This window comes from Streptomyces sp. NPDC093064 (assembly GCF_044754605.1).
In the GTDB taxonomy this organism is placed as follows: domain Bacteria; phylum Actinomycetota; class Actinomycetes; order Streptomycetales; family Streptomycetaceae; genus Streptomyces.
Genome location: NZ_JBIVPK010000018.1, coordinates 1 through 115,343, shown reverse-complemented (window position 1 = coordinate 115,343; position 115,343 = coordinate 1). Strand labels below are relative to the sequence as shown.

Genomic DNA, 115,343 nt, shown 5'->3' with positions numbered 1-115,343 from the left:
ACGTAGAACTTACCGGACTTGAAGCCGTAGAAGGTCTTCGGATCCACCCGGTCCGACTCCACGACGGCGCCCGCCGGGATCCCGGCCGACGCCGACCACGAGGACCCGAAGCCCGTCGTGTACCGCACGCCCGTGCCCGCCGGGCTCCACACGAACCGGCTGCCGTCCGCGGCGGCCGCGACCGTCCCGCCGCCGCTCACGCCCGACGGGTCGGTGCCGGCGAACCAGTTGGCGCCGTTGTCGGTCGAGAACCCGATGTGCGCGCCCGAGTCGGTGTCGCCCACCCGCACCACCGTGTTCGGATTCGTCTCGGCGAAGTCCAGACTGGTGCTCGTCGTGAAGGTGGGGGAGGTGAACATCATCGACGGGACCTTCGCCAGATCCGTGTGCCGGAAGCCGCCGATGTCGCCCAGCGCGCTGAGCAGCGGCGCTCCGGAGGGCGGCGACGCCAGGTCGTTCACCGCGGTCTCCTCCAGGCCCTGCACCATCGGGCGCACGGTGAACTGGCCGCCGCCGTCCCACCGGGTGAGGTTCTCGGTGCCGTAGATCGTCGCGCCGGTGCCGTACATCATCCGGTTGGAGTCGAACGGGTCGATCTCCAGCGCCTCCGTCATCCAGCCCAGTTTCGGGGTCTGTTCGGGCGGTGAGGGGTTGGCGCCGAAGGTCAGCCAGGGCGTGGACGACACGTCCATCGTGTAGCGGTTGGAGCGGTTCGGGTACGACGTGTAGTCCCAGGCCTGCGTCCAGGTCGCGCCGCTGTCGGTGGAGCGGAAGATCTGCGTGTCCGGCCACCAGGAACTGTAGGCCGTCGCCATCACCGTGCCCGGGTGCTGCCGGTCGAGCGTGAGACCGCTGAAGCCGTAGTAGGTGTCGGCCACCGCGACCGGGCTGACGTTCGTCCAGGCGCCGGTCGCGGTCGCGTACCGCCACAACTGGCCCTTGCCGCCGTCGTACGGTCCGCCCGTGTCGCTGTAGGCGAGGTACAGGTAGCCGTTCTTCGCGTCCAGTACGCCCTTGTGGGCCAGGTACCCGGTCGGCTGCCCCGGCAGCCGCTGCCAGGTCGCGCCCGCGTCCGTCGAGCGGTACACCGCGTTGTCCTTGTCGGCGACCCCGGCGTAGACGGTCTTCGTCGCGTTGCCCGGGGTGCCGGTGGACTCGTCGAAGGTGACCCAGACGACGCCCTGGTTGTCACTGGCGTACCCGGACGTGTCGCTCGGGTCCTGCGCGTAGTTGCCCGGGTTGGTGAAGCTGGTGACCCGCGACCAGGTCGCCCCCGAGTCCGTCGACCGCCACAGGCCCTTGCCGCTGGGCGCGCCCAGGTACAGCACGCTGTTCTTGTTCGGGTCGACCGCCAGGCGCTCGCCCATCCCGCGGCCCGGCATGTTCCCGCCGAGTTTGAACGGCAGGTCGGTCTTCTTCCAGCTCGCACCCCGGTCGGTGGAGCGCAGCACGGCGCCGTTGCCCGGGTCCCAGCTGTTGGTGTACGTGCCGACGGCCGCGTACACCCGGTCGGGGGCGGCGGAGTCGGAGGCGAGGGAGACGACGCCGGTGTGGCCCCAGTCGTCCCAGCCGACCGAGTCAAGCAGCGGGGTCCAGGTCTTCGTCGACTGCTGCCAGCGGTAGGCGCCGCCGATGTCGGTGCGGGCGTAGACCAGGTTCTTCTCACTGCGGTTGAAGACGATGCCGGGGACGAAGCCGCCCCCGTCGATGCGGGCGTTCTTCCAGGTGTACGTGTCCGCCGCGACCGCGGCCGGTGCGGCGGGCCGGGCCGCCGCGGACGGGGCACCGGAAAGCAGTCCGGCGGCGAGTGCGAACACGGCCGTGAGGACACGGCCGGTGCGGGAGGTTCTTCGCACGGTGGGGCTCCTCTCGACGGAGGGCAGGAGGAAGGAAGTAAGGGAGGGAGGAAGGAAAGGGGGAAAGCTGCCAGGAGGCAGGAGCGGGAAGGACGTGACGACCGGGCGGCTCCCCCCGTGAGGGAGCCGCCCGGTCGGGGTCCCGTCGGCGGATGACGGGCCCCGGTACACGGAGCGTTCAGCGGGGACTTATTCGAGGAGCTCCGCGTACGAACCCATGGCGAGCGCGATGTCCGCCTGCGCCCAGAACCGGTGGTAGGTGAAGACCGGGGCCGCGCCGCCCTTGAGGTAGGACTCGATCTTCGACCAGGCCGGGTCGTTCTTGTAGAAGGAACGGATCGAGGCGAAGGTCGACGAGGAGTCGATCTTGTCGCCGTTCGGCATCGTGCCGGTCCAGCCGCTCGGCACGTACACCTTGTCGCCGAACCGGCTGTAGTCGGTGCGGGTCTCCGGGACGGCGATGCCCAGGCTGTCCTGGTTGTTGCTCCACATGCCGTCCAGCAGCGCCTTCGCCGTCGACTTGGCCTGCGCGTCCCCGGACCTGGCGGCGTAGTACGTCAGGGTCTTGGCGTACGCGGCGGCCACACCGACGTCGTTGGTGTAGTCGGCGACAGTGACGTGCAGCCCGCTGTTGGAGCCGGGGGAGGAGGCGTTCCACGTGTCCGGCTGACCCGACCACTGGAGCGTGGAGGGGATCTGGAAGGTGCCGTTGGGGTTGACCGTGGTCTTGGACAGCGCCCACTTGACCCACTTGTCGAGCACCGTCTTTGCGGCGGCGTCACCCGTCTGCTGGTAGTACTCGGCGACCCGCTCCATCGACCAGGCCTGGAAGCCGAACCACTGGTTGGACGGCGGGTCGTGGTAGACCGGCTGCCAGTCGTAGTACATGCCGTAGAAGGTCGGCGTGTCGGCCGGCGGGGTGGCGTAACGGCCCTGCCAGCTGTTGGTCGCGCCGCCCGCGATGGCACCCTCGGAGGACTGCAGCCACCGGTAGAACTCCAGCTGCCGCTGGAGCGACTTGCTCCAGTCCGCCGCGCCCGTCGCCGACTTGGGCTTCAGGTCGGCGTTGCTGCTCAGCGCGTACGCGGCGAGCGGATTCTGGTAGCCGCCGTGGACGTGGCTGGAGCCGATGCGCCAGGCCCAGCCCGCCGAGGTGTCGGTCGCCCCGCCCCAGGCGTAGTACCAGGAGAGCAGGTAGTGCGAGGCGTCCTTGCCTGTCCCGGCGGGGCAGGAGGAGGGCCCGACACAGTTGCCGATCTTCTTGAAGTACTTGTCGTACATCGAGTACCGCAGGTAGTCGCCCATCTTCGCCGCCTTGGCGACGGTGGCCGACACATCGGACCCCTTGCCCTGCGCCTTGGCCCACAGACTGGCCCAGTACGCGGCCTGGACGGCGCGCGCGTCGGCGTCGGGGGCGTCGGTGTACTTCCACTGCTTGGCGTAGGAGTCGTCACCGGTGAACAGGTCCAGATAGCCGTTCTTGCCACCGTACTTGAAGGCGTCGCAGGTGGTCTGCGGCACCGTCTCCCAGACCGACTCCTCGGCGCCGCGCTGGAAGGTGTTGATGTACGACGGTCCCTTGGCCGTGGGTCCGGCCTCGCACTGACCGCCCGGCGTGTTGCCGTAGCCGTAGACGTTGTCGACGTCCTCGATCCAGTGCATGCCGTAGATGTCGTCCGTGCCGTACGCGGACTTCAGCTCGGACGCGATCGGGTCAGGACCCACCGACACCCCGGAGTCGAGCCGGGCCGGGTACTGGTTGGGCGTGTCCAGCTCGGGCGCGTACGTGGCCGGCTTGGAGGCGGTGTAGAAGGAGTTGGTCGGCTGGTCGGCGTGGGTGGGGATCATGTACTTCTCCATGATCGACCAGGCGCCGTTGAACTTGGACCAGTCGCCCGTCACCTTGCCGTACATGGCCTGGAGCCACAGCAGGTAGCTGTACGCCTCCGACGTGGTCTCGTGGCCGTGGTCGGGCGCCTCCACGATCAGCGTCTCCACCGAGTGGTAGGGGACGCCGTCGGGGGAGAAGTAGCCGTTCGCCGGGTTGGTGATCTTCCCGTACAGGTCCAGGAAGCGGGCGTCGTACGCCTTCGAGGCGGCCAGCTCCGTCACGGTGACCGTGGCCTTGGTGTAGCCGGTGGCCGAGGCCGTGAAGACCGCCGAGCCGGTGCCCGAAGAGTCCGCGGTGACGGTCACCTTCTGCGCGGTGTTCCAGTTGGCCGGGGTGAAGGTGAGCGAGGAGCCGCCGCTCACGGACAGGCCCGTGTTGCCGGACGTGCGGGACACGCCGACCGTCACGTTGGAGCTGGGCTGGTTCGACAACTTGACGTCGAAGGTCCCCGACTTGCCCTGCTGGATACCCAGTTGGGTGGGCGAGGCCACCACCGCGGGTCCCGAGGCGACCGTGATGCCGACCGGCGTGGACTCCGCGGACGCGCCGAGGCTGTCGTACGCCTTCGCCACCAGGGAATGACTGCCCACGGCCAAGTTGGAGACCGAGAGCGAGTACGGCGCGCTCGTGTCCGTGCCCAGCAGGGTCGTGTCGTCGTAGAACTCGACCTTGCTGATGCTCGCGTTGTCGGCCGCCGCCGCGGTCGCCGCGAGCGGTACCGCGGCGCCCTGGGTGTAGACCGCGCCCGCGGCCGGGCTGGTCAGCACCGTCACCGGGGGCTGGTGCGCGCCGGCGCAGGTGGTGCCGTTGATCGCGAAGCTCGTCGGCGCGGTGTTGGTGCCGCTGTAGCTGAACTGGGCACCGGTGCTCACGGCGCTTTTGGCGGCGATCGTCCCGTTGTACGACTCGTTCTTCACGGTGATCGTCTGGCCGGACTGCGACCAGATGCCGTTCCAGCCGTTGCTGAGCTTCTGGTTGCCCGAGTAGCCGTAGGTCAGGGTCCAGCCGTTGATGGCGTCCGTACCGCGGTTGGTGATGGTCAGGTCCGCGGTGAAGCCGGAGCCCCAGTCGTTGGTCTTGTAGTCCACGCTGCACTGCAGGGCCGCCGCGTGCGCGGTGGTCGACCCCGTCGACAGCATGGTGAGCGGAAGGGCGAGGGCCGCCACGATGGCGGTCCACAGCCGCCGCACGCCGCGGCGTCTGCGTCGGGGATGCATGTGCTGGTTCCTCCTTGCGGCTCGGGGGAGGTGGGGGAGGAGCGTCAAGCCGTGAACCAGTGGGAGCGCTCCCATAGTGCGGACGGGTGTCCAGGGGGTCAAGGTCCTTGAAGAGTCGAAAAGATTCGACGCCGTTCAACCTCCTTTAAAGGGTGTTGAGTTGAGGAAGTTCGACGAAAGTTCGCACACCCTCTGTCCTTCGCCGTCACTTGCCGCTACCTTCACTCGAACCAGTGGGAGCGATTCCATCAGTCGACGCGGCCGTCACGGCGCGCCAGAGCTGCAAGGAGTCGCTCATGCGACACCCCCCGCGTTCAGTCCTTTTAGCCATCGCCGGTGCGGCCGCGCTCGTCGGGAGCGTGGTCGTGCCGGCGGTCACGGCGCACGGAGCCGCACCCGCGTGCACGGTGGAGTACACCGTCACCAATCAGTGGGACGCCGGCTTCCAGGGCGACGTGAAGATAACCAACAACCAGGCTCCGCTGAGCAGCTGGAGTCTGACCTTCGACTTCGCGGGCGGTCAGAAGGTCACCCAGGGCTGGAACGCGAAGTGGTCCCAGTCCGGTACGACGGTGACCGCCGCCAACGAGAGCTACAACGGTTCGCTCGGCACCGGCGCGAGTGTCAGCGCGGGTTTCCTCGGCTCCAGGTCGGGGAGCAATCCCGTGCCGACGGCGTTCAAGCTCAACGGCACCACCTGCAACGTCGACTCGGAGCCGTCCACACCTCCGACGGATCCGCCGCCGACCGGTGACGGCAAGGCGCCCGCCCTGCACGTCTCCGGCAGCAAGCTCGTCGACGCCGCCGGGAAAAACCGCCGGCTGCTCGGGGTCAACCGCTCCGGCGGCGAGTTCATGTGCGTCCAGGGCTACGGCATCTGGGACGGCCCCGTGGACGACGCCGCGATCAAGGCGATCGCCGACTGGAAGGCGAACGCCGTCCGTATCCCCCTCAACGAGGAGTGCTGGCTGGGTCTTTCCAACATCAAACCGCAGTACGCGGGCGCCAACTACATCAGCGCCGTCAAGGAGCTGGTGGCCCGGGTCGAAGCGCACGGCATGACCCCGATCGTCGAACTGCACTGGACCTACGGCCAGTACACCGGCAACTCGGCGGGCTGCTCCGACCTCCACGCCACCTGCCAGAAGCCGATGCCCGACGCCCAGTACACCCCGTCGTTCTGGTCCTCGGTCGCCAGTACCTTCAAGGGTGACCAGGCCGTCGTCTTCGACCTGTTCAACGAGCCCTATCCGGACCGGGCGACCTCCAGTCTCACCGACGCCTGGAAGTGCTGGCGCGACGGCGGCACCTGTCCGGGCATCGGATACCCGGTCGCCGGCATGCAGAGCCTCGTCGATGCGATCCGCGGTGCCGGGGCCAAGAACGTCATCCTCGCCGGCGGTCTCGCGTACTCCAACGACCTCGGGCAGTGGCTCACCTACCGGCCCAGCGACCCGACCGGCAATCTGGGCGCCTCCTACCACGTCTACAACTTCAACACCTGCTCCAGCGCGAGCTGCTGGAACTCCACCCTCGCCCCGGTCGCGGCCCAGGTGCCGCTGGTGGCCGGGGAGATCGGCGAGAACACCTGCTCGCACGGATTCATCGACCAGGTCATGAAGTGGTTCGACGACCGTGGCCTGTCCTACCTGGGCTGGACCTGGAACACCTGGGACTGCTCCTCCGGGCCGTCCCTGATCTCCGCCTACGACGGTACGCCCACGGCGTTCGGCGCCGGGCTGCGCGACCACCTGCGCGCCCTCAGCCCCTGAGCCCCTCCCCGTACGTCCGAGTCAGCAACTCCCAGTCCGCAACTCCCAGGCCACGAATCCGAGTCCGCATGTCCCTTTCCGAAAGGCCGCACGTCCCCTGTCCGCACGTCACGTCCGAAAGAAGGAGCACTTCGCACTCATGAGCCGCACCAGAACATCGATACTCGCCGCCATGGCCCTGGTGGCCGGCGCCACGGGGACGGCGCTGACCGCCGCACCCGCCAGCGCCGCCGTCCCCTGTACCGTCGACTACAAGGTCAACCAGTGGGACAGCGGCTTCACCGCCGATGTCACCGTCAAGAGCAACGGCGCCGCCAAGTCGAGTTGGTCGCTGAAGTGGACCTACGCCGGCAACCAGAAGGTCACCAGCGGCTGGAACGCGAAGATCAGCCAGAGCGGTGCCAACGTCACCGCGGCCAACGAGAGCTACAACGGCAGCCTCCCCACGGGCGGTTCCGTCAACTTCGGCTTCCAGGGCACCTACAGCGGCACCAACGCGATCCCGGCCGCCTTCACCCTCGACGGTGTCACCTGCAACGTCGACAGCGGTGGCGGCGACCCCGGTGGCGGCGGTGACCCCGGTGGCGGCGGCAACCCCGGCGGCGGCGGAAGCCGCGTCGACAACCCGTACACCGGCGCCAAGGTGTACGTGAACCCGGAGTGGTCCGCGAAGGCCGCCGCGGAGCCGGGCGGCACCCGCGTCTCCAACCAGCCCACCGGCGTCTGGCTCGACCGCATCGCCGCGATCAACGGCGTGAACGGCGGCATGGGCCTGCGCGCCCACCTGGACGAGGCCCTGAAGCAGAAGGGCAGCGGCGAAGAGGTCATCCAGGTCGTCGTCTACGACCTGCCGGGACGCGACTGCGCGGCCCTCGCCTCCAACGGCGAGCTCGGCCCGACGGAGATCGACAAGTACAAGACCCAGTTCATCGACCCGATCGCGGCCATCCTCGGCGACGCCAAGTACTCCTCGCTGCGGATCGTCACCACCATCGAGATCGACTCGCTGCCGAACCTGGTCACCAACACCGGCAGCCGCGCCACCGCCACACCGCAGTGCGACACCATGAAGGCCAACGGCAACTACGTCAAGGGTGTCGGCTACGCGCTCGCCAAGCTCGGCAAGATCCCGAACGTCTACAACTACATCGACGCCGGGCACCACGGCTGGATCGGCTGGGACGACAACTTCGGCCCGTCGGCCGACATCTTCAAGCAGGCGGCCACCAGTGAGGGCGCGTCCGTCAACGACGTGGCCGGCTTCATCACCAACACGGCCAACTACAGCGCGCTGAAGGAGAACAACTTCTCGATCACCGACCAGGTGAACGGCGTCTCGGTGCGTCAGTCCAAGTGGGTGGACTGGAACCAGTACGTCGACGAGCTGTCGTTCGCGCAGGCCTTCCGCCAGAAGCTCGTCTCGGTCGGCTTCAACTCGAACATCGGCATGCTGATCGACACCTCCAGGAACGGCTGGGGCGGATCGGCCCGTCCGGCCGGCCCGGGTGCCAAGACCAGCGTGGACACGTACGTCGACGGCGGACGCTACGACCGGCGCCTCAACACGGGCAACTGGTGCAACCAGGCGGGCGCCGGTCTCGGTGAGCGCCCGAAGGCCGCACCGGCCGCCGGCATCGACGCGTACGTGTGGATGAAGCCCCCGGGTGAGTCCGACGGTTCCAGCTCGGCGATCCCGAACGACGAGGGCAAGGGCTTCGACCGGATGTGCGACCCGACCTACGCGGGCAATCCCCGCAACAACAACAGCATGTCGGGCGCGCTGCCGAACGCTCCGGTGTCCGGGCACTGGTTCTCCGCCCAGTTCCAGGAGCTGATGAAGAACGCCTACCCGGCTCTGCCGTGATCTGAGGCGATCCGCCGGGGCCGGCCCTGCCGGGCGGCCCCGGCGGGCGGCGAACGGCTCCTCCCCGCGGCCGGGGGGCATGTGCCCCCCGGCCGTTTTGCCGCCTCGGCAACAGGACTGGCCCTCTCCCGGTGCGTCGGCGCAGGCTGGCCGCACCGGACAAGAGAGGCTGATCAGCATGGCGCACGCACCCCACGGACACCACGGCCACGAGGGGGCCCACCCCGGCCGGCACGACCACCACGGCCACGGTCACACCGACATCGACTGGGCCGTCATGGCTCCGCTGCTCGAAGCCCAGGCGGAGCTGTTCGCGCCCCTGTACGGGAAGGTCATGGCGTGGCTGGGGGAGAAGGCGCCCGAGCCCGGTCTGGTCGTCGACGCCGGCAGCGGGCCGGGTGTGATCTCCTGCCTCTTCGCCGAGGCGTTCCCGGGCGCGCGGGTCGTCGCGGTGGACGGCTCCGAGCCGCTGCTGGAGCGGGCCCGGGCCCGGGCCGCCCGTCTCGGCCTGGCCGATCGCCTCGGCACCCTCGCCGGTGAACTCCCCGGCGTGCTGGACGAGTTGGAGTACCCGGCGGATCTGCTGTGGGCCGGCAACAGCCTGCACCACCTGGGCGACCAGCGGGCCGCCCTCGCCGCGTTCGCCGAGCGGCTGGCGCCCGGCGGCACGCTCGCCCTGCTGGAGGGCGGCCTGCCCGCCCGGTTCCTGCCCCGCGACCTCGGCATCGGCCGGCCCGGCCTCCAGGCCCGTCTCGACGTGGTGCTGGAGGACTGGTTCGCGCGTATGCGGGCCGAGCTGCCGGGCTCGGTCGCCGAGACCGAGGACTGGTCGGCGCTGCTGGCGTCCGCGGGCCTGAAGCCCAGCGGTACCCGCAGCTTCCTGCTGGACCTGCCCGCCCCGGTCTCCGATCCGGCGCGCGCCTATGTCGCCGCCGAACTGAACCGGCTCCGCGAGTCCCTGGAGAACGGCATCGACGACGAGGACCGTGCCACCCTCGACCGGCTCCTTGACCCCGAGGACGAGGCGAGCGTGCACCGCAGGAGCGACCTCTTCGTGCTCAAGGCGTACACGGTGCACACGGGGGTGCGGACCGGCTGAGCCGCACGGGCACGGCGGTTGACTTCAAGAGCGCTCCAAGTGATGGACTCTCCTGCGTTCACCGACACGTAGGGGGCAATCATGACCGACTCTCCTGTCACGCTCATCACCGGCGGCGGCTCCGGCATCGGCGCCGCCGTCGCCCGGCAGCTGCTCGGCGCCGGGCACCGGGTGGCCGTCACCGGGCGCGGTGAGCGGCGGCTCCGTGACTTCGCCGACGGACTGGGACGTCCCGAAGGGCTGTTGACGATCGCGGGGGACACCGCCGAGTACGACCGGGTGCGGGCCGCCGTGGAGAGCACCGTGAAGGAGTTCGGCCGGCTCGACGCGGTCGTCGCCAACGCCGGGACCGCCACCCACGACACGGTCGCCGAGGGCGACCCGGCCGGCTGGCGGGAGATGGTGCTGACCAATGTGCTCGGTCCCGCGCTGCTGGTCCGCGCCGCCATCGGCGCCCTGAAGGAGACCCGGGGGCGGATCGTGCTGGTCGGCAGCGTCGCCGGGTTCGTGCCCACGCCCGGCAACCTCTACGGGGCGACCAAATCGGCGGTCACCGCGCTCGCCGAGAACACCCGCCGCCAGGTCACCGAATGGGGCGTGGGGGTGACCCTGATCGCGCCTGGCCGGGTGGAGACGCCGTTCTGGGACGAGTACGGCGGCCTCCCGCCGGGACGTCTGCTGACCGCCGACCAGATCGCCGACTCGGTGCTGTGGGCGCTCCGGCAGCCGGAGGGAGTCGACGTCAACACCGTCGTCGTACGACCGCTCGGACAGCCCAACTGAGCCCGCCCGCCCTCCTGGCTCAGTTGGCGGCGATGAACTCCCTCGCCAGCCGCTCGCCGAGCGCGACCGCCGCGCCGTGGCTCTCGATCGGCGATACCCGGGAGTTCTTGAACAGGATGTAGGTCACGCCGGAGTTCACGCCGCCGGTGACCGGGTCCGGGTTGATGCCGAGGGCCTTGGCGGTGGCGTACGAGGCCTCACCGATGATCTTCGAGGGGCCGGCGTCGCCGACGACCGCGTACTCGACCCTGCCGGCGTGGATCACCGCCACCACGCTGCCGCCCCTGATGCCGGCTCCGGCGTAGTTCCAGATGCTGCTCGGGCTCGGGACCACGACGTACGGCAGCGACTCGGACTTGAGCGGCAGACCGTTGGACTGGTGGAAGGCCGTGTCGTTCTGGAACCAGGGGTCGATTCTCTCGTTGCAGTGGGTGGTGCGCTGGCCGTCGCAGTCGATGTCCATGTCGGCCTTCCAGAACACCGCCCCGTTCTTGCCGCACACCGGGACCGTGGCCGAAGCGCCCGCGACCTTGCGGTACTTGCCGTTGGAGATCTGCCGGCAGGTCTTCACCTTGGCGAGCAGGTCGGCGGCGCCGACCGAGCCCTCCCGTATGGACCGGGGTCCGGTGGCGCCGGAGGCGTGCGCGGGGAGTATTCCGGTCGTGAGCAGAGCCGCGCTCAGGGCCGTGGCGAGGGGCGGTCTTCGTATGTGCACTGCGGGCTCCTTCTGTCAGGAAAGTTTCCTTACCGGGAGGTGCGTTGCAACAGCGACGAAGCGCGGCGCGCCCCGGAACCGCGGGCAGTGGTCCGGGGCGCGCCCTACGCCGTCCGAGTCAGACGATCTCGAACGTCGCCGGGTCCGGGCCCAGGCGCCGGTCCTCGTTCAGGGCGCTGATCGCCCCGAGGTCCTCGTTGTCCAGGCTGAAGTCGAAGACCTCGATGTTCTCCCGGATGCGGGAGGGCGTCACGGACTTCGGGATCACGACGTTGCCGAGCTGGAGGTGCCAGCGCAGCACGATCTGGGCGGGCGTGCGGTTGTGTTTCTGTGCGATCGCCACGATCGCCGGGACCTCCAGCAGGCCCTTGCCCTGGCCGAGCGGCGACCAGGCCTCGGTGGCGATGCCCTGCTCCGCGTGGTACTCGCGGGCGGCGTGCTGCTGGAGGTGCGGGTGCAGTTCGATCTGGTTGACCGCCGGGATCACCGAGGTCTCGGCGATCAGGCGCTCCAGGTGCTCGGGAAGGAAGTTGGAGGTGCCGATCGCCCGGATGCGCCCGTCCGCGTGAAGCTTCTCGAACGCCTTGTAGGAGTCGACGAACTTCCCCCGGGCCGGTGTCGGCCAGTGGATCAGGTAGAGGTCCACGTACTCCAGGCCGAGCTTGGCCAGCGACGCGTCGAAGGCGCGCAGCGTGGAGTCGTACCCGTGGTCGCTGTTCCAGAGCTTGGTGGTGACGAAGACCTCCTCGCGCGGGATGCCGGATGCGGCGATGGCCTTGCCGGTGCCCTCTTCGTTGCCGTAGATCGCCGCTGTGTCGACGCTGCGGTACCCGGCCTCCAGTGCGGTGGCGACGGCCTGCTCCGCCTCGTCGTCCGGCACCTGCCAGACGCCGAAGCCCAGCTGGGGCATCTCGACGCCGTTGTTGAGGATGATCGGGGGGACCTTGCTGCTCACGAGCTTCTCGATCCTTCGCTTGTCGTCGTGTGTCGGTCCCATCGTCAACGATCACGAGCCTGTTCGCATTCCTGAGCGGCCGATCCGGCCGGAACCCGTCGGGCGGCTGGGGCGTGCGGCCCCGCTCAGACCTGGTACAGCGCCTCCACCTCGTCGGCGTAGGCGTTCTCGATGGCCTTGCGCTTGAGCTTCAGGGACGGGGTCAGCAGACCGTGCTCCTCGCTGAACGGCTGGGCGAGGATACGGAAGGTGCGGATCGACTCGGCCTGGGAGACCAGCGTGTTGGCGGCGACCACCGCACGGCGGACCTCCGTCTCCAGGTCGGGGTCGTGCACCAGCCGGGCCGTCGGCATCCGTGGCTTGCCCCGCATCTGCAGCCAGTGCTCGACGGCCTCCGCGTCGAGGGTGACCAGCGCGGCGACGTAGGGGCGGTCGTTGCCGACGACGATGCACTGGGAGATCAGCGGGTGGTCGCGCACCCGCTCCTCCAGCAGGCCCGGCGCCACGCTCTTGCCGCCGGACGTCACCAGGATCTCCTTCTTGCGGCCGGTGATCGTCAGATAGCCGTCCTTGTCGAGGGAGCCGAGATCGCCGGTGGCCAGCCAGCCGTCGTGCAGGGTCTCGTCGGTGGCCTTCTCGTTGTGGAGATAGCCCTGGAAGACGTTGTCGCCGCGCAGCCAGATCTCGCTGTCGTCGGCGATGTGCACGGTGGTGCCCGGAATGGGCTGCCCGACCGTGCCGTAGCGGGTGCGCCCGGGCGGGTTGGCGGTGGCCGCCGCGGTGGACTCGGTCAGTCCGTAGCCCTCGTAGATCTGCACGCCGGCGCCCGCGAAGAACAGGCCGAGCCGGCGGTCCATCGCTGAGCCGCCGGACACCGCGTTCCGGATCCTGCCGCCCATCGCGGCGCGCACCTTGGAGTACACGAACGTGTCGAAGAACTGGTGCTGCATCCGCAGGCCGGCCGAGGGGCCGGGGCCGATGCCCCACGCCTTGGCCTCGACGGCGTCCGCGTACTTCACGGCGACCTCGACGGCCTTCTCGAACGGCCCGTCCCTGCCCTCCTTCTCCGCCTTGCGGCGGGCCGCGCTGAACACCTTCTCGAAGATGTACGGCACCGCCAGGATGAACGTCGGCCGGAACGCCTGGAGGTCGGGCAGCAGCGCGGAGGCGTTCAGCTGCGGCTGATGGCCGAAACGGACCTTGCCGCGGATCGCGGCGACCTCCACCATCCGGCCGAAGACATGGGCGAGCGGCAGGAACAGCAGCGTCGCCGCCTCCTCGCCCTTCCTGCTCTGGAACACCGGCTCCCAGCGCTCGATCACCGTGTCCGACTCGAACATGAAGTTGCCGTGCGAGATCACGCAGCCCTTGGGGCGGCCGGTGGTGCCGGAGGTGTAGATGACGGTCGCGACCGAGTCCGGCGTGACCGCCTCCCGGTGCCGGTGCACCACGTCGTCGTCGATGTGCCCGCCCGCGTCGTACAACTGCTGCACGATGCCGGTGTCCAGCTGCCACAGCAGGCGCAGTTGCGGGAGCCGATCGATGACGGTGGCGATCGTCATCGCGTGCTCCTCGTGCTCCACGACCGCCGCCGTGACCTCCGCGTCGTACAGCATCCAGAAGCACTGCTCGGCCGAGGAGGTGGGGTAGAGCGGCACCACCTGGGCGCCGATCGTCCACAGCGCGAAGTCGAACAGCGTCCACTCGTAGCGGGTACGGGACATGATCGCGACGCGGTCGCCGAAGCGGATGCCCTGGGAGAGCAGGCCCTTGGCGAGGGCCAGCACCTCGTCGCGGAACTCGGCGCAGGTCACATCCCGCCACCTGCCGAACTCGTCCTTGCGGCCGAGCGCGATGTGGAGCGGGTCGTCCAGCGCATGCTGGAAGACGACGTCGGCCAGTCCGCCCACCGGCGGTGGCAACGTCGACGGAGGGCTGGTGAACTCGCGCAAACCCCGCTCCCGTTCCTTGTGACGCTCCGCACAGCGCCGTGAAAGCTACCCCAGCGCGGCAGGGGGCGGGAGGGCCCGCGAAGGCGGGCAGCGCCCCGGCGGACGCCGGAAAATGCCCTCACAAGGGGAAGGGTCGGACAGACTTTCTTACGGATCAGTAAGTTTCGGTGCCGTTATCTCCACCGAATCTGTACGGCCCGATTACGGCCCTCGCGACCGGCCGGCCCGACGTCCGCCGCGACCGCCGCGAACAGGCCAGGCGCCGGTCGCGGCGACGGCCGTTGACGACCCGGACGGACGCGGTCTAGCCGACTCCGCGCCGGTGGAGGCGGTCGCCGCTGGTCAGGATGGCCGTGGCCAGAGCGTCGGCCGCGTGGTGAGGCGTGTCGTGACGGCGGCCGTGGACGAGGACGAAGTCGACTCCGCCCAGCTCCGGCAGGCCCGCGCGGTCCGGGACGCGCACCAGACCCGGCGGGATCAGGCCACGGGAGTGGGCCATCACGCCCAGGCCCGCGCGGGCGGCGGCGACCAGTCCGTTGAGGCTGCCGCTGGTGCAGGCGACGCGCCACGGCCGGCCCTGGCGCTCCAGGGCCTCCAGGGCGAGAGCCCGGGAGATGCCGGGCGGCGGGTAGACGATGAGCGGCACCGGGCGGTCGGGGTCCAGGCGCAGCCGCTCGGCGCCGATCCAGACCAGGCGGTCGCGCCAGACCGGCTCGCCGTGCGGATCCTCGGGGCGCCGCTTGGCCAGCACCAGGTCGAGCTTTCCGGCGGCGAGCTGCTCGTGCAGGGTGCCCGACAGCTCCACCGTCAACTCCAGGTCGACCTCGGGGTGCTCGTAGCGGAAGCCCTCCAGGATCTCCGGCAGCCGGGTCAGCACGAAGTCCTCCGACGCGCCGAACCGCAGCCGGCCCCGCACCCGCGCGCCGGTGAAGAACGCCGTCGCCTGCTCGTGCACCTGGAGGATCCGGCGCGCGAAACCCAGCATGGCCTCGCCGTCCTCGGTCAGCTCCACCGAGTGGGTGTCGCGGGAGAACAGCAGCCTGCCGGTCGCGTCCTCGAGACGGCGCACGTGCTGGCTGACGGTCGACTGGCGCAGCCCGAGCCGCCGGGCCGCCCCCGTGAAGCTGAGGGTCTGGGCCACGGTCAGGAAGGTGCGCAACTGGGCGGGGTCGTACACGAGGTTCAGGTTAGCGCGGTTATCGCGGAACACGATGACAGTCAGAGCGGTATGACGGATTCCCGATCGGCTCCGGGAGGAGCACGATGGAGAGGGGATCCGTCGGCCCCGCACCGAAAGGGCCGCACGGGCGTGACGGCGCCCGTACCGAACCGAAGAGCACGAGCAAGTGGAGCACCGTGAAACGCCTGCGCCGGACGACGAACTGGCTGCCGATCGACCCGTACATCGTCCTGTTGCTGGCGACAGTGGGCATCGCGGCACTCCTCCCGGCCCGCGGCACGGCCGCCCATGCGGCCTCGGGCGCCTCGACCGCCGCGATCGCCCTGCTGTTCTTCCTCTACGGCGTCCGGCTGTCCACCCGTGAGGCGCTGGACGGCCTGAAGCACTGGCGGCTGCATGTCACGGTCCTGGCCTGCACCTTCCTGATCTTCCCGCTGCTCGGCATGGCCGCCGGCGGACTCGTCCCGGTGCTGCTGAACCAGCCGCTCTACCAGGGCCTGCTCTTCCTCACCCTGGTCCCGTCGACCATCCAGTCGTCGATCGCGTTCACCTCCATCGCCCGCGGCAACGTGCCCGCCGCGATCTGCGCCGGCTCCTTCTCCTCGCTGGTCGGCATCATCCTGACCCCGCTGCTCGCGGCGGCGCTGCTCGGCAGCAGCGGCGGCGGCTTCTCCGGGCACTCGTTGGTCACGATCGTGGTGCAACTGCTCGTGCCGTTCGCCGCCGGGCAGGTGCTCAGGCCGTGGATCGGCGGCTTCGTCGCCCGGCACAAGAAGGTCCTCGGGCTGGTCGACCGCGGCTCGATCCTGCTCGTCGTCTACACCGCGTTCAGCGAGGGCATGGTGCGCGGCATCTGGCACCAGGTCAGTCCCGTACGGCTCGGCGGGCTGCTCGTCGTCGAGGCCCTGCTGCTCGCCGTGATGCTCGCCCTGACCTGGTACGGCTCACGGGCGCTGGGCTTCTCCCGGGAGGACCGCATCGCGGTGCAGTTCGCGGGCTCGAAGAAGTCGCTGGCCTCTGGGCTGCCCATGGCGAGCGTCCTGTTCGGCGCCCATGCCTCGCTCGCCGTGCTGCCGCTGATGCTCTTCCACCAGATGCAGCTCATGGTGTGCGCGGTGATCGCCAAGCGCCGGGCACGCGACCCCGAGGCGCGGCAGGAGGGCGCCGAGCGGGCGACGGCCGCGACGTCACGCACCGCGGTGGGTACGGCGACCCGTTCCCGTTGACTGTTCCCCGTTGACGGGTCCCCGTTGGCAGTGGGGCGGCTCAGCCGTGGGCGGCTGCCTCCCGCACGGCGATCCGCTCCGCGCCCGCGTACACGTTCATGGAGCTGCCCCGCAGGAAGCCCACCAGCGTCAGTCCCGTCTCCGCGGCCAGGTCCACCGCCAGGGACGACGGCGCCGAGACGGCCGCCAGCACCGGTATGCCCGCCATGACGGCCTTCTGGGCCAGCTCGAAGGAGGCGCGGCCGGAGACCAGCAGGATCCTGCGGGACAGGGGCAGGTCGCCGTTCTGCAGGGCGCGGCCGATCAGCTTGTCGACCGCGTTGTGCCGGCCCACGTCCTCCCGTATGTCCAGCAGTTCGCCGTCCTCGGTGAACAGGGCCGCCGCGTGCAGTCCGCCGGTGCGGTCGAAGACGCGCTGGGCGGCCCGCAGCCGGTCGGGCAGGCTCGCCAGCAGCTCGGGCCCGACCCGCAGCGGGGGCGTGTCGGAGATCGGCCAGCGGGCCGTCGTACGGACCGCGTCCAGGCTCGCCTTGCCGCACAGGCCGCACGACGAGGTCGTGTACACGTTGCGTTCGAGGGTGATGTCGGGCAGGACGACGTCCGGCGCGGTCTTCACGTCCACCACGTTGTACGTGTTCGAGCCGTCCGACGTCGCGCCCGCGCAGTACACGATGTTCACCAGGTCGGACGTGGCGGCCAGCACGCCTTCGCTCACCAGGAAACCGGCCGCCAGCGCGAAGTCGTCACCCGGCGTGCGCATGGTGATCGCGAGCGGCTTGCCGTTCAGCCGGATCTCCAGCGGCTCCTCGGCGACGAGCGTGTCGGGACGGGACGAGACGGCTCCGTCCCGGATGCGGATCACCTTGCGTCGTTCCGTGACTCGTCCCATGTCCTGATCAGCCCCGGTTCTGTGCGCTCTCCGGCCGAAGCGGCCTTGACGATCTCCATTGTCCTGCACGCACGGCAGGGGGATCGCGGCGGGAGAACCCCGCCCGTGGCGGCCGTGACCTGTCCTCACGCTGTCTGAATACTGTCGACGATGTATTGTCTACTGCTTGCCGTCACGGGGGCAAGGGCCCCCGGCCGTGCGGGTGGGCGTCCCTCTGACGGAAGCCGACAAGCGGGGCCCGCCAATCCTGTGACTTCACCTGCCGCGCTACCCGTGAGTCACTGATCAGACTGGTGAATCCCGCTACCCACGGCCACGAGGGGGATCACATGAACGGCTCGCGCATCACCGCCGTCGGTCACTACCAGCCCGCCAAGGTGCTCACCAACGAGGACCTGGAGGGCATCGTGGCGACCAGCGACGAGTGGATCAGGAGCCGGGTGGGCATCCGTACCCGGCACATCGCCGCGCCCGACGAGCCGGTCGACGAGCTCGCCGCGCACGCCGCCGCCAAGGCGCTCGCGGCGGCCGGCCTCGCGCCCGCCGACATCGACCTGGTACTCGTCGCCACCTCCACGGCCACGGACCGCTCGCCGAACACCGCCGCCCGCGTCGCCGCCAGGCTCGGCGTGCCGCAGCCGGCCGCGATGGACGTCAACGTCGTGTGCGCGGGATTCACCCACGCCCTGGCCACCGCCGACCACACCGTGCGCGCCGGCGCCGCGACCCGCGCCCTGGTCATCGGCGCCGACAAGATGACCGACGTGACCGACTGGACCGACCGCACGACCTGCGTGCTCGTCGGCGACGGGGCCGGGGCCGCCGTGGTCGAGGCCTGCCGACCGGGCGAGGAGCCCGGAATCGGTCCGGTGCTGTGGGGCTCGGTGCCCGAGATGGGGCACGCGGTACGGATCGAGGGCACGCCTCCGCGGTTCGCGCAGGAGGGGCAGAGCGTCTACCGGTGGGCCACCACGCAGCTGCCGCCGCTGGCCCGGCAGGCCTGCGAGCGGGCCGGATTCGCGCCCGAGGAACTCGCCGCGGTCGTCCTGCACCAGGCCAACCTGCGCATCATCGAGCCGCTCGCCGCGAAGCTGGGAGCCGTCAACGCCGTGGTCGCCCGCGACGTCAGCGAGTCCGGCAACACCTCGGCCGCGAGTATCCCGCTGGCCCTGTCCAAGCTCGTCGAGCGGGGCGAGGTGGCCGCCGGCGACCCGGTGCTGCTGTTCGGCTTCGGCGGCAATCTGTCCTACGCCGGGCAGGTCGTGCGCTGCCCGTGATCGGCGGCCGGCGGGTCCTCGCCCGGTGGGTGTGAGGGGTTCACGCGCGCGGGCTTCACGCGCGCGTGTGCGTCGCGCGCGGGTGTGACGCCCGCGACATCCGCTGATCGTGTTCGACTGCGCATCGTAGACTGTAGACGAACGGCGATCGATGCTCCGCCCGAGTGTCAAGGACCCGGGTGTCCGCCTGCTGCGCCGGCGCCCGGCCGAGGAGGGGACCGCAATGTTGTCGACAGGACTGCCGCAGGGGGCGGTGCCCAGGCTCGAGCGCCCCGGCCCGCTGCGCGAGCGCGTCTACGAAGCCCTGCTGGAGCTCATCACCACCCGTACCCTCCAGCCGGGCCAGCACCTCGTCGAGAGCGAACTCGCCGGGCACCTCGGCGTCTCCCGGCAGCCGGTGCGCGAGGCGCTCCAGCGGCTGAACACCGAGGGATGGGTCGATCTGCGGCCCGCCCAGGGCGCCTTCGTGCACGAGCCGACGGAGGAGGAGGCCGACCAGCTCCTCGGCGTGCGCATGCTCCTGGAGGCCGAGGCGGCCCGCCTCGCCGCCGCGAACGCGGACCGCGACGGCGTCACCGCCCTGGAGGAGCTGGTGGCGCAGGGGTTCGAGGCCGTCGCCGCCGACGACGTGGACACGGCCGTCGCTCTGAACGCCCGCTTCCATGCCAAGGTCGTGGAGCTGGCCGGCAACGCGGTGCTCGCCGAGCTCGCCGCCCAGGTCGACCGCCGGGTGCGCTGGTACTACACGCCGGTGGCCCGGCAGCGCGGCCGCCAGTCCTGGATCGAGCACCGCGCGCTCATCGAGGCGATCGCCGATCGCGACGAGCAGCGCGCGACCCGTCTGATGCGCGAGCACACGGAGCACACCCGCAGGTCGTACCACGGCCAGGCCAAGCCCTGACCCTGCGCGTCGAGCCCTGCCCCCGGGGCGATCTCTGATCCCGCAGGCCGAGCCCTGACCCGAACGAGCCCAGCCCCGACCTCATGAAGACCGGTCCGGGGCCCCGCTCGGCGCCGCCAACTTTGTCCTGTCGGTGGAGAAAGTTGGCGGCAATCCATGCGCAACTTCTTCCCAGTTCCGGCAGTCGCTGCTACGTTCCTCTCTCAAGCAAGCGGCCAAGTGGCCGGAATCCCTTGCGTACAGGCCGAATTGAGGCGGGGAGGGGCACGTGAGACGTATGACGGCACGACCCGCCAACACACACCAGGCCCGGCTGCTGAAGCTGCTGCGCGACGGGGGAGCCAGCTCCCGGGCACAACTCGGCGACCGCGTCGAGCTGTCCCGGTCGAAGCTGGCCGTGGAGGTGGACCGGCTCCTGGAGACGGGACTGGTCGTCGCCGACGGACTCGCCGCCTCGCGCGGCGGCCGCCGCTCCCACAACGTCCGGCTCGCCCCCGAACTGCGCTTCCTGGGCGTCGACATCGGCGCGACCTCGGTCGACGTCGCGGTCACCAACGCCGAACTGGAAGTGCTCGGACACCTCAACCAGCCGCTGGACGTACGCGAGGGGCCCGTCGCGGTCTTCGAGCAAGTCCTCGCCATGGCCGCGAAGTTGAAGGTTTCGGGGCTCGCGGAGGGCTACGACGGCGCCGGCATCGGCGTCCCCGGTCCCGTCCGCTTCCCCCAGGGCGTCCCCGTGGCACCCCCGATCATGCCGGGCTGGGACGGCTTCCCCGTGCGGGAGGCGCTCAGCCAGGAACTCGGCTGCCCGGTCATGGTCGACAACGACGTGAACCTCATGGCGATGGGGGAGCAGCACGCGGGCGTCGCCCGCTCCGTGGGCGACTTCCTCTGCGTCAAGATCGGCACCGGCATCGGCTGCGGCATCGTCGTCGGCGGCGAGGTCCACCGCGGAACGACCGGCAGCGCGGGCGACATCGGGCACATCCAGGCCGTGCCCGACGGACGGCCCTGCGTCTGCGGCAACCGGGGCTGCCTGGAGGCCCACTTCAGCGGCGCGGCCCTGGCCCGTGACGCGCTGGAGGCGGCCCAGCAGGGACTGTCGGCCGAGCTGGCGACCCGGCTGGAGACGAACGGCGCCCTCAGCGCCGCCGACGTGGCCGCCGCGGCCGCCGCGGGCGACGCCACCTCGCTCGGCCTGATCCGGGAGGGCGGCACCCGCACCGGCCAGGTCATCGCCGGACTGGTCTCCTTCTTCAACCCCGGCCTGGTGGTGATCGGCGGTGGGGTCACCGGCCTCGGCCACACGCTGCTCGCCGCGATCCGCACCCAGGTCTACCGCCAGTCGCTGCCCCTGGCGACCGGCAACCTGCCCATCGTCCTGGGCGAGTTGGGGCCCGCCGCCGGAGTCATCGGCGCGGCCCGGCTCATCAGCGACCACCTGTTCTCGCCGGCCTGACCGGCGCGCACCACCCCGCACCACCGGCACGTCCCGCACCACCAGCACGCAGCACGGCACCACCGGCACGTCCCGCGCACCCGTACGTCCGCGCACCACCAGCACGTCCCGAGCACCGGCACGTACCACGTACGACCGGCGCGCCCGCACTCCGCATCCCAGTCCCGCACATCCCCGAGTACCCGCACACCCCCGTACCCCGACATCCCAGCACACGCCGCGCACCGGTACCGGTACGCCCCGCGTACGTCAGCCCTGCCCTGAGACCGGCCGTATCCGCCGAGGGGAACCACCATGGCTCCAGAATCACCCCTGCTCAGCATGTCCGGCATCACCAAGTCGTTCCCCGGAGTCCGTGCCCTGGACGGAGTCGACCTGGAGGTCCTGGCCGGAGAGGTCCACTGCCTGCTCGGCCAGAACGGCGCCGGGAAGTCCACCCTCATCAAGGTCCTCGCCGGGGCCCACCAGCCCGACGACGGGAAGATCACCTGGCGGGGCGAGCCCATCACCCTGAAGTCCCCGATCGCCGCCATGAACCTGGGCATCGCCACCATCTACCAGGAACTCGACCTGGTGGCACATCTGTCCGTCGCCGAGAACGTCTTCCTCGGCCACGAACCCACCTCCGCCGGCTTCGTCGTCCGCGGCCGTGAGGCCCGTTCCGCCACCGCCGTCCTCCTCAAGCGGCTCGGCCACCCCGAGATCGACCCGGCCCGGCTGGTCGGCGAGCTCTCAGCCGCCCAGCAGCAGGTCGTCTCCATGGCCCGGGCCCTCTCCCACGACGTCCGGCTCATCGTGATGGACGAGCCGTCCGCCGCGCTCGACCCGGACGAGGTCGACAACCTCTTCCGCATCGTCGGCGACCTCACCGCCGACGGCGTCGCCGTCGTCTACATCTCCCACCGCCTGGAGGAGATCCGCCGCATCGGCGACCGGGTCACCGTCCTCAAGGACGGCCGCGCCGTCGCCGGCGGACTGCCCGCCGAATCCACCCCGACCCGCGAGATCGTCTCCCTGATGACGGGCCGCAACGTCGAGTACGTCTTCCCACCGCGCCCGCCGGCCGACGCCGTGCACCCCGCACCCGTCCTCACCGTCGAAGGACTCGCCCGCGACGGCGAGTTCGCCCCCCTCGACCTCGAAGTGCGGCCCGGCGAGATCGTCGGCCTCGCCGGACTCGTCGGCTCCGGCCGCTCCGAGATCCTGGAGACCATCTACGGCGCCCGCAAACCCAGCGCGGGCCGCGTCCTCGTCGACGGCACACCCCTGCGCCCCGGCAGCGTGCGCTCCGCCGTCCGCGCCGGCCTCGGGCTCGCCCCCGAGGAACGCAAGGCCCAGGCCCTGCTGATGCTGGAGTCCGTCACCCGCAACGTCAGCGTCTCCACGCTGTCGCGCTTCGCCCGCGGCGGCTGGATCGACCGGCGCGCCGAACGGAACGCCGCCCGGCAGGCCACCCGCGAACTCTCCCTGCGCCCCGACCAACCCGACGCCCCGGTGCGCACGCTCTCCGGCGGCAACCAGCAGAAGGCGGTCCTCGCGCGCTGGCTGCTGCGCGGCTGCCGCGTCCTGCTCCTCGACGAGCCCACCCGCGGCGTCGACGTAGGCGCCCGCGCCGAGCTGTACGCGGTGGTGCGCCGCCTCGCCGACGAGGGCCTGGCCGTCCTCCTGGTCTCCAGCGAGGTGCCCGAAGTGCTCGGCCTCGCCGACCGCGTCCTGGTGCTCCGCGAAGGGCTCGTCGTCCACACGGCACCCGCCCGGGAGCTGGACGAACACCGCGTACTCGACCTGGTCATGGAAGGAAGCCCCGTGTCCACGCAGTCCGTAATCGAGGAAGGAAGCGCGACGTCATGACGCAGCCCGCCACCCCGGCCCAGCAGGGCGGACCCGACGCCGGGCCGTCCCCCGCCGCCGACGCCCCGGTCGGCGGCGCCGGCCCGCTGCGCCTCGTGTGGGCGCGTGCCGACGCGCGCACCCTGTCGCTGCTCGGTGTACTCGCCGCCCTCATCCTCATCGGCGGCATCACCAAACCCGACCAGTTCCTGGACACCCGCAATCTGCAACTGGTGCTCACCCTGGCGTCCGTCATCGGCGTGGTCACCGTCGGGATGACCTTCGTCATCATGAGCGGCGGCATCGACCTGTCCGTCGGCGCGATCGTCGCCCTCGCCTCCGTGTGGGCCACCACCGTCGCCACCCAGGAGTACGGCTTCGTGGGCGTACTGTTCACGGCGGTGCTCGTCGGCGTCGGCTGCGGACTCGTCAACGGCGTCCTCATCGCGTACGGCGGCATGGTCCCGTTCATCGCGACGCTCGCCATGCTCGCCTCCGCGCGCGGACTCGCCCTGCTGATCACCGACGGCAAGACGCAGATCGTCTCCATCGACAGCATCCTGCGGCTCGGCTATCGCGACTCCTACGTCCTCGGCGTTCCGCCGCTGGTCCTCGTCTTCGCGGCCGTCACCGTCATCGGCTGGCTCGTGCTGAACCGCACCACGTTCGGGCGGCGCACCGTCGCCGTCGGCGGCAACGCGGAAGCGGCCCGCCTGGCGGGCATCGACGTCCGCCGCCAGCGCCTCTACCTCTACCTGCTGTCCGGGCTGTGCTGCGGCATCGCGGCCTTCCTGCTGATCGTCCTCGTCGGCTCCGGCCAGAACACCAACGGCAACCTGTACGAACTCGACGCCATCGCCGCCGCGATCATCGGCGGAACCCTGCTGAGCGGTGGCCGGGGCACCATCGTCGGCTCCGTCCTCGGCGTCCTGATCTTCACCACGATCACCAACATCTTCTCGCTGAACAACCTCCAGACCGACGTCCAGCAGATCGCCAAGGGCGCCATCATCGTCGCCGCCGTCCTCGTCCAGCGGCGCACCGCCTCCACCACGTAGCCAGCCCAGCCGAGCCGCCCACTCCGTACGGCCCTCACCGGAAAGGCCATCGCCATGCCTCAGACACCGAGCCGCAGAGGTCTGCTCTTCGGCGGCGCCGCAGTAAGCGCCACTGCCTTCCTCACCGCCTGCACCAGCAACGAGCCCAAGAACGAGAAGCCCGCGGGGAACGACCAGCCCGCCGCCGCCGACGACAAGCCCGGCAAGGCCGTCACCATCGGCTTCGCCGGCCCGCAGGCCGACCACGGCTGGCTCAACGCGATCAACGACAACGCCAAGAGCCGCGCCAAGAAGTACTCCGACGTCACTCTGGAGATCACCGAGGGCTCCAACGACACCGCCGCGCAGATCGGGCAGATCGAGACCCTCATCAACAAGAAGGTCGACGTCCTGGTGATCCTGCCTGCCGATGGCAAGGCACTCACCCAGGTCGGTCTGAAGGCGATGCAGGCGGGCATCCCCGTGATCAACCTCGACCGGGTCTTCAACTCCCCGCAGGCGTACCGCTGCTGGATCGGCGGCGACAACTACGGGATGGGCTTCAACGCCGGGCAGTACATCGGCGAGAAACTCAAGGGCAAGCCGAACGCGAAGGTCGTCGAACTCGCCGGCCTGGACAACCTGGAGCTGACCAAGCAGCGCACCCAGGGCTTCGACGACGCGCTGAAGAACTACTCCAACATCACCAAGGTGGCCCGCCAGGCCGCCGAGTTCACCGTCGAGTCCGGCCAGGCGAAGATGGCCCAGCTCCTCCAGGCGCAGAAGCACATCGACGCGCTGTGGAACCACGACGACGACCAGGGTGTCGGCGCGCTGCGCGCCATCGAGCAGGCCGGGCGCGACGAGTTCCTCATGGTCGGCGGCGCCGGCGCGCTCTCCGCGTTCGAACAGATCAAGGAGGACAAGGGCGTTCTGAAGGCCACCGTGCTGTACCCGCCCACGATGGCCGCGTCCGCGATCGACCTGGCCCGAGCACTGGGCCAGGCCAAGGGCGTGTCCGGTATGGCGGAGTTCGAGATCCCGGCGTCCATCACGTTGTACTCGGCCGTGGTCGACAAGACCAACGTGGACCAGTACATGCCCACCGGCTTCAAGTGATGGGCGCTGACAACCCCCCACATCGCAATCACGGCGTCGGGAACGCCGCTGCGAACGTTTACGAGAAGGAGTTATCGGTATGGGCCTGAAGGGACAGTCGGAGCAGGCCGAGAGCGAGCCCGCGGCCGGGAAGCCTCCGCTGCGTGTCGGCATGGTCGGCTACGCCTTCATGGGCGCCGCCCACTCCCAGGGATGGCGCACCGTGGGCCGCGTCTTCGACCTGCCGCACCGGCCCGTACTGGCCGTCGTCGCCGGACGTGACGGGGCGGCCGTGCGGGGCGCGGCCGCCCGGCTCGGCTGGGCCGACGCCGAGACCGACTGGCGCGCTCTGATCGCTCGCGACGACGTCGACATCGTCGACATCTGCACCCCGGGCGACAGCCACGCGGAGATCGCCGTGGCCGCCCTGGAGGCGGGCAAGCACGTGCTCTGCGAGAAGCCCCTCGCCAACTCGGTCGAGGAGGCACGGGAGATGACCGAGGCGGCCGAGCGGGCGCGGGCCCGCGGCCAGGTCGCCATGGTCGGCTTCAACTACCGGCGGCTGCCCGCGACCGCGCTGGCCCGCCGCATGGTCGCCGAGGGCCGCCTCGGCACCCTGCGGCACGTACGGGTCAGTTACCTTCAGGACTGGCTCGTCGACCCGGAGTTCCCGCTGACCTGGCGCCTGCGCAAGGACTCGGCGGGCTCCGGGGCCCTCGGCGACCTGGGCGCCCACATCGTCGACCTCGCCCAGTATCTCGCGGGCGAGCCGATAACCGGGGTGTCCGCGGTCACCGAGACGTTCGTCCGGGAGCGTCCGCTGCCGGCCGGGGCGGCGGCCGGGCTCAGCGGCATCGGCGGCAGCGGCCGGGGGGAGGTCACCGTCGACGACGCGGCCCTGTTCACAGCCCGGTTCGGCTCGGGCGCGCTCGCCTCGTTCGAGGCGACCCGGTTCGCCTCCGGCCGCAAGAACGCGCTGCGTATCGAGCTCAACGGGGCCGATGGCTCGCTCGCGTTCGATCTGGAACGGCTCAACGAGCTTTCGTACCACGACCACACGGAACCCGGGGTCAGCGCCGGTTTCCGGCGGATCCTCGTCACCGAACCCGACCACCCCTACCTCGAGGCCTGGTGGCCGCCGGGCCACGGACTCGGCTACGAGCACAGCTTCGTCCACCAGGCCCGCGACCTGGTGCTCGCGATCGCCGCGGGCACCGCGCCCGAACCGTCCTTCGCCGACGGGCTCCAGGTCCAGCGCGTCCTGGCCGCCGTCGAGGAGAGCGCGGCGAAGAATTCCCTCTACACGTCCGTCCCGGTCTAGGGAGGCCCGGTCATGTCACGCTCGTTCACCCTGTTCACCGGTCAGTGGGCCGACCTCCCGCTGGAGGAGGTCTGCCGCCTGGCCCGCGACTTCGGCTACGACGGACTCGAACTGGCCTGCTGGGGCGACCACTTCGAGGTCGACAAGGCGCTGGCCGACCCCGCCTACCTCGACGGGCGGCGCGCGCTGCTCGACAAGTACGGCCTCAAGTGCTGGGCGATCTCCAACCACTTGGTCGGCCAGGGGGTCTGCGACCACCCGATCGACGAGCGCCACCGGGGCATCCTGCCGGCCCGTATCTGGGGCGACGGGGAGCCCGAGGGCGTACGGCAGCGGGCCGCCGCCGAGCTCAAGGACACGGCACGGGCGGCGGCCGCGTTCGGCGTCGACACCGTCATCGGGTTCACCGGCTCCTCGATCTGGCATCTGGTCGCCATGTTCCCGCCGGTGCCGCCGGGCATGATCGAACGCGGCTACCAGGACTTCGCCGAGCGGTGGAACCCGATCCTCGACGTGTTCGACGCCGAGGGCGTCCGCTTCGCGCACGAGGTGCACCCCGGGGAGATCGCGTACGACTACTGGACCACCCGGCAGGCCCTGGAAGCGGTGGACAACCGGCCCGCGTTCGGGCTGAACTTCGACCCGAGCCACTTCGTCTGGCAGGACCTCGACCCGGTCGGCTTCCTGTACGACTTCCGGGACCGGATCTACCACGTGGACTGCAAGGAGGCCCGCAAGCGCCTCGACGGGCGCAACGGGCGCCTCGGCTCGCACCTGCCGTGGGGCGACCCCCGGCGCGGCTGGGACTTCGTCTCCGCCGGGCACGGTGACGTCCCGTGGGAGGACGTCTTCCGCATGCTGCGGTCCATCGACTACACCGGCCCCGTCTCGGTGGAGTGGGAGGACGCCGGCATGGACCGGCTCCAGGGCGCCCCCGAGGCGCTGCGGAAGCTCAAGGAGTTCGACTTCGACCCGCCGAGCGCGTCGTTCGACGCGGCCTTCGGCAGCGAGTAGCTCCGCCGGTTCGGCGGGGACGCGGAGTGCCGTCCCGGGCGTTGCCCGTCGGCGGCTGCGGGTCTGTTGTGGCTGGTCGCGCGGCACCCCGCGCCCCTTTGGGGCGCGGGGTGCCCCACCCGGCGCTCCCGCCTGCCCGGAAACCGCTTTGTCCTGACACTGGAAAAAGTTCAACTTCTCCACTGTGCAAGGGCTTTCCGACTCCGACAAAGCCAGCTACGGTCCCGGAGTTGTACAGGTCACGCACATCTCCGGGGTGACGGCGAACCCCGGCATATCGCAACCGCCCCGTACGACCCCCACCCTCCCGGAGGGATCTTCGTGCACAGGAAACGTCCCAGATTCCACAAGGCACTAGCGCTTCTTACCGGTTCACTCCTCGCGGGCAGCTCGCTCGCGCTCGCCGCGCCGCCGGCGAGCGCCGCCGACCCCGACAGCGCCAAGCCGGCCGCCGCGGCCGCCGCTGCCGCTGAGGACTTCCAGCAAATCACCCTGGCCAAGGGCGCCCCCGAGGTCGGCGAGCCGATGTCGCTGGCCGTCCTCCCGGACCGCAGCGTCCTGCACACCTCCCGCGACGGCACCCTGCGTCTGACCGACGCGGAGGGCAACACGTCCGTCGCGGGCAAGCTGGCCGTCTACGACCACGACGAGGAAGGGCTCCAGGGGATCGGCATCGACCCCCACTTCGCGGAGAACCGGTTCGTCTACCTCTACTACTCGCCGCCGCTGAACACCCCGCCCGGCGACGCCCCCGAGAACGGCACGGCCGCCGACTTCGCGCCGTTCGACGGCGTCAACCGGCTCTCCCGCTTCGTCCTGAAGCAGGACGGCACCCTCGACACGGCCAGCGAGAAGAACGTCCTCGAAGTCAAGACGTCCCGCGGCATCTGCTGCCACGTCGGCGGTGACATCGACTTCGACAAGGACGGCAACCTCTACCTGTCGACCGGCGACGACTCCAACCCGTTCGCCTCCGACGGCTACACCCCGATCGACGAGCGGTCGACCCGGAACCCGGCGTTCGACGCCCAGCGCACCTCGGGCAACACCAACGACCTGCGGGGCAAGATCCTGCGGATCAAGGTCAAGCCGGACGGCTCCTACGACATACCCGAGGGCAACCTCTTCGCCCCGGGCACCGCCAAGACCCGTCCCGAGATCTACGCGATGGGCTTCCGCAACCCGTTCCGGTTCAGCATCGACAAGCCCACCGGCAACATCTACATCGGTGAGTACGGTCCGGACGCCGGCGCCGCCAACGCAAGCCGCGGCCCCTCCGGCATGGTCGAGTTCAACCGCGTGACCAAGCCCGGCAACTACGGCTGGCCCTACTGCGTGGGCAAGAACGAGGCGTACATCAAGTACGACTTCGCCACCAAGCAGTCCGGCGACGCCTTCGACTGCAACGCGCCGAAGAACACCTCGCCGAACAACACCGGCCTGGTCGACCTCCCGCCGGCCGAGCCGGCCTGGATCGACTACGACGGCGGTTCGATCCCCGAGTTCGGCAACGGCTCCGAGTCCCCGATGGGCGGCCCGGTCTACCGCTACGACCCCGACCTGAAGTCCGCCGCCAAGTTCCCCGAGGCCTACGACGGGGACTTCTTCGCCGGTGAGTTCGGCCGCCGGTGGATCAAGCGGATCGAGCACGACGGCGACGGCACCGTCAAGTCCATCAACCCCTTCCCCTGGTCCGGCACCCAGGTGATGGACATGGCCTTCGGCCCGGACGGCGCCCTCTACGTCCTGGACTACGGCCTGTCCTGGTTCGGCGGCGACGAGAACTCGGCGCTCTACCGCATCGAGAACGTCACCAACGGCCACGCGCCGACCGTGACCGCCAAGTCGGACAAGACCTCCGGCCAGGCGCCCCTGAAGGTGTCCTTCTCCGCGACCGGCAAGGACGCCGACGGCGACGCGCTCACCTACAGCTGGGACTTCGGTGACGGCACCACCGGCACCGGCGAGTCGCCCCAGCACACCTACCGCACCAACGGCACGTACACCGCCGCCGTCACCGTGACGGACCCGAGCGGCTACACGGCCACCGCCAACGTCCACGTGGTCGTCGGCAACACCGCGCCCACCGTCACCTTCGAGACCCCGGCGGACGGCGCCCTGTTCAACTTCGGTGACACCATCCCGTTCAAGGTGAAGGTCACCGACCCCGAGGACAAGAAGATCGACTGCTCGAAGGTCACCGTCCGCTACATCCTCGGCCATGACAACCACGGGCACCCGGTCACCTCGGTCAACGGCTGCGAGGGCAGCATCACCGTGCCGGCCGACGGCGAGCACGACCCCAACGCCAACATCTTCGGGGTCCTCGACGCCGAGTACACCGACAACGGCGGCGGCGGTCAGGCCGCGCTGACCACCCACGCGCAGAACGTGCTCCAGCCCCGCCACCGGCAGGCCGAGCACTTCAGCGCCCAGAGCGGCATCCGCACCTACGACAAGACCCAGGCGCACGGCGGCAAGACCGTCGGCGACATCGACAACGGTGACTGGATCTCGTTCAAGCCGTACAACCTCAACGGCGCCCAGACGCTCACCGCCCGGGTCTCCTCCGGCGGCGCCGGCGGGTACCTGGAGGTCCGCACCGGAGGGCCGAACGGCACCCTGCACGGCTCCGGGGTCGTCCCGGTGACCGGCGGCTGGGAGACCTTCCAGAACATCGACATCCCGCTCAGCAAGCTGCCGAAGAAGACCACCGAGCTGTACCTGGTCTTCAAGGGCGGTGACGGAGCGCTCTTCGACGTCGACGACTTCATGATCTCGGACAAGAAGCCGGCGAGCGACGCCAAGCGGGTCCTCGTCTTCTCCAAGACGGCCGGCTTCCGCCACGACTCCATCGAGACCGGCGTCCAGGCCCTGAAGGACCTCGGCGGTCCGAGCGGGATCACCGTCGACTCCACCGAGGAGGCCAAGCAGTTCACCACGGCCAACCTCGCCCGCTACGACGCCGTCGTGTTCCTCTCCACCACCGGCAACGTCCTCAACACCGACCAGAAGCAGGCGTTCGAGAAGTACGTCGCCGGCGGCGGCGGCTACATGGGTATCCACGCGGCCGCCGACACCGAGTACGACTGGCCGTTCTACGGCGGCCTGGTCGGCGCCTACTTCGACTCGCACCCGCAGATCCAGAAGGCCACCGTCCTGGTCCCCGAGCACGACCACCCGGCCACCAAGGGCCTCGACGACAAGTGGGAGCGCACCGACGAGTGGTACAACTACCGCTCCAACCCGCGTGACAGCGTCCGCGTCCTGGCCTCCCTGGACGAGACCTCCTACCAGGGCGGCAACATGAAGGGCGACCACCCGATCGCCTGGTGCCAGGCCTACCAGGGCGGACGTGCCTTCTACACCGGCCTCGGCCACACCAAGGAGTCCTACGCCGAGGACGGCTTCCGCAGTCACCTGCTCGGTGGGCTGAAGTACGCCACCGGCCAGGAGAAGGCCGACTGCAAGCCGCGCACCGCCTGAACCACGGAAGAGCCGCCCGCTGAGGGCGCCTGAAACGGCGGCGGGCGGGAGACGCCGGACTCCCGCCCGCCGTCCCCAACCCAACCGGCCCGGCCCGCGCCCCCGACCGGGGGCGGAACGGGCCGGCCCACCCCCGAACCCGGCCCCGGCACCCCGCCCCCCGACCCAGGCCGAAACCCGACCTGGCCGGGAAGGCGGAGCCGGTACCGGGCCCCTGTTCCAACTCCGGCTTCGGATCCCGGCTCCAACTCCGGTTTCGGATCCCGGCTTCGGTTCCGGATCCCGGTTCCGGCCCCGAGTCGGGTCCGGGCTCGGGGTCCGGTCCTAGATCCGGTACTGGATTCGGTCCCGGTTCCGACCCGGGGTCCCGGTCCTGGATCCGGTCGCGGGCTTGGTTTCGGTTGAGGCTGAGACCTTGCCCAGCCGGGATTCCGGCGCTGGTTCTGGATCTGGGTTCCGGCCCGTGTGCGGGTTCTGGTTTCTGGTCCTGGATCGGGTTCCGGGCTCGGTTTCGGCTCAGGTCGAGACCTTGTCCGGCCGGAAACCCGGTGCAGGCACCTGAGCCGGTTCCCGGACCGGGCCCGGTCCCGGACCTCGGTCCGGGTTCTGGTCCGGGTCCCGGCTCTGGGTCCCGGCCTTGGCTCCGGTCCCGGGCCAGGTCCCGGCCCAGGCCGAGGCCTCGCCCGGCCGGGAATCCGGCTCCGGTCCCGGCCTCGGCTCTGGTCCGGATCCCGGTCCCGGCTCCGGTCTCGGTCCCGGCTCCGGTTCCGGCCCGGTCTCGGCTCCGGTTCCGGTTCCGGTTCCGGTTCCGGTCCCGGTTTCGGTTCCGGATCTCGGTCCCGGATCCGGAGCCGGTCCCAACTCCGCTTCTGGCTCCGGTTTCAGGCCGGTGCCTGGTGTCGGCGGCGCCCCGGAGGCCGCCCGGCGCCCGACCACCCCGTCCGGCTTCCGGTTCGCGTACGACAAGGAGGCTGCCCATGTCCGCCGAACCTTCCGCTTCCCCCTCCCGCACCGGTGTCTGGCTGATCGGCGCGAGAGGTTCCGTCGCCACCACCGCCGTCACCGGATGCGCCGCCGTCGCCGCCGGACTGCATCCCGCCGCCGGCCTCGTCACCGAGACAGAGCCCTTCGCCGCGAGCGGCCTGCCCGCTCTGTCCTCCCTAGTCTTCGGCGGGCACGACACCGTGGACTGCCCGCTGCCCAAACGCGCCGAGAGCCTCGCCGCCGGCGGTGTCCTGCCGCACGGCCTGCCCTCCGCCGTCCGCGGCGAACTGACCGCCGCCGACGGGGAGATCAGGCCCGGCGGCCCGCTGCCCGGAGACACCCGGAGCGAGGACGCCCTCATCGACGCCCTCGCCGGCGACATCCGTGACTTCACCCGCAGCCACAACCTCGCCCGCACCGTCGTCGTCAACGTCGCCTCCACCGAACCGGCCCCCGAGGGCACCGCCCTGCCCGCCAGCTCGCTGTACGCGGCAGCGGCCCTGCGCGCGGGCTGCCCGTACGTCAACTTCACCCCGTCGACCGGGCTGCACCACCCCGCGCTCGCCGCCGAGGCAGAGGCCGCCGCCCTGCCGTACGCGGGCCGCGACGGCAAGACCGGGCAGACCCTGCTGCGATCCGTACTCGGCCCGATGTTCGCGCAGCGGGCGCTGCACGTGCTCGCCTGGTCGGGAACGAACCTCCTCGGCGGCGGCGACGGCGCCGCCCTCGCCGACCCGGCCGCCGCCGCGGCGAAGAACTCCGGCAAGGAACGGGTCCTCGCGGACACCCTGGGCACGGTCCCCCAGGGAGAGGTCCACATCGACGACGTGCCCGCGCTCGGCGACTGGAAGACCGCCTGGGACCACATCGCCTTCGGCGGCTTCCTCGGCTCCCGGATGACCCTCCAGACCACCTGGCAGGGCTGCGACTCGGCGCTCGCCGCGCCCCTGGTCCTCGACCTGGCCCGGTTGCTGGCCCGCGCCCACGAACGCGGACTGACCGGGCCGCGCCCCGAACTCGGCTTCTACTTCAAGGACCCCGACCCGGGCGCGCCCGCCGCGCTGGGGGAGCAGTACGCGGCGCTCCTGGAATTCGGCCGACGGCTGGGGGACCAGTGATGACCCGCCACGGTCTGGTGGCCATCGCCCTGGCGGTGACCGTCGCCGCCGTCGTCGGGGCGCGCGGATCCGCGTCCCGCGGCCGACCGCGCCAGGAGGAGGACCACGGCCGCCCGTCACCACCGCCACAGGCGGAGCAGGGGCCGCCGTCGGACGCGAGACCCGCCGGTTCCGCGGATCCGACCGACCCGGCGGGGGAGAACCCCACACCCACGGCCACCCCCGCCGCGTCCGCCGCCACGAGCCCGGCCCCCGCGCCCACCTCCACCCCGCCCCCGCTCCCACCCCGCCGCCCCGCCCTCGGCACCCCCGCCGACTGGGTCGAACTGCTACGGCTGCCCGCCCTGTTCACCGTCCCCGGCGACGCCCTCGCCGGGGCCGCGGTGGCCGGGCGGGCCCCCGGGGCCCGTACCCTCCTCGCCATCGGCTCGTCCCTGTGCCTCTACCAGGCGGGCATGGCGCTCAACGACTGGGCGGACCGCGCCGAGGACGCCGTGGAGCGCCCGCACCGGCCGCTCCCGTCCGGGCGGATCGCCCCCGGCGCCGCGCTCGCCGCGGCCGGCGCGCTCACCGCTCTGGGCCTCGCGCTCGCCGCCCGCGCCGGCCGGCCCGCGTTCACCGTCGCCGTACCGCTCGCCGCCTCGGTCTGGGCGTACGACCTCGGCCTCAAGCGGAACTGGGCGGGTCCGCCGGTGATGGCGGCGGCCCGGAGCCTGGACCTCGTGCTCGGCGCCGCCGCGAGCGGCGGCCGGGTCCGCGACGCCGTACCGTCCGCCGCCGCCCTCGGCGCCCACACCCTGGCCGTCACCGCCGTCTCCCGCCGGGAGACCCAGGGCGGCTCCACCGCCGTCCCGCTCGCGGCCCTCGCGGTCACCTCCGGCGTCGCGTACGCACTGACCCCGCCCGCCGTGGCCCTCAGACTCCCGGCGGACCGAGGCGGAGCAGCCCCCCTCGGTCCGCCGGGCCTCACCCCCGCACCGGGCGGTGCGCTCCGTGCGGCCCTCGCGCTCGGCTACGCCGCCACCGTCGCCCGCCCCCTCGCCCACGCCGTCCTCAACTCCTCGCCCCCGCTCACCCAGAGGGCCGTCGGCGGCGGCATCCGCGCCATGATCCCGCTCCAGGCCGCGCTGTCCGCCCGCGCGGGCGCACCGGTCACCGCCCTGTGCACGGCCGCCCTGGCCCCCCTGGCCCGAAGGTTCGCGAGGAAGGTGAGCGTGACATGAGCCCCGACCCCGCCGCGGCCCCGCGCTTCGGCTACGGCACCAACGGCCTCGCGGACCTGCGCCTCGACGACGCCCTCGGCCTGCTCGCCGACCTCGGCTACGACGGCGTGGGACTGACCCTCGACCACATGCACCTCGACCCGCTCGCCCCCGACCTGGCCGCCCGCACCCGCCGGGTCGCGCACCGGCTGGACGCGCTCGGCCTGGGGGTGACGGTGGAGACGGGCGCCCGCTATGTGCTCGACCCGCGCCGCAAGCACGGCCCCTCCCTCCTGGACGCGGACCCGGCGGACCGCGCCCGGCGCGCCGACCTGCTGCTGCGGGCCGTACGGGTGGCCGCCGACCTCGGCGCCCACGCCGTGCACTGCTTCAGCGGCATCACCCCGCCCGGTACCGACCGGGACACGGCGTGGAAGCGGCTCGCCGAGTCCCTGGGCCCCGTCCTGGAGGCCGCCACCGCCGCCGGCGTCCCCCTCGCCGTGGAGCCCGAACCCGGTCACCTCCTCGCCACCCTCGCCGACTTCCACCACCTGCGCGGCATCCTCGGCGACCCGGAGAACCTGGGCCTCACCCTCGACATCGGCCACTGCCAGTGCCTCGAACCCCTCCCTCCGGCCGAGTGCGTCCGCGCCGCCGCGCCCTGGCTGCGGCACGTCCAGATCGAGGACATGCGCCGCGGCGTGCACGAACACCTCCCGTTCGGGGACGGCGAGATCGACTTCCCGCCCGTCCTCGCGGCCCTGGCCGCCACCGGCTACCAGGGCCTGACCGTCGTGGAACTGCCCCGGCACTCCCACGCCGGCCCGCACCAGGCCGAGCTCTCCCTGCCCTTCCTCCGCCGAGCGGCCTCCGCCGCCGCGTCCACGGGCGAGCCCCCGGCCCCCGCGGCCACCGGGCTTCCCGCCCCCGCGCGTCCAGCCCCCGCGCGTCCAGCCCCCGAGCATCCGGTCACCCCAGAAGGGAGCACCCGATGACCCACCCGCACGGCACCGGCACCGCGGGCACCCCCGCGGCCGGCACCGCCCCCGCACCGACCCCGACGGACGAGCTGCGCGTCCGTACGGACAGCGGCCTCGCACCGGCCGCACGGGCCTGGCTCGACCAGGCGCTCGACGAGGCCGCCGCCCACCCCGGCGCCCACGGGCCGATCTCCGTGTGGGAGCTGCGCCTGGCCGAGGCGGGCCGCCGCTGCGGCCCCGCCCACGCCGACGCCGCCCGCGTCCTCATCCTGCACGCGGCCCACGCCGGCCTCGACGCCCTCACCCGGGTCTACCGCCAGGGCACCGCCGACGAACGCCGCGCCGTCCTGCACGCCCTCCCTTACCTCGTGCCCGGCCCCGACGCCCTCCCGCTCGTCGAGGACGCGCTGCGCACCAACGACACCCGGCTGATCGCCGCCGCCGTGGGCCCGTACGCCGCCGGGCACCTGGCCCCCCACGCATGGCGGCACGCCGTGCTGAAGTGCCTGTTCACGGGCGTGCCCGTGGACAGCGTCGCGGACCTGGGCCGCCGCGCCCGCGGCGACGCCGAACTCGCCCGCATGCTCGGCGACTACGCCGCCGAACGCACCGCCGCGGGCCGCCAGGTCCCCGAGGACCTGCACCGCGTCCTGGCCCTGACCGAGCCCGACACCGCGCCGCACGGCCCGGTCGACCCCGACGGCAAGGAGTCCTGATGCGCATCTTCGATCCCCACATCCACATGACGTCCAGGACCACCGACGACTACGAGGCCATGTACGCCGCCGGTGTCCGCGCCCTCGTGGAACCGGCCTTCTGGCTCGGCCAGCCCCGCACCTCGGCCGCCTCCTTCCTCGACTACTTCGACTCCCTGATCGGCTGGGAACCCTTCCGCGCCGCCCAGTACGGCATCGCCCACCACTGCACCATCGCCCTGAACCCCAAGGAGGCCAACGACCCGCGCTGCCTGCCCGTCCTCGACGAACTGCCCCGCTACCTCGTCAAGGACCAGGTCGTCGCCGTGGGCGAGATCGGCTACGACTCGATGACCCCCGAAGAGGACACCGCCCTCTCCACCCAGTTGCAGCTCGCCGCCGATCACGGGCTGCCCGCCCTCGTCCACACCCCGCACCGCGACAAGCTCGTCGGGCTGCGCCGCACCCTCGACGTCGTACGGGAGTCGGCGCTGGCCATGGACCGCGTCCTGGTCGACCACCTGAACGAGACCACCGTCAAGGAGGCCAAGGACAGCGGCTGCTGGCTCGGCTTCTCCGTCTACCCCGACACCAAGATGGACGAGGAGCGGATGGTCGCGATCCTGCGCGCCCACGGCCCCGAACGGGTCCTGGTCAACTCCGCCGCCGACTGGGGCAGAAGCGACCCCCTCAAGACCCGCAAGGTGGGCGACCTCATGCTCGCCGAGGGCTTCACCGAGGACGAGGTGGACCGCGTGCTGTGGCGCAACCCCGTCGAGTTCTACGGTCTCAGCGGCCGGCTGAGCCTCGACGTCGCCGCGACCGGCGCCACCCACGAGGGCAACAGCATCCTGCGCGGCGGGGAGTGATCGATGCGCTTCCGGCACCCCGACGGCTCCACCGTCCACCTCGCCTACTGCACCAACGTCCACCCCGCCGAGACCCTCGACGGCGTCGTGGCCCAACTGCGCGACCACTGCGAGCCCGTCCGCCGCCGACTGGGCCGCGACCGCCTCGGCATCGGCCTGTGGCTCGCCCGGGACGCCGCCCGCACCCTCGACACCGACCCGTCCGCGCTGCGCGCCCTGCGCGCCGAACTCGACCGGCACGGCCTCGAGGTGGTCACCCTCAACGGCTTCCCCTACCAGGGCTTCGGCGCCGAAGAGGTCAAGTACCGCGTCTACAAGCCGGACTGGGCCGACGCCGAACGCCTCGACCACACCACCGCGCTGGCCCGCATCCTCGCCGGCCTCCTCCCGGACGACGTCGGAGAGGGCAGCGTCTCCACCCTGCCGCTTGCCTGGCGCACCGCGTACGACGACACCCGCGCCGAGCGGGCCCGTACCGCCCTGCGCATCCTCGCCGAACGCCTCGATGCACTCCAGGAGTTGACGGGCCGCTCCATCCGGGTCGGCCTGGAACCCGAACCCGGCTGCGTCGTCGAGACCACGCACGACGCCATCGCCCCGCTGACCGCGATCGCCCGCGACCGCATCGGCATCTGCGTCGACACGTGCCACCTCGCCACCTCCTTCGAGGACCCGCACACCGCCCTGGACGCCCTCACCGCGGCCGGCGTCCCCATCGTCAAGTCCCAGCTGTCGGCCGCCCTGCACGCCGAGCACCCCCACCTGCCCGACGTCCGCGCGGCCCTCGCCGCCTTCGACGAACCCCGCTTCCTGCACCAGACCCGTACCGTCACCGCCGCCGGGCTGCGCGGCACCGACGACCTCGGGGAAGCACTCGGCGGCGACGTCCTGCCCGACGCCGCGCCCTGGCGCGCCCACTTCCACGTCCCCCTGCACGCGGCCCCCGCCGAACCCCTCACCTCCACCCTCCCGGTCCTCAAGACCGCACTGACCCGGCTCGTCGGCGGCCCGCGGCCGCTCACCCGCCACCTGGAGGTCGAGACCTACACCTGGCAGGCGCTCCCGTCCGAGCTGCGCCCCCGCGACCGCGGCCGGCTCGCCGACGGCATCGCCGCCGAACTCGCCCTCACCCGCGACCTGCTGACCGACCTCGGCCTGAAGGAACTGCCATGACCCGGCCCGAGGGACCGACACCCCTGCTCGTGCTGGACGTCGTCGGTCTCACCCCGCGCATCCTCGACCACATGCCCCACCTCAAGGCCCTCGGCCAGTCGGGCTCCCGCGCCGCGCTCGGCACCGTCCTGCCCGCCGTCACCTGCGCCGCCCAGTCCACCTTCCTGACCGGCACCATGCCCTCCGAGCACGGAATCGTCGGCAACGGCTGGTACTTCCGCGAGCTCGGCGACGTCCTGCTGTGGCGGCAGCACAACGGCCTCGTCGCCGGCGACAAGCTGTGGGACGCCGCCCGCCGCGCCCACCCCGGCTACACGGTCGCCAACATCTGCTGGTGGTACGCCATGGGCGCCGACACCGACATCACCGTCACGCCGCGGCCCGTCTACTACGCCGATGGCCGCAAGGAACCCGACTGCTACACCCGCCCCCCGGCCCTGCATGACGAACTCACCGAGAAACTCGGCACGTTCCCCCTGTTCCACTTCTGGGGCCCCGGCGCCGACCTCGTCTCCAGCCAGTGGATCATCGACGCCACGCGCCACATCCTGCGCACCCGCCGACCCGACCTGGCGCTCTGCTACCTGCCCCACCTCGACTACGACCTGCAACGCTACGGCCCCGACGACCCGCGCTCCCTGCAAGCCGCGGCCGACCTCGACGCCGCCATGGCCCCGCTCCTGGACGACGCCCGCGCCGAGGGCCGTACCGTCGTCGTGCTGTCCGAGTACGGCATCACCCGCGCCGACCGGCCCGTCGACATCAACCGCGCCCTGCGCCGGGCCGGCCTGCTCGAAGTGCACACCCAGGACGGCATGGAGTACCTCGACCCGATGGCCTCCCGCGCCTTCGCCGTCGCCGACCACCAGATCGCCCACGTCTACGTGCGCCGCCCCGAGGACATGGACGCGACCAGGGCCGCCCTCGACGGACTGCCCGGCATCGAGAGACTCCTCGACGACGAGGGCAAGAAGGCCCACCACCTCGACCACCCGCGCTCCGGCGAACTCGTCGCCGTCGCCGAGCCCGACGCCTGGTTCACGTACTACTACTGGCTGGACGACGAACGCGCGCCCGACTTCGCGCAGCTGGTCGAGATCCACCGCAAGCCCGGTTACGACCCGGTCGAGCTCTTCATGGACCCGCACGACCCCTATGTGAAGGTCAAGGCGGCGACCGCGGTGGCCCGCAAGAAACTCGGGCTGCGCTACCGCATGGCGGTCGTACCCCTCGACGCCGCACCCATCCGCGGCAGCCACGGCCGCCTGCCCGCGAGCGACGACGACGGTCCGCTCCTCCTGTGCTCCACCCCCCGCGCCGTCGGCGACCGCATCGCGGCCACCGACGTGAAGTCCCTCCTGCTCCACCTCGCCGGTCTCGGCCAAGCAGACCACAAGTCCGAAGAGAGGCACCCGTGAACGACATCCAAGCCACCGACCAGGGCACCGACGAACTGCTGCGCCGCAGCCTGGGCATCGGCCGCCGCAGCTTCCTCAGCACCTGCACCGCCGTCGCGGCCGGGGCGATCGCCGCTCCCGTCTTCGGCGCGGCCCCCGTGCAGGCGGCCCCCGCCGAGTCGAACGGCAAGGCCAAGGGCCACCTGCTCGTCCCCGAGGACAAGCGCGGCATCATCCTCTACACGGTGCGCGACGCCACCGGCCGTGACCCGTTCTCCACCAGCCTGCCGTCCGGCTTCCGCGCCGTGTTCGAGCAGCTGGCCCGCTACGGCTACCGGCAGGTCGAGTTCGCGGGCTACGGCCAGCACCGCAACGCCCCCGGCGGCGCCAACCTGGAGAGCGTCGAGGGCGCCCAGCTGCTGCGCGGCTGGCTGGACGAGTTCGGGCTGCGGGCGCAGGGCAACCACGGCTTCATCCCGGGCTCCTGGCCGCTGACCACCGGGGACCTGGACACCTTCAAGAAGCACCTGGAGATCGCCAACATCCTCGGCATGCAGCACATGGGGACCGGCAACGACCCCACCGGCAGCAACTACAAGGCCGACTGGGACGTCGCCGCCGAGAAGTGGCACGCCCTCGGCGAGATCGCCCGCAGCGCCGGGATCAAGCTCTACACCCACAACCACGACACGGCCTACGGCTTCCTGCTCGACGGCGGCCCGCTCGACGCCCAGGGGCGGCCGACCCGCAGCTCCGGCATCCGCAAGCTGGAGTACTTCCTGTCCATCACCGACCCCAAGCTGATCTGGCTGGAGATGGACATCTACTGGGCGCACGTGGCCCAGTACAAGTTCCGCACCTACACCGACCACGACGGTGCCGTCCGGCAGAACATCTTCGACCCGGCGGCCCTGGTCGCCGCCAACAACAAGCGCTACCCGCTGTTCCACGCCAAGGACGGCGTCATCAACACCACCAACGGACAGGGCTACGACATGGTCCCGTTCGGCACCGGCGTCATCGACTACACCACCTTCTTCTCCCGGGTCGGTCACCCGAACTACCACAACCCGATGGTCGAGCAGGACAACGCTCCGAGCTCCACCAACCTGGCCCAGTCGATGGAACACGCGCGGATCGGCTACGAGAACATGGCCGCGCTGCGCCGCAAGTAACGCACACCCGCGGAGGGCCTCCCCGGAAATCCCCGGGGAGGCCCTCCGCGCGCGGTTCACGCGCTCACGCCATGTCCTCGCCCAGGGGCCGGGGGTTGGCGGCGATGCCGCGCCGGGACTGCGGCCTGCCCGGAGCCTTCAGGAACAGCGCCAGCACCGCGGAGGCCAGCCCGATCGAACCCGCCAGGACGAACGCGCCCTGGTAGTCCCAGGCCGCGACGACGACCGCGCCGAGACCCGAACCGACGAGCCCGGAGATCAGCTTCGAGCTGTAGACGATGCCGTAGTTGGCGGCGTTGTGGTTCTCCCCGAAGTAGTCGGCCGTCATGGCCGCGAACAGCGGGAAGATCGCTCCGCCGCCGAACCCGGACACCATGGAGCAGAACAGGAAGAACGGCATGCTGCCCATCTGGCCGGACACCAGTACACCGAACTGCGCCGTGCCGAGCACCAGACACACGATGATCAGGGTGTTGCGCCGCCCGCACTGGTCGGAGATCCAGCCGATGACACCGCGCCCGGTGCCGTTGACGATCGCCTTCAGGGACATCGCGGTCGCCACGATCCCGCCCGCGAACCCCATGTCCTTGCCGAACGGCACCTGGAAGGCGATGCCGAAGATGTTGATGCCGGCCGTGCACAGCAGGCAGAACCACATCAGCCACATGACGGGCGTACGGGCGGCCTCGCCCGGGGTGTACTGCTTGACCGCCGGCGGGTTCTTCTCCAGCGCCCGGCGGATCTTCGGGTCGTCGGTCAGCTTCAGCGGGTCGACGTGAGCGGGCCACCAGTTCTTCGGCGGGTCCCGGAAGAACCAGCCGGCCGTCGCCACCATGAGACACAGTCCGACACCGACGCAGGCGAGCACCGTCCGGTAGTTGCCCAGGTCCATGAACGAGGTGAACAGGAACACGAACGGCACGGAGCCGTAGGCGAATCCGCCGTTGACGAAGCCCGTCTTGCCGCCCTTGCGCTCCGGATACCACTTGCCGACCATGTTCACGCAGGTCGCGTACACGAGACCGGCGCCGATGCCGCTGCACATGCCGAAGCCGAAGTACGCCACGATCACATGCGGCGCGTACGCCAGCGACAGATAGCCCAGCAGGGTGCCGACCGCGCCGAGCAGCATGGCCGAACGGGCGGGCAGCCTGCCGCTCTCCCGCAGCTGTCCGGCCGGGAAGGCCACGGCCGCCTGGAAGAACACCCAGACGCCCATCAGCCAGAAGATGTGCCCACTGCTCCACAGATGGGCCTTGTGCAGGGTCTCCTCCGCCGATGTGAACGCGTATTCGGCGGAGCTGATGCCCATCATGCCCACCCAGGGGAGGATGACCATCCACCTGCGGCGACGCCCCATGACGTCGATGTCGGTCTCACCGATGCGGTAGACCCGCCCCCGGGAGTCGGTCACTTCGCGATACGAGCCGTGCGCCGAGCGGGCGTCGCGCGGCGTACTTCTGGTCGATAGGGGATCCGCGGTCATGTCTGGCCATCTCCTCGCCGTGTCGGTGGGGATCGGGGACGATGCGCCGGGCGTTCGATCGGCCCGGAGTCTTGCGGAACAGCGCCGTTGCGGCGGGGGGCGGGTCCGGTGCAGCCTGTGCGGTCGCGCGTACGGTCCGGGGACGGCCCGCGCCCACCGCCGGCCGCTCCCGGACTCGATCTGCTCGCCGACCAGCTCATTGCATACAGTCGACGAATACTGTATGAAGTTTGTTATCCCGCATCCCGCCAAAGGTGTCCAGGGGTTGCGCAGTACTTTTCAGCCAGGAGCCGTCCCGCACGGGAGCCGGAATGGACCTCTACGAACACCAGGCAAGGCAACTCTTCGAGGAGTACGGCATCGTGGTGCCGCGGGCCGAGGTCGCCGACTCTTCCAAGAAGGCCCGCGAGATCGCCCGCAGGCTCGGCGGCCGGGTCGTCGTCAAGGCCCAGGTGAAGACGGGCGGGCGGCGCAGGGCGGGCGGAGTGAAACTCGCCGCCGACCCCGCGGCCACCGAACTGACGGCTCGCCAGATCCTCGGCATGGACATCAAGGGCCACCGCGTCTGCAAGGTGATGGTGGCCGAACCGGTCGACGCCGCCGAGGAGTTCTCCGTCACCTACGTCCTCGACCGCCCGACGGGCGGCTTCCTCGCCCTCGCCTCGGCGCGAGGCGGCACGGAGACCGAGGCGGCGGCCGCGAGCCGTCCCGAGCAGGTGGCGCGCGTCCCCGTCGACCCGGCCGAGGGCGTCACCTCGTCGAAGGCGGCCGGGATCGCCGCGGCGGCGGGCCTGCCCCCGCAGTCCGTGGACACCCTGGTCCGGCTCTGGCAGGTCCTGGTCGGCGAGGACGCCCTGCTGGTGGAGGTCGACCCGCTGGTGCGGACGAGGCGGGGCCGGATCGTCGCACTCGACGGCAGGATCACCCTCGACGGCAACGCCCGGTTCCGCCAGGCCCGCTGGGGAGTCGAGCACACCGAACACGACGACCCGCTGGAGGCGGCGGCCACGGCCCGCGGCCTCACCTACGTCAGGCTGGACGGCGAGGTCGGCGTCATCGGCAACGGCGCCGGCCTGGTCATGTCCACACTGGACATGGTCGCCGGCCGCGGCGCCCGCCCAGCCAACTTCCTGGACATCGGCGGCGGAGCCTCCGCCCGGCTCATGGCAGACGGGCTGTCCGTCATCCTCTCCGACCCGTCCGTGCGGTCGGTCCTCGTCAACGTCTTCGGCGGGATCACCGCCTGCGACACCGTCGCCGAGGGCATCATCCAGGCCCTGGACACCGTCCGGCTCACCCGACCGCTGGTCGTACGCCTCGACGGCACCAACGCGGCCCGCGGCCGCGCGATCCTCGACGAGCGCGCCCACCCCCTGCTCGAACAGGCCGCCACCATGGAGACGGCCGCGAGCCGCGCCGCGGAACTCGCCCGAGGGGGATGAGCCCGTCGCGCCCCGATCACAAACCGTGTCCACCGCCCCGGAGGCCCTCCCAGGGCGGATACGCAGGTGAAACGCATCCCGAAACCTTGGTATTGTTGTCCATGTCGCCGCGGGGAACACCCTCGGTCAGGCGGCAGACACCTGGTCCGGGTGGCGGAATGGCAGACGCGCTAGCTTGAGGTGCTAGTGCCCTTTATCGGGCGTGGGGGTTCAAGTCCCCCCTCGGACACCATCGTGCGGGACCTCGGCCTTATGGTCGGGGTCCTTGTTGCGTTTTCGTAGCTGATTGTGATGCCCAGGGCTTCGCAGAGGGGGCCTTTCTTATCGGCCTCGACGGCCTGGATGCGCTGTGCGATGCCTTCGAGCCTCTCAGTGATCACTTGGATCTGGTCGGCGGTGAGGGGCACCTCCTTTCTTCCGAGTGACGGCGGGCAGCGCGTCGAGCTTCTTCTGCGCCGCGTCCTTGTCTCGCTGCACCTCGTTGATCCACTGGGTGACGACGCTGGATCGGCTCCGGCGTCGAGGGCGGCCTGGTAGCGGGGCGAGACGCCGCTCGCACTCCTTGACCGTCTTACGGGCCTGGGCCTGCTCCGGCGTGAACATCTCGGTCGCGTTCGCTGCCGCGCTGGCGTGGGCGAGGGCGGTGAGCGTGGCGGCGAGCCGGTCGGGGCGAAGGCTTTCGCGATCCACCGGTCCAAGGCCCGGCACACCACCTCCTCCCGAAGGTAGACGGTCCGCGGAGGGACTGCTCCTGTTCCTTGAACTCGCACCGGTAGTAGACCGTGTTGCGGGTCCTCGCCCTGCAGGTGGACAGCCAGGAGTGGAACTGTTACGAGATGACCGCCACGGAGTTCCTGTACCGGGCCCTCACCGAAGCTGGGTTCTGGTCGTACTCCGTGGCACAGGCCGTGCCCGAGCCGTTCTTCGAGCCGGCCTGAACAGTCGCTGACGGAAGGGAACTTACTCTGATGGACGACGTGTGGAAGCCGCCCTCGTACGCAGGCCCGCGGCAGCCGTCGCCGAGCCCACGAAGCACTGCCCGCCAGGCGTCGTGCGGCTCCTGAAGCCGACTACCTCTCCTCGCAGGTGTCCCGCTCCGGCACGCGGGGGCCCTGCACTTCGAGCCGGCCGTCACCCTGCTCAGGGCGGCCGCCGGGGTTCTGATGGGGCCGGCCGTTCAGGTTCTGCCGGGCCGACCTCAGACCCACCCATGGCAGGCCTACACCCCAGCCGAGCCCTGCCTCATCCGCAGGGTGCACCCGTGACTCGAACGGCGTGGACCGCTCGGACCAGTGAGAACTTCTTACCCCGGGGCCTTACAGTGCCGCGCCATGACGCGAACACGGCTCTACCGCAATGGAAACCTGATCCTGGAGGACTTCCCGACCTCCGATATCTCCCAGTACGTGAATGATCCCGACGCGGCAGTCTGGCTCGATCTGTGCGACCCGTGTTCCGCCGACTTCGACATGATCAGCGAAGAGTTCGGGCTGCATGAACTCGCGGTGGAGGACGCACGTCACGATCACCAGCGACCCAAGCTGGACCGTTACCGCACCCACGCCTTCCTCAGCGCCTACGCCGTCGGCACGGATGAGAGCAGCGGGCAACTGACGGCGATCGAGTTGTCGGTGTTCATCACACCCACGGCATTGATCACCATCCGGCCCGACGACCGCTTCGACATCCAGGAGGTCGTCGAACGCTGGGACAACAACAGCGATCTCGCCAAGTACGGGGTGGGGTTCCTCCTGCACGGACTGCTGGACCACATCGTCGACGGGCATTTCGCCGCCGTCCAGGACCTCGACGACCGCATCGAAGCGGTCGAGGACGTGCTCTTCGAAGAGGGACGCGCGCAGACGGACTCCGTCCAGCGTGATTCCTACGCGCTGCGCAAGAAGCTGACCAAGCTGCGTCGCGTGGTGTTGCCGATGCGGGAAGTCGTCAACAGCCTTCTCCGGCGCGACCTGCATATCGTCGCCGAGCCGCTGCTCCCCTACTACCAGGATGTCTACGACCACGTCCTCAGGGCCACCGAGTGGACCGAGTCGCTACGGGACATGATCACCTCGATCATGGAGACCAATCTGACCGTTCAAGGCAACCGTATGAACCTGATCATGAAGAAGGTCACCAGCTGGGCGTCGATCATCGCCGTGCCCACCGCCGTCACAGGCTTCTACGGGCAGAACGTGCCCTACCCGGGCATCAACACCCATATCGGCTTCCTCACGTCCGTCGGCGTCATGGCGGTCGTATCCGTGGTGCTCTACCTGACCTTCAAGCGCAAGGACTGGATCTGAGGAGCCGTTCCCAGTCAGGTCCGGCGGGTCGAGCCTTCGGACGGCCGCAGCCGTGGTTCTTCGACCCGGTGCGGGTTCCGGCTTGCGGTTTCCGCTACGTCAACTTCTACCGTCTTCGGTGTGGCCGGAGAGACCGGCCCGGCGATGGGAGGCGGGGCAATGGCCTGGTCGATTGCTGATGTGGGCCGGATGTCCGGGGTGACGTCCCGGACGCTGCGGCATTACGACGAGATCGGCCTGCTGCCGCCGGCGTGGATCGGGAGCAACGGGCACCGCTACTACGAGGAGGCCGATCTGCTGCGGCTGCAGCAGATTCTGCTGATGCGGGAGCTGGGCCTGGGGCTGCGGGAGATCCAGGCGGTCCTGGACAGCCAGGTAGATCAGCTGGCCGCGCTCCGCGAGCACCACCGACGACTGCTTGTGGAATGCGACCGGCTGGAGACGCTCGCCCGCACGGTCGGCCGCACCATCGTCGAACTGGAGGAAGGCAAGGACAACAGCGACATGGCAAAGATCAACAGGCCGGAGAACCTGTTCGAGGGGTTCGAGCCCGGCCGCCACGAGGCGGAGGCACGCGAGCGGTGGCCGGAGCAGTGGGAGCAGTCCCAGCAAGCCATCGCGGGGATGACCGCCGAGGGTATGGAGCAGTGGCAGCGTGAGGCGACGGCGCAGATGATCCGCATGGCGGAGTTCATGGTGGCCGGCACACCCGTCGCCGATCCTGCGGTGCAGACCGAGGTGGACGCCCATTACCAGGGCGTGTGCCGGTTCTGGACCCCGTGCGCGGCCGCGTACAAGGGATTGGGCCAGACCTACGTCGACGACCCTCAGTTCCGTACCAACTTCGACAGGATCGCCGACGGACTGGCCATCTACCAGTGCGACGCGATGGCCGTCTACGCCGACGCGCGGCTGAGCTGACCGACAGCTCTCACACTGCTGGGGGGGCTGCAGACCCCCGGCGGCAGGCAACCAGCGCAGCAGCAGTTCCCGCTGAGGCCCCTTGGTCATAACGGGCGTGGTCAGGTGCAACTGCGCGTCGGCGGCGCCGGAACCGGCGGCCCGGTGAGCCCACAAAAGTGAGTCACGGCCCAGAGCGCGGCATGTAGACCGACATGCCAATCGACCCAGCTCCTGCGGCAAGCTGGCGGGGCGAAGACGGCGTCGAAGGCGGCGGTGAACTTCGTGTCGCGGTCCCGGATCAGGTGGGTGAAGTCGGTTGCTCGGTCGCCGAGGCGCCAAACCAGTTGGCGGGCTTGCTGGGTGGCCCAGGCGGCGGTGGGGTGGGCGGTGACGCCGAGAATGTGCACGGTGCGGGTGCGCACTTCCATGACGAAGAGGGCATACAGCCGCTGGAGTCCGATGGTGTCCACGTGAAGAAGTCGGTGTCGAGCACGCCGACACGCCCGGCCGCACCCTGGTGAGCAGTCGCCCGACCGACGGGTGCTGTACCGCAAAACGATGACCGATCATGCCGGACCGCTGATCAGGCACGTCGCTTGAGGTCAGCAACGGCGAGCCAGTTTTGCACTACGGGCGATTTCACTCAAAGCGGCCTCACCGACCCGGTGACGCTCACGGCTGACCGGCTCAGCCCCGCGCGGCCGTTCCCGACGGCTGCGTCGCCCGCCGGTGCACTTCCCGTACGGCCTCCACCAGCACCGGGGCGCGGGGTGCGAGCGCGCTGTCGCGGTGCCATGCCAGCAGCAACCGCATCCGCACGAACCCGCCGGCGATGGGCCGCACCGCTATGCCCTCCCCACCCCTGTACGAGGCCTGGCAGGCGGAGACCGCGCGCCCGGCGGCAACCAGCTCCGTCCGCATGCCGGTCTGCTCCAGCCGGTAGCGAACGCGCGGACGGAAGCCCGCGCGTTCGCACTCGTCCAGCAGGTGCTCGGGCCAGCCGGTGCCGTCCGAAGGCGACAGCGCCCAGTCCTCGTCGGCGAGATCCGCCAGCCGCACCTCCTCTCGGGCGGCCGCCGGATGCCCGGCGGGCAGCGCCACATGGACGGGCTCCGTGGCGACCTCGGCGTACCGTACGGCCGGCTGCGGGCGCAGCTCGAAGCCCGGGTAGTCGGCGAGCAGCGCGCCGTCGAGCCGGCCGGTGGCGATACAGTCGAGCAGCAGCCCGGTGTAGTAGGCGACCTGGAGCTCGGTGCGGGCCCCGGGCAGCAGCGTCGCCACCCGCTCCACGACCTCCAGCGCCAGCGGGCTCTCGTATGCGCCGAAGCGCACCACCGACTGCGGCCCGGCCCGCCCCGGGGCGCGGTCCAGCAGGTCGTCGATGTTGCCGAGAGCCGCACGCGTGCGCGACATCACGAACTCGCCGAACGGCGTCGTCCTCACCCCGTGCCGTCCCCGCGTGAACACCTCTCCGCCCAAAAGTCCCTCGATGCGCCGAAGTTGGGCGCTGAGGGCAGGCTGTGAGACGCCCAGCGCCGCTGCGGCCCGGGTGACGCTGCCGTGTTCGGCGATGGTGCTCAGCGCCCGAAGGTGTCGTATTTCGAGTTGCACGGATGAACCCTAACTTTCCATAACCGCTTGGTGTTATGACGGTTTGGGATTACTCAGGGGACACGCGGTGAGGCAAGGTCAGCCGGACCCCCCCGCGCTGCCCAGAGAAACCGGAGTCCAGAGTGCATACCCGCACCATTCCGACCCTGCTGCTGTCCGCCGCCCTCACCGCGGGCGTCCTCGCCACGACCGCGGCCCCCGCCGCCGCCGCGGACACGGCCGCCACCGCCGAGGCGTCCTTCGCGGACCAGCTGCGCGCGATACCCGGCGTGACCGTCACCGACGTCACCGACAAGGACGGCTACCCGCTCTACTCGCTCACCATCACGCAGCCGATCGACCACAGCAAGCCCGAACTCGGCACCTTCGGGCAGCGATTCAGCCTCTGGCACAAGTCGGTGACCAAGCCGGTCGTCTTCTACACCGGTGGATACGGCCTCTCCAGCGCCACCCGTGAGCCCACCACCATCCTCGACGCCAACCAACTCAGCGTCGAGCACCGCTTCTTCGGTCCCTCCCGCCCGGCCGACGTCGACTGGTCGAAGATGACCGTCTGGCAGGAGGCGAGCGACGAGCACGCCATCGTCGAGGCGATCCGCCCGCTGTACGACAAGAGTTCCAAGTGGCTCAGCACCGGCGGCAGCAAGGGCGGCATGACGCAGACGTACCACCGCCGCTACTACCCCGAGGACGTTGACGCGGTCATCGCCTATGTCGCTCCCAACGACGCCAACAACAATGATGACAAAGGCTACGAGCGGTTCTTCGAGACCGTCGGCACCAAGGAGTGCCGTGATGCGCTGAACGCGGTCCAGCGTGCGATGCTCGAACGCCGCGACACCCTGCTGCCCAAGTTCGAGGTGATGGCGAAGGAGAAGGGCTACACCTTCACCAACACCCTCGGCACCACCGATCGTGCCTATGAGTTCGCCGTCCTGGACCAGGTCTGGAACTTCTGGCAGTCCGGCACCGCCGCCGACTGCCCGACCGTGCCCGACGCCGAGACCGTGTCCGACGACGACCTCTACACCTGGTCGCTCGGCCATGGCCTGTCCGTCTACGAGGACAGCTCACTCGGCGCCAACGGCTCCGGCCCTTACTACCGGCAGGCCGCCGCTCAACTGGGCTGGGCCGGCCTGAAGTTCAAGCACCTCAAGGGCGTCCGCCACTACCCGGACATCTACCAGCCCAACTCGGTGCTGCCTGCCGACATGCGCACCGACTACAACGGCAAGGCCATCTCCGACGTCGACAAGTGGGTGCGGAGCGACTCCGAGCGCATGATGTTCGTTTACGGGCAGAACGACCCGTGGAGCGCCGAGCAGTTCGAGCCGAGCTCCCACGACTCGTACAGGTACATCGTTCCCGGCTCCAACCACGGCGCCCGTATCTCCGCTCTGCCCGCCGACCAGCGGGACGAGGCCATCGCCACGATCAAGCGCTGGGCCGGACAGTGAGAGTTCGCCCGATGGGCGGCTGACATGCGTTCCCGCGGCCCGCAGGCCTGGCGGGCCGCGAGTGCGTTGCGGACGGCGCGCATCCGCAGGCCCGCGGCCCGGTAGGTGCGACCGGTCGAAGCCGCCGGCCCAGCCGTCGTGCACAACCACGGGGCGCTCCTGGGTGGCCTCCGGCGGGGCGGGGCCGACCGGTTCTGCGCCGAGGCTGCCCAGGGGTGTGCCCCGACACTGCGGGTGCCGATACATCATCCGGGCTGGTCAGGCTGCAGTTGGTACTCGTGGAGAGTTCCGCCGAGCCGCTCTCGTCGGTGTACCCCCAGATGTCTGATCTGCGCTGGTTCGTTGATCGGTTGGGGGAGTGGGCGGAGTGGAGCGGCTTGGTTCAGGGCTCGGTGCGGGCGATGGCCGTTGTGGAGGTTCTCGAGTTCGCGGAGGGCGTGGAGGAGGTGGCTCTGGTTCCAGATCAAGGTGCGTCCAGGAGTTCGCGCCTACAGGTCTGGGTCCAGTGCTCCGTGAGGGAGTTCATCCGCGGTATCCGGATGCCGGTCGTGAGGACCTCCACCCCCAGCGCCGGTCAGTGGGGCGTCGAAGATGGCCGTGAACTTTGCGTCGCGGTCCCGGATGAGGAATCTGGCCCTACTGCCCGCATCCTCAAGATTCATGAGCAGATTCCGTCCGAGTTGCACGATCCAGTCCGCGGTCGGGTGCGCGGTGGCGAATGCTCGATGACGACAAAGACGTACAGCCGTGCTCCGGTCAGGGTCCGGACCTCGAACAGGTCGCAGGCGAGCAGCGCCTCGGCCTGGTCACGCAGGAAGTTGGCCCAGGTCGTGCTGTGGCGTTCGGGAGCGGGCGGGATGCCGTGTTCTTTGAGGATCTCCCAGACGGTGGAGGCGGCAACCTTGATTCCCAGGGCAGCGAGTTCGCCGTGGGTCCGGGTGTTGGTGGCGGCGAGGTAGGCCAGGCGCAGCAGCACGAGAGATCAGGATGCCGTTCGCACTGGGCCACGGGAAGACATGGGTCCATCTGACGGCGCAGCACCGCGTTCTCATGCCGGAGCACCAGCAACCGCAGCAGCACCCCGGGGAAGGACAGCAGTCGGCGGGCCACCTTGTAGAGCATCGAGATGATCACGCGGGCATGGTCCCAGCTGAGAGTGCTCTATCGTCACGACCTGCGGCGATAACTTTACGAGCCCCACAAGGTCCGAGGCGTGGGGCCGGATACGCTGACGCCGTGATCGAGAATCTTCCTCCCTGTCCGAAGTGCTCGTGTGAGTACACCTACGAGATGAACGCCCTGGTGGTGTGTCCCGAGTGCGGCCACGAATGGGTGCCTGCCGAGACCGGTACCGGAGGCGGCGACCCCGCCGAAGCGCGTGTCGTCAAGGACTCCGTCGGCAATGTGCTGCAGGACGGCGACTCCGTGGTGGTCGTGAAGGCGCTGAAGGTCAAGGGCAGCCCGTCGGGGATTAAGGCCGGGACCAAGGTGCGCAGCATCCGGCTGGTCGACGGGGTCGACGGGCATGACATCGACTGCAAGGTCGAGGGTTTCGGGGCGATGCAGCTGAAGTCGAGCGTGGTTAAGAAAGCCTGATCCACCGCCCCGTCCAGGGTGGGAAGACCAGGCAGCAGCCTGATACTGAATTGCAAAATTTCGCAATTGGTTAGATGCCGTGTTGGCTGTGCTCGCAGGTGGCCGCGGGCACAGTTTTCGCGTTCGCCCCTTGTGGGGGCTGGGGGAAGCTGAGGGGTCGTGTCCGTTCCGCTGTATCCGGCCAAGGCCGCGTTCTTCCGGATGCTGGGGCATCCGGTACGGATGCGGGTGCTGAAGCTGCTGCAGGACGGGCCGATGCCGGTGCGGGACCTGCTGGCCGCCATCGAGGTGGAGCCCTCCGGCCTGTCCCAGCAGCTGGCGGTGTTGCGCTGTTCGGGGATCGTCACCTCTACGCGGGAGGGCTCGACGGTGGTCTACGAGCCGGCCAGCGGGGATGTGGCCGACCTGATGCGGGCCGCACGGCGGATCCTCACCGAGATGCTGGCCGGACGCAACGAGCTGCTGGCCGAGCTGCGGGAAGCCGACGTTGCTGCGCGATGACCACCGCGTTCAGCCGGGTGTGGGCCCGGATCGTGTCGCTGCTGCCCCGTCGCGCCGACCTCGCGGAGGATACGGCGTGACCCGCGCCAGGACCTGCCGGCCAGGCTGACGGTGGCCATTGTGGCGCTGCCGCTCGAGCTCGGGTTCGGTGTCCCCTCCGGGTTGGGTGCCGAGGCGGGTTTGGCGACCGCCGTGGTCGCGGGCGCGGTCGCCGCGGTGTTCGGCGGCTCCAGCCTGCAGGTGTCCGTCCGACCGGTGCCATGACGGTCGTGCTGGTGCCGAGCGCGGGCCGGTACGGGCCGATAGGCGTTCTGACGGTCGATCTGATGGCCGGTGTGATGCTGGTTGTACTGGCCGAGCTGAAGGCCGGCCGCTAGATGCAGTACGTTCCCGCCCTGGTGGTCGAGGGCTTCACGCTGGGCATCGCGTGCGTGATCGGACACCAACACCTACCCCACCGGAGTCAGTGTCGACGACGCCGAGATGGCGGCCCTGCCGCTGACCCGTCACGCCTTCCACGGCGACTGGAACTATGCCCTGAATCCCCGACCAGTCCCGGCCGTTGCGGAACCTCACACCTCCCAGACACCGGTAAACCAGTGGGGCCGTGCACTGCTGTCCAACCCCACACTGACCGGGATGTCCGGCCATCAACTGGACCGTCTCATTCAAACCCTGGCCCCGAAAGGAGACACCCAACGCGGCCGCCCGCCCCGGCTCACCTTCCCCGACCAGGTCCTGGCCGCGGTGCTCCACCTACACGTCAACCTGGCCGCAGAACCCCTCGCCATGCTCTGCGACAGCAGCCGCACCGCCATGCACCGCACTCTGCTGAAGATCAGACGACTACTCGAGGCGGAGGGCATCGCTATCCCGCCGACCACCACCCCACCCGCCGCTCTCACAGCCCTTCACGCCAGAGTCACTGCCCAAAGCAACAGCCCCAACGGCAAGATCAAGACGACACGTTGATGATCGGCAAGCCCTTAGGTGAAGTACACGAGCACGCGGCCGGTGTTGCCCGGATCGGTCTCCCGGCGCACGTACAGCTTCCTGATGTGCTTCTGGTCGAGGAAGGCCAGGACGCGCCTGTGGAGCTGTCCCGACCCCTTCCCCGGGATGATCTCGGCGACCGGATCCCCGGAGTGGGCGGCAGCGAAGAGGAACTGGCGCAGGGCAAGTTCGATGTCGCGGTTGTTCCGGAAGATCGGATGCAAATCCAGGCTGAGCACGCAACAACTCCTCTTGTATGCACCATTTCTCACGCCGGCTGCACTTTACTTGCGTCTCGGCCTTGGTGGTGCCGGGGCCGGTTCCATTCCGGAGCCGCGGTTCGGGCCGATGATCGTGTCGTGTGCCGGGGGCGGGGTCAGGCTGCGTTGTGGGCGGTAAGGGCCACACGGGCGTCGTTGGCGTCGATGGCGATGTTGAGTGAGGCGTCGAGTCCTTTGGCGAGCTTGGCGAGGAGGCGCAGGATGGGGATGGTGTCGGAGCCCTCGATGCGGGAGATCTTGGCCTGGGTCAGGCCGGTGCGGGCGGCCAGTTCGGCCTGGGACAGTCGCAGCTCGGTGCGGCGGTCGTAGACGGCCTTGGCCAGGGCCAGCTTGCCCGGCCCGTCCGCGCAAGGCCGGCGGCGCTGTCGTCGTCCGAGACGGTGTTTTCTCCGCTGGTGAGCCTGCCAGCCGCCGCGGCGTCGGCGAAGCAGCCGGTGCCGGTGTCCACGTCGAAGCCGTGATGGGGGCGGAATTTCACGCTGCCCACGTTGGCGATGGTGACGGCGCGAAACTCGGCCCTCGTGTCGAATCCGCGGCTCTCAGCCCGAGCCGCCCTCGCGCGATCACGAGCGTATCGTTAGTGGTCAGCTCGCCCCTCGGACACCATCGTGCGGGACCTCGGCCCATGGTCGGGGTCCTTGTTGCGTTTTCGTAGCTGATTGTGATGCCCAGGGCTTCGCAGAGGGGCCTTTCTTATCGGCGTCGACGGCCTGGATGCGCTGTGCGATGCCTTCGAGCCTCTCAGTGATCGCTTGGATCTGGTCGGCGGTGAGGGGCGCCTCCTTTCTTCCGAGTGACGGCGGGCAGCGCGTCGAGCTTCTTCTGCGCCGCGTCCTTGTCGCGCTGCGCTTCGTTGGTCCACTGGGTGACGACGGCCGGATCGGCTCCGGCGTCGAGGGCGGCCTGGTAGCGGGCGAGCCGCCGCTCACATTCCTTGATCGCCTGGCGGGCCTGGGTCTGCTCAAGGAGTGGATCTGTGCGGCGCCGGCTGCGATGCTCGCCTGGCTGAGCGCGGTGATGGAGGCGGTGAGCCGACCGGGCTCGAAGGCGCGGGCGATCCATGTATCCAGTGCCCGGCAGACGATGTCTTCGCGCAGGTTGACGGTTCGCGGGTGGTCGAGTCGTTCGCGCTGGCAGGACTGCACCCACCGCTCCGTGATCCGCGACTGTCGGCAGTACGGCGACGGCGTCCACCACGCCGTCCAGGCCGTCGCCCGCATGCACAACCTCGCCCTCAGCGCATGACCAGACACGCCAACGACCCAGCTCAGGCCGCCTGATCACAGCTTTCTGCAACACGCTTCAGGTTCCTGATCGCCCCCGCTTCGGTGATCGGTTCCGGTACACCCACCCGTCCCGAGAGTCCGCGGTCCCGCGCGAACCGCGGACTCTCGGGGCGGCGCGCTCCGGCAGGGAGCGCACGGCCGGTCAGCCGGTTGCCCGCGATTCCAGCATTCTCCTGGCCTCGGCGACCAACGCTGGGTCGGTGACGAAGTACGTGTCCTGCTCGGCGGAGGCGCTGGAGGCGCCGAGGGGGATCCACGCACCCCCGCGCCGGGGTTCGGCGCGGCGCTTCGCGGAGAGGTGGACGCCGGCGACACCGGCGGCGGTCAGGGCCGGGATGTCGGCAGGGCGCACCCCGCCGCCCGCCATCACCTGCACGCCGGGCGCGGCCTCGACCATGGCGGCGAGCGCGGCGAGTCCCTCTCCGGCGGCCGGGGCGCCGCCGGAGGTGAGCACCCGGGTGAGCCCCAGGGCGGGCAACAGCGCGGCGGTGGCGACCGGGTCCGCGGACACGTCGATCGCGCGGTGCAGGGTCACCTCGACGGGGCGGCCCGCGTCATGAGCCGCCGCGGCGAGGCGCGTGACGGCGTCGGTGTCGAGGCTGCCGTCGGAGGTGAGCGCGCCGACGACCACGCCGGCGGCGCCGGAGGCGATCACGGACCGCACCTCGGCGACCATCAGGGCGATCTCTTCGGCTTCGTGGACGAAGTCGCCCGGTCGGCAGCGGACCAGGACCTGCACCGGCAGGCCTACTGCGGCGACCGCCTCGACGAGGGCGGCCGACGGGGTCAGACCGCCCAGTTCCAGGCCGGTGCAGAGTTCGACGCGATCGGCTCCGTGGTCGAGGGCGACACGGGCACCGGCCGGTGAGGTGACGGCGATCTCCAGTGTGGGCCGGCGGACCGGTCCGGCTGGGCCGGTCCGCCCGAGTCCGGGAACCTCGTCGGCCGCCACCGGTGCCGGGGCCCGGCCCACGCCGCCGGCCCCGGGCGGGCCGAGGGGCCGGGTGGTGTGGTCGGTCATTCGTCGTCCCCGGTGAGCGGCTGGTTGGAGGCGGGGATGATACGGGCTGTCAGGTCCGGGTCGGCCATGTCCCGGTCGAAGGGGAACATCGGGCGGCGGATACGGCGGTGGCCGAGGCGTACCAGGTCCTGGTCGACACCGCCGGGAGTGAGGGCCATCTTCCAGCCGACCGACATGTCGAACAGCTCGGGCTCCAGGTAGCCGATCTTGACGATCACGATGTCGGCGGAGCGCGGGTCGAGGTCGAGGTCGGTGAAGTCGTGCTCGTGGTGGTACGGCTTGCGCAGCCCGGTGAGGATCGCGTACACGCTGCCGACCCGGATGACGACCTCGGTCCCGGCGTCCCGGTCGCCGTGCCGGATCGCGTGGACCACGCCGGTGAGGGTGACGGGGCCGGCGTGCCGGTCGTCGACCTCGGCGCCGGCGCTGACGGTGACGGTGGCGCCGACCCCGGCGGCGACGGCGGTCTCGATCGCGGCGGGGCCGGGTACCGAGGCGTAGATGACGGTCGGCCCGTCCTCCTTCTGGAACTCGGGGCGCTCCAGCAGCCGGGTCAGGCCCCAGGTGACGTCACCGGCGCCGCCCGCGGTGGGGTTGTCGCCGGTGTCGCTGATGAAGTACGGCCGCTGGTCGGAGGCGAGGGCCTCGTCGAGGAGTTCGTCGTAGGTGCCGGTCGGGGCGACGAAGTCGAAGTCGTGGCGGGCGTTCCAGAAGCCCCGGGCGAGTCGTTCGGCCCCGGCCGAGACCGCCGCCGTGTCGTCGCCGGTGACGACCACGACGGCGCGGTTGCGGGGTTCGTCGGCCCAGGCGTAGCCGACCCAGATGGCGGCGTCCGTCACGCCGTCGGCGGCTTCGACCTCGTCGACCGCCGCGTACACGCTCTTCGCGGGTTCGATCCGGGTGGAGGTCTGCTCTCCGGCCAGCAGCACCGGGACCGGGACCCACGCCTTGACCGGGCGGGGGGCGCCGGACGCCAGCAGGTCGACCAGGTTGCGGACGGCACGCTCCTTGGTCTCCATGTGGTCCTCGTGCGGGGCCATCCGGTAGCAGGTGATCAGGTCGCTGCGGTGGGTGAGTTCGCGGGAGACGTTGCCGTGCAGGTCCATCGAGGTGGAGATGATCACGTCGGGGCCGACGGTGGCGCGGATCCGCTCCAGCAGCCCGGCCTCGGCGTCGTCGATCCCCTCCACGGTCATGGCGCCGTGGATGTCGTACCAGAGACCGTCCAACCGGGGCAGCGCGGCGAGGCGCTCGATGAGCTCGTCGGTGAGTGCGGTCCAGGCGGCGGCGGTGACGGTGCCGCCGGGCAGCGACTTGCCGACCAGTGCGCCGTGCCATTCGGCGGCCTCACGCAGTTCCTCGCCAGGGGTGAGGAAGGGGTACCGGTCGAAGATCTCGGCGCCGCGCGAGGGGTGGAAGGCGGGGGCTTCGGTGCGGGCCGGGGAGAAGGTGGAGGACTCGATGCCGAGCCCGGCGACGGCGATGACCGGGCGGGCGGCGGGGGTGCGGGTGTGCGACATGGCTCCTCGGGCGGGGTGTGGTGCGTGAGGCTCGTTCCGCGGCCCGTCACGAGGGGGCGTGCCGCGTACTTCGATATCTGGGCGGGTGCGGGGACTTCGGGAGTGGCCCCTGGACAGGTCCCTGGGTTCAGGGCTCGGGGGCCGGGGCCGGGGGATCGCCCGGGGGCCGGGGTACGGGCCGCGGTTCCCGGGCGGGTACGTCACCGTGCGTGCGGAGTAATTTCCGTGACTGCCAGGCTTTGTGCAGCGGCGTCAGATCCCTCCGCGGCCCGCGGCGGTGTGCTGCTGGTCGGCGCCGGGGGTGGCGCGGCCGATGTCGCCGAGGGCGCGGGTCAGGGCACGCTGCAGGGCGAAGAGTCCGGCGCCGACCAGGCCGGCGTCGGCGCCGAGACTGGCCCGCTCGATGGTGAGGTGTTGGGTCACCAGCGGGTGGCAGCTCTCGTAGAGCTTGCTGCGCACCGCGGCGACGAACGGTTCGAGGGTGGAGAGGATGCCGCCGAGGTAGACGGCGTCCGGGTTGAAGAAGTTGACGTTGGCGGCGAGCACCTGGCCGAGGTGGTCGCCTGCCCTGCGGACGGCGCGGGTGGCTTCCGGGTCGGCGTCGGTGGCGAGCCGTACCACGTCCTCGGGGCTGGCGACGTCGAGACCGCGTTCGCGCAGGATGCGGACGAGCGCGGCGCCGGACGCCACCGTCTCCAGGCAGCCGGTGTTGCCGCAGGAGCAGGGGATGTCGGCGCCGCCGTCGATGCGGATGTGGGTGATGTCGCCGGCGGCTCCGGTGGCGCCCCGGTAGAGGCGGCCGTCGGCGATGACGCCGGCACCGATTGCCGAGCCGATCTTCACCATGATCGACTGCCGGTGCTCGGCGGGCCTGACGCTCTGCTCGCCGACCGCCATGCAGTTGGCGTCGTTGTCGACGGCAGCCGGGACCCCGAAGCGCTCCTCCAGCCAAGCGGCGACCGGGAAGCGGTTCCAGCCGAGCATCCGGGACGGCAGGACGACGGCGCCGGAGGCGACGTCCACCGGCCCGGGCAGTGAGAGTCCGACGCCCCGGAGCCGGTCGCGTCCACGCTGCTCGGCGAGGGACTCCAGGTGCTCGACGAGCCTCGGCAGGGCGGCCTCGGGACCGTCGGCGACCTCGAACGGGACGTTGGCGACGTCACGGACACCGCCGCCCGGGAGCACCACACCGATCCGGGCATGGCGGCCGCCGACGTCGGCGGCGACGGCGTACTCGTCGTTGCTGCCCGCCCTGAGGACCCTGCGGGGGCGGCCGCCGGTGGAGGACTGGGTGCCCTCCTCGGCGATGAGCCCGCGCTCGACCAACTGAGCCACGGTGAGGGAGATGGTGGAGGCGGCCGTGCCGAGGAGTTCCGCGAGTTCGGCGCGGGACGACGCCTGGCCCGAGGCGACGAGTTCGAGGACCCGCGTGGCGAGGGTGGCCGTGCCCTTCGGGGACACGCCCTTGGTGGTCTTGCGGTCCCGTGCACTTATTTCAGTCATGTACGAAGTAACTTCCGCAATGGTGGGTGTGACGGAGACAGTACGCCCGTCCAGGCGGGCGGGGAACAGCTCCATGAAGAAAGTGGAGAGTGTCGATGCAAGTGAAATCGCCTCAAACTGACGCATAGACACCGCCTGAGGCGCCTGGAATGGATGGATGTGACTTTTGTCGAGACTGTAGAAACTTACTTTTTACTAATTCTTGTTTGTTTGTTCGGCGAGTCCGTCGTTGACTGTCGGCCGTACACAGCGCCGACCCCGCGGCGCCGACCCGGTCTCCCGGGACGGGTCCTTTCACTCTGAGGAGAGCCATGTTCCTTGCTCACACGGCGGCCGGCCGCCGCTGGGCCCTCGTCGCGGGTGCCGCCGTCACCACCGGCGCGCTGCTCACCGGCTGTTCCGGCGGCGGTACCTCGTCGTCCTCCGGCTCGGCGTCGTCGGACACCATCAACTACGCCCTCCCGGCGAACTTCACGCCGAACTGGATCCTCCCGGTCGGCACCGCCTCGCACCTGAACACCAACAACTCCTCCATATCCCAGGCCGTCTGGGAGCCGCTGATCGCGTACGACGGCTCCACCGGCAAGGTCGGCTGGAACAAGGACAACTCGCTGGCCACCGACGCGAAGTTCGCCGCTGACAGCAAGAGCGTGACGATCACCCTCGGCGATCGTCACTGGAGCGACGGCAAGCAGATCACCTCGCGCGACGTGGAGTTCTGGTTCAACCTGGTCAAGGCCAACAAGGCGGACTGGGCAAGCTACAGCCCGGGCAAGGCACCGGACAACTGGACCTCCTTCAAGACGATCGACGACACGCACTTCACGATCACCTTCGACAAGGCGTACAACCAGGAGTGGATGCTCGCCAACGAGCTGAGCATGATCCGCACGATGCCGCAGCACGTCTGGGACAAGACCAGCGACTCCGGCGCCGTCTCCGACCTGGACCGCACCGCCGCCGGCGCCAAGAAGGTCTGGACGTACCTCAACAACGCCGCCAAGAAGATCTCCGGCTACGCGACCGACCCGCTGTGGAAGACGGTCAGCGGCCCGTACACCATCAAGTCGTTCTCCACCGCGGGCAAGGTCGAGCTGACCGCCAACGCGAAGTACGACGGCGGCGGCAAGGCCAACATCAAGAACGTCAACCTGCTGCCGTTCACCACCACCGACGCCGAGGAGAACGCGCTCCGCGCCGGCACCGTCGACTACGGCTACATCAACGCCACCGACCTGAGCCAGGAGTCGTCCTTCAAGGCCAAGGGCTACTCGGTGAAGCCGTGGACCGGCTGGGCGATCACCTACATGCCGTACAACTTCAACAACCCCGCCATGGGCCCGGTGTTCAAGCAGCTGTACGCCCGCCAGGCGATCCAGATGTCGGTGGACCAGGCCACCCTCTCCAAGGTGGTCTTCAACGGCACCGCCGTCTCCACCTACGGCCCGATCCCGCAGGGCCAGGACTCGTCCTTCGTCTCCCCGGAGCAGAAGACCAACCCGTACCCGTTCGACACGGCCAAGGCGAAGAAGCTGCTCACCGACCACGGTTGGACCCAGCAGGGCGACACCATGGTGTGCAACAGCCCGGGCACCGGCGACAACCAGTGCGGCGCGGGCGTCGACAAGGGCACCAAGTTCGAGATGGAGGTGCTGTCCCAGTCCGGCTCGACCGTGACCGACAACATGATGAGCGCGCTGCAGTCGTCGTTCGCGAAGACCGGCATCAAGTTCGGCATCAAGACCGCCCCGGTCAACTCCGTCCTGTCGCAGTCCGGCCAGTGCACCGCCGACGAGTCGAGCTGCAAGTGGCAGCTGTCCTTCTTCGGCACCGCGGGCAGCTGGTACTTCCCCGCCTACCCGAGCGGTGACTCGCTCTTCGCCACCGGCGGCGGCTCCAACTTCGGCAACTACTCCAACGCCGAGGTCGACAAGCTGATCACCGAGACCACCACGTCCTCCTCGAACGAGGCGGTGCAGAAGTACAGCGCCGCGCTCGCCAAGGACCTTCCCGTGATCTGGCTGCCGGAGCCCGACTACCAGATCTCCGTGGTCAAGGACGGCCTCGGCGGCTTCGCCCAGGACTCCCTCGCCAACTTCCACCCCGCCATGTGGAAGTGGACCAAGTAGGCCCGATCGGTGCCCGCGCGGGCCGACGGCACCCGGCCGGCTGCCCGGGGCCCGCGCGCGTCCGCGCCACACCGGAACCCACCACTTCGGCACCCGCCACACCGACACCCACGTCGCAGTGACGTCCATGTCCAGGTGACATTCGCGCGCACCACAGAGACGAAGCGACCGGAAAACACATGAGCACTTCCTCGTACCTGATCAGACGCGTCCTCCAGGCCGTCGCGGTGATCGTCATCGTGACGATCGTCGTCTTCGGCCTGCTGCACGCGTTGCCCGGAGGCCCCGCACGCGGGATCCTCGGGCCGCAGGCCACCGCACAGCAGATCGCCCACTTCAACCACGAACAGGGCCTCGACAAGCCCCTGCCCGTGCAGTATTTCTACTACCTCGGCCAACTGCTGCACGGGGACCTCGGGACCTCGTACACCCTCAACGAGCCGGTCTCCCAGCTCATCACCGAGCGGCTGCCGAAGACCTTGGTCCTCACCGTGCTGTCGGCTCTCGTCGGCCTCGTCCTCGCCATCCCGATGGGCATGTGGCAGGCCGTGCGCCGCAACAAGCCGGTGGACTACGTCATCACCACGCTGAGCTTCATCGCCTACTCCACGCCCGTGTACTTCCTCGGGCTGATCCTGGTGCTGGTCTTCAGCCAGGGGCTGGCGTGGTTCCCGTCGCAGGCTCCGCAGGGCGAGACGCTGGGCCAGGTGTTCTCCGAACCGCAGGCCCTGGTACTGCCGGTGGTCGCGGGCGCGGCCTCCATGATCGCGGTGTTCAGCCGCTACATGCGGGCGGCCACCCTGGAGAACCTCTCCGAGGACTATGTCCGCACGGCCAGGGCGGGCGGCTCCCGCGCCCGCGCCATCCTGTGGCGGCACGTGTTCCGCAACTCGCTGACGCCCGTGGTCGCCATGCTCGGCTACTACGTGCCGGTGCTCTTCGGCGGTGCCCTGGTCGTCGAGCAGCTCTTCAACTACCCCGGCATGGGGCTGCTGTTCTGGACCGCGGCGCAGTCCTCCGACTACCCGGTCCTGCTGGGCTGCGTCCTGGTGATCGCCGTCGCCACCGTCGTCGGCACCCTGCTCGCCGACATCGTCCAGCGGATCATCGACCCCCGAGTGAAGGCAGGCCGGGCATGAGCGCCGTCATCCAGCCGGACATGGCCCCGACGAAGGCCGCCGAGCCGCGCGATGCCTCCGGCGCACGACTCGCCGTCCGCCGCTTCCTGCGCAACAAGCTGGCCGTCGTCGGACTCGCCGTCGTGGTCCTCTTCTTCCTGTTCTGCTTCGCCGGTCCGCTGGTGTACTCCACCGACCAGACCCACACCATGCTCCAGCAGGTCAACCTCGCCCCCAGCGGCGCGCACTGGCTCGGCACCGACGCCGTCGGCCACGACGAGCTGGGCCGGCTGATGTACGGCGGCAAGGTCTCCCTGATCGTCGGCGTCGCCGCGGGCGTCCTCGCCACCGTCATCGGCACGCTGTGGGGCGCCGCCGCCGGTTACGCGGGTGGCTGGATCGACGCCGTGATGATGCGGATCGTCGACGCCGGCATCGCCATCCCCGCGCTGTTCATCCTGCTGGTGGTCTCCGCCATCACCACGCCGGGCCTGACCGGTCTCGTCGTCATCCTGGGCCTGGTGTCCTGGCTGGTGCCGTCCCGGCTGGTCCGCGCCGAGACGCTGACCCTGAAGAACCGGGACTACGTCCTGACCCTGCGCGCCATCGGCGGCACGCACGCCCGGGCGATCCTGCGTCACATCCTGCCGAACTCGGTCTCCACCATCATCGTCGCCGCGACCTTCCAGGTCGCCGACGCCATCCTGCTGGTCGCCTACGTCTCCTATCTGGGCATGGGAGTCCGGCCGCCGCAGACCGACTGGGGCGGCATGCTCTCCGCCGGTCTCACCGCCGCCTACTCCGGCTACTGGTGGCTCATCCTGCCGCCCGGCCTGGCCATCATCCTGGTGGTGTGGGCGTTCAACGCGATCGGGGACGGACTCCGCGACGCATTCGATGTGAGGGGACGCGGATGACCGCCACCACCAAGGGCTCCGCCGCCCGCACTGCGGCGTCCGGCCCGATCCTCGAACTCGACGACCTCGGCGTCGTCTTCACCACCGAGACCGGCGACGTACCCGCGGTCAGGAGCGTGTCCCTCCAGGTCCAGCCGGGCGAGACGCTGGCCCTGGTCGGCGAGTCCGGCTCCGGCAAGTCGACCATCGCGCTCGCCGCGATGGGCTTGCTCTCCGGGAACGCCCGCGCCACCGGCAGCGCCGTCATCGCCGGCACCCAGATCGTCGGCGCATCGGAGAACGGCCTCGCGGCGCTGCGCGGCAAGACCGTCTCCATGGTGTTCCAGGAGCCGGCCACCGCGCTCGACCCGCTCACCCGGATCGGGAAGCAGATCACCGAGGTGATCCGCAACCACCGCGAGGTGTCCGCCAAGGACGCCGCCGCCGAGGCCGTCGAACTGCTGCGCCGGGTCGGTATCCCCGAACCGGAGAAGCGCGCCCACGCCTACCCGTTCCAGCTCTCCGGCGGACAGCGCCAGCGGGTCGTGATCGCCATGGCCATCGCCAACGAGCCAGGCCTGCTCATCGCCGACGAGCCGACCACCGCCCTCGACGTGACCGTGCAGGCCGAGATCCTCGACCTGCTGCGCCGGCTCGCCGTCGAGACCGGCACCGGCGTGCTGCTCGTCACCCACAACATGGGCGTCGTCGCCGACTTCGCGGACCGGGTTGCCGTCATGTACCACGGCGAGATCGTGGAGACCGGATCGGTCGAGGACGTCCTGCTGCGCCCCGCCCACGACTACACCCGGCGCCTGCTGGCCGCCGTGCCCCGGCTGTCCGTCGCCGAGGCCGCAGACGGCACCGGCCGGCTTGCCGCGTCCGTGCCGGCCCAGACGAACCGTTCCGCGGCCGAGCCGTCGGCCTCGCCTGCCGGGCCCGGCGGCCCCGAGGGCGAAGCGGTGGTCGAACTGCGTGACATCAACGTGGTGTTCGGCCGCGGCAAGGCCGCCGTACGCGCCCTCGACGGAGTGTCGTTCCGGGTCGGGCCGGCGGAGACCCTGGGCCTGGTCGGCGAGTCCGGCTCCGGCAAGTCCACCGCCGCCCGGGTCGCGCTCGGCCTGATCCCGCCCACCTCCGGCACCGTCTCCCTGTTCGGCGCCGACCTCGGCCGCACCCGCGCCCGGGCCCGCCGCGCCTTGCGGGCCGGTATCGGTGTCGTCCTCCAGGACCCGGTGGCCTCCCTCGACGCCCGGATGACCGTCGGCGAGTGCATCGCCGAACCCCTCCGGGTGCACCGTCGCGACCTGTCCGCCAAGGACCGGCAGGCCAAGGTCGCCGCCGTCCTCGACCGGGTCCGGCTGCCACGCGAACTCGCCCGGCGCGCGCCCCGCGAACTCTCCGGCGGACAACGCCAGCGGGTCAGCTTGGCCCGAGCCCTGATCCTGGAACCCCGGCTGCTGGTCGCCGACGAACCCACCAGCGCACTCGACGTGAGCGTGCAGGAAGCGGTCCTGGAGGTCATCACCGAACTCCAGGGCGAACTCGGCTTCGCCTGCCTGTTCGTCTCCCATGACCTCGCCGTCGTGCAGCACTTCGCGCAGCGCGTCGTCGTGATGCGCGCCGGCCGCATCGAGGAGCAGGGCTCCACCGGGACGACCCTGCTGCATCCGGAGACCGACTACACACGCCGTCTGCTGGCCGCCGTGCCGGTGCCCGACCCGGTGGTGCAGCGGGGCCGCAGGGCCGAACGCCTGGCCACCCTCGCGGCCGGCCGTACGGAGGCCCAGGCGTGACCGGACCTCTTCTCTTTCCCTACACCCCGCAGGACCCTGCCATTCCCACCACCCTCCGGCCGCTGTTCGCCGGCATCGACATCGGCGGCACCACCACCCAGGTGGTGGTCTGCTCGGACGACCTGACCGTCCTCGACCGCGCGGAGGCCGCCACTCCGGCGCTCGAGGGCGGCCGGGCCATGGTCGGCGCCGCGCTCGACGCGCTCGCCCCGCTGCTGGCCCGCACCCCGGGCCGCCTGGTGGGCGCCGGAATCGGCGCCGCCGGGGTGGTGGACTCCGCGAACGGCCGCATCCTGGTCGCAAGCGACTCCTTCCGCGGCTGGGCCGGCTTCGCCGTCACCGCCGCCGTCGAGGAGGCCCTCGGCGTCCCGGCCTTCCTGGACAACGACGTCAACGCCTTCCTCTACGGGGAGGTCTGCGGCGGAGCGGTGCGCGGCGAGGCCGACGTCCTCGGCATGACCCTGGGGACCGGCGTCGGCGGCGCTCTGTGGACCAACGGCGCCCTGTACGCGGGTCCGCACGGCGCGGCCGGCGAGATCGGGCACATCCCCGGCTTCGGTGACCTGCCCTGCTCCTGCGGCGGCCGAGGCCACCTGGAAACGTTGGCCTCCGGCCGCTCCATCGGGGCTCGTTACGCCGACCGCACCGGCCACCGCCTCACCGCCCGCGAAGTCGCCGAGGCCGCCGCCCACGGCGACGAGGACGCTCTCGCGGTGTACCGCGCCGCGGGAGCGGGCATCGCCCGCGCGATCGTCATCACGGCGGGCGTCGTCGACATCACCACGGTGGTCGTCGGCGGCGGCGTCAGCCGCGCCTGGCCCCTGCTGGAGCCCGTCATCCTGTCCGCCCTCGCCGTCGACCCCCCGGTCAGCGGCCACCCCGTCCGCCTGGTCCAGGCCGGCCTGGCCTCCGACGCCGTCCCGGTCGGCGCCGCCGCCCGCGCCCGACGCGAACTGGGCACGGAGGCGAGAGCGACGGCGTAGGGACAGGACCACCGGCCCCCGAAGTCCGCGGGCCCGACCCGCGGACCACACCGGCATGGCGGCCCGGGTACGCGTGGAGCCGGCGTGTGAGCAATGTCCTCGCCTCGCGCCACCTGTCCGGGCGGGTGGACCGTGTTCACCAGAGCCGTCCTTGCGCCACCGCGAGCGTGTCGTCAGCGGTCAACTCCCCCCTTGGACACCATCGCGTGGGACCTCGGCCTTATGGCCGGGGTCCTTGTTGCGTTGTGGTGGGTGATGGTGACGTCGAGGGCTTCGTGGAGGCAGCCTTTCTTATCGGCGTCGACGGCCTGGATGCGCTGTGCGATGCCTTCGAGCCTCTCAGCGATCGCTTGGACGACGGTGAGGTGCGGTTCCGGCTTCCGGGGGACGGCGGGTAGGGCGTCGAGCTTTGTTTGCGCGGCTTCCTTGTCGCGTTGTGCCTCGTTGATCCACTGGGTGACAACGGCTGGGTCGGCTCCAGTTTCGAGGGCGGCTTGGTAGCGGGCGTAGGCGGCGCTCACAGTCCTTGATCACCTGGCCTGCTTGGGCCTGCTCGGGTGTGCGACCCCCTGCGGTGCTTGCTGCAACGCTTGCGAGGGTGAGCGCTTCGATGGTGGCGGTGAGCCGGTCGGAGGCGAAGGCGCGGGCGATCCACTGGTCGAGGGCCTGGCACACGAGGTCTTCGCGCAGGTTGACTGTGCGTGGGTGGGCGACGCCGGGGTGGACGGCGGCTTCCTCCTCTTTGAATTCACAGCGGTAGTAGACGTGGCTTCGGATGGTGGCCGGCTGCATCTTGCGTCCGCACAGGCTGCACCGGACCCTCCCGCGCAGGGCGTAGGGGCGTCCGCCTCGCTTTCCAGCTCGTGCCTGCTGGCCCATATAGCCGGTGTAGCGGGGATTGAGGAGGATGGCGCGCACGGCGCCCTGCTGGGGTGGGGGCCGGCGTCGGTGATCCGGTAGCCGTAGGGCGGTCGTCCGCCGAGGTAGCGGCCCTGGAGCTTGGCCTGGGAGCTCATGGCGGTGCGGACCCGGATCTTGATGCGGTTGTGTTCTCCCTTGCTCATGCCGCCGAAGACGGACATGACGAGGTCGTGGGCCTCGTTGTCCGGGTCGATCGGCCCGCCGACCTCCGGGACCCACAGGGGGATGCGGAAGTGGACGAAGACGAGGAAGGTGTTGCCGAACTGGTTGCCGTAGAAGGTGCGTTGCGGCGCCCCGATCACGACGGCGTCGAATCCGCGGTTGGGGTTGCGGAGCGGCTGTGGCGGTCGCCGCCGACAGCACCGGCAGTCCCAACTCGCCCTCGACCGGCCGGTTCGCCGGCAGCGACGGCATCTGCACGCACGGCGACAGCACCACGGCGTCCGCGTCAGCGAGCTTCAGCCGCTTGTAGTGCTCACGCAGGTCCTGAGGGTCGAGCCGGGCGACTGCCAGGATGTCCGGCCGCGCATCGGCCTGCTCCAGTGCCCCGAGTTTCGTGGAGTCCGGTGATCTTGTTTCAGGCGGGCCGCGGGGCTTGCTCCGACTTCCGACAGTGGTCGTGTTCGTATTCAGCAGGCGGTAGGTAGTCGAGGGCGGAGTGGAGCCGTTCCTCGCCGTACCACGTGACCCATTGGAAGATCGCCTGCTCGGCCTGGTCGAAGTCCTTGCATCGTGCCAGTCCACTCGCCGGTCGTGATCTCTTTCAGGAAGTTGGCTTCCATCTTGAATTAGTGATCGCGGAAAAAGAGCCGGCGGTGAGAATCGCACCTCGTTCGGCGGTCATAAGGAGCAAATCTGCCCCCCAATTCGAGGAGTGCCGAAGACCTAATACGTTGCTGCCGCGCGGGCTGGAGAAATGGCTGCGACACGCCAACGAACAGTCAAAGAGCGCGTACAGGTCGAGCGCTAGGGTGTTCAGCGATCAAGAGCGCTGAGGCCCGGCGCTCATTTGGTTCGCGATTCCTCTGAAGCCCGGTATTCGCGTTCCTTCTTGCGTTCGCAGGCAAGCATTCACCTTTGTGGGAGAAAGACGGAGCAGCGGTGCGAGAAAAAAGGACAAACACAACTCGAAACACTCGCACGGGGCGGTTGGTGGCGTTGGCCGCAGCTGCGGTGGCGTCGGCGATGCTGACGTCGGCCACTCCGCCCGAACAGACGAAACCGGATGTCGGCTGGGGCTTCACGCACACGCAGTACAGTGCCGACGAGGCCAGCGGCACCGCCACCACGCACGTCGAGGACCTGCTCTCCGGGAGGGGGATGCCGGAGAACCAGCACATCATGGGGTGGGGCGTGGGCAATCCTGAGCCGGTCAAGGGCCGTTACGACTTCAAGGGGATGGACCACCGTATCGACTTCATACGTAAGTCGGGCGGCACGCCGGTCGTGACGCTGTGCTGCGCCCCGGACTGGATGAAGGGCGGCCAGGCGGGCGCCGACAATACCGATTGGAGCCAGTCCGCCCTGGAGACCGCCCCGACGCCGGATCACTTCAAGGACTTCGCCACCCTCGCCGCCACCGTCGCCAAACGCTATCCGGACGTACGCCACTTCATCGTCTGGAACGAGTTCAAGGGCTTCTGGAACAACTCCAAGGCCCGCTGGGACTACGAGGGCTACACCAAGCTGTACAACCTCGTATACAAGGCGCTCAAGCAGGTCAACCCCAAGATCATGGTGGGTGGCCCGTACCTCGTCATGGACAGCGTCGACCCGCGGCGGAAACAGGACGCCTCCACGGCGCTGCGCGGCACCTGGGGTGCCATGGAGCAGCAGGCCCTCGACGCCTTCGCCTACTGGAGCAAGAACAAGGTGGGCGCCGACTTCGTCGTCGTGGACGGCCCCAGCTACACCAAGGACGGCGACCTGCTGCCCGACGAGTTCGCCGCCACCGACAAGTTCACCGCCGTCGGTTCCTGGGCGCGGAAGCAGACCCACGATCTGCCGCTGTGGTGGGCCGAGTACTACGTGGAGCCCGCCGACGGCAACGGCGACCGCAAGGGCTGGACGGAGGACCACCGTGTCGCCGTGCAAGCCACCGGGATGATCGCGATGGTCAAGGGCGGTGCCTCCTCGGGTTTCTACTGGAACCCGGAGGTGGAGAAGGGCACCGACTGCCCGGGCTGCCTCTGGACGCCGACCGACACCGCGGGCGGCGGCAAGGCGCTGCCCATGTACGACCTGGTCTCCCGGTTCGGCAAGGAGTTTCCCTCGGGCACCGAGCACCGGACGGTGCCGGTGGCCAAGGACGACGTCCCCAAGGTCCGGGTCCTCGCCACCGACAAGGTCGTCCTCGTGGTGAACACCCTCGACCGTGCGATCAGCGCGCAGGTTGACGGCAAGAGGTTCGAAATGAAGGCGTACGAGGTGAAGTGGCTCCAGCGCTGAGCCGCATGGGGCTCCCGCGCCGATCCGCTCCACCTTGTGCGCGGATGGCGATCAGCCCCTTCCCTGTGGTCGGGAACCGCTGCATCAGCGAGGCCAGCAACACCGTGAGCAGGGGCACGGAGAACCAGAAGCCGCTCTGCAGCAGCAATTGGATGCCGCTGAGTACAGGTTCTTCACGTACGGTTGCGGGTCAGTTACGTTGCGTTGACTCAACCCCGTATGATGGGTGGGGTCATGGAGACTTCGACCTTTCTGTCCCGAATGCGACGTTCCGGCCGAGTGCCGGCCTCGGTGGGGTTGCGGCTGCCCGGGCGAGCGTGTTCTCGGTGACGGGCACCGTGCTGGCGGTCGCGGGACACCACGTCGTGTTCGACGTCTCGCCATCCTGGGCCGACCGTGGGGTCCTGGCCGGGCTTCTCTTCGCCCTCGCCGTTCCTGCCTCTGGTCGACCGAGCCTCATCACAAGTCAGTTGGGGCTGGCCTTGGGCACGCAGGTGCTCGGAGTGTGCTGGTTCACCGCGAACGCAGTGCCCGCGTACGACCGGTTGTCCGGGGCCTGGCTCATGGTGATGGCCCATGTCGCCATGACGGTGCTGATTGCCTTCCTGCTGCACGGCGCACACGACGGCAGCTTCATCCTGCTCCGGACGGCAGCGACTGAACTGCGCTCCCTGTGTGCCTGGTTGTGGAGCATGCTCTTCCCGCGTCTCGGCGCCGAAATCCCGGTCATCGCACCCGCGACGGCACTCCCACTCTCCGGACCCGCACGCGCTTCCCCGCATGAGCTCATGCTGGCGGACTGCGTCGTACGTAGAGGCCCCCTCTCGGCATGCCCTGCACAGCCGCCTGAAGGCCGGTCGTAGACACCTCGTGTCCTTGATCGGGCGGCCGGCTGCACATCCGCTCACGGGCCAGAGTTCGCACTTTACGGGGCTGCCTCGCGGGCTACCTCAAGGAGGAATTACATGTCCACGACGGTCGTCGTGATCGGGGCGGGCCCTTATGGCCTGTCCACTGCTGCGCATCTCAAGGCGCGCGGCCTGCACGTCAGGGTCTTCGGCTCGCCGATGGCGAGCTGGGCCGAGAACATGCCCGCGGGCATGCTGCTGAAGTCGCCGCCGAGCGCGTCGGTGCTGTCCGCACCGAAGCAAGGGTTCACGTTGGACGACTATTGCCGGCAGACCGGGGAGACCCGGCTGACCGGACACGATCCTGTGCCGGTCGAGGTGTTCGTCCGCTACGGGCGGTGGTTCGCCGAACAGTGGGTGCCAGAAGTGGAAGACGTCCGGGTGCTCGGGGTCGACCGTCAGGTCGACGGTTTCCATCTCAAGCTCACCTCCGGTGAGGAGTTGCGGGCGGCGGCCGTTGTCGTAGCCAGCGGCCTGGACGGATTCGCGTACGTGCCCGAACCGCTGTCCGCCCTCGTCCCTGAAGGGTTGGTCTCGCACAGCTCTCAGCACGCCGACCTCGGGAAGTTTGCCGGCCGGGACGTGGTCGTCGTCGGTGCTGGGCAGTCCGCGCAAGAGAGCGCGGCGCTGCTGCACGAGGCCGGGGCACGTGTCCAGCTCGTCGCCCGCACGGACCAGTTGGTGTTCGGGGCTGGGCCGACGCCTCCGCCGCACTGGCAGCCGGACACCCCTCTCGGGCGGTCCTGGGGCCTGTACGCGTTTGTCCATCAGGCGGCGGCTTTCCGTTTCCTGCCCAAGGCCACCCGGCTGCGGCTGGTGCGGCGAGTGCTGGGGCCGTTCGGTTCCTGGTGGCTCAAGCCGCGCGTGGACGGGGTGGTGCCGGTGCACCTGGGGCAGCAGGTCATCGGAGCCCAGCGCGATGGTGACGGTGTCACCCTGACGACCCGGGACGGCGATGGGCGGACCCGCACGATCGAGACTGCCCACGTGTTGGCCGCCACCGGTTACCGGGTCCGTCTGGACGCGCTGGACTTCGTCGCTCCCGAGGAGCGGTGCGAACTGGCACGTACGGGCGGGTTCCCGGCCTTGGACGCCGGACTGCAGTCGTCCGTGCCCGGCCTGTACTTCACCGGCATCCAGGCGGCGGCGACCTTCGGACCGCTGCTGCGGTTCACGTGCGGTACGGAATTCGCGGCACCGCGGCTAGCCGCCGCTGTGTTCGCGAACAGGAGGGGCTGACCGGGCGGCCGGTCGGACAGCCCCGGCCGACCGGTCGTCGAGTCGACGCGCCTGCATCGGACGGGCCTCGGTTGTCAGCTGGTGACGTGGCAGTGAGGCGAGCTTCTCTGTCGTCGCCGCAGCGGTGGTCCACGCGAGTGCCGGGACCGCCGCTGCGGTGGCGAGCGGCTGTCCGCCACTGTTCGTCGGCTTTGTCCCGCAGTTACACGCTCACGCGCCCCCTCGATGCGAACTACCGGCGGCGCGGTCGCTGAGGTCTGTCCGGCTGATCAGATGTTCGCTGGCGGGTGACGCTGGTGGGCTGCGGTCGCGGCGGTTGCTGTGCTTTGCTGCTGTCCAGTACAACCTCACCGTGCTCGGTCTTCCCAGGGGTCGTAGCGCTTCGGTCGGGCTGGATGTGCGTACTCGTGGAAGAGGCCGCCAAGTCGGTCATGTCGATGCATGTCGAGGCGGCCCGGTTCGAAGATCGGTTCAGGGAGCGGCCGCAGGGTGCCGCACTGTGCAGGGTCCGGTCAGGGCGATGCTGATGTCAAGCCAGGGTTGAGAACCGTTCCACCAGCGAGGCCACCAGTGCCATGAGCAGCGGCAGCGAGAAGAGGAAGCTGCTCTGCAGCCAGCGTTGCTGTCGCACACCGGGCGCCATCGCCACCCGTACGACCTCACGCACCGCCAGCAGGAGGATCAGCGCCACGGCCGCCAGCGCACCCACCACCGACCACGGCGTCCATGTCACCCGTGGGCCGTTCGGCCCCGGATCGGCGTTCGCCGGCTTGCCGTCCGTCTCCTTGCGCAGGGCATAGACCGTCGCGTCGTCGTTGGCGAAGACCCTTTTCAGCTCCTGGCGTTGGTCCAGGGTTCGGATGAGCCGGGTCTTCCAGGTCGCCGAGTAACCTGCGTTCAGTTCGAGAACGACCGCCTGGCTCTCGTTGATCATCAGATACGAGCGGGGGCCTGCGTCCTTGAGTGCCTTGACCAGGTGTGACACCACCATCGGATCGGTGGGCGCGAGGGTCGGGACGTAGTGCACCTTCTCCATGTCGCGCGCGCCCCATGGCAGGGCGGGCGTCACGTCGTGCGCCGTGTCTCTGCTCGTCCACAACAGACGCACCGTCGGATCGTCGCGGGTATACACGTAGTCCATCGCCGCGACCTCGCCGGTCCGCACACGTTCGAAGGACTCGTTGCCCCACCGCACCACCAGGAAGCCACCCATCAGCAACAAGCCCACCAGGAGCGCCGCCAGCGGGGCCGGCCTGACCCGGTCGCGGATCCGCTCCGCCGCGGTGACACTCGTGTGTGGGAACAGCGCAAGACCGGCGAGCAGCGCCGCGCCGGGCAGGGCGAACATGAAGACACGCAGCGCCATTTCGCCGCCGTAGGACTGCATGCCGAAGCCGAGGAACGGCGCGAACGCGAGCACTGGTAGCGACCGTTCGCGATATCCGGCCTTGCGCCGGCGCCACCAGCCCCAGCAGGCCATCGCCATGACACCGCCGGCGAGCACCAAGCGTGCGTACAACACGTGTTTGTGAGCCGAGCTGCCGCCGTTAATGCGTCCGGACACCGATGAGGACACATTGCTGCCGACGCCACCGAAACCGCCGAACAGCTCGTTGAAGTGGCCTGACCAGTACGGCTCGGCGACGAGGCCCACCCATACGGCGACCAGCACCGCGAACAGTATCGGAAGCCCGCGCAGTTCGCAGCGGCCGAGCAGTACAAGGGCGGTGAGGACGCCCAGCATCATGAAGGGCGTGAGTTGGTGGGCAGAGACGGTCGCCCCGAACAGGCCGATCACGACGAGCAGCACCACCGTGCGTTGGCGGCGGTCGGCGGGCTTGACCTCCACCTCGCCCGGGCGCAGCCCGGTCCCCAGCACGAGCGGCGGCTGGAACCACACCAGCAACATTGCGACGAAGACCAGATACAGCAGATAAGTGAAGCCCTGGGGGGAGAAGTAGTCCTGGCCGACCCAGTTGCCCATGACGAAGATCCAAGCGCCGGCCCACTTGGCGCGCCACCCTGCCCGGATGGAGCGCATCAGCAGGAACATCGGTGCCAGATAGAGGAGTTGCATGACGACCGGCCACCAGCGAATGACCTCGGTCATGTCTGTGACGCCGCATGCCTGGGCGACGAAGGCGGCCGCGGCGAAGAAGCCGGGCCAGCTCCAGCGTGCGTCCAGGTAGGGCAGGGCGGAGCCCGTCCTGTCGATGTATTCCAGGAAACCGAGGTGCTGCCAGGCCGTCGCGAACCGCGGCTCGGTCTCAATGACCGCGGGCAGCGCGTGCAGCGACACCACGGTGGCAAGAAGCGCGGCCGGCAGCAGAAGCCGGTGCTGCCGGTCCATCCACAACAGCGAGGCGAAGACGACGGTCAACAGGGCGGCGCCCAGCAGGGTGGGCTCGGGCAGGACAGATACCAGCCCGAGCCCGTCCATACGGTCAAGGTCGCGGTCGTGCAGGCCTAGCGCGGGCAGCCAGTACAACCCGAGCGCGGTGGCCAGCAGCACGGCCACCACGGTGCCGCCGGCCGTCACGCGGGCGTGCCCGGCGCTGTGCGGGAATGGATCCAGCGACGCATCGCCCCGGGCCTGCTCGCCCTTCTTCGCATGCCGGCCCTTCTTTGCCCCGCGGACCTGCTCGCCCTTCCTCGCATGCCGGCCCTTCTTCGCCCGGCCGACCTGCCGAGTCCGCCGGGCCTTTGGGGTGCACCCGGCCTGCGGGATTCTCCCGGACTGCCGAGGCTGCGGGGGTTCCTTCGCACAGGAAGGCCCCTCCGCCGCAGGAACACTCCCTGGTCCCGGCGCCCCCGTTCCCTCCTCCCCGCCCCCCGGCTTGTCGAGGGGCGGGGACGCCGCATGCGGTGCGTTCCGCGGCCCGGGCAGCGTGAGGGAAGGGCCGGTGGCCCGCGTCGGCCGGTGGTCTGCGGCGTCCCTGTCCCGCCGCGGACCGTCGGGCGAGGGCGTCCTGGAAGCAGGCGTGCCGGATCTCGGCTGGACCTCCGGTCTGCTTTCCAGGTGGTCAGCGTCGGGCCGGACACGGAGCGTCAGGGTGGTCGAGTCGAGGGAGGTGCGCAGCGCCCGGGCTGGTCCGCGGTGCGTCATCCCCTCACGGGGCCGCGTCGCCGCGTCGGCGGTGCCCAGGTCGGCCAGTTCCCCGTCCAACGCCGCGGAAACGGTTGCGGAGGGGCTGGCCCGGACGATCCGGTAGAGGCCGGGCGTCGCGATGGCCACGATCACCGAGAGGCTGGAGACCTCCGCAACACCCGCACCGGTCAAGCCCATTCGGGGAAGCAGCAGCAGCGTCAGCCCCAGCACCAGCACACACAGCAAACCCTGAAGATAGGCAAGTCCGGAGGTGCGGCTCTGCGCGCGCAGCGCCGCGAAGTAGATCTCCATGACGACCCGCAGCAGCGCGCCGACCGCGAACCAGCGAAGCAGCGGGGTCGCCGCGTCCGCGTACCCCCCGCCGAACATACCCAGGATGACCGGCGCGCCGAGGAACAGTCCCCCGCACACCGGCAGCATGATCCGCACCATCCGGCGCAGCGCCGCCCGGGTGTTCGCCGCGAGCCGCGCCGGGTCGTGCGAGCCCTCGACGGTCAGGGACGCGCCCATGTTGATGGCGAGCACATTGACCGTGCTGCTGATGGTCAAGGCGATGTAGCAGTACGCGTTGTCGGCCGAGCTCACTTGGGCGGCGACGATCACTGGGACCAGGCTGACCACGGCGAGCGAGAACAGCGAGCCGGTGCAGTCGCCGGCCAGGAACCGGCCGATCTCGCGCAGCGTCGGCGGCTGGGTCCGGCCCTGCGTCGCCTTCATGTGCTGCGGCACAAGACGCCGGAGCACCAGCCAGCCGAGCGGCACCGTGGACGCGGCGATGGATGCCACCCACGACACGAAGACGCCGGTCGCGGGGAGGGCCACCGCCAGGGCGACCAGCAGCCCCAGCTTCACCGTGGAGAACACAGTGTTGCCGACCGGCACCCACAGCGCTCTGCGCAGCCCCATCAGCACAGCGTCCTGCAGCGTAAGCAGCGACCAGGCGACCACGGCGGCGATGAAGCCGAGGCCGCTGAGGAGGCCGTGCAGGAAGTGGTACGAGGGGCCCCATACGTCGAGCGTCAGCAGGAAAGCGCCTGCGGCCAGCGCCACGACCACCGAACTGGCCACGTAGGTACGGAAGATCAGACGGCTCGCCGTGCGGCCCGCCACCGGAAGGAAGCGGGCCAGCGCGCCCATGAGGGTTACCGCGGTGAGCCCCGCGAGGAGCTTCATCGCTGCGATCGCCGCGGAGCCCTGGCCGACCGCGTCCTCCGTGTAGTAGCGCGCGGCGGCAAGCCAGAAGCCGAGGCCCAGCACCGCGCTGATCCCGGTGTTGAGCATCAGCGCATAGGCGTTGCGGAGCAGTTGGTTGCCGCCGCCAGAACCCCCGCCCCGTTCGAGCGGACGCAGCTTCCGGCTGGTTGTCGGCTGCGGCTCGGCCGTGGGGGCCACGAAGGGATCGGAGAAATCAGTCCGAGCGGTGGTCGCGTCAGACACGGGTTCAGGTTGCCTTCCGGTAAATCTTTCGGGCTCTGCGGACCACGGCGTACCCCTTCGTGAGGGCACGGTCCCGGGCGAACGTACGGGCGATGGCCTGACCGTGGGCAAGCCGTGCGAACTCATCGATCGTGGTGGTGAGGCGAACGGTCACGCGCCGCAGTGCGTACGGTCCCTGACGGCGCTGCGCCAGGGCATTGCCGACCGCGAGGGACTGCGCGAACCCGGCCTCGCGCACTGCGCGGCGCACCCTGCGGCTCGAATACCCGTACGGGTACGCGAACGAGGCGGGCCGCGTGCCGAGCTCGGCGGCCACGATCTCCTTGCAGCGCAGCAGCTCCCACCCAAGCGCCTCGTCCCCGAGCTGGTCCAGCTGCGGGTGCGTATGGCTGTGCCCCCCGACCTCCACCCCGGAGTCGGCGAGTGCGCGCACCTGGTCCCAGTCGAGCATGCTGTCGAGGCCGCCGCCTGTGTCGTGGGCGCCGCGGATCCAGCCGGTCGAGACGAACAGCGTGGAAACGAAGCCGTGTTGGGCGAGCACGGGCAGGGCGTGCTGGTGCACGCCCTCGTAGCCGTCGTCGAAGGTGATCAAGACTGGGCTCCGCGGCAGCGGCCGCGAGGACCGCCAGGCGGCGACGAGTTGCGCTGTGGTGAGCGGCGTGAACCCGCCGTCCCCGAGCAGCGCCATCTGCTCGGCGAACGCCTCGGGTGCCACGGACAGGGCGCGGGTGGCGAGGTTCGGCGTGTGCGCGACGGAGTGGTACATGAGGATGGGCACGGGTAGGTTCATGCGGCAGCGGCTTTGTGTGGGATACGAGGTGCGGCCCCACGGCCGGGCCTGGCGGGCCGACGGCGCGAGCAGGCCCGGATGGGGCGTTCGAGCGTGGCGCCGGGGACCTGATCCCGTGCGGACACGAGCCACAGTCGGCTGGAAGCGCGTCTGACCCTGCTCATGCTGCCCCTTTGCTGTCCGGGCTCTCCCCGGCCGCCGCGACGCGGAACGCGACGCCGCCCCTGCGCGCACGGAAGCTGCCGACCACATATCCGCCGACCGCCGAGGCAACCCCGGCGACGATCGCTCCCGCCTGGCCCGCGCCGCCGGGGCGGGCCAGCAGGGCGTCACGTAGTCCGCGGGCGACCCCGGCGGGCAGCACCCGGGTGGTGTAGCGGCGCTCCGACTCGAGTCCCTTGTCGGTGCCGACGCTTCGGGTCACGAGGGCCTTGGACAGGCCCTCGGCGTAGGTACGGGTGCAGAAGTACGCGAAGTGCTCGCGGGGTTCGGGCACGCGGTGGTGGATCACGGCGCGATCGTCGATCAGCAGGATCGCGCCGGGTCTGGCCCGGGTGAGGCGGATGCACAGTTCCGTCTCCTCGCAGCCCAGCGGCCGCTTGTCGCCGTCGCGGCCGATGCCGGTGGCGAAGCCGCCCGCCGCGTCGAACGCCGTGCGGCGGAAGGAGGCGTTGCCGCCGAGGACGTTGCGCACCCGCGCCCGGCCGGGCGGCAGCCCCTTGTATGTGCAGCCCACCACCCAGTCGAACTCCTCCGGGAACCAGGCCGGGCGGCGGCCTGACGCCCAGCTCGGCATCGTGCGGCCGCCGACGGCCATGACGCGCGGGTCCTTGTACCCCTCGGCGAAGTGCCTCAGCCAGTCGCGCTCGGCCACGGCGTCGTCGTCGAGGAAGGCGATGATCTCGCCGTGCGAGGCGGCGATCCCGGTGTTGCGTCCCGCGGACAGGCCGCGGGGGCCCGCGTTGGCGAGCACGCGGACCTCCGCGACCTCCTTGTACTCACCGGTCAACCGTTCCAGCAGGATCTCGTTGTGGTCCACGACCAGCAGCGTCTCGCGTGCCGGGCGGGACTGCGCCCGCACCGAGGCGACCGCCGCGAGGATGTCCTCCCAGCGGTCCTCGGTGTAGACGCAGATCACCACGGAGATGTCCGCGTTGCTCAAGACATCTCTCCCCGACCCGTATTGAGCGCCACCATGCGCGGGCGCCGGCGCAACGCACGCCGGTTGGAGCGCTCCTTGAGGATCACCTTCAGCACCCGGAATCCGTCGTGCACCGCGCGCAGGTTGCTCGCGCCGTGGATACGGAGGTATTCGTGGCTGGGGATCTCCTGCACCTTGAGCCCCGCCTTGACCACCCGGATGTTCATGAGGGTCTCGACCTCGAAGCCCGTGCAGTCGAGGTCGATCTCGTCGAGGCAGTGCCGCCAGAACGCGTTGTATCCGTAGCACAGGTCGGTGTAGCGGGCGCCGAACTTGGCGTTGACGATCGCGCACAGGACCCGGTTGCCCAGTTTGCGGATCGGCGTCATGTCGGAGGTGCCGCCACCGTTGGCGAACCGCGAGCCCTTCGCGAAATCGGCGCCGGACACCAGGGCGGAGACGTAGCTGACGATCTCCTGGCCGTCCGCCGAGCCGTCGGCGTCGACCATGACGATGATGTCGCCCGTGCAGGCCTCGAAACCGGTGATCAGGGCGTCGCCCTTGCCCTTGCCCTGCTGTCCGACGACCTTCACGCCGGGCCACATCTCCCGCGCGACCTCCACGGTGTTGTCGGTGGAGTTGCCGTCGACCAGGACCACTTCATGAATCCAGTCGGGAAGGGTCTTGAAGACGTAGGGGAGATTCTCCGCCTCGTTCATGGCGGGAATCACCACACTCACCGGCGGCGCGATCGCGAGGTGGGAAGAGATCGGATGATACTGTCCCGGAATTGGTGCGTTCGCGATCTCAGGAGTCTTGCCACCTGAGGGTGGCGGCTTGGGCGGCACTTGGCCCGGTGCCGTCAGGCGAACATCAGAACTCACGATACCGTCCTCTCTTCCGATGAACCGCCCACGCGTGGGCGGTTCGGCTCCTCGTCCAGTTCGCGCATGCCGAGCATGGCGGTTCCTTACGTGAAGGGCATGGGCGGGCAGAATCGGATCCCGAGAGCGTCCATTCGCTCCGGACGATCCGTCCAGTGGCTCTGGACGATAGTGGGGCGGGTGGTTCCCGGCAGGGCGACTCGCGGAGGTCGCTTCTCAATTTCTCAAGCCGTAGATGGTGAACAAACATTCGGCGAGTATTCGCAGTGTGATGGCCGCTGGTGACGCCCAGCGAACGGGATTGTGTGGCGGCGTGGTTGGATCTTGCGGTGGCGGATCCTGAGTCGCTGCCGCGGGAGGAACTCGTCGTACTCACCCAGGCGTCAGGACGCGCAGAGGCGCGGCCGGGCAAGTGCTTGAGTCCGTCGGGGGTGGTGTCCCCGGTCTGCTCGGCGATCGTCCAGCCATTCGAAGTCAGCCGATCACGGGGCTGACGCCTGACGCGATTGCTGAACTCGTAGTGGAGCCCCACCCGTTGTGGCGCGAACGACACCAGGCTCACCAGTCGATCAGCGATCCGCAGGCCGCGAACGCCAGTCGCACGTCGTCCGCGGCTACTTCGGCGCCCGGCACGTTCGCCGCATCTTCGAATAGACCGCTTTGGGTTTCTGATCAACAAGTCACTGACGTACGGTCGTCGGCGTGTCTGAACGCCACGATTGGTAAATCTTCCTGAAGAATCTGGCTCAAGTCCTCGGATTTGCCTCGAACATGCCTGGAGGAACGTATGCGACACCGGAAGCGACGCCCGTGACAGCCGACGTATCTGCGCGACCTCTCAGGTTCCTTTCAGGTCGTGGTCCGGGCAGGTGGGCCGTGAATGCCCGGAGCATCGGGGGGAAGTCCGTGGTGGGGTCCGGGTTTGCGATCGACCCTGCCGTACCGGGGTTGATCGTGAAGATCGGGAACTATCCGCTGCACCATGGCGGGGTGGGAGCGATCCGCAGCCTGGGGAGGCTCGGGGTTCCCATGTACGCCATCACCGAGGACCGCTGCACGCCCGCCGCAGCATCCCGCTACCTGAGCGGGCGGTTCGTCTGGCCGACCACCGGGCAGGAGCCGGCGGAGCGGTTGGTCGAGGGGCTGCGCAGGATCGGCCGCAGGATCGGGCGCCCCACGGTGCTGATCCCGTCCGACGAGGAGGCGGCCGTGCTCGTCTCCGAGCACGCCGACGAGTTGGCCGAGGTCTTCCTCTTCCCGCGTGTGGAGGATCCGGGCCTGATCCGGCGGCTGGCCAGCAAGCAGGGGCTGCACGAGCTGTGCGTGCAGTACGGGGTGCCCTCACCGCAGGCGGCCTTCCCCGACTCGTACGAGGACATCGAGGAGTTCGCCGCTGGCGCATGCTTCCCGATCGTCGCCAAGAACCGGGAAGCATTCGAGCGGCGCCGTACCCCGGCCGTGCCGGGCACCAGGCGGATCGAGGGGCCGCGAGAGCTGCTCGAGCTCGCGCGCGGCTGGGGGTCCAAGCCCGGGGTGATCCTGCAGGAGTACCTGCCCCGGGAGGAGGCAGAGGACTGGATCGTGCACGCGTACTTCGGCGCGGGCGCGGCCGAGCCAGTGATCTTCACCGGGGTCAAGGTCCGCTCCTGGCCACCGCACGCCGGGATGACGGCCTGCGCGTATGTCGTCGCCAATCCCGAACTCGCAGTACTCGCATCACAGTTCTGCAAGAGCGTCGGCTTCCAGGGCATCGCCGACCTCGACTGGCGCTACGACCGCCGGGACGGCCGCTACAAACTGCTGGACTTCAACCCGCGCATGGGTGCCCAATTCCGGCTCTTTGAGTCGGCGGCCGGGATCGATGTCGTACGTGCCCAGCATCTCGACCTCACCGGGCGCGAGATCCCGCGCTCCGGGCAACGGGAGGGCCGCCGCTTCGTCGTCGAAAACATCGACCTGCCCGCGCTCCTCGCCTACCGCCGCAGCGGCTACACCACGCCGCACGCACCCGCCCGCGCCAGCGGCACCGAACTGGCCTGGCTGGCGGCGGACGATCTCAAGCCGTTCGTCACCATGCTCGCCCGCTTCGTGCGGCCGGGAGCCAAGCACCTGCTGCAGATGTACCGGTCACGACGTTGAACCACGGCGGGGCGGGCCCCCTTATGGCGACGCCCGTAGCCGGTGTCGGAGCCGGCCCCTACGGCCTCTACATCGGCGGCAGGGATATGGCAGCCTTTCAAGTCATTTAGAAGAACGCTTCTCGCATTCCTTCCGCGTTTTGACGGTCCCGGGAGACTGCGCGACATAGAAGTCCGGCATCGGGCACTTCGAGGACAAATCGCAAATGCGAACCACCGGCATCAAGCCACCGGCACCAGACACCCGGCGGGTCTGGCAACCTTGGGGGAGAGACCTGCTGCTCGCAGGCGCGACCGCCGCCGGAGGGGTAGGTGCGGTTCTTGCGTTCACCGACGTGAACTCGCCGCAGCGTGGCCCGTTCATGCTTTTCTTCCTCCTCGCGACACCGACAGCCGCCATCGGAGCCGCCCTGCACGGCCTGGAACCGGCCAGCCGCCTCGTGGTGGCCCTGGCAGGGGCGTTCGCGGTCAACCTCCTCGTGGCCCAGGCGATGCTCGCCGCGCACAGGTGGTCTCCCCGGGGCGGGGTCGCAGCCGTCGCCGCACTGAGCCTGCTCATTTTCCTGCTGGTACTGGTACAGCGGCTGCGCAGCCGTACAGCGAGAAGGCGGGCCTCATGACGCGGACATCAGCAGCTATTCACCACCCCTCGCACAGTGGATTTTCGACCGGCGGAGCAGGGCCGCCGACGTGTGGATACCCACGGGAGCCGTATGACTCAAGTTCAGCGTCACGAGTGTAAGCACCCTTGCGCCACGACGACCGTATCGTCAATGGTCAACTCACCCCTCGGACACCATCGCGTGGGACCTCGGCCTTATGGCCGGGGTCCTTGTTGCGTGTTCATAGGTGATGTCGATTCCGAGGGCCTCGTGGATCGGGCCATTCTTCCCGGCGCCGACTGCGTGGATGCGCTGTGCGATTTTTCTGAGACTTTCAGTAATCCCGCGGAGCTGCTTGGCGGTGAGTGGCGTTTTCTGGGTGAAGGCGGGGAGCGTGTCCAGCTTCTTCTGCGCCGTCTGCTTGTCTCGGTGTGCGTCGTTGATCCACTGGATGACGACGGCGGGGTCGGCGCCGGCGTCGAGGGCGGTCTGGTGGCGGGCGAGTCGGCGCTCGGAGTCCTTGATCACCCGGTCCACTGGTCCAGGGACCCGGCACACGACGTCCTCCCGCAGGTATACGGTCCGTGGATGATCCAGCCTGGGGTGGAGCGCTGGGTGGTGACGATCGCCTCGTGAGCGGCTTCGTTGGACCACACCCACTGGTCGGCCGGGTTGGGCCAGCTCGACACGGGTGCCGCTGATGTCGGCCACTGGGCATTCCGTCACATCACGGACGAGAACGATCGAATCTGCCGCCAGGCCCGGCCGGACCGTCCCCGTCAGTGAGCCCAACTCACTGCCGAGCAAGCGGTCACGGCGACGCAGAGCGCGCGGAAGGTCCGTTGCGAGGTGCCTCCCCCCGGGAGGCCGTCTGCGGGGTGTCCCGGGAGGAGTGCTGCAGGGGCGTACATCCAATGGTGACACCACGACAGCGGGTTAGGGTTCGACCGAGGGAAATCCGCTCCGTCCATGCGAGCGGCGCCAGGGCCGGACATGGTGTTCGCCCGAGGAGGAGCTGGATGCTGCAGGCACTGGGACTGGGGCCGGCCGAAGAGGTCATCTACACGGCGCTGCTGGCCCGACCGGCAGCCTCGCAGGAACTCGCCCGGCAGACCGGACTCGAGCAGGCCGAAACCGCCCGCATCCTGCTTGACCTGGAGACACGAGGCCTGGTGGCGGTCGCCACCGAAGCCGAGAGGGGGGCATCTGACTCGGCTGACTGTGAGGCCGGCCTCCAGCCCGCCCGCTACCGGCTCACACCGCCCTCGGTGGCCCTGGCCCCGTTCCTGGTCGAGCAGCGCAATGCGCTGCACCAGGCCGAGAGCGCGTTTTCGATGCTCGTCGAGCAGTACCGCAGTACCGCTGTGCACTCCGCGGGCGGTGTCGTGGAGGTCGTCGTAGGCGTGGAGCAGGTTGCCCACCGGTTCCATCAACTGGAGCGGGGGGCCCAGCGGGAGCTGCTCGTATTCCTCGTCGGCGCGCCGGTCGCGGTGCCGCGCGATGACGCCGACATGTCGGAGAGTTTCGCGCTGGATCGCGGAGTCGATTTCCGGGTCGTGGCGGCCAAGGACTACCTGGATGGTCCCGATGTAGCGAGGGATGTGCGGGCAGCCATCACGGCAGGCGTCGAGCTCCGCCTGGTCGACTCGCTGCCGCTGAAGATGGTTGTCTCGGACCGGGAGCGCGCCATGGTGCCACTGGACATGGACTCCGGCGGTGAGCCGAGCGCGATCGTGGTGCACCGCAGCGGCCTGCTGACGGCCCTGGTCCATCTCTTCGAAAAGGAATGGGCCGAGGCCCGGCCGCTGCACACCACCAACACGGGTGTGCACGCGGAGCCGACAGTTGATCAGCAGCCGACCGAGGGCGAGCTGGAAGTGCTCTCCTTGCTGCTGGCAGGATTCTCCGACCGGCGGGTGGCCTCCCAACTCGACCTCTCCATACGCACCGTGGAGCGGAGGACACGCCGTCTGATGGACCTTGCCGGAGCGGATTCGCGCCTGCAACTCGGGTGGCACGCGGCCCGAGCCGGCTGGCTTTGACCTCCTCGGCCCGAGGGCCGAGGAGCCTTCGTCCGTTGGTGGTCACCCTGCGAGGGGTGTCGCCAACTCCTGGCGGGTTCCAGCTTCACCGCCGGCGGGCCTGTGGTCCGAGCCTGAATGCGCTCGCGCCCTCGTCGGCGAGATCATCCGGGCGAACGTCGGGTCGGCCGGGCGTATCCCCACCGCCCAGGTCCGAAGCCTCACCGAGCCGACGAGCCACATGATGTGACCGCGTGACGGACATCCGTCATGCGGGAAACCCGCCACGCGCGCCATCCCCACGCAATTCGCCTGTCTGCCAGGCTGCAGCCGCAGCATGGCATGTTCACGGAGTCAAGTAGGGAGATTCATGCGCCTCATAACGCGTATGGCCTTGGGCTCGGCGACCGCCGGCGTCCTGGCCGTCACCGCGGTCGCGCCTTCCGGGGCGGTGGATACGCCGCCTGACGGGGCCTCGGGGAAGAGACCCGTCGTCGGCAGCGGGGCGGCAGCAACGGGCGGCAAGCAGGTGACGGTCACGCTCGTCACCGGCGACAAGGTACTGGTGACCACGGACAGGTCGGGCCGTAGTTCGGCGGCGGTGCTGCCCCGCGAGGACGGTACGCAACCGATGGCCCAGACCTATCAGATGGGCAAGGACCTCTACGTCTACCCGGAGGACGCCTCCCAGGCGATCGCCGAGGGCAAGGTCGACGAGCAGTTGTTCAACGTCACTGGGCTCATCCGCCAGGGATACGACGACGCACACACCGACACGCTGCCGCTCATCGCGACCTACCAGAACAGTGTGAACGTTGCGGCCAGTGCGCCGGCGGCTCCTCGCGGGGCCGAGCGGGGCCTGAGCCTCCCGGCTGTGGACGGCGTCGCGCTCAGGGCAGGCAAGGACACTGCCGCCACCTTCTGGCAGGACATCACCAACACCCGTTCACGTTCCGGCTCCACGGTGAAGAAGCTGTGGCTGGACGGCAAGGTCAAGGCCACGCTGGACCGGTCCACCGCGCAGGTGCACGCGCCGGAGGCCTGGGCGGCCGGCTTCGACGGCAAGGGCACCAAGGTCGCCGTGCTGGACACCGGGGTGGACGCCGAGCACCCCGACCTGGTGAACCGGATCGCAGCGTCCCAGAACTTCACGGACTCCAAGACCACCGACGACCGGCAGGGCCACGGCACCCACACCGCCTCTACGGTCGGCGGGTTCGGAGCGGCCAGTGAAGGCCGCAAGAAGGGGGTCGCCCCCGGTAGCTCCCTGCTCATCGGCAAGGTCCTCAACGACCAAGGCTACGGCCTGGATTCTTGGATCATCGCGGGTATGCAGTGGGCCGTCGACCAGCAGGCCGACGTCGTCTCCATGAGCCTGGGCAACCCCACGATCGGCGACTGCACCGACCCGATGGCCCAGGCCACGAAGCAGCTCTCGCAGAACACCCACACCCTGTTCGTCGTCGCCGCCGGCAACGCCGGCTCGAACACCGAGGCCGTCTCCTCGCCCGGCTGCGTGCCCGGCGTGCTGACCGTCGGTGCCGTCGACCGCGACGACACCACCGCATGGTTCTCCAGCCGCGGTCCCGTGGCCGTCACCCACACCCTCAAGCCCGAGATCGCCGCCCCCGGCGTCGGCATCTCGGCGGCCAACGCAGGCGGCCGCGGCATGTACGCCTATCGGACGATGTCCGGCACCTCCATGGCCACCCCGCATGTCGCGGGCGCCGCGGCCGTCGTGCGCCAGGCCCACCCGGACTGGACCGCGCAGCAGATCAAGGCCGCCCTGGTCTCGTCGGCCCGCACCGGTGGCAAGGTCGCCGGCGCCGACCAGACCGGCGGCGGGGTCCTCGATGTGTTCGGCGCGGTGAACCAGAAGGTGCTCTCCGCGCCCGCCGTCCAGGCCGGCAGCTACAACTGGCCGCAGAATGCCTCGGACCGCACCACCGTGCAGGTGCCCTTCACCAACACCAGTGGCAGCGACCTCACCCTGGACCTCAAGGTCAGCGGCGTGCACGGCAACGACGGCAGCGATGTCCCCTCCGGCATCGTCAAGTTGGACGAGGGCAAGGTGAAGGTCCCCGCGGGGGCCACCGCTCAGGTGCCGCTGCGGATCGATCCCACCGTCCCTCTGAAGGACGCCCAGTACGGTGCGATCACCGGCCGGATCCTGGCCACCGGCGGCGATGTGCACGTCTCCGTGCCCGTCACGCTCTACGTCCAGCCGGAGACGGTCACCCTCCGGGTCGAGGCCATCGACCGCAACGGCAAGCCCGCGACCGGCACCTCCTCCCTGGACCTCGTCAGCCTCGACATCAACAAGGGCGAGCGCCGCAGCAACTCGGGTGCTAGCGACCAGACGTACCGGGTGCGACCGGGCAACTACGCCCTCAGCAGCTTCGTGGCGACGTACGACGCGAACAAGGCAGCCGAATCGGTCAGCTACCTCGCGCACCCGCAGCTTCGGATCACCCGTGACACCACCGTCGTCCTCGACGCCCGCAAGGCCCACCGGCTGAGCCTGCACACCGACCGCCCCTCGACGGTGAACAACACCACGTTCAGCTACGCCCGCACGTGGGACGACACCTGGCAGATCTCTGGATCGGTCACGGCCGCCAACACCGTCCAGAAGTTCTACGCGGACGTCGAGGGACGTGCCAAGAACGGCACCTTCGAGTTCCGGCCCACCTGGCGTGCGACCGGCTCCGAGAACGGCTCGTCCTACGTCTACAACCTGTCGTTCCCGACCCAGGGCCCGCTGCAGTCCGACCAGGTCTACAAGCCCAAGGACTCCGAGCTGGCCCAGGTCACCGAGACGTGGAAGGCCATGGGCAAGGAGGGCGACTACATCGACGCGATGTTCATCCGCCCCTCCTGGAGCGGCAACGCCTACGTCCCCGTGAGCCCGTTCGGCACGGTCCATGTGCCCGGTACCCGCACGGCCTACTACACGACCGGCGACGGCGCCTGGTACCACGGCGCGATGACCAGCTTCCCGTTCGCCGCGTTCATGAGCGACCACGAGCGCACCTACCAGGCCGGACAGCGGAGCGCCGAGGAGTGGTACGGCGGCCCCCTGCGGCCGGCCGCGGCACGCGACGCCGACGGCAAGCTGATGCTGGCAGCCGAGCGGCAGGGCGACCTGATCGGCATCCAGACCGCACTCTGGCTCGACGGTTCCGGGGACCACTGGTCCTCCGGTGGGTCGTTCGGCGACCTCGGCAACCTGAGGCTGAAGCGCAACGGTGAGCAGATCGCCACCAGCGCCTGGCCGGACGGAGTGTTCAGGGTGCCGGACGAGGACTCTGCGTACGAGCTCACGCAGAACCTGGAGAAGATTCCGACCTCGGACCGGAACTGGCTGCGCTCCACCGCCGTCACCACCACCTGGAGCTTCCGCTCCCACCGGGAGCCGGACGTCTACTCGCGCGGCCTGCCGATCCTCTTCCCGGCGTACGACATGCCGGTGGACGGCCTGAACACCCTGCCCGCGCAGAGCGGTATCAGGGTGGGGCTGTCGGTCGAGGGCCACGCGGGGTACACCCCGGGCGCGATCAAGGAAGCCTCGCTGTCCTACTCCTACGACGACGGCACCACCTGGATCCAGGCGCCGACCGAGCAGCAGGACGGCAAGTGGACGGCCGTCCTCGACCACACCGGCGCCTCCGGCAAGCAGATCACGATGAAGGCCACCTTCACCGACGCCAACGGCAACGCGGTCACCCAGACCATCAAGCGCGCCTACGACGTGCGGTAACCACACAGTCCGGCCGGGCGGTCTCCCACCACAGGGAGGCCCGCCCGGCCGGTCATGCGATCCGGAGCGGCGATCGGAGTGGGGTGGGGGTGCGACGTGCAGCCCGAGCCCAGGGCTGAAGCTTCCCCATGTGTGCCATCGATTACGGCCGTGTCCTGCGGGACACGGCGGCCGTCGAGCGGTGCGCTGGACAGCAGCACGTCGACGTTGTCGCCCAGGGGCAGCGGCTTCGCGCCGAAGTTCACCACGCATCGCAGGCCTGCGCCGCGTTCGAAGCCGAACCACTCGCGGTTGTCGGGACCGTCGAGCTTCAGCGTGGCGTCGGAGGCCGGGTGGTCTCGCCGCGGCCGCAGCCGCAGCGCGGTACAGCGCCGGCATGGAGTTCCGGTCGTCGCCCTGCACCGTCGCGCTTACGTAGCGTGCCAGCCGTTTGTGGTCGTAGATGCCGGCGTGGCCACCATCACTCGTTCGCCTGGGGACACCGCCCCGGGAGGCGCGGGATGGCGGTCCAGCAGGTCGCGCCAATCGCGGAACAGAGGGTGCAGTTCCTCCTCGTCGTAGTAGGACGTCAGGTGGTTGCGGTAGATGTCCTGGTGTTGGCCCGAGCCGGCGTCGGGCAGGCCTTCCGCCTTGAACAGGGTGTGGGCGACTTCGACCTGGAAGCCGTCGACGCCACGGTCCAGCCAATGCTTGAGGACGCGCTCGAAGTCGGCCACGACCTCGGGGTCGTGCCAGTTCGGATCCGGCTGCTCCGGTGCAAACTAGGCCCATGGGTGTGCAGGTAACGGCAGGGGAGTCCCGTGCCGCGGTCGGGACGGGACCGTCGCTGGTCTGGCCGGTTGGACGGTGCTGTCAGCGTGTTCCACCTGTCACAGTTGCCGTCCCGTCTGCTGCCGACAGTGGACGGGCCAGTACCTTTCGGTCCGAGTGTCTGGGGATGGGATGGACGTCCTGGGAATCGACGCCTGCGGTAAGCGGGGGTGGGTGGGTATCCGGCTCACGGACGGCGCGTACGCGGGAAGTCTGGTGGCGGTATCCCTCGATACGCTGATCGAGCGTGCCGGTGCGGTCGCGGCGATCGCGGTGGACATGCCGCTGGGTCTTGGCGAGAAGGGCTGGCGTGCCGCTGATCTCGCGGCCAAGGCGCTGCTGGGAACGCGACGCAGCAGCGTTTTCCTCATCGCGCCAAGGCCCGCATGGCAGGAGATTGATTATCCGGCAGCCGCAAACCGGTGCCAGGAGCTCACCGGGAGTCGGCTGAGCCGGCAGGCGTGGGCGCTGGCACCGAAACTTCTAGAGGCTCGGGCGTGCTGGCTTGCCGATGAGCGCATTCACGAGGTGCACCCCGAGGTGTCCTTCTATGCCTTGGCCGGCGGGGTGCCACTGGCGTACGCCAAGAAGACCTGGCGCGGTCAAAACCTACGCCGCGCACTTCTGGCCGAGGCGGGACTCGTGCTCCCGGACGAACTCGGAGAGGCCGATCGGGTCGCCGTGGACGATGTACTCGACGCCGCTGCCGCCGCCTGGTCGGCGCACCGGATCGCGCTCGGGATCGCAGAGCGGGTTCCCATGGTGCCCGAGCCGGACGCGGAGGGCCGCCTCATCGAGATTCGATACTGAGTGATTCATCAAGTAACAGGTCGTGTGCACAGACCCTGACCCTCCGTTTGTGGCCAGGTCCCAATTCCGGAAAGTGTTCAGCGTCTCAGGTCGGACCCGGTGAAATGTGCAGCTCGAGTCATCCTTGCGCGACCACGACCGTATCGTTAGTGGTCAACTCCCCCCTCGGACGCCATCGTGCGGGACCTCGGCCTTACGGTCGGGGTCCTTGTTGCGTGTGGGTGTTCGTAGGTGATGGCGATGCCCGGGGCTTCGTAGAGTGGGCCCTTCGAGGGCTGCTTGGTAGTGGGCGCGTCGTCGCTCGCAGCCCTTGATCGTTTGGCGGGCCCGGGCCTGCCCGGTTTCCACCTCTGGGGGCGTGTTCGCCGCGGATCGAGGTTCCCGACCGTCTGCTCGTGGGAGCGAGGCCGGAGTAGGAGGCGTCTGCAAGGTCATCGCGGCCCGCACCAGGATCCGGGCGCGGGCGATCTTCCGCTTGCGAGGCGGCGGGACGGCCGGAGCAGCTCCCACAAGGGGCGCTTCGGCGGATGAGGGTGACGTCCAGACCCAGACCACGGTTTCGGCAGGCACCGGTAGGCAGTGCGATCGGCAACTCGTGGGCGGCGTTGGTCGGGGCGGTGCGGAACTGTAGGAGCCCGGGCGGCGGCTGTGGTGGGTGGCTGCGATGGACGTGGCGGTGCGGTCGTGGCTCAGGACGGAGACGCCGAGCGCGCGGAGGCCGGGTTCGCGTGTCACCCACCCCGTGCGTGCCTCCCCGCACCGTGGTGATCAAGTGACAGGAACTTGAGGGCGGGCCAATGGTGGCGGCTTCCGGCGCCCGGGGGGTGCGGCCCGTAGCAAGGGGCCCTGGGGCCCGATCAACGGCGTGATGATCCACCACACCGTCACCTCGGGCACCGAGAACTCCGTGAACATCTGCTACAACGGCTACTCCGGCCTGCCCGGCCCGCTGTGCCACGGCGTCATCGACAAGAAGGGCCACGTCCACCTCGTCGGCAACGGCCGCGCCAACCACGCCGGCCTCGGCGACAGCGACGTCCTGCGGGCCGTCGTCAACGAGACGAAGCTGCCGCCCGACAACGAGGCCGACACCGACGGCAACCGGCACTTCTACGGCTTCGAGTGCATCAACCTCGGCGACGGCAAGGACCCCTGGCCGGATGCGCAGAAGGACGCCATCGCGCGGGTCGCCGCCGCCATCTGCCGGCACTACGGCTGGAGCGAGCGCTCGGTGATCGGCCACAAGGAGTGGCAGCCGGGCAAGCAGGACCCGCGCGGCTTCACCATGGACTGGTTGCGCGGGCGCATCGCCGCCCGGCTGGCCGGAAAGGGCTCCGGGAAGCCGCAGGAGCCCAAGCCGGCGCCCAAGCCGTCGTACGCCCCCTTCCCGGGCAGCGGCTTCTTCCACAACGGGCAGAAGTCGCCACTGATCACGGCGATGGGCCGCCGGCTCGTCGCCGAGGGATGCAGCCACTACGAGAAGGGGCCCGGCCCCGAGTGGACCGAGGCCGACCGCAAGTCCTACGTGGCCTGGCAGCGCAAGCTGGGCTTCAAGGGCAAGGACGCCGACGGCATCCCGGGCAAGTTCAGCTGGGACAAGCTGAAGGTGCCGTCGGACGGCTGAGAGCGCCGGTCCGAAGGACCGCCGGCCCGCTCGGCGGAAGGGAACGCACCCGGGCGGGGCCATCGGCCCCGCCCGACGTTCGTCGTTGAAGGGTTGTGCGAGTCTGCCGGGTTTCCGTCCCGCGTGGCTGTAAGGGCCCCCGGTCAGGCGTGTCGACAATGCTCCGCAACCAGCCGGCGACAGACCGGAACCAGTGACGGATCCGCGAAGCCCCGTTTGGGCAAGGAAAAAGCCGGCTCACCCGAGGCGTCCAGCAGAATGAACTGGCGCTCAGTTTCCACGAACGCGCCAAACGCATCCCATGCGTAGGAACAGGCTGTCTCGCTCGTGCGCACCGTCAGTCCATCCTCCGTGACCGTCGCCTCATGTACCTGTTTCGCCTCCTCGGAACGGCTCCCCACCTTCTCTGCCCCGCGGCGCATACCCCAACGGGTAGAGAGGATGAGCAGGGTTCGGGTGTACTTCACGAACAGTCCTGCGCACAGGAACATGATCAGGAAGGTGGCCGGCGGCTTTTCCGGGACACATATCTCAATCACTCCGAACAGCATCATGACCAGCAGACTCGAAGCCGCATTGCGCACGGCCCGGTTCCGCGAACGCCGCAGCCGGGGCGACGTGGCAGATGCTTCCGCCAGATCTCCAGGCTCTGGCATATACGTGAGCGTGAACGCCTGCAACGACCTCTCCCCGCTGATCCAGATGTATGGCGCATCATAGGATCACGCGGCTTGACGCCCGGGGGGCATGGTCCTTCCACAGCGGCGTGCCTGAGCGCCCATGACGGGCTCGCGCTCAGGAGCAGAGATTCACGTGCCGGACGGCCAGGACGTGTCCCGCCGCGTCGATGAGGCGACTGCGGGCGAGATGGCCGCCGGCCACCGCATTGGTGATCGCCGAGGCGATCGAGGACGTTTGGGAGCTGGTATTGCCCCCCAGGTCGAACATGACCATGTCGGCACCGGAGCGCAGGGCCTGGACGGCCGCGGCGGGGACGCTGAAGCCTGCGGCGGAGATCGACTTGGCGCTGAGCGAGTCGGTGACCACCAGCCCCTTGAAGCCCAGCTTGCCGCGCAGCTCGTAGCTGATGACGGTGGGTGACAGGCTCGCCGGATTGGTGGCCAAGCCCGGCACGATGTTGTTGGAGACCATGATCGCCGGGGCACCAGCCTTGATGGCCGCTGTGAACGGTGGGATGCCCACCTTTTGCAAGGTGGACCAGGGCAGGGTGCGGGCGGGGCCGAAGTCGGAGTTGTAGCTGGAGTTGCCAAGGCCCGGGAAGTGCTTGACGACAGGTATCACGTGTCCGGCGCGCAACCCGTTCATGTACGCGACACCGTCCTTGGAGACCACCGAGGTGCTGCCGCTGAAGGAGCGCCATCCGTCGGGGTTGGTCCGACTGGGAGCCACGTTCCTGCCGTCGACGTCGACCACCGGCGCGAGGTCCGTGTTCACCTGGGCGGCCGCCATCTTGGTGGCGACCTTCGTGACGTTCCGCTGGATCTGGGCTGGGGTCCAGTGCTTGCCCATGTACGCGGGCCAGGGCAGGGATCCGACGAGGTTCGCCATGCGCTGGATGCCGCCGCCCTCCTCGTCGGTCATCACCAACAGGCCCAGGTGGCCGGGTACATGGGACTTCAGGGCGGTCAGCCGGGAGCCGAGGTCGGACGGTGCCTTGCTGCCGAACAGCAGCACACCGCCGGCGCCGGCGCTCACCTCGGATGTGGCGTCGGACACCGACGTCTCCGACACCGGGACGGCGATGGTCAGCATGGCCAGCCGACGGTTCGACCAGCCGGCCAGCTTCGTGTTGTTGGTGCACGTGGCGGCGGTGAGGTCCGCAGCGAAGGGCGAAGGGGAGTGGGAAGGCGCGGCGGACGGGGCGAGGGACACGCCGGGGCCATTGAAGTGCGGGGCCGCCTTGGGGGCGCCCGTGCCACAGCCCGTCAGGAGCATGGCCGCCACGGCGGCAACGGCGCTCAGTCTGCGTGCGGTCGTGGCCCGGCAGGGGAGGCGTGGCGGTGCTGTCGCGCTTCTGCGGTCACGGTACGCCGGGAGAATCATCGCCCGGCCTCCTTTCGGAATGCGCGACGACACCTGTCGCGCGGAGGGCCGTATCGGCATGAGGCTGCTTTACGAAGAGTGAGATGCGCACCAGCCCGCATTTGTTCGCTGGTTCACGGTCGCAGTACCAGGATCTCGCGTCTCGGAGTCGGCCGGAAGTGGGTCGCAGCGCTGTTCAGGGTGGGACGGGTGTGGGGCGGGGACGCACTCGGGCCGGGAAACGGCAGGTCATGCAAGAGGTCGTGGGCTCAAGTCCCGCCCCCCGACACAGGTCAGAGGCCCATTCGTTTGAAATCCTGCCCACCTACGTCCCGTTCGGCGCGATCGTCCTGACCGTCTTCTGCGCCGTCGAGGGCAAGTCGGAGGCTGACGAGTACGGCCCGTAGAGGCTGATTCCCCCAGACGTCCCCCGACAACGCTCGGCCCTTGGGAAACCGCAGGTCACAGTGCGCGAACGGAGCCCGCTGGAAGTGGGCCGGCTGTACTTCGGGCCGTCCGGGGGTGACCAGAAGAGCCGTCCGCTGATCGTGTCGGAGACCCTTATGGCGCGCGGAGGGACGGGTGGGGCTCACGGTGCGACGCCGTTGGCACGACGGCGCGGAGGGGGAGGGTGGAAGGCGTCGTGGCGAGCGGGGACCGGCCGGTGTTGTGGGCTGAGGCGGCCAGGAGGGTGGGGGCGCGGTGGTGCCCGCCCTCACGTGGACCGCTTTGGAGTTGGTCGACAGGAAGTCCAAGGCGGACGCCGCCACGGCGACTGACAGGCCGCTTCCAGAACTTCAAATTCCCGTACAACCACCCCCACGCATCAGGGATCTGATCACGTGAGTCAAACAGACTCCATGATCACTTGGGCCCCGCGCCGAAGACGGACCGCGAGGAACGACCGGCGTCGGCCCCTTTCTCCACCTGGGGAACGCATGCGTATACGAGCCATTGCGGCCGCCGTCTCCGGCGCCCTGGCCCGCACCGCCCAACTGCTTCTCGTCCTCGCCCTGTTCGCCGCAGCGGGCGGGACCCTCACTGGCTGCGGCGCGGTGGCGGAGGTCCGTGCTCGTCAGGTCGCCGACGCCCGCGCTCGTGAGGTCGCCGACGCCTGGGACGGCTCCGAGGCCGCCCGGGTTTGGCGGAAGGGCTACCACCCGATCGGAGAGGCTGTCGACCTACCCGAAAACGCCTTCCACGACATATCCGACAAGCATGCCTACGAGGCCCAGAACTTCGCCCTGCGCGGCCAACTCCCCGCTGCGCCACGGAAGAACGGCCGGGTGAAGTGGGAGAGCGGGGGCTCGCTCACGCTGCCGCTGATGGAGGCGCGGCAGGCGTACGAGGCCGTGGCCGGCGGCGGCAACGACGGACCGCACTTGACCGTGACCGGGGTGAAGCTGGGTGAGATGACCCTGTCCACCAGCCGCGGCCCGGCGACCGTCCCGGCCTGGCTTTTCACCCTGGACGGCTACGACACTCCGCTCAAGCTGGCCGCCGTCCGTCCCTCGAAGTCTCTCAAGCCGCCGGTCAATCCGGAGGGGTCCGGCGACTCGTTGCAGCTGGTCGGGACCGCGAGGGACGGCCGGTCCGTCACGGTGCTCGCCGGCCACGGGTCCTGCGACGACGGTCCTGCCGTGGACGTGCTGGAGACGAGCGGGAGCGTGGTGCTGTCCGCTTCCGTCGTCGGGACGAAGGAGGGTCCCTGCACCGCGGACCTGCTGCTGGAGGAGGTGACGGTGAAGCTGAACCGGCCCCTCGGCGACCGTCTCCTGCTGGACGCGTTCACCGGCCGGCCGGTGCTGTACGAGCGGTCGTAGGGGGACTCATCGATCGATGCGGCAACCCATCGGACCGCACATGCGGCGTGCCCGCCATCACGTGGACCGCTTTGGAGTTGCTCGACAGGAAGTCCAGGATGGCTGCCTCCACGACGACTGACAGGCGCTCACAGAAACGTCCCGATGACCCACCTGCTGCCCGGCGTCCTCGGCGACTGCGTACCCTCTGGCACCTCTGCTGGGGACCGGGCCAGTGCCGCGCGTACGGACCCCGACGCGCTGACCGCCCTGCGCGACGGTCGCACGGCCATGATCCGTCTTGACGCCCGGCGCCACGGCCGGCCCGTCCCGATTGACGCCCTCCCGCCGGCCGCCGGCCCCGGCCGCCCGCAGCCGCTCACCGGCACTGGCGAACGCTAGGTGTACACCGGTAGAGACTCCGGCGAGACCGACATGAAGAGGCCCGGACGCCGAGTCCGGGCCTCTGGTCTGCCGTTTTACCCCGAAGAGGGTGCGAGCCCAACACCGCCGACGACGGTTGCTGCACCAGTCAGGCTGCCGAACCGGCCTCGGCGTCCGCAGGTGCCGTAGGCGAACTTGCGGGCACGGGTGCCGTCCGGCTGGAGCACGTAGACCGCGCACTGATAGCGACCGTCCTTGCACTTGGTGATCGTGCCCACCCCATTGGGGTTGCGCTTGCGCTGACTGCCCATCAGGCGCCCTCCTCGATCTCGCGGGCGATGAAGTCACTCAGGGCGTCAGCGGGAATGCGGCGGGAGCGGCCGACCGTGATGGAGAGCAGGCGGCGAGAACGGATCAGGTCGTAGACCGTGGAGCGTCCGAGCTTGAGCCGCGCCATGACTTCCGGCACGGTCAGCAGCTCAGGGGTGACGGTGGTCATGCTGCGGCTCCTTCCGAGGCGAGTTGGTCGCGTAGGGCTTCGTGGGCGGTTTCGCGGTTGAGTTGGAGGTCGCGGGCGATGGTGGCGGCGAGGGTGGATTCGCCGGGGGTGTGGCCGTGTCCGGCGTATTGCCAGTCGGCGAGGACGAGGACGGTGTCCGGCTCGGTGTCGTCCAGGCCGAGGGCTTCGTGTTCCTGGGCGGCGCGGTAGTCGGCGCGGGCCTGGCGGAGGGTGCCGAGGGTGGTGGAGTAGCGGCGGGACTTGGAGGAGAAGTGGCCGTGGAAGCCGAGCATGTGCGCCCAGGCCCACAGCCGTCGGTCGGGGTAGAGGGGGGTCGAGCCTCTTGCAGGCTTCGATCAGGCGGCGGGTGTGGTCGGGGACGCCGTGGCGGTCGAGTTCGGCGAGTTCGCCGATGCGGCGATCCAGGGTGCCGGTGTTCTCGGCGGCCTTGGTGGCGTACTTGGCGACGTAGGAGGCGACCGCCTGCTCGGTGATGGCGGAGCCGTCCCCGAACGCCTTGACCGGCCGCACGTCGAGCTGTCGGCCCCATCGGAAGGTGCGGACCGGTTGGTCTTTGGCGGCCGGGACGGAGACCGAGGTGTAGGAGTGCGCGGCGGCGGCGCGGATCGCGTCGGCGAGCAGGTCGACGGTGGCCCAGGACGGCGGTGGGGTGTCCGGGCCGTCGGGTCCGTCGAGGCGGATCACGGCATGGAAGTGCACAGCCCCGCGTTTCTGGAACTCGGCGACCTTGCCGTACGACAGCCGGGCCGATTCCTTCAGCTCCCGTTGGGTGATGCCGGCGCGGGCGGCGATCTCGCGGCGGAGCCGGTTGGTGAAGCGCTGCCAGAGCTGCCCGGCGTGGTTGTTGAACAGCACCGCGCCCGCGTAGTCGTACGTGCTCGGATCCAGGGCGGTGCCCAGTTCCGGGGCATCCGGGGCGTGGTGGGTGCCGCAGCGGCAGGCGCCGTGGTCGGGCCGGTTGTGGACCGGGCCGAACGAGGGCGCGGTGAGGGTGGCGAACACCCGCGGGTGGTCGCGGACGGTGGCGGGGATGTTGCGGCGGTCGTCTCCGGCCAGGCCCGCGCGGATGAGGTGGTAGGTGTCGCCCGCGTACGTCCAGGCGCAGGACGGGCAGCGGGTCGTGCAGGTGGGCGAAGGACAGGGCACCGGCGATGACGGCCTGTACCAGGACGGCATCCACACGCAGGGCTGAGCGGGGCATGGTGGCTTCTCCTTCCTGGCTCAGGCAGCGGCCGGGGCGGACTCGACGGCCGGGGCCGGAACCGGCTTGAGGGTGCCGAGGACGGGCCGGAACGACGCGAGGGCGGGCAGGGCCGGGGTCAGGTCGGCGTGCCGGTTGCAGGTGTTCACGGCCTGGCGCAGCGAGGTGTGCGGGGCGCGGATGCGGGCCCAGCCGCCGGTCGAGTCGCCGGTGATGGCGACGCCGGGGGTGTCGGTGGGGATCTGGATCGCGGCCAGCACAGCATCCGGGGCGATGTCGCCGAAGGCCATGTTCGCCGAGGCTTCGTCGTTGACCCGGTGCGCGGTCCGGCCGGTGAGCTGGGCGCGGAGCATGGTGATGCCCTTGCCGAGTTCGGAGCCGAAGCGCTGCCCGCAGACCTCCAGGTAGATGCCGGCGGCGCGGCCGAGCTGGGCGAGCCGCGCGAGTGCGGTGATGATCCGGTCCCGGCGCTTCTCCTCCTCCTTGCTGGCGAAGAGGGCGAGTTCGGCGACCTCGTCGACCAGGACCACGATCGGCACCGGCCGCAGGTCCTCGCGCAGGTCCCAGATGTCGGCAGCGATCTCCGCATCCGGCACGTCAGCGGTGATCCGCTGCTCAGCCCGGATGAGCTGATAGACGCCCTCCATGTGGGACACCAGCGCATCCAGGAGTTCCGCGGCGGTGTCGGGGTTGTCGGCGAGCGCGGAGAACCGGCGGGCCAGGGGGAACAGCTCCACCCCTTGCTTGCAGTCGATGCCGACCAGGGCGACCCGGTGCGGGGCGAGCGCGGCCACGAGGTTGCGCTGATAGACGGACTTGCCGGACTCCGTGGCACCGAGGGTGAGCGCGTGTGGCACGGCGCGGTAGTCGCGGTAGTGCACGGCTCCGTCCTCGCGCAGGGCGACCGGGACCCGCATCGGCCGGGTGTCGACCAACGTCGGCATCTGCACCCGCTTGAGCACGTCATAGCCGGTCATCCGCACCTCGACCACGCCGGAGCGCAGCTCACGGGAGGTGACGCCGTACAGGGCGAAGGAGTGCCGCAGCCGGTCACACGAGGCGGCCACGTCGAAGGCGTCCTGACCGGGGCGGAGCTTGAGCCGCAGCACCAGGCCGGTCCGGGTCGGCCGCACCCGCAGGATGCGCGGGGCACGAGGGCCGGGAACGGGCCGGTTGGTCATCCGCGCCATGGTGAGGCGCCAGCGGGGGGCCGGGACGTGGCGGGGGCGCCGTACCCGACTGCGAGTCCGCTGTGGTGTGCGTGGGGTGCTCCCATCCCGTCCACCGCCGACCCAGGCAGAGCCGAGCAGACGCGGCCCAGGGCGTCCAGGATGCTCCTATAGATCGTCAAGCGGCCTGTAGGCGGTTTGGCTGTGGGATATTCATGCTGGTCAGGTGCTTGTAGACCTCTCGCGCGATGAAGCGTTTGAGGCAGCGGAAGATGTCCTTCTTGGACATCCCTTCGGTAGTCCGTCGCGCGACGTAGAGCCGGGTGCGGGGGTCGTAGCGCATCCGCACGAGGGCGATCGTGTGGAGGGCATGGTTGGCCTGGCGGTCGCCGCCGCGGTTGAGGCGGTGGCGGTTGGTCCGGCCGGAACTGGCGGAGATGGGGGCTGCCCCGCAGAGGTGGGCGAAGGAAGCTTCGGACTTCAGCCGGTCGGGATTGTCACCTGCGGTGATCAGGAGTTGGGCGGCTGTCTCGGTGCCCACACCGATCAAATCCACCAGCCCGGGAGCCGCTTGCGCGACCAAGGGGTCGAGTTCGGCGTCGGCCTCGGCTATCTCCTCGGTGAGGTGCTGGTAGCGGCGGGCCAGACGCCGCAGTGCGGTTCGCACTGCGCAGGTCGGGTCGGCGAGGTCCGCGCCGGGGCGAGAACGGGCAAGCTGCGCAATCAACTGGTAGGTGGGCAGGCCGCGCAGGCGTTCCCGGACCTCGGCGGGGGCGGAGACGATGAGCGTGCGGATCTGGTTGATCGTCTGGGTGCGGGACTTGATGGCCGAGCGGCGGACCACTCGCAGGGACCGGATGGCCTCCATCATGAAACGAGACCGGCGGAACCACCTCGTTCAAGCCGCTTGACACACAGAGGCGCTATGAGGTCACAGGCGCTCGACCGGCCGCGTGCATAGCGGCACCGCCCAGCCGGCCGACGATTCCTGGAAAGGACAGCCCGAAGCGTCAATCGTTCGGTGAGTCAGGCCGCCGAGCGATGCCACGATCATCCTCACAGTCGTTCGTACAGTGGCGCGCTCCACCTGGACGCCCTGAACCACGCCCGCTCCACGGTGTGTGGGTCGACGGCGGACGGGATGGGAGCTGGGGAGAGTGGTGGGCTGGTGTCGCTTGAAGGACGCTAGCCGTGGGGAAAGCTCGGAATTATATAGGCACCCACTGGCAACGCGGGAAGTAGGAGCAGGGTATTCCGGGGGTTCGCCAGGCGGAGAGTGGTGATTACGGGGGCACGCCCACAAATTCTTATCAGAAAGGCGGTTCGTCGGGCCATTGCGAGATGCTGACCTGACTAGCAAGATCGGCGAGCCCATCATCTTTGAGAGCACCCGCGTATTCTGACCGCTTGGACCAAGGGATAGCTTCGAGCAGGACGCGGTGCATCCCAAACCGGTTATGACGGGATCCCGCTGAGTTACTCCTTCAGGCTGTCGCCATCGTCCTCAATTGGCGTGTCGGGAAACACCGCATGGTCGCCCCGTTACCGTGCGGGGGTCGACCACAAAGGACTGCCCGGCGGCTGGCGGGTAAAGGCTCCCTCAGCCGCGTACCGGCGTAGCCCGATCGAGAGGATCTGGACCTTGAGCGATTTTTCCCGCCGCTACCTGCTCAGGGCGTCAGCGGCCGTCGGCGCCGGGGCGGTCGTCGTCCCGGGCCTTACGGCCGCAGGCGCGCCGGACATTGCGGCCGCGAGCACCTCGGGCCTTCTGGCCGCGAGCGACCCGACTAAAGGGTCGTCGGGATGTCCGCCGGCGAAGCTGACCGGTCACGTCGTCCGCCCCGGTGACGCCTCGTACACGGATGATCGCATCGACTACGACCAGCTGTTCTCTCACTACCCGCTGGTCATCGTCTTCGCCCAGAAGACCCAGGACGTGGTGAACGCCCTCACCTGGGCGCGGCAGCACAACGTCGCACTGCGAGTACGCAGCGGCCGCCACGCCCTGGAGGGCTGGTCGAACATCGACAACGGCATCGTGATCGACGTCAGCCAGCTCAAGTCGGTCCACATCGACACCCACGCTCGTATCGCGACGGTCGGCGCCGGCCTGACCCAGTTGGAAGCGGTGACGACGCTCGCCAAGCAGGACCTCGCGGTCACGACCGGAAGCGAGGGCAGCGTCGGCTTGGTCGGTGCGACGGTCGGCGGCGGCCTTGGCCCCCTCAACCGCTATCTCGGCATGGCCTGCGACAGCCTGATCGGGACCGAGGTCGTCGTCCCGTCGGGTCGCGACTGCGCCAAGGTGATCCATGCCGACCTGAAGGACCACTCAGACCTGCTCTGGGCGCTCCGTGGGGCGGGAAACGGCAACTTCGGAATCGTCACGCAACTCACCTACAAGGTGCACCCGCTCAAGCGCATCGCCTATGTGCAGGCGACCTGGGACGGCCTTACGGACCTGCATGGGATCTTCGATGCATGGCAGCGTACGGTACCGTTCGCCGACAACCGCCTCGGATCCGAAGTCGAGATCCACAAGTCCCAGATCCTGCTGTTCGCGTGGCTCGCGGAGGGCACGGCGGCAGAGGCCAAAAAGATGCTGGCCCCGATCCTGTCGATCGGCACGCCCGATGTGAAGGTGCAGGTCGGTAACTGGGGCCCCATCTTTGCCGGAGCCCAGGTCCCGCGCTCGCAGGAGCCCGCCAACGTGAAGTTCTTCTCACAGTTCGCCAAGAAGCTGTTCCCGAAGAAGGCGATCGACGTCATCGGCCACTACATGCGAAACGCTCCCACGGAGGACAGCAACTACTTCATCGATGCCTTCGGCGGGGCGATCAAGAAGGAGCCCCGCGGCGGCACCGCGTTCGTGCACCGCGACGCGATCTTCTACGGCGAGATCGGCGCAGCCTGGGGAACTCCTTCAACGACACCAGGCGTCTGCGACCCGCTCACCTCGACGTGCCAGGCCTGGACCGCCGAATTCAGCCAGGCGATGCGCAGCTTCGTGGACGGCGCCTACGTCAACGTGCCGAACGTCGGCATGCAGGAGTGGGAGACCGCCTACTGGGGGAGACGCCACTTCGAGCGGCTGCGCGAGATCAAGGCGAAGTACGACCCCTACAACGTCTTCCAGTACGAGCAGAGCATCCCGCCCGCGTCACGCTGATCGAACAGTTCGCCGTCGGGGCCCCGCCCCGGTCAGGCTCGGCCTTTCACGCAGAAGGGCCCGACGCAGTCGAAGGGGTGTCGTTAGCCTCGATCTTGCATGAGGGATCGTCAGCTTGCTGACGATCCCTTTGCTCGTTCAGAGTGAAGATTACTGCTTGCGGGCAGGGCTGATGGTCCGGCTGTCGTGCCGGGTGGGCGCCGGGTTCCACGCCTCCGGTTGTGAGGGTGCTGATAGCAGGGATGGGATGCTGCTGGTCAGCCAGGGTTGGGCAGAGCTTCGAGCCGGTCGAGGGCGATCTGGATGATCTCCAGCCAGATCTGGCTCTGGGGCGTGTCGTGCAGGGCAGGTTGCGCAGGCCGGTGGAACGGGCGGCGCGGATGCGGTCCTCGGCGCGGACGCGGGGTGCTGACATCAGCAGCTGACATCAACAAGCACGGACAGCGGTGCATAGTCACGGACGGTTACCTGAAGCAAGGTGCGACGTTGGTGCATTGGATGGCTTCTGCGACTTGATCGACTGCGACCTGCACGCGCCTACGGATCAGAAGGGTTCTGACATCCACGGCTGACATCAACGACGCCGGACGGGGGCGTACACCAGCACCTCTGTCTGGCCGCCGCACCAGTCGATGACGGCCGCCGGAGCGGACTCGGATCGAACTCCTAAAGCGGTGTTCTCGGGGGTCTCTTCCTCCAGGCGTGCCCCAGGGGTGTCCAGCAATGGCCTCGCCCGCCGCCTTGACCAGTCGGACCGTCGCGGTCAGGGGCACCTTGTCGAACTCAGGTGAGGTGATCAGGCCTTCCTGAGGGTGGGAGATCGACGGCACGGTGAGCAACTGATCACCAGGCTCGCCTGCCGGATGACTGCAGGGGTGGCCGGTTCGTGCGTCCGTCGGAGAAGCTGGGTGTACGGAAGCGGCAGAGCGGACTGAGGTGGTCGGCGATGGCGGACGAGAGTGTGGACTACCCGGGTCTCATCGTCCCGGCCGGGCATGTCGAGCCGGTGCCGCGGCGCATCCGTGCGCAGGTCGGCGGCCGGTGGGTGTTCGACACCCGGCGGGCGTTGTACGTGTGGGAGTGGCCCGGCTATCCGCAGTACAGCATTCCGCTGCGGGATCTGGCCGAGGGCGTCCTGACCGACGACGGCCGCGCCGGCCGGCTGGGCCCCGGCCCCGCGCGGCGGCACTCGCTGCGGGTCGGCTCCGAGGTCCGCGAGGGTGCGGCGTGGGTCTGGGACGAGGGAGCCCCGAAGGCGCTCATCAGCACCGCCCGTTTCCGGTGGGACGCGCTCGACGCGTGGTACGAGGAGGAAGAGCAAGTCTTCGTGCACCCGAGGAGCCCGTACACCCGGGTGGATGCGCTGCGCTCGTCCAGCAGCGTGCGCGTCGAGGTGGACGGCACCGTCCTGGCCGACGCGCCGTCCTCGGTGAAGCTCTTCGAAACCGGCCTGCCGACCCGTTACTACGTCGAGCGCGCCTTTGTCGACTGGACCCGGCTGCGTTCCTCGGCCACGGTGACGGCGTGCCCGTACAAGGGGAGGACCAGCGGGTATTGGTCGTTCGTGAGCGGAGCCGTCGCCCATGACGATGTCGCCTGGGCGTACGACTTCCCGACGGTGTCGTGCTCCGCCATCGCGGGGATGGTCGCGTTCTACAACGAGCACGTCGACCTGTACGTAGACGACGTCCTGCTCCCGCGGCCCACCGCACTCTCGCGGGCTCAGTGGGACAAACAGCAGCGGGCGCGTTCCTGAGCCGCTCACCGGCGCCCACGGATCGGGGTGGACGGCATGTCCATGGTGGAAGTCGTGCAGCCGCTGGTGCCGCCGGTGCACCGGCGTGCACGGGGCCGCACACCCTCCTGTCAGGGTGCGGTTGCCGGCGTGTCCACGACCATCCAGTCGAGCACCGGGGTGCTCTGCAGGTAGATCAGTCCGCACATGAAGAGCATGAAGACCACGCTCCACACGATGACCCGGCGGAAGAGGATCCCCTCTCGGCCCTCGAAACCGACCGCGGCCGCGGCGATGGCGAGGTTCTGCGGGGAGATCATCTTGCCGAGCACGCCACCGGAGGAGTTGGCCGCGGCCATGAGGGTGGGCGACAGGCCGGCCTGGTGGGCGGCGGTGATCTGCAGGGCGCCGAACAGGGAGTTGGAGGAGGTGTCGGAGCCGGTGACGGCAACACCCAGCCAGCCGAGGACAGGTGACAGGAGGGCGAAGGACCCGCCGGCGCCGGCCATCCACAGACCCAGTGTGGTGGTCTCACCGGACTCGTTCATGATGTAGCCGAGTCCCAGCACCAGCATGACGGTGAGCACCGCGAACTTCAGCTGGTTCAGGGTGCGTCCATAGGCGCGCAGCGCGCGGCGCGGGCCGACCTGGAGCAGCACCACGCTGATCAGGCCGGCTATCAGCAGCAGACTCCCGGCCGCCGAGAGGTAGTTGAGTTTGAAGGTGGTGGCGACCGGGTCGCCGTTCGGTTTGACGATGTGCAGCCCCGGCCAGTCGACGATGTGCGTCACCGACTCCAGGCCGGTACCGGTCGTGCCGACCTTGGTCGGCGCCTTTCCGGTGATCGCCGCGACCCGGGTGGCCAGCACGAACACCACGATGATGGCCAAGTAGGGCGCGTATGCCTTGAAGACGTCCAGTGGCCCGTCGTGCGTGTCGCGGTCGGCGTCCGCGTCCGCTTCGCCGCCGGCGCTGCCGAGGTCGCCGCCGGGACCGTCGTCCTCGTCGTTCTCCTGGTACGTCTCCTCGGCGTGCCACACCCGGGTGAACGCCAGCACCGCCAGCGCGGAGGCGAGCGCGGCGACGATGTCGGCGAGCGGCACGGACCAGAAGTTCGAGGACAGGTACTGGAAGACCGCGAAGGACACGCCGCACACCACTGCCGGCGGCCAGGTCTGCCGCAGCCCTCGTCGGCCGTCCACGATGAACACCAGAGCCAGCGGCACGAACAGCGCCAGGATCGGCGTCTGCCGGCCGACCATCGCGCCGAGGTCGTCCACGGGCAGACCGGTGACGCCCGCCAGTGTGGTGATCGGCACGGCTATCGCGCCGAACGCCACGGGTGCGGTGTTGGCGACCAGAGCGACAGTGGCCGCCTTGAGCGGCTTGAAGCCCAGGGCGATCAGCATGACCGCACTGATCGCGACGGGAGTGCCGAAACCGGCCAGCGCCTCCATGAGAGCGCCGAAGGAGAAGGCGATGATGATCGCTTGCACCCGCTGGTCGTCGCTGATGGACGCGAAGGACCTGCGCAGTACGTCGAAGTGGCCTGTTTCGACAGTGAGGTTGTAGACCCAGATCGCGTTGATGACGATCCACATGATCGGGAAGAAGCCGAACGCGGCGCCCAGCAGCCCGCTGTTGAGGGCGTCGGCGAGCGGCATCGAGTACACGGCGACCGCGAGCACCACGGCGACGACAAGAGAGATCAGTGACGCCAGCCACGCCTTCATCCGCACCACGCCGAGCAGCACGAACAGGACCAGCAGCGGAAGGATCGCGATGATGGACGACAGCCCGAGCGAATGGCCCACCGGACTGTAGTCCTGCTGATAGTTGGCGAGGATCATGTAGCACCCTTTTCTACGACACCGGAGAGGAGGGGGCTGTGCCACGGATCGGCGCCGGGGTGGTCTGTGTGGCCGTGCAGACCATGAACCGGGCCTCGCCGACCCGTCCCGCTCGGCCGAGATCGGCCGGTCACCCCCGTGGGCGACGGCCGGCGGCGACTGCTCGGCCACCTTCGACGGGCAACTCGGCCCCCTGCTGCGACTGCACCGCCCTCCCCGGCACCAGGACGGCAAGGGTGCTGCGCGCTTCTCGCCGCAGCGTGCGGCGTCGGGCGAAGGTCGCGGTCAGGGCGAGGATCGAGACCGTGCCCCCGTAGAACACGGCGGCCATCGTGGAGAGGAGCCCGATCGTCATCGGGCACGCACCTTTCTTCCCCCGTTCGGCCCGCCCGGCTCACAGGGCCCTGGGCGGGTGCTGATGCGTTTCCTCCCCACCATACGCACGTCGTCAACTCCCCGTCGCGCGCCGCCGGTCAGCCGGTCAGCCGGTCGTCGCGTCGGCGGTGGGGGCGGTGGCGCGGGCGGCGTGCAGGCGGGCGTAGGGGCCCCGCGCGTCGATGAGCTGGTCGTGGGTGCCCTGCTCGACGATCCGGCCGGACTCCATCACGACGATGACGTCGGCGTCCCGGATGGTGGACAGGCGGTGCGCGATGACGAAGCTCGTCCGGCCCGCCCGCAGGGTGTTCATGGCCCGCTGGATCAGCAACTCGGTGCGGGTGTCCACGGAGCTGGTCGCCTCGTCCAGGATGAGCACGGCGGGCCGGGCGAGGAACGCCCTCGCCACCGTGATCAGCTGCTTCTCTCCGGCGCTGACACCGCCGGACTCGTCGTCCAGGACCGTGTCGTACCCCTGCGACAGCGTGCGGATGAAGCGGTCGGCGCAGGTCGCGCGGGCCGCCTCCACCACGTCCGCGCGGGTCGCGCCCGGGGACCCGTAGGCGATGTTCTCGGCGATCGTTCCCTTGAACAGCCAGGTGTCCTGGAGGACGAGGCCGAAGCGGGAGCGCAGGTCGTCGCGGTTCATCGCGGCGATGTCGGTGCCGTCCAGGAGGATGCGGCCCGAGTCGATCTCGTAGAAGCGCATCAGCAGGTTGGCCACCGTGGTCTTGCCGGCGCCGCTCTGGCCGACGATCGCCACCGTGCTGCCGGGTTCCACGGACAGGGACAGTCCCTCGATGAGGGGTACGTCGGGGGAGTAGCGGAACGACACGTCCTGGAACTCCACCCGGCCCGTGGCGCGTTCCGGAGCGGGCGGGCGGCGCGGTTCGGGATCCTGCTCCGGCGCGTCGAGCAGCGTGAACACCCGCTGCGCGGAGGCCACCCCGGACTGCAGGCGGCCCGCGACCGAGGCGATCTCCACGATCGGCTGGCTGAACTGCCGTGCGTACAGAATGAACGCCTGCACGTCGCCCAGTGTCAGCGAGCCGTCCACGACCTTCCAGGCACCGACGACGGCGACCGCGACATAGCCGAGGTTGGCGACGAACATCATCACGGGCTCGATCGCGCCGGACGCGAACTGCGCTCCGGCACCGGCCCGGTACACCGCCTCGTTGCGCTCGTCGAAGCGCCGCTCGGCCTCCGCCCGCCGGTCGAAGGCCTTCACCAGCGCGTGCCCGGCGCACATCTCCTCGACATGCGCGGTCAGGGTGCCGCTCGCGGCCCACTGGGCGGCGTACCGCGGCTGGGCCCGCTTGGCGATCCAGGCGGCGAGCAGCCCCGACACCGGGACGCTCAGCAGCATCACCCCGGCCAGTGAAGGCGAGATGATCAGCATCATGGACAACATGATGACCAGCGAGAACACGGAGCTGATCAGGTCGGTCAGGGTCTGCTGGAGGGTCTGCTGGAGGTTGTCGATGTCGTCCGTGCTGCGGCTGAGCGTCTCGCCCGCCGGCTGCCGGTCGAAGTGGCGCAGCGGCAGCCGCGCCAGTTTCTCCTGCGCCCGGTGCCTCAGGTCGTGGATGAGCAGGCGGACCACCGATGCGACCAGCCAGTTCTGGACCAGCATGAACACCGACGCCAGCACGTACAGAACCAGCAGGATCAGCAGCAGCCGGCCGAGTGCCCCGAAGTCGACGCCCGGGACCGGTCCGCCGTGCCCGAGGACGCCGTCGGCGATCAGGTCGGTGACGCGGCCCAGCAGCAGCGGGCCGAAGGCGTTGAGGAGGATGCCGACGACACCCGCCGCCAGGGCGAGGCCCACGGACCGGCGGTGCGGGCGCAGCAGACCGGCGAGCCGGCGGACCGGCCGGTCCGATTCGTGCGCCTCTTCGTGCGCCTCCTCGTGCTCCTGTTCGTGCTTCTCAGGAACGTCCGGCGCCATGAGCGGTTTCCTCTCGGGTGCGCTGCGAGAGCGCGATCTCGCGGTAGGTGGGACTGTCGCGCAGCAGCGCGTCATGGGTGCCGGTGGCGGCGATGCCCCCCTGGTCCAGGACGACGATCCGGTCGGCGTCGCGTACGGAGGCCACGCGCTGCGCCACGGTGATCACGGTGGCGCCCGCCGTGTGGGGCACGAGGGCCTCCCGCAGCGCCGCCTCCGTGCTCTGGTCGAGCGCGGAGAAGGAGTCGTCGAAGAGATAGACGGCGGGGCGGCGCAGCAGCACCCGTGCGATCGCCAGCCGCTGGCGCTGGCCGCCCGAGACGGTGGTGCCGCCCTGGGCGATCTCCGCGTCGAGGCCGCCGAGCCGGGCCACGAAGTCGTCCGCCTGGGCGACCCGCAGCACCTCCCACAGCTCCTCGTCCGTGGCGTCCGGCCGGCCGAAGCGCAGATTGGTCGCGACGGTCCCGGCGAACAGGTACGGCCGCTGCGGCACGTAGCCCACGGCGTCGGCCAGCACCGACGGGTCCAGTGCGCGCACATCCGTGCCGCCGATCCGCACCTCGCCCGCGGTCGCGTCGACCAGCCGCAGGATCAGCTGCAGCAGCGTGGTCTTGCCGGAGCCGGTGCTGCCGAGGACCGCGACCCGGTCACCGGGCTTCAGCGTCAGCGACAGGTCCCGCAGCACGGCGTTCTCGGCGCCCGGGTAGCGGAACTCGGCGTCCAGCAGTTCGACCTGCCCGGCGGGACCCGCCATGGGCCGCGGCGCGGTGGGCGGGACGACATCGGTCTTCGCGTCGAGGACCTCCGTGATCCGCTCCGCGCACACCCGGGCCCGTGGCACGTTCAGGAACACGAAGGCGAGCATCACCACGGACATCAGGATGAGCGACAGATAGCTGAGGAAGGCGCTGAGCGAGCCGATCTGCATGCTGCCCGAGTCGATCCGCCGCGCCCCCACCCACAGCAGCGCCAGGGTGAAGAGGTTCATCAGCAGCAGGACCGACGGCAGCATCACCGCGATGAGCCGGCCCACCCCCAGGGACAGGCCGAAGAGCTCCTCGTTGGTGCGGGTGAAGCGCTCGCCCTCGTAGGAGTCGCGGGCGAAGGAGCGCACCACGCGCACCCCGGTGATCCGCTCCCGCAGCAGCCGCCCCAGCCGGTCAAGCGTCCGCTGCAGCCGGGCGTACAGCGCGGCCATGCGGGCCAGCAGGAAACCGAAGCAGACGCCCACCACCAGCACCATCGGGACGAGGACCAGAGCCATCGGCACGTCCTGGCGCAGCGCGAGCACCACACTGCCCAGGCACATCAGGGGGGCCGCGACGAAGATGCCGAGCCCGGACTGGGCGAGGTTCTGCACCTGCTGCACGTCGTTCACCGAGCGGGTCAGCAGGGACGGGGTGCCGAAGCGGCCGATCTCGCGGGCGGAGAAGTCCAGCACGCGGCGGAAGACCGCGGAGCGCAGGTCCCGCCCGAGGGCGGTGGAGGTGCGCGCGCCCAGGGCCGCGGCACCCAGCGCCGCGGCGATCTGCACCAGCGCCACCACCGCCATCGCCGCGCCGATGGCGCCGATGCGGTCGCTGTTCTCGCGGACGACTCCCTCGTCGATGAGCGCGGCGCCCAGCGTCGGCAGCAGCAGCGTGCCGAGGATCTGCACCAGATGCAGGGCGACCAGAGCGGCAACGGACCCCGCGTAGGGGCGCAGTCGTGTGCGCATGAGTCTCAACAGCACGGAATGACACCCCGGTTGACGGCGGCCAGTAGCCGCCCGTTGGAACGGAGTCGGCCGGCACGCCGACCGGGTCATTGGATCCCGCACCGCACCCGGATTTCCCTAGTGTTCGCCCCGGCCGCATCGGTCCACCCGGGAATTCCCTAGTAAGTTCGAGAAGCGTTGACATTGACTTCCGCCGCTTGGGAACGTGCCGGTGTCTTTCGTCCGGACAGCTTTCTCGAGGCCAGGTCGTCGACCGAGCGCAGCGTTTGGACGGTCTCTTTGCGGTTGAGATGGGAGTGAAATGCCCAAGCGCGCACTGATCACCGGAATTACCGGTCAGGACGGGTCCTATCTGGCGGAGCACCTGCTGTCGCAGGGGTACCAGGTGTGGGGTCTCATCCGTGGCCAGGCCAACCCCCGCAAGTCCCGGGTGAGCCGCCTCGTTTCCGAACTGTCCTTCGTGGACGGGGACCTCATGGACCAGGCCAGCCTGGTCTCGGCGGTCGACAGAGTACAGCCGGACGAGGTGTACAACCTCGGCGCGATCTCGTTCGTGCCGATGTCCTGGCAGCAGGCCGAGCTGGTCACCGAGGTGAACGGCATGGGCGTGCTGCGGGTCCTGGAGGCCATCCGCATGGTGAGCGGGCTGAGCATGTCCCGCACCGCGGGTCCCGAGGGCCAGATCCGCTTCTACCAGGCGTCCTCCTCGGAGATGTTCGGCAAGGTCGCCGAGACGCCGCAGCGGGAGACCACACTCTTCCACCCGCGCAGCCCCTACGGCGCGGCCAAGGCATACGGTCACTTCATCACCCGCAACTACCGCGAGTCGTTCGGTATGTACGCGGTCTCCGGAATGCTGTTCAACCACGAATCACCCCGTCGCGGCCAGGAGTTCGTGACCCGAAAGATCTCTCTCGCGGTCGCCCGCATCAAGCTGGGGCTCCAGGACGAACTGGCCCTCGGCAACATGGACGCGGTCCGCGACTGGGGCTACGCGGGCGACTACGTCCGCGCCATGCACCTGATGCTCCAGCAGGACGCCGGCGACGACTACGTGATCGGCACCGGCGAGATGCACACCGTGCGCGACGCGGTCCGCTACGCCTTCGAGCACGTGGGCCTCGACTGGGAGGACCACGTCGTCATCGACCCCGACCTCGTGCGGCCCGCCGAGGTCGAGGTGCTGTGCGCCGACAGCGCCAAGGCGCAGGCCCAACTGGGCTGGAAGCCGAGTGTCGATTTCCCGGAACTCATGCGGATGATGGTCGACGCCGACCTGGCGCTCGTTTCCCGGCAGAACGAACTCGACGACCTTCTGCTGGCGCACAGCTGGTAACGGGCGAAAGCCCCTCCAAGTTCTAGGGATTTCCTGCCGGGCCTCCCTCCAGACTCGCCTCATGGCTTCTCCCGCCGGGGAGAGCCATGTGGCGAGTCGGTGTTCTGCAGCACGGCGCAGAGATTTCGGCGATGCGTGTACGGCCGTCGGCCGTCGGGATGGGTTGAGATGGACAACGAACAGAAGCTCCGGGATTACCTCAAGCTTGCGACCGCCGATCTGCGACGCGCGCGGCGGCGCGTGAGCGAGCTGGAGTCGGCAGCCCAGGAGCCGATCGCCATCGTCGGCATGACCTGTCGCTACCCCGGTGGCGTCAGCAGCCCCGAGGACCTGTGGCGGATGGTCGAGGCCGGCGAGAACGGCGTCACCCCGTTCCCCGCCGACCGCGGCTGGGACAGGGAGGCGCTCTCCTCCTCGCCGACCTCCCGCGGTGGATTCCTCCACGACGCGACGGACTTCGACGCGGACTTCTTCGGCATCTCGCCGCGCGAGGCGGTCGCCATGGACCCGCAGCAGCGGGTCGTCCTGGAGTCCGCCTGGGAGGCGTTCGAGCGCGCCGGCATCGACCCCACCTCCGTCAAGGGCAGCCGCACCGGCGTCTTCATCGGCGCCATGGCCCAGGACTACCGGGTCGGCCCCGCCGACGGCGCCGAGGGCTTCCAGCTCACCGGCAACACCGGCAGCGTGCTGTCCGGCCGCATCTCGTACACCTTCGGCACGGTGGGTCCCGCCGTCACCGTCGACACCGCCTGCTCCTCCTCCCTGGTCGCCCTCCACCTCGCCACCCAGGCGCTGCGCGCGGGCGAGTGCACCCTCGCCCTCGCGGGCGGCGTCACCGTCATGTCAGGCCCCGGCACCTTCATCGAGATGGGCCGCCAGGGCGGACTGTCCACCGACGGCCGCTGCCGCTCCTTCGGCGACACCGCCGACGGCACCGGCTGGGCCGAGGGCGTCGGCATCCTCGTCCTGGAGCGCCTGTCCGACGCGATCCGCAACGGCCGCGAGATCCTCGCCGTCGTCCGCGGCACCGCCGTGAACCAGGACGGCGCCTCCAACGGCCTCACCGCCCCCAACGGCCCCTCGCAGCAGGCGGTCATCGAGCAGGCCCTCGTCAACGCCCGGCTCTCCGCGAGCGACATCGACGTCGTCGAGGCGCACGGCACCGGCACCACCCTCGGCGACCCCGTCGAGGCGCAGGCGCTGCTCGCCACCTACGGGCAGCACCGCGACGAGGACAAGCCGCTGCTGCTCGGCTCGGTGAAGTCCAACATCAGCCACACCCAGGCCGCCGCCGGTGTCGCCGGTGTCATCAAGATGGTCATGGCGATGCGGCACGGCGTGCTGCCCCGCACCCTCCTCGCCGAGGAGCCCACCCGCCACGTCGACTGGTCCCAGGGCGCCGTCCGCGTCCTCACCGAGAACACCGACTGGCCCGCCACCGGCGCCCCCCGCCGCGCGGCCGTCTCCTCCTTCGGCATCAGCGGCACCAACGCCCACACCATCGTCGAGCAGGCGCCCGAGCCGGAGCCCGCCGACACCGAGGACGACACCCCGAGCACCCCGGCCGCCGTCACCGGTGCCGTGCCCGTGCTGCTCTCCGGCCGCGGCCCCGAGGTGCTGCGCGCCCAGGCCGCCGCCCTGCTCACCACCCTCGGCACCGGCACCCCGCCCGCGCTGACGGACACCGCCTACTCGCTCGCCACCACCCGCACCGCGTTCGAGCACCGGGCCGTCCTGCTCGCCGCGAGCCTGCCCGGCCTGACCGAGCGGCTGACCGCGATCGCCGACGGCACCGACCCGGCCGCCCTGGCCGACACCGTCACCGGCACCGCCCGCACCGAGACCCGCCTCGCCGTCCTGTTCACCGGACAGGGCGCCCAGCGCCTCGGCGCCGGCCGTGAACTCGCCACCCGCTTCCCGGTGTTCGCCGCCGCCCTGGACGCCGCCCTCGACGCCTTCACCCCTCACCTGGACGTGCCGCTGCGCGAGGTGCTGTGGGGCGAGGACGCCGCCTGCCTCGATCGCACCGAGTACGCGCAGCCCGCACTGTTCGCCGTCGAGGTCGCCCTCTACCGCCTGCTGGAGTCCTTCGAGGTCAAGCCGGACCACCTGGCCGGCCACTCCGTGGGCGAGATCGCCGCCGCGCACGTCGCCGGAGTGCTCTCCCTCGACGACGCGGCCACCCTGGTCGCCGCCCGCGGCCGTCTCATGCAGGCGCTGCCCGAGGGCGGCGCGATGGTCGCCGTGCGGGCGAGCGAGCAGGAGGTCGCCCCGCTGCTCGCCGGCCACGAGGACCTGGTGTCCCTCGCCGCCGTCAACGGCCCCTCCGCCGTCGTCCTCTCCGGCGACGACACCACCGTCACCGAACTGGCGGCCCGCCTGGCGGCCGACGGACGCAGGACGAGCAGACTGCGCGTCTCGCACGCCTTCCACTCGCCGCTCATGGCACCGATGCTCGACGAGTTCCGCGGCGTCGTCGAAGGCCTCACGCTGCACAGCCCGCTGCTGCCCGTCGTGTCCAACGTGACCGGTGAGCCGGCCACCGTCGCCCAGCTCACCTCGCCCGACTACTGGGTCGACCACGTCCGCCACGCCGTCCGCTTCGCCGACGGCATCGACTGGCTCGCCCGGCACGACGTCACCGCCTTCCTCGAACTCGGCCCCGACAGCGTCCTGTCCGCCATGGCACAGAACTGCCTGGACGCCGCCGGCTCCGACGCCGTCACCGTGCCCGCGCTGCGCGAGGGCCGCCCCGAGGACCACACCTTCACCGCCGCGCTCGCCGCGCTGCACGCCCACGGCACCACGCTGCGCTGGGACGCCTGCTTCACCGGCACCGGAGCCCGCCGCACCGACCTGCCGACGTACACCTTCCAGCGCCGCCGCTACTGGCCGCGCGCCGTCCAGGGCGGCGCCGCCGACCTGCGCTCCGTCGGACTCGGCGCCGCCCACCACCCGCTGCTGTCCGCCGCGGTCTCCCTCGCCGACTCCGAGGGGGCCCTGCTGACCGGCCGGATCTCCCTGCTCAGCCACCCGTGGCTCGCCGACCACACCGTCCGCGGCACCACCCTGCTGCCCGGCACCGCCTTCCTGGAGCTGGCCGTCCGCGCAGGCGACGAGGTCGGCTGCGACCGCGTCGACGAACTGACCCTGGCGGCGCCCCTCGTCCTGCCCGCGCAGGGCGGCGTCCAGGTGCAGCTGTGGATCGGCAACCCGGACGAGTCCGGCCGTCGCAGCATCACGGTCTACGGCCGCCCCGACGCCGACGAGGACGCCCCCTGGACGTCCCACGCCACCGGTGTGCTGTCCCCCTCGCGCGCCGCCACCGACTTCGACGCCACCGTCTGGCCCCCGGCCGACGCCGAGGCCCTCCCCGTGGACGGCCTCTACGAGCGGCTCGCCGACGGCGGCTTCGGCTACGGCCCGCTCTTCCAGGGCCTGCGCGCCGCCTGGCGCCGCGGCGACGAGGTCTTCGCCGAGGTCGTTCTGCCCGAGTCCGGCCACACCGACGCCCAGTCCTTCGGCCTGCATCCCGCGCTCCTCGACTCCGCCCTGCACGCCGCGTCGTTCGTCGACCTCGACGAGCGCGCCGCCGGCGGACTGCCCTTCTCCTGGGAGGGCGTGAGCCTGCACGCGAGCGGTGCCACCACCCTGCGGGTGCGGCTGGCCCCGGCGGCCGGTGACGCCGTCGCGATCGCCGTCGCCGACGACGCGGGACAGCTCGTCCTGTCCGCCGACTCGTTGATCCTGCGCGCGGTCGCGGCCCGCGAGATCGACGCCGCCGCCGCGCTGGTCCGCGACGCCCTGTTCCGCCTCGACTGGGTGCCCGTCACGGCCGCCGCCGCGTCCGGCACCGCCGCCCTCGTCGGCCAGGACCCCTTCGGCCTGCCCGCCCTGCCCCAGTTCGGCGACCTCGCCGTCCACCCGGACCTCGCGGCCCTCGCCGCCGCCGACGGCGCCGTCCCGGACACCGTCCTGCTGGCGCTCGCCGGCACCGGCCCGGACGCCGACCCGGTCACCGCCGCGCACCGCGCCGCCACCGACGCCCTCGCCGCCGTACAGACCTGGCTGGAGCAGGACGAGCGGTTCGCCGCCTCCCGGCTCGCCCTGGTCACCCGGGGCGCGACCACCGGCCACGACCCGGCCGCCGCCGCTGTCTGGGGCCTGGTGCGCTCCGCGCAGTCCGAGAACCCCGGCCGCTTCCTCCTCGTCGACCTCGACGCCGAGCAGGACCTGCCCGCCCTCCCGGCCGCCGCGCTCGCCTCCGACGAGCCGCAGCTCGCCGTGCGCGGCGACGAACTCCGCGCCGCCCGTCTGGTCCGTCGTCCCGCTCCCGCCGCCGATGCGGTTTCGGTGTTCGGTGGGGAGGGTGCGGTGCTGGTGACGGGTGGTACCGGTGGTCTGGGTGCGGTGCTGGCGCGTCATCTGGTGGCCGGGTACGGGGTGCGTGATCTGGTTCTGGTCAGTCGTCGTGGTGGTGCGGCCGCGGGTGCGGCCGAGCTGGTGGCGGAGTTGGCGGAGTCGGGTGCGCGGGTCACGGTCGTGGCGTGTGATGCGACGGATCGTGCGGCGGTGGCCGAGTTGGTGGCCGCGCATTCGGTGTCGGCGGTGGTGCACTGCGCCGGTGTGCTGGACGACGGCATGGTCGCCTCCCTCACCCCGGAGCGGCTGTCGGGTGTGCTGCGTCCGAAGGTGGACGCGGCCTGGAACCTGCACGAGGCCACGCGCGGTCTGGATCTGGACGCGTTCGTGGTGTTCTCGTCCGTGGCAGGCGTCTTCGGTAATGCCGGGCAGGCCAACTACGCGGCGGGCAATGCCTTCCTGGACGCCCTGATGGAGCACCGCCGTGCGGCCGGTCTGCCGGGTCTGTCGCTGGCCTGGGGACCCTGGGAGCGGACCGGCGGCATGACCGGCGACCTCTCCGAGGACGACCTGCGCCGCCTGGCCCGCATCGGCACCCCCGCCCTCACCGTCGAGCAGGGCCTCGCCCTCTTCGACGCCGCCCTCGACGGCGACGACGCCGCGCTCACCCCCGTCCGCCTGGACCTCTCCGTGCTGCGCGCCGCGGGCGACGTGCCGCCGCTGCTGCGCTCCCTCATCCGCGGCCGCTCCCGCCGTGCCGCCGTCGCCGGGTCCGCCACCGCCGGCGGCCTCGCTCAGCGCCTGGCCCGCCTGGACCGCGAGAGCCGCGACGAACTGGTCCTGGACCTCGTCCGCGGCCAGGTCGCCCTGGTGCTCGGCCACGCCACCGGCGCCGACATCGACGCCGGCCGCGCCTTCCGCGAGCTGGGCTTCGACTCCCTGACCGCCGTCGAGCTGCGCAACCGCCTGAACACGGTCACCGGACTGCGCCTGCCCGCCACCCTCGTCTTCGACTACCCGACGGTCAGCCACCTCGCCTCGTACATCCTGGACGAGCTCCTCGGCACCGAGGTCGAGGCGGAGGTCGTGCAGCGCGGCACGACGGTCGTGGCGGACGACCCGATCGTCATCGTGGGCATGGCCTGCCGTTACCCGGGCGGGGTGGCCTCGCCCGAGGACCTGTGGCGCCTGGTCACCGAGGGCACCGACGCCGTCTCCGGCTTCCCCACCAACCGCGGCTGGGACGTGGAGAACCTGTACCATCCGGACCCCGACCATCCCGGCACCGCGTACACCCGTTCCGGTGGGTTCCTGCACGAGGCGGGGGAGTTCGACCCCGGTTTCTTCGGGATGAGCCCGCGTGAGGCGCTGGCGACGGACTCGCAGCAGCGGTTGCTGCTGGAGGCGTCGTGGGAGGCGATCGAGCGGGCCGGTATCGACCCGGTCGGCCTGCGGGGCAGTGCGACCGGTGTGTTCGCCGGTGTGATGTACAGCGACTACAGCGCGATGCTCGCGAGCCCCGAGTTCGAGGGCTTCCAGGGCAGCGGCAGCTCACCGAGCCTCGCCTCGGGCCGCGTCTCCTACACACTGGGCCTGGAGGGGCCGGCGGTGACGGTGGACACGGCGTGTTCGTCGTCGCTGGTGGCGATGCACTGGGCGATGCAGGCCCTGCGGTCGGGTGAGATCTCGCTCGCCCTGGCCGGTGGTGTGACCGTGATGTCCACGCCCGCCGTGTTCGTGGACTTCGCGCGGCAGCGGGGTCTGTCGCCCGACGGGCGGTGCAAGGCGTTCTCGGACTCGGCGGACGGTGTCGGCTGGTCCGAGGGCGTGGGCATGCTGGTGCTTGA

Annotated in this window: 78 protein-coding genes, 1 tRNA gene and 12 pseudogenes (1 of these 91 running past the window's edge); 53 read left to right on the top strand and 38 right to left on the bottom strand. The window is 70.0% G+C overall.

The window, feature by feature from the left end:
• Together ACIQFZ_RS22545 and ACIQFZ_RS22540 are read right to left on the bottom strand one after the other, a co-directional pair.
• Window positions 1-1,856, bottom strand: the 5' portion of a protein-coding gene (locus ACIQFZ_RS22545; RefSeq protein WP_402691989.1) for a cellulose binding domain-containing protein. 826 nt of this gene lie to the left of the window's left edge; only the first 1,856 of its 2,682 coding nucleotides appear in the window; its start codon is at window positions 1,854-1,856; its stop codon lies beyond the left edge, outside the window.
• A gap of 189 nt (window positions 1,857-2,045) precedes the next feature.
• A complete protein-coding gene (locus ACIQFZ_RS22540; RefSeq protein ID WP_402691988.1) occupies window positions 2,046-4,964 on the bottom strand; it encodes a glycoside hydrolase family 48 protein in 2,919 nt (972 codons plus the stop codon).
• A gap of 296 nt (window positions 4,965-5,260) precedes the next feature.
• On the opposite strand from ACIQFZ_RS22540, the gene ACIQFZ_RS22535 reads away from it, so the two are divergent.
• The 4 genes from ACIQFZ_RS22535 (at window position 5,261) to ACIQFZ_RS22520 (ending at window position 10,482) form a co-directional block, all read left to right on the top strand.
• Window positions 5,261-6,736, top strand: coding sequence for a cellulose binding domain-containing protein (locus tag ACIQFZ_RS22535; protein ID WP_402691987.1), 1,476 nt, complete (start codon window positions 5,261-5,263; stop codon window positions 6,734-6,736).
• A 139-nt stretch (window positions 6,737-6,875) separates the two neighbouring features.
• Window positions 6,876-8,600, top strand: a complete 1,725-nt coding sequence (locus ACIQFZ_RS22530; protein ID WP_402691986.1) for a glycoside hydrolase family 6 protein — start codon at window positions 6,876-6,878, stop codon at window positions 8,598-8,600.
• 178 nt (window positions 8,601-8,778) lie between these two features.
• Window positions 8,779-9,699 (top strand): class I SAM-dependent methyltransferase, encoded by a 921-nt coding sequence (locus ACIQFZ_RS22525; protein WP_365775858.1) that lies wholly within the window; start codon window positions 8,779-8,781, stop codon window positions 9,697-9,699.
• A gap of 81 nt (window positions 9,700-9,780) precedes the next feature.
• Entirely contained in the window at window positions 9,781-10,482 is a 702-nt protein-coding gene (locus ACIQFZ_RS22520; protein WP_383058124.1) for an SDR family oxidoreductase, read from the top strand.
• Between the two features lie 19 nt (window positions 10,483-10,501).
• Here ACIQFZ_RS22520 and ACIQFZ_RS22515 read toward each other — a convergent pair whose 3' ends face one another.
• From ACIQFZ_RS22515 to ACIQFZ_RS22500, 4 genes are all read right to left on the bottom strand, one after another.
• Entirely contained in the window at window positions 10,502-11,197 is a 696-nt protein-coding gene (locus ACIQFZ_RS22515) for a glycoside hydrolase family 75 protein (RefSeq protein WP_402691985.1), read from the bottom strand.
• Window positions 11,198-11,315: 118 nt separating this feature from the next.
• Window positions 11,316-12,152 carry an aldo/keto reductase gene (locus tag ACIQFZ_RS22510; RefSeq protein WP_402691984.1) on the bottom strand — a complete coding sequence of 279 codons (837 nt, stop codon included), beginning with the start codon at window positions 12,150-12,152 and terminating at the stop codon, window positions 11,316-11,318.
• A gap of 125 nt (window positions 12,153-12,277) precedes the next feature.
• Window positions 12,278-14,104 carry an AMP-binding protein gene (locus tag ACIQFZ_RS22505; protein ID WP_365435794.1) on the bottom strand — a complete coding sequence of 609 codons (1,827 nt, stop codon included), beginning with the start codon at window positions 14,102-14,104 and terminating at the stop codon, window positions 12,278-12,280.
• Window positions 14,105-14,408: 304 nt separating this feature from the next.
• Entirely contained in the window at window positions 14,409-15,281 is an 873-nt protein-coding gene (locus ACIQFZ_RS22500) for a LysR substrate-binding domain-containing protein (RefSeq protein WP_376551321.1), read from the bottom strand.
• 209 nt (window positions 15,282-15,490) lie between these two features.
• On the opposite strand from ACIQFZ_RS22500, the gene ACIQFZ_RS22495 reads away from it, so the two are divergent.
• On the top strand, window positions 15,491-16,510 hold the full coding sequence (locus ACIQFZ_RS22495; RefSeq protein WP_402692003.1) for a bile acid:sodium symporter family protein: 1,020 nt from the start codon (window positions 15,491-15,493) through the stop codon (window positions 16,508-16,510).
• Between the two features lie 40 nt (window positions 16,511-16,550).
• Here ACIQFZ_RS22495 and fdhD read toward each other — a convergent pair whose 3' ends face one another.
• On the bottom strand, window positions 16,551-17,399 hold the full coding sequence (gene fdhD / locus ACIQFZ_RS22490) for a formate dehydrogenase accessory sulfurtransferase FdhD (protein ID WP_365428038.1): 849 nt from the start codon (window positions 17,397-17,399) through the stop codon (window positions 16,551-16,553).
• A gap of 329 nt (window positions 17,400-17,728) precedes the next feature.
• Here fdhD and ACIQFZ_RS22485 point away from each other — a divergent pair, with 329 nt between their 5' ends.
• The 17 genes from ACIQFZ_RS22485 to ACIQFZ_RS22405 all read left to right on the top strand — a co-directional run bounded on the left by ACIQFZ_RS22485 (window position 17,729) and on the right by ACIQFZ_RS22405 (window position 40,415).
• Window positions 17,729-18,676 (top strand): beta-ketoacyl-ACP synthase III, encoded by a 948-nt coding sequence (locus ACIQFZ_RS22485; protein WP_402691983.1) that lies wholly within the window; start codon window positions 17,729-17,731, stop codon window positions 18,674-18,676.
• A 223-nt stretch (window positions 18,677-18,899) separates the two neighbouring features.
• The gene (locus tag ACIQFZ_RS22480) at window positions 18,900-19,577 is read left to right on the top strand and encodes a GntR family transcriptional regulator (protein WP_402691982.1); all 678 of its coding nucleotides are present in this window, start codon (window positions 18,900-18,902) and stop codon (window positions 19,575-19,577) included.
• A 277-nt stretch (window positions 19,578-19,854) separates the two neighbouring features.
• On the top strand, window positions 19,855-21,036 hold the full coding sequence (locus tag ACIQFZ_RS22475) for an ROK family transcriptional regulator (protein WP_365428029.1): 1,182 nt from the start codon (window positions 19,855-19,857) through the stop codon (window positions 21,034-21,036).
• Between the two features lie 294 nt (window positions 21,037-21,330).
• Window positions 21,331-22,887 carry a sugar ABC transporter ATP-binding protein gene (locus ACIQFZ_RS22470; RefSeq protein ID WP_383058114.1) on the top strand — a complete coding sequence of 519 codons (1,557 nt, stop codon included), beginning with the start codon at window positions 21,331-21,333 and terminating at the stop codon, window positions 22,885-22,887.
• Entirely contained in the window at window positions 22,884-23,924 is a 1,041-nt protein-coding gene (locus ACIQFZ_RS22465; protein WP_365428023.1) for an ABC transporter permease, read from the top strand. The genes ACIQFZ_RS22470 and ACIQFZ_RS22465 overlap by 4 nt, the downstream gene beginning before the upstream one ends.
• 54 nt (window positions 23,925-23,978) lie before the next feature.
• Window positions 23,979-25,022: a substrate-binding domain-containing protein gene (locus tag ACIQFZ_RS22460; protein WP_402691981.1), complete on the top strand. Its 1,044-nt coding sequence runs from the start codon at window positions 23,979-23,981 to the stop codon at window positions 25,020-25,022.
• A 79-nt stretch (window positions 25,023-25,101) separates the two neighbouring features.
• A complete protein-coding gene (locus ACIQFZ_RS22455; RefSeq protein ID WP_365428018.1) occupies window positions 25,102-26,322 on the top strand; it encodes a Gfo/Idh/MocA family oxidoreductase in 1,221 nt (406 codons plus the stop codon).
• A gap of 12 nt (window positions 26,323-26,334) precedes the next feature.
• Complete coding sequence (locus tag ACIQFZ_RS22450) at window positions 26,335-27,336, top strand: sugar phosphate isomerase/epimerase family protein (protein WP_365428015.1); 1,002 nt, start codon at window positions 26,335-26,337, stop codon at window positions 27,334-27,336.
• Between the two features lie 321 nt (window positions 27,337-27,657).
• A complete protein-coding gene (locus tag ACIQFZ_RS22445) occupies window positions 27,658-30,822 on the top strand; it encodes a ThuA domain-containing protein (protein ID WP_383058111.1) in 3,165 nt (1,054 codons plus the stop codon).
• Between the two features lie 977 nt (window positions 30,823-31,799).
• A complete protein-coding gene (locus tag ACIQFZ_RS22440) occupies window positions 31,800-32,924 on the top strand; it encodes an inositol-3-phosphate synthase (RefSeq protein ID WP_365430938.1) in 1,125 nt (374 codons plus the stop codon).
• A complete protein-coding gene (locus ACIQFZ_RS22435) occupies window positions 32,924-34,147 on the top strand; it encodes an SCO3242 family prenyltransferase (protein WP_383058110.1) in 1,224 nt (407 codons plus the stop codon). Before ACIQFZ_RS22440 ends, ACIQFZ_RS22435 begins: the two co-directional genes overlap by 1 nt.
• Window positions 34,144-35,121: a sugar phosphate isomerase/epimerase family protein gene (locus ACIQFZ_RS22430; RefSeq protein ID WP_383058108.1), complete on the top strand. Its 978-nt coding sequence runs from the start codon at window positions 34,144-34,146 to the stop codon at window positions 35,119-35,121. The genes ACIQFZ_RS22435 and ACIQFZ_RS22430 overlap by 4 nt, the downstream gene beginning before the upstream one ends.
• Window positions 35,118-35,822: an EboA domain-containing protein gene (locus ACIQFZ_RS22425; protein WP_376653549.1), complete on the top strand. Its 705-nt coding sequence runs from the start codon at window positions 35,118-35,120 to the stop codon at window positions 35,820-35,822. Before ACIQFZ_RS22430 ends, ACIQFZ_RS22425 begins: the two co-directional genes overlap by 4 nt.
• On the top strand, window positions 35,822-36,670 hold the full coding sequence (locus ACIQFZ_RS22420; RefSeq protein WP_376545011.1) for a TatD family hydrolase: 849 nt from the start codon (window positions 35,822-35,824) through the stop codon (window positions 36,668-36,670). The genes ACIQFZ_RS22425 and ACIQFZ_RS22420 overlap by 1 nt, the downstream gene beginning before the upstream one ends.
• 3 nt (window positions 36,671-36,673) lie before the next feature.
• Window positions 36,674-37,843 (top strand): metabolite traffic protein EboE, encoded by a 1,170-nt coding sequence (gene eboE, locus ACIQFZ_RS22415; protein ID WP_383058104.1) that lies wholly within the window; start codon window positions 36,674-36,676, stop codon window positions 37,841-37,843.
• Window positions 37,840-39,261, top strand: a complete 1,422-nt coding sequence (locus ACIQFZ_RS22410; protein WP_402691980.1) for a nucleotide pyrophosphatase/phosphodiesterase family protein — start codon at window positions 37,840-37,842, stop codon at window positions 39,259-39,261. Before eboE ends, ACIQFZ_RS22410 begins: the two co-directional genes overlap by 4 nt.
• The gene (locus tag ACIQFZ_RS22405; protein ID WP_383058101.1) at window positions 39,258-40,415 is read left to right on the top strand and encodes a sugar phosphate isomerase/epimerase family protein; all 1,158 of its coding nucleotides are present in this window, start codon (window positions 39,258-39,260) and stop codon (window positions 40,413-40,415) included. The genes ACIQFZ_RS22410 and ACIQFZ_RS22405 overlap by 4 nt, the downstream gene beginning before the upstream one ends.
• Before the next feature lie 64 nt (window positions 40,416-40,479).
• Here ACIQFZ_RS22405 and ACIQFZ_RS22400 read toward each other — a convergent pair whose 3' ends face one another.
• Window positions 40,480-41,901 (bottom strand): OFA family MFS transporter, encoded by a 1,422-nt coding sequence (locus ACIQFZ_RS22400; protein WP_365775850.1) that lies wholly within the window; start codon window positions 41,899-41,901, stop codon window positions 40,480-40,482.
• Between the two features lie 311 nt (window positions 41,902-42,212).
• On the opposite strand from ACIQFZ_RS22400, the gene sucC reads away from it, so the two are divergent.
• Complete coding sequence (sucC, locus tag ACIQFZ_RS22395) at window positions 42,213-43,343, top strand: ADP-forming succinate--CoA ligase subunit beta (protein WP_402691979.1); 1,131 nt, start codon at window positions 42,213-42,215, stop codon at window positions 43,341-43,343.
• Window positions 43,344-43,487: 144 nt separating this feature from the next.
• Window positions 43,488-43,575, top strand: a tRNA-Leu gene (locus ACIQFZ_RS22390).
• 137 nt (window positions 43,576-43,712) lie between these two features.
• Here ACIQFZ_RS22390 and ACIQFZ_RS22385 read toward each other — a convergent pair.
• Window positions 43,713-44,033 (bottom strand): hypothetical protein, encoded by a 321-nt coding sequence (locus tag ACIQFZ_RS22385; RefSeq protein ID WP_365430848.1) that lies wholly within the window; start codon window positions 44,031-44,033, stop codon window positions 43,713-43,715.
• Window positions 44,034-44,125: 92 nt separating this feature from the next.
• Here ACIQFZ_RS22385 and ACIQFZ_RS22380 point away from each other — a divergent pair, with 92 nt between their 5' ends.
• From ACIQFZ_RS22380 to ACIQFZ_RS22370, 3 genes are all read left to right on the top strand, one after another.
• The gene (locus ACIQFZ_RS22380) at window positions 44,126-44,281 is read left to right on the top strand and encodes a hypothetical protein (protein ID WP_383058097.1); all 156 of its coding nucleotides are present in this window, start codon (window positions 44,126-44,128) and stop codon (window positions 44,279-44,281) included.
• A gap of 393 nt (window positions 44,282-44,674) precedes the next feature.
• Window positions 44,675-45,649 carry a magnesium transporter CorA family protein gene (locus ACIQFZ_RS22375; protein ID WP_383058096.1) on the top strand — a complete coding sequence of 325 codons (975 nt, stop codon included), beginning with the start codon at window positions 44,675-44,677 and terminating at the stop codon, window positions 45,647-45,649.
• A gap of 159 nt (window positions 45,650-45,808) precedes the next feature.
• Complete coding sequence (locus ACIQFZ_RS22370; protein WP_402692002.1) at window positions 45,809-46,570, top strand: MerR family transcriptional regulator; 762 nt, start codon at window positions 45,809-45,811, stop codon at window positions 46,568-46,570.
• A gap of 230 nt (window positions 46,571-46,800) precedes the next feature.
• Here the strand turns inward: ACIQFZ_RS22370 and ACIQFZ_RS22365 are convergent.
• Together ACIQFZ_RS22365 and ACIQFZ_RS22360 are read right to left on the bottom strand one after the other, a co-directional pair.
• Window positions 46,801-47,028: pseudogene (locus tag ACIQFZ_RS22365) on the bottom strand (transposase); the annotation flags it as partial.
• 211 nt (window positions 47,029-47,239) lie between these two features.
• A complete protein-coding gene (locus ACIQFZ_RS22360) occupies window positions 47,240-48,163 on the bottom strand; it encodes a LysR family transcriptional regulator (protein ID WP_383058094.1) in 924 nt (307 codons plus the stop codon).
• Window positions 48,164-48,285: 122 nt separating this feature from the next.
• On the opposite strand from ACIQFZ_RS22360, the gene ACIQFZ_RS22355 reads away from it, so the two are divergent.
• On the top strand, window positions 48,286-49,620 hold the full coding sequence (locus tag ACIQFZ_RS22355; protein ID WP_402691978.1) for a S28 family serine protease: 1,335 nt from the start codon (window positions 48,286-48,288) through the stop codon (window positions 49,618-49,620).
• 245 nt (window positions 49,621-49,865) lie between these two features.
• Here ACIQFZ_RS22355 and ACIQFZ_RS22350 read toward each other — a convergent pair.
• Window positions 49,866-50,596 (bottom strand): annotated as a pseudogene (locus tag ACIQFZ_RS22350) (integrase); the annotation flags it as partial.
• 260 nt (window positions 50,597-50,856) lie between these two features.
• Here ACIQFZ_RS22350 and ACIQFZ_RS22345 point away from each other — a divergent pair.
• The 4 genes and pseudogenes from ACIQFZ_RS22345 to ACIQFZ_RS22330 all read left to right on the top strand — a co-directional run.
• Entirely contained in the window at window positions 50,857-51,216 is a 360-nt protein-coding gene (locus ACIQFZ_RS22345) for a zinc ribbon domain-containing protein YjdM (protein WP_365430836.1), read from the top strand.
• Between the two features lie 159 nt (window positions 51,217-51,375).
• Entirely contained in the window at window positions 51,376-51,717 is a 342-nt protein-coding gene (locus tag ACIQFZ_RS22340) for an ArsR/SmtB family transcription factor (protein WP_402691977.1), read from the top strand.
• Window positions 51,714-52,175, top strand: a pseudogene (locus tag ACIQFZ_RS22335) (SulP family inorganic anion transporter); the annotation flags it as partial. The gene ACIQFZ_RS22340 and the pseudogene ACIQFZ_RS22335, both read left to right, overlap by 4 nt.
• Window positions 52,156-52,689 (top strand): annotated as a pseudogene (locus tag ACIQFZ_RS22330) (ISAzo13 family transposase); the annotation flags it as partial. The pseudogenes ACIQFZ_RS22335 and ACIQFZ_RS22330, both read left to right, overlap by 20 nt.
• A 14-nt stretch (window positions 52,690-52,703) precedes the next feature.
• Here ACIQFZ_RS22330 and ACIQFZ_RS22325 read toward each other — a convergent pair.
• Both ACIQFZ_RS22325 and ACIQFZ_RS22320 read right to left on the bottom strand, forming a co-directional pair.
• Window positions 52,704-52,949, bottom strand: coding sequence for a Smr/MutS family protein (locus ACIQFZ_RS22325; RefSeq protein WP_189315772.1), 246 nt, complete (start codon window positions 52,947-52,949; stop codon window positions 52,704-52,706).
• Window positions 52,950-53,086: 137 nt separating this feature from the next.
• Complete coding sequence (locus ACIQFZ_RS22320; protein ID WP_402692001.1) at window positions 53,087-53,314, bottom strand: helix-turn-helix domain-containing protein; 228 nt, start codon at window positions 53,312-53,314, stop codon at window positions 53,087-53,089.
• 832 nt (window positions 53,315-54,146) lie between these two features.
• Here ACIQFZ_RS22320 and ACIQFZ_RS22315 point away from each other — a divergent pair.
• Window positions 54,147-54,236 (top strand): annotated as a pseudogene (locus ACIQFZ_RS22315) (IS5/IS1182 family transposase); the annotation flags it as partial.
• 183 nt (window positions 54,237-54,419) lie between these two features.
• On the opposite strand, the gene ACIQFZ_RS22310 reads toward ACIQFZ_RS22315, so the two are convergent.
• From ACIQFZ_RS22310 to ACIQFZ_RS22300, 3 genes are all read right to left on the bottom strand, one after another.
• The gene (locus tag ACIQFZ_RS22310) at window positions 54,420-55,298 is read right to left on the bottom strand and encodes a copper homeostasis protein CutC (protein ID WP_383058088.1); all 879 of its coding nucleotides are present in this window, start codon (window positions 55,296-55,298) and stop codon (window positions 54,420-54,422) included.
• Complete coding sequence (locus ACIQFZ_RS22305) at window positions 55,295-56,818, bottom strand: M81 family metallopeptidase (RefSeq protein WP_402691976.1); 1,524 nt, start codon at window positions 56,816-56,818, stop codon at window positions 55,295-55,297. The genes ACIQFZ_RS22310 and ACIQFZ_RS22305 overlap by 4 nt, the downstream gene beginning before the upstream one ends.
• 252 nt (window positions 56,819-57,070) lie before the next feature.
• Window positions 57,071-58,321 carry an ROK family protein gene (locus ACIQFZ_RS22300; protein ID WP_383058085.1) on the bottom strand — a complete coding sequence of 417 codons (1,251 nt, stop codon included), beginning with the start codon at window positions 58,319-58,321 and terminating at the stop codon, window positions 57,071-57,073.
• A 311-nt stretch (window positions 58,322-58,632) separates the two neighbouring features.
• Here ACIQFZ_RS22300 and ACIQFZ_RS22295 point away from each other — a divergent pair, with 311 nt between their 5' ends.
• The 5 genes from ACIQFZ_RS22295 to ACIQFZ_RS22275 all read left to right on the top strand — a co-directional run bounded on the left by ACIQFZ_RS22295 (window position 58,633) and on the right by ACIQFZ_RS22275 (window position 65,243).
• The gene (locus tag ACIQFZ_RS22295; RefSeq protein WP_365425013.1) at window positions 58,633-60,450 is read left to right on the top strand and encodes a peptide ABC transporter substrate-binding protein; all 1,818 of its coding nucleotides are present in this window, start codon (window positions 58,633-58,635) and stop codon (window positions 60,448-60,450) included.
• A gap of 179 nt (window positions 60,451-60,629) precedes the next feature.
• Window positions 60,630-61,589 carry an ABC transporter permease gene (locus ACIQFZ_RS22290; RefSeq protein ID WP_365425012.1) on the top strand — a complete coding sequence of 320 codons (960 nt, stop codon included), beginning with the start codon at window positions 60,630-60,632 and terminating at the stop codon, window positions 61,587-61,589.
• The gene (locus ACIQFZ_RS22285; RefSeq protein WP_365779127.1) at window positions 61,586-62,485 is read left to right on the top strand and encodes an ABC transporter permease; all 900 of its coding nucleotides are present in this window, start codon (window positions 61,586-61,588) and stop codon (window positions 62,483-62,485) included. Before ACIQFZ_RS22290 ends, ACIQFZ_RS22285 begins: the two co-directional genes overlap by 4 nt.
• Complete coding sequence (locus tag ACIQFZ_RS22280; protein WP_402691975.1) at window positions 62,482-64,260, top strand: dipeptide ABC transporter ATP-binding protein; 1,779 nt, start codon at window positions 62,482-62,484, stop codon at window positions 64,258-64,260. Before ACIQFZ_RS22285 ends, ACIQFZ_RS22280 begins: the two co-directional genes overlap by 4 nt.
• 62 nt (window positions 64,261-64,322) lie before the next feature.
• Entirely contained in the window at window positions 64,323-65,243 is a 921-nt protein-coding gene (locus ACIQFZ_RS22275; protein WP_383058159.1) for an ROK family protein, read from the top strand.
• A 173-nt stretch (window positions 65,244-65,416) separates the two neighbouring features.
• On the opposite strand, the gene ACIQFZ_RS22270 is transcribed toward ACIQFZ_RS22275, so the two are convergent.
• From ACIQFZ_RS22270 to ACIQFZ_RS22260, 3 genes and pseudogenes are all read right to left on the bottom strand, one after another.
• Complete coding sequence (locus tag ACIQFZ_RS22270) at window positions 65,417-65,764, bottom strand: hypothetical protein (RefSeq protein WP_402692004.1); 348 nt, start codon at window positions 65,762-65,764, stop codon at window positions 65,417-65,419.
• A 202-nt stretch (window positions 65,765-65,966) separates the two neighbouring features.
• Window positions 65,967-66,035, bottom strand: a pseudogene (locus tag ACIQFZ_RS22265) (hypothetical protein); the annotation flags it as partial.
• A 706-nt stretch (window positions 66,036-66,741) separates the two neighbouring features.
• Window positions 66,742-66,903, bottom strand: a complete 162-nt coding sequence (locus ACIQFZ_RS22260) for an integrase core domain-containing protein (protein WP_365779139.1) — start codon at window positions 66,901-66,903, stop codon at window positions 66,742-66,744.
• A gap of 446 nt (window positions 66,904-67,349) precedes the next feature.
• On the opposite strand from ACIQFZ_RS22260, the gene ACIQFZ_RS22255 reads away from it, so the two are divergent.
• The 3 genes from ACIQFZ_RS22255 to ACIQFZ_RS22245 all read left to right on the top strand — a co-directional run bounded on the left by ACIQFZ_RS22255 (window position 67,350) and on the right by ACIQFZ_RS22245 (window position 70,759).
• Window positions 67,350-68,612, top strand: coding sequence for a xylan 1,4-beta-xylosidase (locus ACIQFZ_RS22255; protein WP_402691974.1), 1,263 nt, complete (start codon window positions 67,350-67,352; stop codon window positions 68,610-68,612).
• 326 nt (window positions 68,613-68,938) lie between these two features.
• Window positions 68,939-69,475 carry a hypothetical protein gene (locus ACIQFZ_RS22250; RefSeq protein WP_402691973.1) on the top strand — a complete coding sequence of 179 codons (537 nt, stop codon included), beginning with the start codon at window positions 68,939-68,941 and terminating at the stop codon, window positions 69,473-69,475.
• A 102-nt stretch (window positions 69,476-69,577) separates the two neighbouring features.
• Entirely contained in the window at window positions 69,578-70,759 is a 1,182-nt protein-coding gene (locus ACIQFZ_RS22245) for an FAD-dependent oxidoreductase (protein ID WP_383058080.1), read from the top strand.
• A 529-nt stretch (window positions 70,760-71,288) separates the two neighbouring features.
• Here the strand turns inward: ACIQFZ_RS22245 and ACIQFZ_RS22240 are convergent.
• From ACIQFZ_RS22240 to ACIQFZ_RS22225, 4 genes are all read right to left on the bottom strand, one after another.
• A complete protein-coding gene (locus ACIQFZ_RS22240) occupies window positions 71,289-75,305 on the bottom strand; it encodes a lipopolysaccharide biosynthesis protein (RefSeq protein ID WP_402691972.1) in 4,017 nt (1,338 codons plus the stop codon).
• 4 nt (window positions 75,306-75,309) lie between these two features.
• The gene (locus tag ACIQFZ_RS22235) at window positions 75,310-76,095 is read right to left on the bottom strand and encodes a polysaccharide deacetylase family protein (RefSeq protein WP_376653571.1); all 786 of its coding nucleotides are present in this window, start codon (window positions 76,093-76,095) and stop codon (window positions 75,310-75,312) included.
• A 160-nt stretch (window positions 76,096-76,255) separates the two neighbouring features.
• Window positions 76,256-77,257 (bottom strand): glycosyltransferase family 2 protein, encoded by a 1,002-nt coding sequence (locus ACIQFZ_RS22230; protein WP_402691971.1) that lies wholly within the window; start codon window positions 77,255-77,257, stop codon window positions 76,256-76,258.
• Window positions 77,254-78,042, bottom strand: coding sequence for a glycosyltransferase family 2 protein (locus tag ACIQFZ_RS22225; RefSeq protein WP_402692000.1), 789 nt, complete (start codon window positions 78,040-78,042; stop codon window positions 77,254-77,256). The genes ACIQFZ_RS22230 and ACIQFZ_RS22225 overlap by 4 nt, the downstream gene beginning before the upstream one ends.
• Before the next feature lie 1,032 nt (window positions 78,043-79,074).
• Here ACIQFZ_RS22225 and ACIQFZ_RS22220 point away from each other — a divergent pair.
• Both ACIQFZ_RS22220 and ACIQFZ_RS22215 read left to right on the top strand, forming a co-directional pair.
• Window positions 79,075-80,259 carry an ATP-grasp domain-containing protein gene (locus ACIQFZ_RS22220; protein ID WP_402691970.1) on the top strand — a complete coding sequence of 395 codons (1,185 nt, stop codon included), beginning with the start codon at window positions 79,075-79,077 and terminating at the stop codon, window positions 80,257-80,259.
• A 205-nt stretch (window positions 80,260-80,464) separates the two neighbouring features.
• On the top strand, window positions 80,465-80,878 hold the full coding sequence (locus ACIQFZ_RS22215; protein ID WP_376653572.1) for a hypothetical protein: 414 nt from the start codon (window positions 80,465-80,467) through the stop codon (window positions 80,876-80,878).
• Between the two features lie 162 nt (window positions 80,879-81,040).
• On the opposite strand, the gene ACIQFZ_RS22210 is transcribed toward ACIQFZ_RS22215, so the two are convergent.
• Complete coding sequence (locus tag ACIQFZ_RS22210) at window positions 81,041-81,388, bottom strand: hypothetical protein (RefSeq protein WP_365432195.1); 348 nt, start codon at window positions 81,386-81,388, stop codon at window positions 81,041-81,043.
• A 491-nt stretch (window positions 81,389-81,879) separates the two neighbouring features.
• Between ACIQFZ_RS22210 and ACIQFZ_RS22205 the strand changes: the two genes are divergently transcribed.
• Window positions 81,880-82,902, top strand: coding sequence for a helix-turn-helix domain-containing protein (locus ACIQFZ_RS22205; protein WP_383060780.1), 1,023 nt, complete (start codon window positions 81,880-81,882; stop codon window positions 82,900-82,902).
• Window positions 82,903-83,251: 349 nt separating this feature from the next.
• The gene (locus ACIQFZ_RS22200; protein WP_402691969.1) at window positions 83,252-86,641 is read left to right on the top strand and encodes a S8 family peptidase; all 3,390 of its coding nucleotides are present in this window, start codon (window positions 83,252-83,254) and stop codon (window positions 86,639-86,641) included.
• Window positions 86,642-87,051: 410 nt separating this feature from the next.
• On the opposite strand, the gene ACIQFZ_RS22195 is transcribed toward ACIQFZ_RS22200, so the two are convergent.
• The gene (locus tag ACIQFZ_RS22195) at window positions 87,052-87,357 is read right to left on the bottom strand and encodes an alpha-amylase family glycosyl hydrolase (RefSeq protein WP_383060783.1); all 306 of its coding nucleotides are present in this window, start codon (window positions 87,355-87,357) and stop codon (window positions 87,052-87,054) included.
• Between the two features lie 226 nt (window positions 87,358-87,583).
• Here ACIQFZ_RS22195 and ACIQFZ_RS22190 point away from each other — a divergent pair, with 226 nt between their 5' ends.
• The gene (locus ACIQFZ_RS22190) at window positions 87,584-88,261 is read left to right on the top strand and encodes a DUF429 domain-containing protein (RefSeq protein WP_383060785.1); all 678 of its coding nucleotides are present in this window, start codon (window positions 87,584-87,586) and stop codon (window positions 88,259-88,261) included.
• A gap of 835 nt (window positions 88,262-89,096) precedes the next feature.
• A pseudogene (locus tag ACIQFZ_RS22185) lies at window positions 89,097-89,885 on the top strand (peptidoglycan-binding protein); the annotation flags it as partial.
• 143 nt (window positions 89,886-90,028) lie between these two features.
• Here the strand turns inward: ACIQFZ_RS22185 and ACIQFZ_RS22180 are convergent.
• Together ACIQFZ_RS22180 and ACIQFZ_RS22175 are read right to left on the bottom strand one after the other, a co-directional pair.
• Window positions 90,029-90,565 (bottom strand): YcxB family protein, encoded by a 537-nt coding sequence (locus tag ACIQFZ_RS22180; RefSeq protein ID WP_365427934.1) that lies wholly within the window; start codon window positions 90,563-90,565, stop codon window positions 90,029-90,031.
• Window positions 90,566-90,680: 115 nt separating this feature from the next.
• A complete protein-coding gene (locus ACIQFZ_RS22175; protein ID WP_365427945.1) occupies window positions 90,681-91,841 on the bottom strand; it encodes a glycoside hydrolase family 3 N-terminal domain-containing protein in 1,161 nt (386 codons plus the stop codon).
• Between the two features lie 1,025 nt (window positions 91,842-92,866).
• Here ACIQFZ_RS22175 and ACIQFZ_RS22170 point away from each other — a divergent pair.
• On the top strand, window positions 92,867-93,751 hold the full coding sequence (locus ACIQFZ_RS22170; RefSeq protein ID WP_402691968.1) for a hypothetical protein: 885 nt from the start codon (window positions 92,867-92,869) through the stop codon (window positions 93,749-93,751).
• 144 nt (window positions 93,752-93,895) lie between these two features.
• On the top strand, window positions 93,896-94,132 hold the full coding sequence (locus ACIQFZ_RS22165) for a hypothetical protein (RefSeq protein WP_383060789.1): 237 nt from the start codon (window positions 93,896-93,898) through the stop codon (window positions 94,130-94,132).
• Between the two features lie 164 nt (window positions 94,133-94,296).
• Here the strand turns inward: ACIQFZ_RS22165 and ACIQFZ_RS22160 are convergent.
• The 5 genes and pseudogenes from ACIQFZ_RS22160 to ACIQFZ_RS22140 all read right to left on the bottom strand — a co-directional run.
• Window positions 94,297-94,425: pseudogene (locus ACIQFZ_RS22160) on the bottom strand (site-specific integrase); the annotation flags it as partial.
• Complete coding sequence (locus tag ACIQFZ_RS22155) at window positions 94,425-94,613, bottom strand: helix-turn-helix domain-containing protein (RefSeq protein ID WP_365436851.1); 189 nt, start codon at window positions 94,611-94,613, stop codon at window positions 94,425-94,427. The pseudogene ACIQFZ_RS22160 and the gene ACIQFZ_RS22155, both read right to left, overlap by 1 nt.
• Window positions 94,610-95,753 (bottom strand): annotated as a pseudogene (gene repSA, locus ACIQFZ_RS22150) (replication initiator protein RepSA); the annotation flags it as partial. The pseudogene repSA and the gene ACIQFZ_RS22155, both read right to left, overlap by 4 nt.
• A 102-nt stretch (window positions 95,754-95,855) precedes the next feature.
• A pseudogene (locus ACIQFZ_RS22145) lies at window positions 95,856-97,052 on the bottom strand (FtsK/SpoIIIE domain-containing protein); the annotation flags it as partial.
• 130 nt (window positions 97,053-97,182) lie between these two features.
• On the bottom strand, window positions 97,183-97,848 hold the full coding sequence (locus ACIQFZ_RS22140; RefSeq protein WP_402691967.1) for a transposase: 666 nt from the start codon (window positions 97,846-97,848) through the stop codon (window positions 97,183-97,185).
• A 798-nt stretch (window positions 97,849-98,646) separates the two neighbouring features.
• On the opposite strand from ACIQFZ_RS22140, the gene ACIQFZ_RS22135 reads away from it, so the two are divergent.
• The gene (locus ACIQFZ_RS22135; protein ID WP_383060797.1) at window positions 98,647-100,173 is read left to right on the top strand and encodes an FAD-binding oxidoreductase; all 1,527 of its coding nucleotides are present in this window, start codon (window positions 98,647-98,649) and stop codon (window positions 100,171-100,173) included.
• 269 nt (window positions 100,174-100,442) lie between these two features.
• Here ACIQFZ_RS22135 and ACIQFZ_RS22130 read toward each other — a convergent pair.
• A pseudogene (locus tag ACIQFZ_RS22130) lies at window positions 100,443-100,576 on the bottom strand (IS1380 family transposase); the annotation flags it as partial.
• 543 nt (window positions 100,577-101,119) lie between these two features.
• Here ACIQFZ_RS22130 and ACIQFZ_RS22125 point away from each other — a divergent pair.
• A complete protein-coding gene (locus ACIQFZ_RS22125; protein WP_383060809.1) occupies window positions 101,120-101,929 on the top strand; it encodes a DUF427 domain-containing protein in 810 nt (269 codons plus the stop codon).
• Window positions 101,930-102,039: 110 nt separating this feature from the next.
• Here the strand turns inward: ACIQFZ_RS22125 and ACIQFZ_RS22120 are convergent, their stop codons facing one another.
• From ACIQFZ_RS22120 to ACIQFZ_RS22105, 4 genes are all read right to left on the bottom strand, one after another.
• On the bottom strand, window positions 102,040-103,758 hold the full coding sequence (locus tag ACIQFZ_RS22120; protein ID WP_402691966.1) for an L-lactate permease: 1,719 nt from the start codon (window positions 103,756-103,758) through the stop codon (window positions 102,040-102,042).
• 130 nt (window positions 103,759-103,888) lie between these two features.
• Window positions 103,889-104,113 (bottom strand): hypothetical protein, encoded by a 225-nt coding sequence (locus tag ACIQFZ_RS22115; protein ID WP_365432576.1) that lies wholly within the window; start codon window positions 104,111-104,113, stop codon window positions 103,889-103,891.
• Window positions 104,114-104,239: 126 nt separating this feature from the next.
• Complete coding sequence (locus tag ACIQFZ_RS22110) at window positions 104,240-106,084, bottom strand: ABC transporter ATP-binding protein (protein ID WP_402691965.1); 1,845 nt, start codon at window positions 106,082-106,084, stop codon at window positions 104,240-104,242.
• Complete coding sequence (locus tag ACIQFZ_RS22105) at window positions 106,065-107,813, bottom strand: ABC transporter ATP-binding protein (RefSeq protein ID WP_402691964.1); 1,749 nt, start codon at window positions 107,811-107,813, stop codon at window positions 106,065-106,067. Before ACIQFZ_RS22105 ends, ACIQFZ_RS22110 begins: the two co-directional genes overlap by 20 nt.
• Before the next feature lie 286 nt (window positions 107,814-108,099).
• On the opposite strand from ACIQFZ_RS22105, the gene ACIQFZ_RS22100 reads away from it, so the two are divergent.
• Together ACIQFZ_RS22100 and ACIQFZ_RS22095 are read left to right on the top strand one after the other, a co-directional pair.
• Window positions 108,100-109,134, top strand: a complete 1,035-nt coding sequence (locus tag ACIQFZ_RS22100) for a GDP-mannose 4,6-dehydratase (RefSeq protein ID WP_376399332.1) — start codon at window positions 108,100-108,102, stop codon at window positions 109,132-109,134.
• Between the two features lie 168 nt (window positions 109,135-109,302).
• Window positions 109,303-115,343, top strand: a pseudogene (locus ACIQFZ_RS22095) (type I polyketide synthase); the annotation flags it as partial.

Bases quoted from the DNA above. Each gene is read 5' to 3' on its own strand.
- ACIQFZ_RS22540 (WP_402691988.1), bottom strand. From the start codon at position 4,964: ATGCATCCCCGACGCAGACGCCGCGGCGTGCGGCGGCTGTGGACCGCC.
- ACIQFZ_RS22535 (WP_402691987.1), top strand. From the start codon at position 5,261: ATGCGACACCCCCCGCGTTCAGTCCTTTTAGCCATCGCCGGTGCGGCC.
- ACIQFZ_RS22530 (WP_402691986.1), top strand. From the start codon at position 6,876: ATGAGCCGCACCAGAACATCGATACTCGCCGCCATGGCCCTGGTGGCC.
- ACIQFZ_RS22525 (WP_365775858.1), top strand. From the start codon at position 8,779: ATGGCGCACGCACCCCACGGACACCACGGCCACGAGGGGGCCCACCCC.
- ACIQFZ_RS22520 (WP_383058124.1), top strand. From the start codon at position 9,781: ATGACCGACTCTCCTGTCACGCTCATCACCGGCGGCGGCTCCGGCATC.
- fdhD (WP_365428038.1), bottom strand. From the start codon at position 17,399: ATGGGACGAGTCACGGAACGACGCAAGGTGATCCGCATCCGGGACGGA.
- ACIQFZ_RS22485 (WP_402691983.1), top strand. From the start codon at position 17,729: ATGAACGGCTCGCGCATCACCGCCGTCGGTCACTACCAGCCCGCCAAG.
- ACIQFZ_RS22480 (WP_402691982.1), top strand. From the start codon at position 18,900: ATGTTGTCGACAGGACTGCCGCAGGGGGCGGTGCCCAGGCTCGAGCGC.
- ACIQFZ_RS22475 (WP_365428029.1), top strand. From the start codon at position 19,855: ATGACGGCACGACCCGCCAACACACACCAGGCCCGGCTGCTGAAGCTG.
- ACIQFZ_RS22470 (WP_383058114.1), top strand. From the start codon at position 21,331: ATGGCTCCAGAATCACCCCTGCTCAGCATGTCCGGCATCACCAAGTCG.
- ACIQFZ_RS22465 (WP_365428023.1), top strand. From the start codon at position 22,884: ATGACGCAGCCCGCCACCCCGGCCCAGCAGGGCGGACCCGACGCCGGG.
- ACIQFZ_RS22460 (WP_402691981.1), top strand. From the start codon at position 23,979: ATGCCTCAGACACCGAGCCGCAGAGGTCTGCTCTTCGGCGGCGCCGCA.
- ACIQFZ_RS22455 (WP_365428018.1), top strand. From the start codon at position 25,102: ATGGGCCTGAAGGGACAGTCGGAGCAGGCCGAGAGCGAGCCCGCGGCC.
- ACIQFZ_RS22450 (WP_365428015.1), top strand. From the start codon at position 26,335: ATGTCACGCTCGTTCACCCTGTTCACCGGTCAGTGGGCCGACCTCCCG.
- ACIQFZ_RS22440 (WP_365430938.1), top strand. From the start codon at position 31,800: ATGTCCGCCGAACCTTCCGCTTCCCCCTCCCGCACCGGTGTCTGGCTG.
- ACIQFZ_RS22435 (WP_383058110.1), top strand. From the start codon at position 32,924: ATGACCCGCCACGGTCTGGTGGCCATCGCCCTGGCGGTGACCGTCGCC.
- ACIQFZ_RS22430 (WP_383058108.1), top strand. From the start codon at position 34,144: ATGAGCCCCGACCCCGCCGCGGCCCCGCGCTTCGGCTACGGCACCAAC.
- ACIQFZ_RS22425 (WP_376653549.1), top strand. From the start codon at position 35,118: ATGACCCACCCGCACGGCACCGGCACCGCGGGCACCCCCGCGGCCGGC.
- ACIQFZ_RS22420 (WP_376545011.1), top strand. From the start codon at position 35,822: ATGCGCATCTTCGATCCCCACATCCACATGACGTCCAGGACCACCGAC.
- eboE (WP_383058104.1), top strand. From the start codon at position 36,674: ATGCGCTTCCGGCACCCCGACGGCTCCACCGTCCACCTCGCCTACTGC.
- ACIQFZ_RS22410 (WP_402691980.1), top strand. From the start codon at position 37,840: ATGACCCGGCCCGAGGGACCGACACCCCTGCTCGTGCTGGACGTCGTC.
- ACIQFZ_RS22400 (WP_365775850.1), bottom strand. From the start codon at position 41,901: ATGACCGCGGATCCCCTATCGACCAGAAGTACGCCGCGCGACGCCCGC.
- sucC (WP_402691979.1), top strand. From the start codon at position 42,213: ATGGACCTCTACGAACACCAGGCAAGGCAACTCTTCGAGGAGTACGGC.
- ACIQFZ_RS22375 (WP_383058096.1), top strand. From the start codon at position 44,675: ATGACGCGAACACGGCTCTACCGCAATGGAAACCTGATCCTGGAGGAC.
- ACIQFZ_RS22370 (WP_402692002.1), top strand. From the start codon at position 45,809: ATGGCCTGGTCGATTGCTGATGTGGGCCGGATGTCCGGGGTGACGTCC.
- ACIQFZ_RS22310 (WP_383058088.1), bottom strand. From the start codon at position 55,298: ATGACCGACCACACCACCCGGCCCCTCGGCCCGCCCGGGGCCGGCGGC.
- ACIQFZ_RS22305 (WP_402691976.1), bottom strand. From the start codon at position 56,818: ATGTCGCACACCCGCACCCCCGCCGCCCGCCCGGTCATCGCCGTCGCC.
- ACIQFZ_RS22300 (WP_383058085.1), bottom strand. From the start codon at position 58,321: ATGACTGAAATAAGTGCACGGGACCGCAAGACCACCAAGGGCGTGTCC.
- ACIQFZ_RS22295 (WP_365425013.1), top strand. From the start codon at position 58,633: ATGTTCCTTGCTCACACGGCGGCCGGCCGCCGCTGGGCCCTCGTCGCG.
- ACIQFZ_RS22290 (WP_365425012.1), top strand. From the start codon at position 60,630: ATGAGCACTTCCTCGTACCTGATCAGACGCGTCCTCCAGGCCGTCGCG.
- ACIQFZ_RS22285 (WP_365779127.1), top strand. From the start codon at position 61,586: ATGAGCGCCGTCATCCAGCCGGACATGGCCCCGACGAAGGCCGCCGAG.
- ACIQFZ_RS22280 (WP_402691975.1), top strand. From the start codon at position 62,482: ATGACCGCCACCACCAAGGGCTCCGCCGCCCGCACTGCGGCGTCCGGC.
- ACIQFZ_RS22255 (WP_402691974.1), top strand. From the start codon at position 67,350: ATGCTGACGTCGGCCACTCCGCCCGAACAGACGAAACCGGATGTCGGC.
- ACIQFZ_RS22245 (WP_383058080.1), top strand. From the start codon at position 69,578: ATGTCCACGACGGTCGTCGTGATCGGGGCGGGCCCTTATGGCCTGTCC.
- ACIQFZ_RS22235 (WP_376653571.1), bottom strand. From the start codon at position 76,095: ATGAACCTACCCGTGCCCATCCTCATGTACCACTCCGTCGCGCACACG.
- ACIQFZ_RS22215 (WP_376653572.1), top strand. From the start codon at position 80,465: ATGCGAACCACCGGCATCAAGCCACCGGCACCAGACACCCGGCGGGTC.
- ACIQFZ_RS22205 (WP_383060780.1), top strand. From the start codon at position 81,880: ATGCTGCAGGCACTGGGACTGGGGCCGGCCGAAGAGGTCATCTACACG.
- ACIQFZ_RS22200 (WP_402691969.1), top strand. From the start codon at position 83,252: ATGCGCCTCATAACGCGTATGGCCTTGGGCTCGGCGACCGCCGGCGTC.
- ACIQFZ_RS22190 (WP_383060785.1), top strand. From the start codon at position 87,584: ATGGACGTCCTGGGAATCGACGCCTGCGGTAAGCGGGGGTGGGTGGGT.
- ACIQFZ_RS22175 (WP_365427945.1), bottom strand. From the start codon at position 91,841: ATGCTCCTGACGGGCTGTGGCACGGGCGCCCCCAAGGCGGCCCCGCAC.
- ACIQFZ_RS22170 (WP_402691968.1), top strand. From the start codon at position 92,867: ATGCGTATACGAGCCATTGCGGCCGCCGTCTCCGGCGCCCTGGCCCGC.
- ACIQFZ_RS22165 (WP_383060789.1), top strand. From the start codon at position 93,896: ATGACCCACCTGCTGCCCGGCGTCCTCGGCGACTGCGTACCCTCTGGC.
- ACIQFZ_RS22155 (WP_365436851.1), bottom strand. From the start codon at position 94,613: ATGACCACCGTCACCCCTGAGCTGCTGACCGTGCCGGAAGTCATGGCG.
- ACIQFZ_RS22125 (WP_383060809.1), top strand. From the start codon at position 101,120: ATGGCGGACGAGAGTGTGGACTACCCGGGTCTCATCGTCCCGGCCGGG.
- ACIQFZ_RS22120 (WP_402691966.1), bottom strand. From the start codon at position 103,758: ATGATCCTCGCCAACTATCAGCAGGACTACAGTCCGGTGGGCCATTCG.
- ACIQFZ_RS22115 (WP_365432576.1), bottom strand. From the start codon at position 104,113: ATGACGATCGGGCTCCTCTCCACGATGGCCGCCGTGTTCTACGGGGGC.
- ACIQFZ_RS22110 (WP_402691965.1), bottom strand. From the start codon at position 106,084: ATGGCGCCGGACGTTCCTGAGAAGCACGAACAGGAGCACGAGGAGGCG.
- ACIQFZ_RS22100 (WP_376399332.1), top strand. From the start codon at position 108,100: ATGCCCAAGCGCGCACTGATCACCGGAATTACCGGTCAGGACGGGTCC.